Annotated in this window: 80 protein-coding genes, 1 tRNA gene and 1 pseudogene (1 of these 82 cut by a window edge); 35 read left to right on the top strand and 47 right to left on the bottom strand. The window is 70.7% G+C overall.

Annotation, left to right across the window (positions count from 1 at the left end; translation table 11 throughout):
• Window positions 1-183 precede the first annotated feature (183 nt).
• Complete coding sequence (locus ACFYL4_RS15175) at window positions 184-1,149, bottom strand: DMT family transporter (protein ID WP_387518818.1); 966 nt, start codon at window positions 1,147-1,149, stop codon at window positions 184-186.
• Window positions 1,150-1,743: 594 nt separating this feature from the next.
• Here ACFYL4_RS15175 and ACFYL4_RS15170 point away from each other — a divergent pair.
• Window positions 1,744-2,508 carry a FadR/GntR family transcriptional regulator gene (locus ACFYL4_RS15170; RefSeq protein WP_387518817.1) on the top strand — a complete coding sequence of 255 codons (765 nt, stop codon included), beginning with the start codon at window positions 1,744-1,746 and terminating at the stop codon, window positions 2,506-2,508.
• Window positions 2,505-3,704 carry an MFS transporter gene (locus ACFYL4_RS15165; protein WP_387518816.1) on the top strand — a complete coding sequence of 400 codons (1,200 nt, stop codon included), beginning with the start codon at window positions 2,505-2,507 and terminating at the stop codon, window positions 3,702-3,704. The genes ACFYL4_RS15170 and ACFYL4_RS15165 overlap by 4 nt, the downstream gene beginning before the upstream one ends.
• A gap of 178 nt (window positions 3,705-3,882) precedes the next feature.
• On the opposite strand, the gene ACFYL4_RS15160 is transcribed toward ACFYL4_RS15165, so the two are convergent.
• Window positions 3,883-5,448 carry an SLC13 family permease gene (locus ACFYL4_RS15160; protein WP_387518815.1) on the bottom strand — a complete coding sequence of 522 codons (1,566 nt, stop codon included), beginning with the start codon at window positions 5,446-5,448 and terminating at the stop codon, window positions 3,883-3,885.
• A gap of 255 nt (window positions 5,449-5,703) precedes the next feature.
• Here ACFYL4_RS15160 and ACFYL4_RS15155 point away from each other — a divergent pair, with 255 nt between their 5' ends.
• Window positions 5,704-6,702, top strand: coding sequence for a TAXI family TRAP transporter solute-binding subunit (locus ACFYL4_RS15155; protein WP_357763806.1), 999 nt, complete (start codon window positions 5,704-5,706; stop codon window positions 6,700-6,702).
• Between the two features lie 91 nt (window positions 6,703-6,793).
• Here ACFYL4_RS15155 and ACFYL4_RS15150 read toward each other — a convergent pair whose 3' ends face one another.
• From ACFYL4_RS15150 to ACFYL4_RS15140, 3 genes are read right to left on the bottom strand one after another with little or no spacing between them, the layout of a single operon-like run.
• Window positions 6,794-8,197 (bottom strand): HAMP domain-containing sensor histidine kinase, encoded by a 1,404-nt coding sequence (locus ACFYL4_RS15150; RefSeq protein ID WP_357763809.1) that lies wholly within the window; start codon window positions 8,195-8,197, stop codon window positions 6,794-6,796.
• Window positions 8,198-8,200: 3 nt separating this feature from the next.
• Window positions 8,201-8,869, bottom strand: a complete 669-nt coding sequence (locus tag ACFYL4_RS15145; protein WP_357763812.1) for a response regulator transcription factor — start codon at window positions 8,867-8,869, stop codon at window positions 8,201-8,203.
• Window positions 8,870-8,919: 50 nt separating this feature from the next.
• The gene (locus tag ACFYL4_RS15140) at window positions 8,920-12,678 is read right to left on the bottom strand and encodes a hypothetical protein (protein WP_387518814.1); all 3,759 of its coding nucleotides are present in this window, start codon (window positions 12,676-12,678) and stop codon (window positions 8,920-8,922) included.
• 310 nt (window positions 12,679-12,988) lie between these two features.
• On the opposite strand from ACFYL4_RS15140, the gene ACFYL4_RS15135 reads away from it, so the two are divergent.
• Window positions 12,989-13,759, top strand: coding sequence for a DUF1963 domain-containing protein (locus tag ACFYL4_RS15135; protein WP_387518813.1), 771 nt, complete (start codon window positions 12,989-12,991; stop codon window positions 13,757-13,759).
• Window positions 13,760-14,003: 244 nt separating this feature from the next.
• On the opposite strand, the gene ACFYL4_RS15130 is transcribed toward ACFYL4_RS15135, so the two are convergent.
• A complete protein-coding gene (locus ACFYL4_RS15130; protein ID WP_357763819.1) occupies window positions 14,004-14,444 on the bottom strand; it encodes a DoxX family protein in 441 nt (146 codons plus the stop codon).
• A gap of 195 nt (window positions 14,445-14,639) precedes the next feature.
• On the bottom strand, window positions 14,640-15,146 hold the full coding sequence (locus ACFYL4_RS15125; RefSeq protein WP_357763821.1) for a MarR family transcriptional regulator: 507 nt from the start codon (window positions 15,144-15,146) through the stop codon (window positions 14,640-14,642).
• An 82-nt stretch (window positions 15,147-15,228) separates the two neighbouring features.
• Between ACFYL4_RS15125 and ACFYL4_RS15120 the strand changes: the two genes are divergently transcribed.
• From ACFYL4_RS15120 to ACFYL4_RS15110, 3 genes are all read left to right on the top strand, one after another.
• Window positions 15,229-16,008, top strand: coding sequence for a class III extradiol ring-cleavage dioxygenase (locus ACFYL4_RS15120; protein ID WP_357763824.1), 780 nt, complete (start codon window positions 15,229-15,231; stop codon window positions 16,006-16,008).
• Window positions 16,009-16,057: 49 nt separating this feature from the next.
• Window positions 16,058-16,690 (top strand): NADAR family protein, encoded by a 633-nt coding sequence (locus tag ACFYL4_RS15115; protein WP_357763827.1) that lies wholly within the window; start codon window positions 16,058-16,060, stop codon window positions 16,688-16,690.
• A 272-nt stretch (window positions 16,691-16,962) separates the two neighbouring features.
• Window positions 16,963-17,202, top strand: coding sequence for a hypothetical protein (locus ACFYL4_RS15110; RefSeq protein ID WP_357763830.1), 240 nt, complete (start codon window positions 16,963-16,965; stop codon window positions 17,200-17,202).
• A gap of 106 nt (window positions 17,203-17,308) precedes the next feature.
• Here the strand turns inward: ACFYL4_RS15110 and ACFYL4_RS15105 are convergent, their stop codons facing one another.
• Complete coding sequence (locus ACFYL4_RS15105) at window positions 17,309-17,887, bottom strand: TetR family transcriptional regulator (RefSeq protein WP_357763832.1); 579 nt, start codon at window positions 17,885-17,887, stop codon at window positions 17,309-17,311.
• A gap of 127 nt (window positions 17,888-18,014) precedes the next feature.
• Between ACFYL4_RS15105 and ACFYL4_RS15100 the strand changes: the two genes are divergently transcribed.
• Window positions 18,015-18,623 (top strand): dihydrofolate reductase family protein, encoded by a 609-nt coding sequence (locus tag ACFYL4_RS15100; RefSeq protein WP_357763835.1) that lies wholly within the window; start codon window positions 18,015-18,017, stop codon window positions 18,621-18,623.
• 76 nt (window positions 18,624-18,699) lie between these two features.
• Here the strand turns inward: ACFYL4_RS15100 and ACFYL4_RS15095 are convergent, their stop codons facing one another.
• Window positions 18,700-19,521 (bottom strand): SDR family oxidoreductase, encoded by an 822-nt coding sequence (locus ACFYL4_RS15095; protein ID WP_357763838.1) that lies wholly within the window; start codon window positions 19,519-19,521, stop codon window positions 18,700-18,702.
• 153 nt (window positions 19,522-19,674) lie between these two features.
• Between ACFYL4_RS15095 and ACFYL4_RS15090 the strand changes: the two genes are divergently transcribed.
• The 3 genes from ACFYL4_RS15090 to ACFYL4_RS15080 all read left to right on the top strand — a co-directional run bounded on the left by ACFYL4_RS15090 (window position 19,675) and on the right by ACFYL4_RS15080 (window position 23,002).
• Window positions 19,675-20,583: a helix-turn-helix transcriptional regulator gene (locus ACFYL4_RS15090; RefSeq protein WP_387518812.1), complete on the top strand. Its 909-nt coding sequence runs from the start codon at window positions 19,675-19,677 to the stop codon at window positions 20,581-20,583.
• A gap of 33 nt (window positions 20,584-20,616) precedes the next feature.
• Window positions 20,617-22,224, top strand: a complete 1,608-nt coding sequence (locus ACFYL4_RS15085; RefSeq protein WP_387518811.1) for a hypothetical protein — start codon at window positions 20,617-20,619, stop codon at window positions 22,222-22,224.
• Between the two features lie 124 nt (window positions 22,225-22,348).
• Window positions 22,349-23,002 (top strand): TetR/AcrR family transcriptional regulator, encoded by a 654-nt coding sequence (locus ACFYL4_RS15080; protein WP_387518810.1) that lies wholly within the window; start codon window positions 22,349-22,351, stop codon window positions 23,000-23,002.
• Between the two features lie 173 nt (window positions 23,003-23,175).
• Here ACFYL4_RS15080 and ACFYL4_RS15075 read toward each other — a convergent pair whose 3' ends face one another.
• Window positions 23,176-24,480: an Ig-like domain-containing protein gene (locus tag ACFYL4_RS15075; protein WP_387518809.1), complete on the bottom strand. Its 1,305-nt coding sequence runs from the start codon at window positions 24,478-24,480 to the stop codon at window positions 23,176-23,178.
• Window positions 24,481-24,820: 340 nt separating this feature from the next.
• Between ACFYL4_RS15075 and ACFYL4_RS15070 the strand changes: the two genes are divergently transcribed.
• Entirely contained in the window at window positions 24,821-25,144 is a 324-nt protein-coding gene (locus ACFYL4_RS15070; RefSeq protein ID WP_387518808.1) for a DMT family transporter, read from the top strand.
• A 22-nt stretch (window positions 25,145-25,166) separates the two neighbouring features.
• Complete coding sequence (locus ACFYL4_RS15065) at window positions 25,167-25,748, top strand: TetR/AcrR family transcriptional regulator (protein ID WP_387518807.1); 582 nt, start codon at window positions 25,167-25,169, stop codon at window positions 25,746-25,748.
• A gap of 3 nt (window positions 25,749-25,751) precedes the next feature.
• Here ACFYL4_RS15065 and ACFYL4_RS15060 read toward each other — a convergent pair whose 3' ends face one another.
• The 6 genes from ACFYL4_RS15060 to ACFYL4_RS15035 form a co-directional block, all read right to left on the bottom strand.
• On the bottom strand, window positions 25,752-27,779 hold the full coding sequence (locus tag ACFYL4_RS15060; protein WP_357763855.1) for an AarF/UbiB family protein: 2,028 nt from the start codon (window positions 27,777-27,779) through the stop codon (window positions 25,752-25,754).
• Window positions 27,780-27,967: 188 nt separating this feature from the next.
• Entirely contained in the window at window positions 27,968-29,545 is a 1,578-nt protein-coding gene (dacB, locus tag ACFYL4_RS15055) for a D-alanyl-D-alanine carboxypeptidase/D-alanyl-D-alanine-endopeptidase (protein WP_357763857.1), read from the bottom strand.
• A 172-nt stretch (window positions 29,546-29,717) separates the two neighbouring features.
• Complete coding sequence (locus ACFYL4_RS15050; protein WP_387518806.1) at window positions 29,718-31,940, bottom strand: dipeptide ABC transporter ATP-binding protein; 2,223 nt, start codon at window positions 31,938-31,940, stop codon at window positions 29,718-29,720.
• Window positions 31,937-32,860, bottom strand: coding sequence for an ABC transporter permease (locus tag ACFYL4_RS15045; protein ID WP_357763863.1), 924 nt, complete (start codon window positions 32,858-32,860; stop codon window positions 31,937-31,939). The genes ACFYL4_RS15050 and ACFYL4_RS15045 overlap by 4 nt, the downstream gene beginning before the upstream one ends.
• Window positions 32,853-33,863 (bottom strand): ABC transporter permease, encoded by a 1,011-nt coding sequence (locus ACFYL4_RS15040; RefSeq protein WP_357763866.1) that lies wholly within the window; start codon window positions 33,861-33,863, stop codon window positions 32,853-32,855. The genes ACFYL4_RS15045 and ACFYL4_RS15040 overlap by 8 nt, the downstream gene beginning before the upstream one ends.
• Window positions 33,864-33,945: 82 nt before the next feature.
• Complete coding sequence (locus ACFYL4_RS15035; protein ID WP_387518826.1) at window positions 33,946-35,658, bottom strand: ABC transporter family substrate-binding protein; 1,713 nt, start codon at window positions 35,656-35,658, stop codon at window positions 33,946-33,948.
• A 663-nt stretch (window positions 35,659-36,321) separates the two neighbouring features.
• Between ACFYL4_RS15035 and ACFYL4_RS15030 the strand changes: the two genes are divergently transcribed.
• A complete protein-coding gene (locus ACFYL4_RS15030; protein ID WP_357763869.1) occupies window positions 36,322-36,795 on the top strand; it encodes a hypothetical protein in 474 nt (157 codons plus the stop codon).
• A gap of 127 nt (window positions 36,796-36,922) precedes the next feature.
• The gene (locus ACFYL4_RS15025) at window positions 36,923-37,537 is read left to right on the top strand and encodes a rhomboid family intramembrane serine protease (RefSeq protein WP_387518805.1); all 615 of its coding nucleotides are present in this window, start codon (window positions 36,923-36,925) and stop codon (window positions 37,535-37,537) included.
• Window positions 37,538-37,615: 78 nt separating this feature from the next.
• Here the strand turns inward: ACFYL4_RS15025 and ACFYL4_RS15020 are convergent, their stop codons facing one another.
• The 5 genes from ACFYL4_RS15020 to dcd form a co-directional block, all read right to left on the bottom strand.
• Complete coding sequence (locus ACFYL4_RS15020) at window positions 37,616-38,542, bottom strand: glycine betaine ABC transporter substrate-binding protein (RefSeq protein WP_387518804.1); 927 nt, start codon at window positions 38,540-38,542, stop codon at window positions 37,616-37,618.
• 195 nt (window positions 38,543-38,737) lie between these two features.
• Window positions 38,738-39,694: a glycine betaine ABC transporter substrate-binding protein gene (locus ACFYL4_RS15015; RefSeq protein ID WP_387518803.1), complete on the bottom strand. Its 957-nt coding sequence runs from the start codon at window positions 39,692-39,694 to the stop codon at window positions 38,738-38,740.
• A gap of 40 nt (window positions 39,695-39,734) precedes the next feature.
• Window positions 39,735-40,961 (bottom strand): ABC transporter permease, encoded by a 1,227-nt coding sequence (locus ACFYL4_RS15010; RefSeq protein WP_387518802.1) that lies wholly within the window; start codon window positions 40,959-40,961, stop codon window positions 39,735-39,737.
• A complete protein-coding gene (locus tag ACFYL4_RS15005; RefSeq protein WP_357763882.1) occupies window positions 40,958-41,983 on the bottom strand; it encodes a glycine betaine/L-proline ABC transporter ATP-binding protein in 1,026 nt (341 codons plus the stop codon). The genes ACFYL4_RS15010 and ACFYL4_RS15005 overlap by 4 nt, the downstream gene beginning before the upstream one ends.
• 411 nt (window positions 41,984-42,394) lie before the next feature.
• Window positions 42,395-42,979 (bottom strand): dCTP deaminase, encoded by a 585-nt coding sequence (dcd, locus tag ACFYL4_RS15000; protein ID WP_357763884.1) that lies wholly within the window; start codon window positions 42,977-42,979, stop codon window positions 42,395-42,397.
• Between the two features lie 123 nt (window positions 42,980-43,102).
• Here dcd and ACFYL4_RS14995 point away from each other — a divergent pair.
• Window positions 43,103-43,173, top strand: a tRNA-Gly gene (locus ACFYL4_RS14995).
• Between the two features lie 310 nt (window positions 43,174-43,483).
• Here the strand turns inward: ACFYL4_RS14995 and ACFYL4_RS14990 are convergent.
• Complete coding sequence (locus ACFYL4_RS14990; RefSeq protein ID WP_387518801.1) at window positions 43,484-43,828, bottom strand: hypothetical protein; 345 nt, start codon at window positions 43,826-43,828, stop codon at window positions 43,484-43,486.
• Window positions 43,829-43,964: 136 nt separating this feature from the next.
• Here ACFYL4_RS14990 and ACFYL4_RS14985 point away from each other — a divergent pair, with 136 nt between their 5' ends.
• Together ACFYL4_RS14985 and ACFYL4_RS14980 are read left to right on the top strand one after the other, a co-directional pair.
• Window positions 43,965-44,522 carry a hypothetical protein gene (locus tag ACFYL4_RS14985; RefSeq protein ID WP_387518800.1) on the top strand — a complete coding sequence of 186 codons (558 nt, stop codon included), beginning with the start codon at window positions 43,965-43,967 and terminating at the stop codon, window positions 44,520-44,522.
• 390 nt (window positions 44,523-44,912) lie between these two features.
• Entirely contained in the window at window positions 44,913-45,293 is a 381-nt protein-coding gene (locus ACFYL4_RS14980; protein WP_387518799.1) for a hypothetical protein, read from the top strand.
• Here ACFYL4_RS14980 and ACFYL4_RS14975 read toward each other — a convergent pair.
• Together ACFYL4_RS14975 and ACFYL4_RS14970 are read right to left on the bottom strand one after the other, a co-directional pair.
• A complete protein-coding gene (locus ACFYL4_RS14975; protein ID WP_387518798.1) occupies window positions 45,280-45,810 on the bottom strand; it encodes an NUDIX hydrolase in 531 nt (176 codons plus the stop codon). The genes ACFYL4_RS14980 and ACFYL4_RS14975 overlap by 14 nt on opposite strands.
• Window positions 45,811-46,011: 201 nt before the next feature.
• On the bottom strand, window positions 46,012-46,803 hold the full coding sequence (locus ACFYL4_RS14970) for an SAVMC3_10250 family protein (protein WP_387518825.1): 792 nt from the start codon (window positions 46,801-46,803) through the stop codon (window positions 46,012-46,014).
• 811 nt (window positions 46,804-47,614) lie between these two features.
• Here ACFYL4_RS14970 and ACFYL4_RS14965 point away from each other — a divergent pair.
• Window positions 47,615-48,457, top strand: coding sequence for a hypothetical protein (locus ACFYL4_RS14965; protein ID WP_387518797.1), 843 nt, complete (start codon window positions 47,615-47,617; stop codon window positions 48,455-48,457).
• A 494-nt stretch (window positions 48,458-48,951) separates the two neighbouring features.
• Here the strand turns inward: ACFYL4_RS14965 and ACFYL4_RS14960 are convergent, their stop codons facing one another.
• Both ACFYL4_RS14960 and ACFYL4_RS14955 read right to left on the bottom strand, forming a co-directional pair.
• Window positions 48,952-49,494, bottom strand: a complete 543-nt coding sequence (locus ACFYL4_RS14960; protein WP_387518796.1) for a class IV adenylate cyclase — start codon at window positions 49,492-49,494, stop codon at window positions 48,952-48,954.
• On the bottom strand, window positions 49,491-50,639 hold the full coding sequence (locus ACFYL4_RS14955) for a radical SAM protein (protein WP_387518795.1): 1,149 nt from the start codon (window positions 50,637-50,639) through the stop codon (window positions 49,491-49,493). Before ACFYL4_RS14955 ends, ACFYL4_RS14960 begins: the two co-directional genes overlap by 4 nt.
• A 147-nt stretch (window positions 50,640-50,786) precedes the next feature.
• Between ACFYL4_RS14955 and ACFYL4_RS14950 the strand changes: the two are divergent.
• Both ACFYL4_RS14950 and ACFYL4_RS14945 read left to right on the top strand, forming a co-directional pair.
• Window positions 50,787-50,990: pseudogene (locus ACFYL4_RS14950) on the top strand (XRE family transcriptional regulator); the annotation flags it as partial.
• Between the two features lie 722 nt (window positions 50,991-51,712).
• Window positions 51,713-52,033: a hypothetical protein gene (locus ACFYL4_RS14945; RefSeq protein ID WP_387518828.1), complete on the top strand. Its 321-nt coding sequence runs from the start codon at window positions 51,713-51,715 to the stop codon at window positions 52,031-52,033.
• On the opposite strand, the gene ACFYL4_RS14940 is transcribed toward ACFYL4_RS14945, so the two are convergent.
• The gene (locus tag ACFYL4_RS14940; protein ID WP_387518794.1) at window positions 52,010-52,555 is read right to left on the bottom strand and encodes an NUDIX hydrolase; all 546 of its coding nucleotides are present in this window, start codon (window positions 52,553-52,555) and stop codon (window positions 52,010-52,012) included. The two genes, ACFYL4_RS14945 and ACFYL4_RS14940, sit on opposite strands and share 24 nt — an antisense overlap.
• A 469-nt stretch (window positions 52,556-53,024) precedes the next feature.
• On the opposite strand from ACFYL4_RS14940, the gene ACFYL4_RS14935 reads away from it, so the two are divergent.
• Window positions 53,025-53,594, top strand: coding sequence for a hypothetical protein (locus ACFYL4_RS14935; protein WP_387518792.1), 570 nt, complete (start codon window positions 53,025-53,027; stop codon window positions 53,592-53,594).
• 76 nt (window positions 53,595-53,670) lie between these two features.
• Here ACFYL4_RS14935 and ACFYL4_RS14930 read toward each other — a convergent pair whose 3' ends face one another.
• Together ACFYL4_RS14930 and ACFYL4_RS14925 are read right to left on the bottom strand one after the other, a co-directional pair.
• Window positions 53,671-54,234: a hypothetical protein gene (locus tag ACFYL4_RS14930; RefSeq protein WP_387518790.1), complete on the bottom strand. Its 564-nt coding sequence runs from the start codon at window positions 54,232-54,234 to the stop codon at window positions 53,671-53,673.
• Window positions 54,235-54,388: 154 nt separating this feature from the next.
• Entirely contained in the window at window positions 54,389-55,495 is a 1,107-nt protein-coding gene (locus ACFYL4_RS14925) for a hypothetical protein (protein WP_357763895.1), read from the bottom strand.
• A gap of 206 nt (window positions 55,496-55,701) precedes the next feature.
• Here ACFYL4_RS14925 and ACFYL4_RS14920 point away from each other — a divergent pair, with 206 nt between their 5' ends.
• The 9 genes from ACFYL4_RS14920 to ACFYL4_RS14880 all read left to right on the top strand — a co-directional run bounded on the left by ACFYL4_RS14920 (window position 55,702) and on the right by ACFYL4_RS14880 (window position 63,539).
• Window positions 55,702-56,004, top strand: coding sequence for a hypothetical protein (locus ACFYL4_RS14920; RefSeq protein ID WP_357763898.1), 303 nt, complete (start codon window positions 55,702-55,704; stop codon window positions 56,002-56,004).
• A gap of 191 nt (window positions 56,005-56,195) precedes the next feature.
• A complete protein-coding gene (locus ACFYL4_RS14915) occupies window positions 56,196-57,035 on the top strand; it encodes a S1 family peptidase (protein ID WP_387518787.1) in 840 nt (279 codons plus the stop codon).
• A gap of 532 nt (window positions 57,036-57,567) precedes the next feature.
• Window positions 57,568-57,861 carry a lactococcin 972 family bacteriocin gene (locus tag ACFYL4_RS14910; RefSeq protein ID WP_357763900.1) on the top strand — a complete coding sequence of 98 codons (294 nt, stop codon included), beginning with the start codon at window positions 57,568-57,570 and terminating at the stop codon, window positions 57,859-57,861.
• Window positions 57,862-57,872: 11 nt separating this feature from the next.
• Window positions 57,873-58,175, top strand: coding sequence for a lactococcin 972 family bacteriocin (locus ACFYL4_RS14905; protein ID WP_387518785.1), 303 nt, complete (start codon window positions 57,873-57,875; stop codon window positions 58,173-58,175).
• A 106-nt stretch (window positions 58,176-58,281) separates the two neighbouring features.
• The gene (locus ACFYL4_RS14900) at window positions 58,282-58,575 is read left to right on the top strand and encodes a lactococcin 972 family bacteriocin (protein WP_357763906.1); all 294 of its coding nucleotides are present in this window, start codon (window positions 58,282-58,284) and stop codon (window positions 58,573-58,575) included.
• Between the two features lie 78 nt (window positions 58,576-58,653).
• Window positions 58,654-60,759 (top strand): bacteriocin-associated integral membrane family protein, encoded by a 2,106-nt coding sequence (locus ACFYL4_RS14895; protein ID WP_387518783.1) that lies wholly within the window; start codon window positions 58,654-58,656, stop codon window positions 60,757-60,759.
• Window positions 60,760-60,847: 88 nt separating this feature from the next.
• Window positions 60,848-62,014, top strand: a complete 1,167-nt coding sequence (locus ACFYL4_RS14890; protein ID WP_387518781.1) for an amidase — start codon at window positions 60,848-60,850, stop codon at window positions 62,012-62,014.
• 149 nt (window positions 62,015-62,163) lie between these two features.
• Window positions 62,164-62,634, top strand: a complete 471-nt coding sequence (locus ACFYL4_RS14885) for a hypothetical protein (protein ID WP_387518779.1) — start codon at window positions 62,164-62,166, stop codon at window positions 62,632-62,634.
• Between the two features lie 158 nt (window positions 62,635-62,792).
• Window positions 62,793-63,539 carry a hypothetical protein gene (locus tag ACFYL4_RS14880; protein ID WP_357763917.1) on the top strand — a complete coding sequence of 249 codons (747 nt, stop codon included), beginning with the start codon at window positions 62,793-62,795 and terminating at the stop codon, window positions 63,537-63,539.
• Between the two features lie 14 nt (window positions 63,540-63,553).
• On the opposite strand, the gene ACFYL4_RS14875 is transcribed toward ACFYL4_RS14880, so the two are convergent.
• From ACFYL4_RS14875 to ACFYL4_RS14860, 4 genes are all read right to left on the bottom strand, one after another.
• Window positions 63,554-64,687, bottom strand: a complete 1,134-nt coding sequence (locus tag ACFYL4_RS14875; RefSeq protein WP_387518777.1) for a PQQ-dependent sugar dehydrogenase — start codon at window positions 64,685-64,687, stop codon at window positions 63,554-63,556.
• A 96-nt stretch (window positions 64,688-64,783) separates the two neighbouring features.
• Complete coding sequence (locus ACFYL4_RS14870) at window positions 64,784-65,923, bottom strand: aromatic acid exporter family protein (RefSeq protein ID WP_387518775.1); 1,140 nt, start codon at window positions 65,921-65,923, stop codon at window positions 64,784-64,786.
• Window positions 65,924-66,239: 316 nt separating this feature from the next.
• Window positions 66,240-66,947, bottom strand: coding sequence for a Crp/Fnr family transcriptional regulator (locus ACFYL4_RS14865; protein WP_387518773.1), 708 nt, complete (start codon window positions 66,945-66,947; stop codon window positions 66,240-66,242).
• Between the two features lie 189 nt (window positions 66,948-67,136).
• A complete protein-coding gene (locus tag ACFYL4_RS14860; RefSeq protein ID WP_387518824.1) occupies window positions 67,137-68,489 on the bottom strand; it encodes an MFS transporter in 1,353 nt (450 codons plus the stop codon).
• A 322-nt stretch (window positions 68,490-68,811) separates the two neighbouring features.
• Here ACFYL4_RS14860 and ACFYL4_RS14855 point away from each other — a divergent pair, with 322 nt between their 5' ends.
• The gene (locus ACFYL4_RS14855) at window positions 68,812-69,246 is read left to right on the top strand and encodes a VOC family protein (protein ID WP_357763929.1); all 435 of its coding nucleotides are present in this window, start codon (window positions 68,812-68,814) and stop codon (window positions 69,244-69,246) included.
• 46 nt (window positions 69,247-69,292) lie between these two features.
• Here ACFYL4_RS14855 and ACFYL4_RS14850 read toward each other — a convergent pair whose 3' ends face one another.
• The 5 genes from ACFYL4_RS14850 to ACFYL4_RS14830 are packed head-to-tail and all read right to left on the bottom strand — an operon-like array spanning window position 69,293 to window position 76,789.
• The gene (locus ACFYL4_RS14850) at window positions 69,293-70,456 is read right to left on the bottom strand and encodes a vWA domain-containing protein (RefSeq protein ID WP_387518771.1); all 1,164 of its coding nucleotides are present in this window, start codon (window positions 70,454-70,456) and stop codon (window positions 69,293-69,295) included.
• Window positions 70,453-72,819, bottom strand: a complete 2,367-nt coding sequence (locus ACFYL4_RS14845) for a DUF5682 family protein (RefSeq protein WP_387518769.1) — start codon at window positions 72,817-72,819, stop codon at window positions 70,453-70,455. Before ACFYL4_RS14845 ends, ACFYL4_RS14850 begins: the two co-directional genes overlap by 4 nt.
• Window positions 72,819-73,940, bottom strand: coding sequence for an AAA family ATPase (locus ACFYL4_RS14840; RefSeq protein WP_387518767.1), 1,122 nt, complete (start codon window positions 73,938-73,940; stop codon window positions 72,819-72,821). The genes ACFYL4_RS14845 and ACFYL4_RS14840 overlap by 1 nt, the downstream gene beginning before the upstream one ends.
• Window positions 73,941-75,545: a DUF5691 domain-containing protein gene (locus ACFYL4_RS14835; protein ID WP_387518765.1), complete on the bottom strand. Its 1,605-nt coding sequence runs from the start codon at window positions 75,543-75,545 to the stop codon at window positions 73,941-73,943.
• Window positions 75,542-76,789 carry an SWIM zinc finger family protein gene (locus ACFYL4_RS14830; protein ID WP_357763998.1) on the bottom strand — a complete coding sequence of 416 codons (1,248 nt, stop codon included), beginning with the start codon at window positions 76,787-76,789 and terminating at the stop codon, window positions 75,542-75,544. The genes ACFYL4_RS14835 and ACFYL4_RS14830 overlap by 4 nt, the downstream gene beginning before the upstream one ends.
• A 383-nt stretch (window positions 76,790-77,172) precedes the next feature.
• On the opposite strand from ACFYL4_RS14830, the gene ACFYL4_RS14825 reads away from it, so the two are divergent.
• Together ACFYL4_RS14825 and ACFYL4_RS14820 are read left to right on the top strand one after the other, a co-directional pair.
• Window positions 77,173-78,597 (top strand): cytochrome P450, encoded by a 1,425-nt coding sequence (locus tag ACFYL4_RS14825; protein WP_387518763.1) that lies wholly within the window; start codon window positions 77,173-77,175, stop codon window positions 78,595-78,597.
• Window positions 78,598-78,868: 271 nt separating this feature from the next.
• Complete coding sequence (locus ACFYL4_RS14820) at window positions 78,869-79,762, top strand: alpha/beta hydrolase family protein (protein ID WP_387518823.1); 894 nt, start codon at window positions 78,869-78,871, stop codon at window positions 79,760-79,762.
• A gap of 129 nt (window positions 79,763-79,891) precedes the next feature.
• Here the strand turns inward: ACFYL4_RS14820 and ACFYL4_RS14815 are convergent, their stop codons facing one another.
• The 6 genes from ACFYL4_RS14815 to ACFYL4_RS14790 all read right to left on the bottom strand — a co-directional run bounded on the left by ACFYL4_RS14815 (window position 79,892) and on the right by ACFYL4_RS14790 (window position 87,566).
• Window positions 79,892-81,214 carry an ABC transporter substrate-binding protein gene (locus ACFYL4_RS14815; protein ID WP_387518761.1) on the bottom strand — a complete coding sequence of 441 codons (1,323 nt, stop codon included), beginning with the start codon at window positions 81,212-81,214 and terminating at the stop codon, window positions 79,892-79,894.
• A 25-nt stretch (window positions 81,215-81,239) separates the two neighbouring features.
• A complete protein-coding gene (locus ACFYL4_RS14810; RefSeq protein WP_387518759.1) occupies window positions 81,240-82,241 on the bottom strand; it encodes a branched-chain amino acid ABC transporter permease in 1,002 nt (333 codons plus the stop codon).
• Window positions 82,242-82,247: 6 nt separating this feature from the next.
• Complete coding sequence (locus tag ACFYL4_RS14805; RefSeq protein WP_387518757.1) at window positions 82,248-83,099, bottom strand: branched-chain amino acid ABC transporter permease; 852 nt, start codon at window positions 83,097-83,099, stop codon at window positions 82,248-82,250.
• A gap of 11 nt (window positions 83,100-83,110) precedes the next feature.
• Entirely contained in the window at window positions 83,111-83,830 is a 720-nt protein-coding gene (locus tag ACFYL4_RS14800; protein ID WP_387518755.1) for an ABC transporter ATP-binding protein, read from the bottom strand.
• Window positions 83,827-84,645 carry an ABC transporter ATP-binding protein gene (locus ACFYL4_RS14795; RefSeq protein ID WP_357763956.1) on the bottom strand — a complete coding sequence of 273 codons (819 nt, stop codon included), beginning with the start codon at window positions 84,643-84,645 and terminating at the stop codon, window positions 83,827-83,829. Before ACFYL4_RS14795 ends, ACFYL4_RS14800 begins: the two co-directional genes overlap by 4 nt.
• Window positions 84,646-84,749: 104 nt before the next feature.
• A complete protein-coding gene (locus tag ACFYL4_RS14790; RefSeq protein WP_387518753.1) occupies window positions 84,750-87,566 on the bottom strand; it encodes a LuxR C-terminal-related transcriptional regulator in 2,817 nt (938 codons plus the stop codon).
• A gap of 400 nt (window positions 87,567-87,966) precedes the next feature.
• Between ACFYL4_RS14790 and ACFYL4_RS14785 the strand changes: the two genes are divergently transcribed.
• Window positions 87,967-89,151, top strand: a complete 1,185-nt coding sequence (locus tag ACFYL4_RS14785) for a glutamate--cysteine ligase (protein WP_357763961.1) — start codon at window positions 87,967-87,969, stop codon at window positions 89,149-89,151.
• 104 nt (window positions 89,152-89,255) lie between these two features.
• Here the strand turns inward: ACFYL4_RS14785 and ACFYL4_RS14780 are convergent, their stop codons facing one another.
• The 3 genes in view from ACFYL4_RS14780 to ACFYL4_RS14770 are tightly spaced (at most 37 nt apart) and all read right to left on the bottom strand, a layout consistent with a single transcriptional unit that may run on beyond the window.
• Entirely contained in the window at window positions 89,256-90,278 is a 1,023-nt protein-coding gene (locus ACFYL4_RS14780; RefSeq protein WP_387518751.1) for a carbohydrate kinase, read from the bottom strand.
• Window positions 90,275-91,540, bottom strand: coding sequence for an AGE family epimerase/isomerase (locus ACFYL4_RS14775; protein WP_387518749.1), 1,266 nt, complete (start codon window positions 91,538-91,540; stop codon window positions 90,275-90,277). Before ACFYL4_RS14775 ends, ACFYL4_RS14780 begins: the two co-directional genes overlap by 4 nt.
• 37 nt (window positions 91,541-91,577) lie before the next feature.
• Window positions 91,578-92,105: the 3' portion of an alpha/beta hydrolase gene (locus ACFYL4_RS14770; protein WP_357763969.1), read on the bottom strand. The gene runs 309 nt beyond the window's last position; the window shows 528 of its 837 coding nt (coding positions 310-837); the start codon falls outside the window, past its right edge; the stop codon is at window positions 91,578-91,580.

Here is a 92,105-nt window from a genome sequence, read left to right as displayed (position 1 = left end):
GCAGGTGTTGATCTAGACAATCCACACCTATGTCGGAGGCCCTCTCTTGCTGTCAAATCACTGCCGGGCTGTACTCAACCTCCATGGTCAGTACACCTAGCCCGGTCCGGTCCCGCCGGACCGGCCCGTACGGCTTCGAGCCCCGTCACCCCTGTGGCGGGGCTCCGTCGTGTCCGCCGGGGCTCACCTGCGCGAGGACGACAGGGCCACCCCGGCCACGATGAGCACCGCGCACACCGCCTGGGCGCCCGTGACCGGCTCACCGATGGTCAGGTAGGCGAGCGCCGCGACACAGACGGGCTGGAGGTAGTAGAGGACCCCCGCGCGGGTGGCGCCGATCATCTCCACGGACCGGTTCCAGAGGAAGAACGCCAGCGCCGAGGAGGCGGCCCCGATGTAGAGCAGGGCGGACAGGTTCCCGGGGGTGGGGGTGAACCCGCCCTGGACCACGAGCGAGACGACCTGCGCGGGCAGCAGCATGACCAGGCCGAACAGGACCGTGGCGGCGAGGAACACCACGGCGGGCAGCTCCTGGGGCTTGCGCCTGAGCAGGGCCGAGTACCCGGCGAAGGTGAACATCGCCGCGAGCATCCAGAGGTCGCCGGTGGCCAGGTCCATGCCGATCAGCACAGCGGGGTCGCCCTTGGTGATCAGACCGACCACCGCCACCAGGGCGACCGCCATGCCGGTGATCCGCCGCGGTGACGGCCGTTCGCCGCCGACCGCCGCGAAGACCGCGATCGCCACCGGGGAGGCCGCCGCGATGAGGGCGAGGTTGGTGGCGGAGGTGGTGTGGCCCGCGACGTAGATCAGGGTGTTGAAGAGCGTGACGCCCAGCAGGCTGACCAGGGCGATGTAGGGGGCGCGCTCCCGGATGAGGCGCCGGTGCTCCCAGAGTCCCCGGGCCGCGAACGGCAGGAGCACGGCCAGGGCGATCGCCCACCGCCAGAAGGCGGTCTGAACGGGCGGGATCTCCCCGGAGACCACCCGGGCGATCACGAAGTTCCCGGACCAGATGAGGGTGGCCGCGGCGGCCAGGAGCGGCCCCAGCCACAGCACCCATCGCTGAACGCGGGAGGCGGTGGCCCCGCCGCCGGGCCGGGGTTCGGCCGGGTGGTCGGGTTCGGCCGGGTGGTCGGCACTGGTCACGGTGACGGACTCTCCTTCGGACGGATCATCGGATGAATAGGGAGCGCGCTCCTGCGGGCGCGGAACGTGGGCGCGCCGACGCGGATACGGGCTGTGGGCTGCGGGTGCGCGCACCACACGGGTGCTGGCTGGCGCCGGAGCCCCATGGTGGGCCCGAGTGCGGGACGATCCCGTCCGGTGACGGCTGCCCCCGCGCGGACGCGGGCACGGACTCGCTCCGGGTCTCGGCGACGGGTTCACCCACCGCCCGTGAAGTGGATCGCGCCCGCGTTCGGCGACGGATGCGCGCACCGCCCGAGCGTCGGCACCGGTTCGGGGAGGGGCGGACGGAGCGAGGGAGGGCGGACCGGGAACACCGACGGACCGCGAGGGGCGGGCTCCGTGGCGGTGACGGTTCCGGACGAGGGCAGCACGAGGACCTCCGAGCTGGAGTGCGGTGTGCGGCCGGGGCGATTGTCGCACACACCCGCGCCGACGAGCCGCCGGACCCCGGACCTCGTCTTCCGGACCTCATCCCCCGGACCTCGTCTTCGGGTCTCGCCCGGGGGGGCACCCTTGTGGGCCCGGCTCCGCATGCCTAGACTCCCCGTGCAAATGTCGGACAACCAGGAGGCCACCGTGACGTCCATGACCCAGCCCACCCGGGCCGAACCCCTGGTCGTGCAGGTCAGTAGGCAGTTCAGGGCACGCATCACCTCCGGGGACTGGGCCGTGCACAGCCGCATCCCCGGTGAGAAGCGCCTCGCCGAGGAGCTCAGGGTCAGCCGGGGCACCGTCCGTGAGGCCCTGCGCGCGCTCACCGCCGCCGGACTCCTGGAACCCCGCGTGGGCGACGGCACCTACGTGCGGGCCAGCGACGAACTCACCGGACTGCTCGCCCACGGCGGCGGCACCGACCTCGAACACGTCCTGGACGTGCGCGCCGTGCTGGAGGTCGCCGCCGCGGAGCGGGCCGCGCGCCACCGCACCGACGCCCACCTGGACGCCATGCGCGAGGCGGTCGCCGCCCGTGCCGAGGCCGAGCGCGCCGACGACGTCGACGCCTACGTCGCGGCGGACTCCCGCTTCCACCGGGCGGTCGTCGAGGCCGCGCACAACCCGCTGCTCACCAGGCTCTACGACGCGCTGCGGGAGAACGTGGTGGAGTCCATCCGGCGCACCACCGCCCTGCCCGAGGTCCAGGGCCTCAACGACCTGCACGAGGGCCTGCTCGCGGCGATCGAGGACAGCTCCCCCGAGCACGCGCGCGCCATCGCCACGGAACTCGCCGACGAGCTGGGGTTCATCAGCGCCGTCGTCGAGGACGAAGCCCGTGACGGGGACCCCGCCGACACCCGCCGCGCGGACGGCACCGCGTGAGCGCCCCCACCGCCCAGGCCCCCGCCCGCACCTGGGCGCGCGCCGCCCTGGCCACCGGCTCCGTCCTGGTGATCGCCTCCTGCCTGCGCCCCGCCCTCACCTCGGTCGGCCCGGTCCTGGAGGCCGTGGGGGCCACCACCGGGCTATCCAACGGCGCCCTCGGTATCCTCACCGCGCTCCCCCTGTTCGGCTTCGCCCTCTTCTCCTCGCTCGTCCACGGCCCCACCGCCCGTTGGGGTGTGGACCGCGTCGTCCTGGCCGCGCTCGCCCTGCTCGCCGCAGGCATCGCGCTCCGCTCCCTGCCCGCCCTCGCCGCCCTGTGGCTCGGCACGGCGATGATCGGCGCGGCGGTGGCCTTCGGTAACGTCCTCGTCCCGGTGATTTTGCGCCGCGACCATCCAGGGCGGATCGCCCTGGTCACCGGGGTGTCGTCCTCCGTGATGACCGGGTTCGCCGCCGTGGGCGCCGGGCTCTCGGTGCCGCTCGCGGCGCTCGCGGGGGGCTGGCGGCCCGCGCTCGCGCTGTGGGCGGCCCCCGTGGTGCTCGCCCTGCTGGTGTGGGCGGCCCGGGTCCGCTGGATACCCTCCCCCGCGCCCGTCGCCGCGGCCAACTCCCCCGCCGAACCCGTCGGCTCGGTGTGGCGTTCGCCGACCGCGTGGCTGCTCACGGCCTTCATGGGGCTCCAGTCCACCTGCTACTTCACCCTGGTCAACTGGTTGCCCAGCGTGGAGGCCGCACGCGGGGTGGACCCGGAGACGGCCGGATGGCACCTGTTCGCGTTCCAGATCACCGGCGTGGTGTCCGGGCTGGCGATCACCGCGCTCATGGGGCGGCGCGCGGAGCAGCGCCCCGCCTGCCTGGCGGTGAGCCTGCTCATCGTGGCGGCCATGGCCGGACTGCTGTGGGTCCCGGCTTGGGGGCCGCTGTGGATCATGGTGGCGGGCGCGGGCACGGGAAGCTCGATCGTGGTGGCGCTGTCCCTGATCGGCCTGCGCGGCCGCACCCAGGCGGAGACCACCCGGCTCTCCGGGATGGCGCAGTCCATGGGCTACCTGCTCGCCGCCTGCGGCCCGATCGCGGCGGGCGTCCTCATCCAGCTCACCGGCGAGACCGACCTGGTGCTGGTGCTGGTGGGCGTCCTCGCCCTGGTCCAGACGGGTGTGGCGTTCGGGGCGGGCCGGGACCGGCGGATCTGAGCCAGGCCCCGTCATCCGGGCTCCGGACACAGGGAGAACGCCCCTCCCTTCACCCGTCGGACGGTGACGGGGAGGGAGGGGCGTTCCCGGGAGTTCCGGGACGGGGCCCCAAGGTGGTGGGGCCCCGTCCCGGGGAAGGGGCCGTCCGCTCTCTACTTCGGTCGGCCCGCGGGTGGCACTAGAAGACCTGTACTCCGAGAGCCCAGCTGAACAGGGCGTACATGGAGAACATGATCAGGACGAGCGCGGTCATGTTGAACCACAGGCCCGCGCGGAGCATCTCGGTGATCTTCACGTACCCGGAGCCGAACGCGATCGCGTTGGGCGGGGTGGCCACCGGCAGCATGAAGGACATGGAGGCCGCCAGGACCGCCGGGATGACCAGCGCGAGGACGTCGATGTCCATACCGACCGCGACACCGCCCATGATCGGGAGGAACGTGGCGGCGGTGGCCGTGTTGCTGGTGAGCTCGGTGAGGCAGAGCACCAGGACGACGACCGCGAGGATGAGCGCCCACATGGGCACGCCCTCCAGGATGGCGACGCGGGTCCCGATCCAGGCGCTCAGCCCGCTGGACGTGAACTGCGAGGAGATCGCGATACCGCCGCCGAACAGCAGCAGGATGCCCCAGGGCAGCTTGAGCGCGGAGTCCCAGTCGAGGAGGCGGTTGTCGCGGTCCGCGGGAATGATGAACAGCAGGACCGCGACGAGCATCGCGATCATGGCGTCGGAGACACTGCCGATCCACGGGATGACCGAGGCGACGGCGTCGTTCTTCGCCAGCATCGGCGCGAAGATCCAGGAGCCGGCGGCGAACGCGAAGACCGCGAGCACGAGCTTCTCGGCGCGCTTCATCGGGCCCATCTTGGCCAGCTCGCCCCGGATGAGCTCCTGGGCGCCCTCGAGGCGCTTGACCTCCGGCGGGTAGATCACCTTGGCCAGCAGGAACCAGGCGATCAGCAGGAAGATGATGGCGAGCGGGACGCCGGCCATCATCCACTCACCGAAACCGATGTGGATGTCGTGGTTCTCGGCGAGGTAGCCGACCATGAGGACGTTCGGCGGGGTGCTGATCAGCGTCGAGACCGAGCCGATGGACGCGGAGTAGGCGATCGCCAGCATCAGGGCGGTGGCGAAGTTGGCGTCCGTCTTGCCGTTGCGCAACTGCGTGACCAGGCCGATCACCGACAGGCCGACCGGCAGCATCATGACGGCCACCGCGGTGTTGGACACCCACATGCCGATGACGAAGGTCGCGGCGATGAACCCGCCGATGAGGCCGACCGTGTTGGAACCGACCTTCGACACGATCAGCAGCGCGATCCTGCGGTGCAGGTCCCACTTCTGCATGGCCAGGGCCAGCATGAAGCCGCCCATGAACAGGAAGATGACGTCCGAGCCGTACGACGGGGAGACGTCACCGATCCCGACACCGTCGATCAGCAACGGGAAGAGGACCAGCGGCAGCAGCGAGGTGGCCGGGATCGGGATGGGTTCGGTCGCCCACCAGATCGCGATCCAGGCGGTGACGGCGGCGACGATGCCACCGTTCACCGACATGACGGTTTCGGTGTCGCCGTCGCCCAGCGGCAGAGCCATCTCCGGCAGCAGGAAGTAGATGAGCAGACCGACCAGCGGACCCGCGACGAAGCCGATCACCCGGCTCCGCGTGGTGCGCTCCCCGGGTGTGCCCTTGGTCGTGGCCGGAGCGTCGTCCGGTTTCTTGTCGGCTTCCATCGCCATGTGTGGCCTCCTGCGTGCTGGTACGGCAGCTGTCCGCGACTCCCCTCCGGTCGACACCGTGTTGCCTGCCGGTTTCTCGGGGGTTACTACCTCTTGATGAGGAGATGATTGTTACGACCCCCGAATGTGTGCAACGCAACTGCGCAAGAGTTGGGATTCCTCTGACATTGGGCCACGCTGGGTGTGTGTCCTGGGGCACAAAGTGACGCGCGATACACGCGCGTGACCACCGCCCCACCCGCCTAAGCTGCGTGTATGCATCCGAGGGAAACCGACCGCCGCACGGTGCTCCTGGGCCTGGCGGGAACCGTCACCGCGGCGGCGGTGACCGGTTGCACACGCGCGCCCGACGCCACCCCGCCCCGGCTCATCGTGGCCACCGGCCCTCCGGGCGCCGTCTACCGGGAGATCGGCGGCGAACTCGCGGTCCTCCTCGACGAGCGCCTGACGCACAACAAGGTGATCCCCGTGGAGACGCGCGCCTCACACGACAACCTGTACCTGTTGGAGGACGGCGACGCGCACCTGGGGCTGGCCAACCTCGACTCGGTCCTGGCCACGGAGGTCGAGCAGCAGAACCTCGTCAGCGCGGTGGGGCGCCTCTACGACAGCTTCGTGCACCTGGTGGTCGCCGCCGACTCCCCCGTGCGGCGGCTGGCCGACCTCGACGGGCTGCGGGTGTCCATCGGAGCCTCGGACTCCGGCACCGAGTTCACCACCGAGCAGATCCTCGCCGAGACCGGTGTGGAACCCGAGGTGATCCGCCTCGACCAGGCCACCTCCGCCGAGGCCCTGGAGTCGGGCGGGATCGACGCCATGTTCTCCCTGACCGGTCTGCCCACCCCCGCCATCGCCGACCTCGCGGACCGGATTCCGCTGCGCCTGGTCGACCTGGCCGACATCGCCGACCAGATGCTCACCGTGTACCCGGAGGCCTACTTCCCCGCGACCATCCCGGCCACGACCTACGCGGGGATACCCGCGTGCCCCACGATGTCCATCCCGAACCTGCTCCTGTGCCGCCAGGACCTCCCCGACGACCTCGTGTACGTGGTGACGGACACGGTGTACACCGGCGCGTCGCGGCTGGCCGAGCAGCGCCCCGAGGCGGCCCAGATCAACGTGCGGACCGGTATCTCCACCGGGATCGTGCCACTGCACGCGGGCGCAGAACGGTGGTACCGGGACAACAAGCCCGCCTCTGAGGGCGCGCAGATCCACGTGAGCCCGTCGGCGCGGACCCCCGCCGACTGAGCCCGGCGACCGGGCCCGGCGACCGGGTGAGGCCAGGTGAGGGCCGGGCGACCGGGGAGGCCCGGGACGGCGGACGGGGACGGCGGACCGGTCAGTCCCCGTCGGGCGGAGCCGCCGGGGGCAGGGTGATGACGACACCGAACCCGCGCCGCCCCTGGTCCGCGAGGCCGTCACCCAGAGTGAGGACACCCCCCGACTCGCGGACCAGGTCCGCGACGATCGGCAGCCCCAACCCGGTGCCCTCGGTGTTCTGGTGCCGGGGCGAACGCCAGAACCGGTCCAGGGCGGCCTCGCGCTCCTCCTTGGGCAGGCCCACACCGTTGTCCAGCACACCGACGCGGACCTGCTCGCCGTCCTCAGCGCGCACCTCGATCCGCGTGCCGCCCGACAGCCGCAGCGCGTTGCTGACCAGCTCGTCGAGGATGCTGCCCAGCCCGCCCGCCGGGGCGTGCGCCCACAGGTGGTCGGGCAGGTCCGTGGTGACCTCGATCCCCCGGGACTCCCCCAGCGCGTTCCAGCGCGCCACCCGGGTGTCGACCACCCCGGTGACCTCCACGACCTCGGTCCCGGTCACGCTCTCCAGCCTCGTGGCGGCCAGCAGGGAGTTGAGCATGCGGTGCATGACGGTGGCCTCGTCGATCGCGATCGCGTGCGCCTCGCGCGCCTCGGGGCCCTTCAGGTAGGGGGACAGGTTCTCCACGGACAGCCGCAGGCTCGCCAGGGGGTTGCGGAGCTGGTGGGAGGCCTCCGAGACGAAGGAGCGCTGGCGCTCCAGGGCCCGGCGCACCACCCCCACCATGGTGTTGAACGAGTCCGTGAGGCGGCGCAGCTCCGGAGGTCCCCGTTCCGCGTCCACGTGGACCTCCAGGTCCCCCGAGGTCACCGCCGTCGTGGCCGCGTCCAGGCGGTGGATGGGTTGCAGGACCCAGCGTGACAGCGGGAGGGAGGCCGTCACCAGCAGCGCCAGCGGCACGACGCTGAACAGGGCCATCCACCCCCACGTGGTGAGGATGTCCTGGCTCAGGACATCGGTGGGCGAGACCAGGACCACCGCTCCCGCGACCTCGCTGTCACGGCCGATGGGTTCGGCGATCACCAGCGGGTCCGACCGCCACGGCCACACCGTGGTCGGCGGCTCCGGCCGCTCACCGGCCAGCGCCACGGTGATCACGGAGCCCATGCCGAGGTCCGCGACCAGGTCGCGCATCCGATCGGTCGATCCCGAGCCCGCCACCACCTCGCCGTCGGGGGCGACCAGCACCACGGGGATGCCGTAGAGCTGTTCGTACCGGGACATCTCCTGGGTGAGGGCGTTGCTCCGCTCCGCCTGGAGCGCGGTTCCGGCCAGCGAGGCGAACCGGCCCGCGTCGCCCAGCCGGTCGACGTACACGGCCTGGGTCTGCTGCTGGGCGATGACCGTCGCGATGGGGACCAGGACCGCGCCGACCAGGACGAAGGCGATGGGAAGCAGAACGGTGAGCAGACGCCTGAGCACGGGTCAGGCCTCGTCGAGCATGTAGCCGACCCCGCGCACCGTGCGGATGCGCGGCGTGGGGCCGATCTTCGCGCGGAGCGAGGCGATGTGCGTGTCGAGGGTGCGGGAGGAGGCCTCCCAGGCGGCGCCCCACACCTGGTCGAGGATCTGGTCCCGGGCGACCACGCGCGGGGAACGCTCCACGAGCAGGCGCAGCAGGTCGAACTCCTTGCGGGTCAGCGGCAACGGCTCGCCGTCCGTGCGCGCCTCGCGGGAGTTGACGTCCAGGGTGAGCCCACCGACCCGCAACGGGGGGTCGACCTGTTCGGGTTCGGCGCGGGCCGTGCGGGTCCGGCGCAGGACGGCGTCGATGCGGGCGAGGAGCTCGGCGACCCCGAAGGGCTTGACCACGTAGTCGTCGGCGCCCGCGCGCAGGCCCCGGACCCGGTCGCGCTCCTCGCCCCGGGCGGTGACGGCGATGATCGCGGTCTGCGGCCGTTCGCGGAGCCTGCGCAGGAGGTCGATGCCGTCGGCGTCGGGCAGGCCGAGGTCGAGCAGGACCACGTCGGCCGAGGGCGCCGAGAGGGCGCGCTCGGCGGTGGCCACCCGCTGCACGTCGAAGGAGGCCGCCCGGAGCGCGGTGACCAGGCCACGGGCCACCCGGTCGTCGTCCTCGACCACGAGAATACGCATGGCTAGTCATAGTAGGCAGAGACGGCGGTGGCCGCCCCACCGGCACGCGCTCACCCCCGCAGGGGCACCCGCCGAGGGATGTGCGGGATGGCGTCCCGGATCACCTGCGCCGGGTCCACGACGGAGAGTCCGAGCTGCTCCAACCACGACGCCACCTGCGTGATGCTGGTGAACACCGTGTGGGCGAGGTGGACCAGGTCGTCGAGTTCGATGGCGACCGTGGCGTTCAGGTACTCCGACTCCTCCCCGTACTGGGAGAGCAGGTGGATGGCGGCCGGGAAGCTCAGTCCTTCGGGGAGCGACCGGTGCGAGACCTCCATCCCATAACCAGCCAGACGCCCCACGATGGTCTCCACTCCCTCGTGCAGCTCCCGGGAGGCGACGACCACGTGCGCGAGCGGCATGGGGTCGCCCACCCGGACCCCCCACCACCTCAGGTGGTGGTTCGCCAACAGGGCCTCGTCCAGGTCGTCGTACTCCTCGGGGAGGGTGAGGGGGATGTCGAAGCCGAACTCCCGGAGCCGAGCGAATGCCAAGTCGAGTTGGTCCGGGTACTGGCTCTCCATGATGTCCGCGTAGGTCACCCCCTTCGGCGGCGAGACCCCGAAGTCCTCACCCTCCCCGTAGAGGAGGTCCAGGTCACCGGAGTCAGCGTCAACCGGGAAACGGGGCGGGACCGGTAGCCCCTCCTTCCCCAGGACCCGCACCATGTCCACGGGTTCCACACCGATCTCCTGAGCCCAGTTGATGAGCAGCGCGGGGGCGATCACGTCCTCCCCCTGGACCCACGGCCAGCCGCCGTTGCCCAACGGGCTGAGGTACTGCACGAACCCCTGATCGAGGTCGTCGGGGATCGAGGAGTCTTCCGCGTCGACCCCGCACTCCCTCAACAGCCCGCGGATCTCCGGTACCGGGCGCTCCATCGACTCCGAGAGCGCGAAGAGAGCCCCTGCGGGCAATCCCTCTCCCTTGCCCGGAAAGGCCTGCGGCCTCCCCGGGCCCAGAACCCGCAGCAGTTCCTCCAAGACGGGCTGTCCGGCGGCCGAAGCCACGTGCGCGGGCACGTCGAAGCCCTCGTACCGGAGAAGAAACGCCACCTCCTGGATATCGAGGTCGAGCGCTCGAGCCGTGCGGAACAGGGTCACGGGGGTCACGGGGGCCCCTTTTTCCAGTTCCAGACAGAGGATCTGTCGGAGCTGAGCGGACGCGGGTTCACGAAGATCGGCCGCGGCCAGCACCGCGCGAGGGATACGCAGATACCCGAGATCACACAGTCTGCCCAGGAAGTCCTTCGGGGTCGTATCGAGTGTCCGCAGGATCTCGGGCAGCTGAAACTCCAGGTCGCCTCGCCAGAAGCCGGGTGCGGACAGCGGAGTATCGTTCCCGGCCATGAGCTGGTCGGACGGAACGGCGTCTCGCACGTCGGTGACCACGCCCAGCTCCGGGCAGAGAGCTGTCAGTTCCTCGAGAACCTCCGGGTCGCCGTGCACCAGCATCCTCCACAGGAAGATGTGCGCCGGAACCCTCCCCAGCGGAGAGAGCGGTGAATTCCTGTAACGGCGCTGGTACGACATCCCCCTCGTGAACGGCTCGATGCCGGGCAGGTCGAGGTCGGCGGGGAAGAAACCCCGGCGCTTCGTGCCGTACCGACCCAGCCCCAGGGGGGCTGAGACACCCCTCCGAACCGCGGCCTCGGCGACGAGGTCCGCGAGCACGATGCTGCCGTTCGCCAACCTCGCCACCCACTCCGTGCACAGCAGGGGGCTGGCGGTGTCGATCAGGGCAACGGCGGCCTCGCCCAGTACTTTCCGGACCGGACCTTCCGTCTCACCCAGGACCTGGGAACGGTCCGCGGACAGCGCCAGAGGAGCACCCGAGCCGCGCAGGTTGACCACCACACCGTCCAGCCCGGCGGCCGATGTCGAGAAGACCCCTCCGTTTCCACCAGGGCGGGTGAGCAGACCGTCGACGAGGAGGGCCCCGCCCTTCTCACACCACAGGACGTCGGCCCACTCGTGGAATCCCTCCCACGCACAGACGACGCCACCTGCCCAGTAACCGCTCACGGGCTCCTCGTTCCGCTCCGGTGTACGGAGCGCGAACACCCCGGGCTCCCACACGTGCCGGTCGTCGCCCGTGGCGGTGGTGCGGAACTCGGCGATACCGAGCACGCTCCTCAGCACCTCCACGCACGACCACTCCGCCTGCGCAGTGTCCGGCCGCAGGTACAGACGAACCGTGGTGCCGGGGGTCCGCCGCTCCCGTCCGGTCCGGACCACGCGGAACAGGTGCCCCGGGCCATGAATGGCCGCCTCCAGCTCCGGCCCCAGCACACCGTCCGCGCCCATGCGGCAGGTGGTCACCCGGATCTCGTCGGCGAGCATGAAGTAGCTCAGCACCCCGATCCCGAACCGGCTGTTCGGGTACAGCCGGATCGGCGGGTCCTCGCGCGCCCACCGCTCCCGCTCCAACAGGAAGCCCGACTCCTCGGCGAACCGCGAACCCGCGTGGGAGAACACCCCCCGCAGTTCCTCCTCCCCCATGCCCACACCGTCGTCGGAGCAGTCCACGTAGGGGCGCCCGTCCTCGTCCACCCCCTGCACGAACTCGATCGCGCCCTCATAGGGGTAGTGGGCGAGGGAGGACCGGTTCAGGTACTCGGTCCGCGCCCTGCGGTACCGGCACGCGTCCAGGGCGTTCTGGTACAGCTCCCGGATCGCCAGGTCCTTGTTCTTGTACAGCTGCTCGCCGGTGAGCAGTTCGCGGGCCCGGCGCTCGTCGATCCGGAACCGCGCCCAGCTCTCGAAGGCACCCCGCGCGGGCTCGACGCGGTCGGAGGAGAGTCGGGCGGGCAGCCCGGCGACCCTGCCGCCCAGAACCCGGTGGATGCCGTGCAGCAGCTCGTCCGCCCGCTCGACGTACTGGTGCAGGCCCTCGATGACCGCCTCGTGGCCGCACTCGGCCTCCAAACTGAGCAGGTGCGGGTCGCCCCGCCAGCACGCCTCGGCCACGGTCCGCCGCACCTGTGACGGGTCCACCGGGTAGGGGATGGCGAGGTGTTCGACCACGGTGTCCGACAGCGAGGTCGGCTCCGGGGCCATCGCGAGCCCCAGGGCCATGGTCAGCGCCAGTCGGCGCTCCCGTAGGTACTGCGCGCCCTCGGCGGGGACGTACTCGTTCTCCCGCAGGTCGGCCAGGTACTCGTCGTTGCAGACCCCGCGCCCGAGCCGGAGACCGTGCAGGAAGTGGCGGATGCGGTCGCTCTTCCACAGCCTGTGGAAAAGTCGCGGCGCCCTCTCCCAGAGATCCTCGATCCCCTCGCCGTTCTCCGCCCTGGCCATCCAGCGGTGGAACAGCCACCAGCCCACGGCCTCCTCGTCCTGCCTCCGCCGGAGCACCCGCTCCGTGAGGCCCCGGTACTCGGCGGCGAACGCCTCGAAGGAGGCCCGGTCCGGAGAGGGCGACGCGGTGGGCACGAGCGAGCCCGGCCCCAGCGTGGCACGTTCGGCGGCCCGTCGGAGTTCGTACACGCGGAGAAGGAAGGGCGTGAACACCAACAGTGCCGCCTCGGCCGGGTACAGGTCCGCGTCCCCGCTCCGGTCAGGCGAGCCGAGCAGCTCGGTCAGCCGTTCGTGGAAACGCAGGGGCGCGCCGTGGTCCAGCCAGGGGTCGTCGGCCAGCCGGGCCCGCGCCTCGTCGCGCAGGGGTACCAGGTCCTGGACGAACGCGATCGCGGCGCGGCGGAACGGCTCCGCGTCGCGGTCGGCCGGAACGCGCCCCCACAGTGCGGATTCCGCCGCGCTTTCCACCCAGGGATCGCGGTCGACGCGTTCCGACGAGGCCTTCCTTTCCCCTTTCCCATGGAAATGCTGGTGGAACTCACTGATGGAATACGCCTGGACCAGCGTCCCGTCAGAGGCGACGTCCCCCGCCGTGTTGCTCGCTGAGCTCTCCCGCACCGCGTTCCCCTCTCCGCTCCTGGCCTCAGGCTAGGAGAGCGCCGAGTACCGAAAGGAACGTCGAAGCGGTACTTCACGAATCCACCCCGCGCCACCAGCGCTTTCGCCGCCGTTTTCACGACGGGGCGAAATGTCGCCCGACTAGGGCAGCATGTCCGTTATGCACAGCCACCAGACCTACCGCGACGCCGCCCGCGCCAAGGGCGTCCCCGAGCACGCCATCGACCTGGCCCTGAGCCTGGCCCTCCCCCAGGCGGAACTCTCCCCGGACCACGCGGACACCGGGGTCCCGGTCGGTCGCTACGGCGGCCTCCCCGCGCTCCCCGAGGGCGTCGAGTGGGACAGCGGCCTCGACCTGGTCGCCACCGTCGACTGCGCCGCCCTGCCCGCCGACGCGTGCGACCTCGCGCTCCCGCGCGACGGCCACCTGCTGTTCTTCGCGAGCCGCACCGACCCCGACGGGTTCGCGCTGTTGGACGACTCCCGCTCGGTGATCCACGTCCCGGCGGGGACACCCACCACCGAACGGCCGGTCCCCGACGACGAGGAGCACTTCCCCGCCCTGGAGTCACGTCCCCTGTACGCACGGACCTTCCCGTGCCTGCCGGACACGGCCGACGACGCCGTCCTGCCGCACCCGGAGGTCCGTCGCCTCTTCGACGAGTACCGGTTGCAGGACCACGACCAGCGGCTCCCGCAGTGGGACGACACCCTCCACCTGGGCGGCTACGCCTACTCGCCGCAGGACCCGCCCATCATGGGCTCCTCCCCGGAGGACGAGAAGGGGGGCTGGGCGCTGCTGGCCCAGGCGCAGCTCGACATGCCCGACGACCCCGGCTTCACCGCGTGCGTGTTCTGGATCATCCAGCGCGACGAACTCGCGGCGGGCAACTTCGCGGCGGCGGGCCTGGTGTCGATCTCCTACCACTGAGACGCCGATCCGGCCCCGCGCGTTGGTGGGGGCTCCGCATACCGGAGAGGTTCCGCGTACCGTGCGGGGCCCGTTTCCGGAGAGCGCGCGTTCGCGAGGGGCCTGCCGGTCCGGGGAGGACCCCGGACAGCACGAACGGCCGCCCAGCACCGGTGTGGACGGCCGCGTCAGCGGGTGCGAGTCCGGACCAGGGGTGAGTTCACGGGCCCCGGGTCGGGACGGACGCCGAGTCAGTGCGTGCGGTTCAGGCCCGCGCGACCTGCTCGGTTCCGCGCGCCGGGCGGACGCGGCCCCACGGCATGAGGCGGTCCACCGCGTGGCGACCGCCCGAGAAGCCGAGCGCCAGCGCCGCGGCACCGAGGACCAGCGGCAACTCGAAGCCGCCGACCAACGGGGCGCCGACGTGGGCGAAGAAGTACGCTCCGACCATCATCAGGGCGAGGGAGAGTCCCGCGAGGGGCAGGGCGAAGCCGATGACGAGCGCGACGCCCGCCCCGACCTCGACGGCGGCGGCGATGGAAGCGGACAGCGTCGGGAAGGGCACACCCAACGCCTCGAAGCCCTGGGCGGCGCTGCCCAGGTCGGTGGCCTTGGGCATGCCGTGGACGATGAAGACGACCCCGATGACGACCCTGGCGATCAGGGCGGTGAGGTCGCCGATCCTGACTCTGAGCGATTCGGTCATGGTTGTTCCTGTTCTGCTGTAGCGGGTATCCCGATGTCGGGTTGCTCGTGTGGGGACGAGCCCAACACTTGAGGTCACAACCTTTTCCCGGGAAGCAGCATGGTAGTACGTATCCGGCCGAACACATAGCGTCCGGATGACCGAGTTCACACTGCCCCGGGTTCGGCCAGGTCAGGCCAGCGAACAGAATCCCGCTCAGTCGCGGACGCCGATACCGTCCGGGTCGGGGTACCGCGGCTCCTCGCCCTGGGGGTCGAGGGCGGACAGCATGGACTCGGAGATCTCCCGCAGCTGCCCCACCTGCTCCGGACTGAGGGTGTCGAACAGGACCCGCCGCACCTCGTGCACGTGCCCGGGCGCGGCGTCCTCCAGCGCCTTCAACCCGACGGGCGTGATCTCCACGATCACGGTGCGCCGGTTCTCCGGCCGCTTGTAGCGGTGGATCATCCCCTCACCCTCCAGCCGCGCGGCGGCGTGCGAGAGCCGACTGGGGGACGAACGCAGTAGTCGGGCCAGCCGTGTCATGGTCAGCTCCCGGCCGGGCGCCTCGGAGAGCATGGCGAGGATCTGGTAGTACGCGTGCGGCAGCCCGGAGTCGTGCCGGAGTTGGCGGTCCAGCGCCCCGTCGAGCAGGTTGACGGCCATCAGGAAGGCACGCCAGGTGTGCTGCTCGCCGTCATCGAGCCAGCGCGTCTCCGCCATGGACCAGTGCCCCCAGAAATACTTGAGCGTTCAATTGTGTTTGCACCGAACACGAACCGCAACCCCGAGTCCGGAGGCCGTCATGGCGACACGCATGCCCACGCTGTACCTGAGCCACGGCGCACCACCCCTCGCCGACGACAGCGAGTGGACCCGCCAGTTGGCCGACTGGTCTGGTGCGCTCGCCCGCCCGAAGGCGATCCTCGTCGTCTCCGCGCACTGGGAGGACGCACCGCTCACCGTCGGCGCCACCACGGACGCCACCCCGCTGACCTACGACTTCTGGGGTTTCCCGCAACGCTACTACGACGTGACCTACGCCGCCCCGGGCGCACCGGAACTCGCCGACCGCGTGCGAGAACTCGCCACTGGTCCAGGTGGCACCGTCCACCAGGACTCGGCCCGGGGCCTCGACCACGGCGCCTACGTCCCCCTCAAGGAGATGTACCCGGAGGCCGACATCCCGGTCCTCCAGGTCTCCATGCCGACCCTCGACCCGGCCCGCCTCCTCGAACTCGGCCGCAGCCTCGCTCCCCTGCGTGACGAGGGCGTCCTCATCCTGGGCAGCGGGTTCACCACCCACAACCTCCGGGAGATGTCCCGCAGCACCCACGGCGACGCCCCCGCGTGGTCGGTGGAGTTCGACGACTGGACCCACCGGGCCGTGCTCGACCACGACGTCGACGCCCTCCTGGACTTCCGGCACAAGGCGCCCGCCGCCGCGATCGCCCACCCGCGCAGCGACCACTTCGCGCCCCTGTTCGTCGCCCTCGGCGCCGGACTCGACGACCACCGGGCGTCCGCGTCCACGGTGGACGGGTTCTGGCACGGTCTGGCCAAGCGCTCGTTCCAGTTCGACTGACCGAAACCCGCTACCGGAACGTCCTCGCGCGGTGGCAGACTCTCGCGCCATGAACCACCTGCACCACGCCGCCGACGCCCGGTCGGTCGAGGACCTGCTCCGGGTCGACGGACGCGTCAAGTACCTGCACTTCTGGGGGCACAGGCCCCCGGCCGCCGGGGTGTCGGCGAGCTGCCTCTCCCAGTGGTGGCCCGCCGACTTCTCCGTGGACGGGGTCTCCTTCCCCACCGCCGAGCACTTCATGATGGCCGGGAAGGCCCGGCTGTTCGGCGACGCCGAGGCCCACGACCGGATCGTCGCGGCGGGCCACCCGCGCGACGCCAAGACGATCGGCCGCCAGGTCCGCGGGTTCGACCAGCGGGTCTGGGAGCGGGAGCGGTTCGAGATCGTGGTCCGGGGCAGCGTCGCCAAGTTCGGGCAGAACGAGGACCTGCTCGCCTTCCTGCTCGGCACGGCACAGCGGGTGCTGGTGGAGGCCAGCCCCCGCGACCGGATCTGGGGCATCGGCCTGGGCCGCGACCACGAGCACGCCGAGCGCCCCCGTCACTGGCGCGGCCGGAACCTGCTCGGCTTCGCCCTGATGGAGGCCAGGGCCCGGCTCTCCGAGGAGCCCCGGGGCACCGAATCCGCCAAGGACGCCGAGGACGCCCACGGCACCGGGCGGACCCCGACGCCCGAGTGAGGGCCACCGTTCCCCGCGATTTCACTTCGGGTTCGCCCGTTCACCCTGCGTGTGCGGCGCGAGGTGCGTAGAGTCCGGAAAGCGCGGACAGCACGGTGCCCCGGCACCCGCGCCCGTTTCCCGCCCCGGCGCCTGATTCCGCGCGCCCTTCGACCTCACGGCCCGCCCGGAGGTCACGCCGCACCCGGGAGACAGTTCCTCCAGCTTCGCCGAACGCGCGAGTTCCGGACTCCACCGTCCTCACCTTCCAGGACGACACGCAGGGGAATCCCATGGCCTACTACCGCATCCAGCTCAACGACGGCTCCTCCCACACCCTCCAGGCGGTGCGCATGCGCACCGACGCGAGCAGCCTCTACCTGGAGGAGCACGCGGCGGGCGACTGGCGGGCGGTGTTCAGCAACCCGATCGGCGAGGTGAGCGGCGTCCAGCGCCGGTTCACCGAGAACGACGGAACCTGGACCTGGCTGCCGGAGCGGCTGCCCGCCCCGGTGGGTGTCCGGGCCTGGTGAACCGGGCGCGGTGCGGTCCCGGGGCGCCTGGTGAACCGGGACCGCGCACCCCAGGACCGCACGCCGCAGGGCCGCGGGAGGCCGGGCCGCGTGAGGCCCCGTAGGCTCACCCCTCCAGGGTGAGCTGCTCCACCACGAGGTCCACCAACCCCTCCAGATCGCCCTCGGAGGCCAACACTCCGGGCAGCGTCAGGTGCTCGGTGACCAGCCAGTTCATCGCCAGGTAGAGGACCAGGACGGTCCTGCGGCCGCCAGGCATGCCGGACTGCCCGTGGAAGGCGATGTTGGCGTCGAGGTCGGCGCGGACCCGCGCCGTGAGGTCGGCGCGCAGACCCGGGCGGCGCGTGGCCTCCAGCTGGAGTTCGAGCGTGGCCAGGTACACGTTCGGGTTCGCGGCCAGGCGCGCGACCGTGGCCCGCATGACCTCCGCGATCTTGGCCCGGTCCCGGGGCCCCTCCATCACGTTCTCCCACTCCCGCTGCTCGGGCATGAAGCGTTCGTAGGTGCGCACGCTGGTCTGGGCGAGCAGGTCCTCCCGGTTGGCGAAGTAGTTGGAGGCCGTCCCGACGGGCACCCCCGCCCGGGTGTCCACGGCCCGGAAGGTGAGGCCCCTGGCCCCTTCCTCGGCGAGTGCGTCGATGGCGGCGTCGAGCAGCGCGGCGCGCCGCTCCGGGTTCCTGACCATGTGCTTCTCCCTCTCTGCAAGAAATCCCACGGGACCGCTTGGCAAACCACTATGCATGGAGTACTTTACTTGAAGTACTTCAATCTTAGTGGTCAACCGGCCGCAGGAGTACCCTCCAAGGAGACACATGCGAACCCTCACCTACTTCGTCGCGGTATCGATCGACGGCTACGCCTGCGGCCCCGACAACTCCCACGACTTCTACGAGGCCCCCGACCCGAGCGGCGACCTCGGTGACAACGGCCGGTTCCACGTCGACGAGTACCCCGAGCTCCTGCCCACCGTGGCACGCGCCCACCTCGGGATCGACGCCCCCAACCAGCACTTCGACACCATGCTCCAAGGGCGGGGCTCCTACCAGGTCGCCCTCGACGAGGGCGTCACCAGCCCCTACGACCACATGCGGCAGATCGTCTTCTCCCGCAGCCTGGACCCCGACACCGACCCCCGGGTCACCATCGTGGCCACCGACCCGCTGGAGACCGTCCGTGAGCTCAAGGAGGAGGACGGCCCCCTCGGCATCGTCATCGTCGGCGGTCCGGCCATGGCCGGATACCTGCTCCCCGAGATCGACGAACTCATGATCAAGCGCTACCCCGTCGTCGCCGGGCACGGCCGCCCCCTCTTCGAGGGCGCCGCCTTCGACCCCGCCGGCTTCGAGCGGGTCAGCAGCACCACCTTCGAGGGAGGGGCCGACTACACCCTCTTCCGCCGCCGCGCCACCAGCGCGACGTGAACCCGGCAGGGCACCGGGGCGGCGAAGGACCCCCTCCGTCCACCGCCCCGGCACACGCGCCCCGCACCACACGGCGCTACCAGGGCAGGACCCCGTAGCGCTCCGGGTCCTCCTCCGAGGCCAGGTGCCCCCACAGCACCCCGGTCGGACCGTCCTCGGGCAGCGTCGCCAGGTGCAGACTCACCCGCGCCCCCTGCTCGGCGGTACGGGAGCCACTGTGCCCGTTCAGGTCCGTCGCGCAGTACCCGGGGTTGGCGGCGTTCACCTTCACCGGCGTCCCCGCGAGTTCCTTGGCGTACAGGGCGGTCAGCATGTTGACCGCCGTCTTCGAGACGGGGTAGCCGGGCGACCCGGTGAGCCCGGAGTAGGGGCCGTCGGGGTCGGTCAGGACCCCGATCGACCCGACCTCGCTGGACACGTTCACCACGCGCCCCGCGTCCGACCGGCGCACCAGGGGAAGGAACGCGTTGGTCACCCTCACAACGGAGAGCGTGTTCACCTCCAACAGGTCCCGGAACCGCTCCGGGTCGGCCGTGCTCGGGCTCCCACCCAGGCCGAAGGCCGCGCCCGCGTTGTTGACCAGCACGTCCAGCCGACCGAACTCGTCCTCCACCCTCCGCGCGGCCTCCTTCACACTCACCGGGTCGGTGACGTCCAGCGACACCGCGTGCGCGTCCAGGCCCTCCTCCCGTAGGGTCCGCTCGGCCTCGGCCCCGCGCCCGGCGTCCCGCGCGCCCACCAGAACGGTCATGCCCTCCCCTCCCAGCAGCCGGGCGGTCTCCAGCCCGATCCCCCTGTTGGCGCCGGTGACCAGGGCGACCCTGGCGCCCTCGCCCGTTCCGCTCCCCTCGGTGTTCGTGTTCGTGGTCGTGTTCTCGATAGCCCGGTTCTCGCTCATGAGCACATCGTGGAAGCCCCGCCCGCCCGGGAAAAGGGACCTCCCAAGGGTGGTATCAGCGGTACCAGTGTCACCGGCGGCCCCGGCGTGCATCCTGGAGTCGGGCCCGGCCCCGCCCCCACACCACCGAGGACCCCACACGAGGAGGCCGCCATGGCGGACCGCACCGAACTCGCCGCCTTCCTACGCGACCGACGCGCCCGCCGCGTCCCCTCCGACGTGGGCCTCCCCGACACCGGAAGACGGCGCACCCCCGGGCTGCGCCGCCAGGAGGTCGCCCAGCTCGCCGGGATGTCGGTCGAGTACTACGTGCGGCTCGAACAGGCGCGCGGCCCCAACCCCTCCCCCCAGGTGCTCTCCGCTCTGGCCCGCGCCCTCATGCTCACCTCCGACGAGCGCGCGTACCTGTTCCGCGTGGCCGGGGAGGAGCCACCCCGGGTCCGCGGACCGGTCCGCGAGGTCTCCCCCGCGATCCAGCACCTGCTGGACAGTCTCACCGCCACCCCCGCGTACGTCCTCGACGCCCGGTACGACGTCCTCGCCTGGAACGCCCTGGCCACCCACTTCATCGGGGACATGGCCGCGGCCGACCCGTCGGAGCGCAACATCATCACGTGGATGTTCCGGATGGCCGACGACGACCCCCGCGTGGCCGGGCGCTCCGACGCCGACTGCATGGAGCGCGGCTCGGTCGCGGACCTGCGTGCCGCCTACGCCCGCTACCCGGGCGACCCCGGCATCGAGCGGCTGGTCACGACCCTCCTGGGCACCTCCCCTCGGTTCACCGCACTGTGGGAGGAGCGTGACGTCCAGGAGCGCCGGGTCCTCCACAAGAGCGTGGAGCACCCGCTCGTCGGCCACCTGGAGTTCGAGTGCCAGGTGCTGCACGTCCCCGAATCCGACCAACGGGTGATGCTGTACTGCCCCGAGCCAGGCTCGACCAGCGAGGAGCGCATGCGACGGCTGGCGGCCGAGCACGTACCTCCGCGTGCCGGGGACTTCCCCGGCGGGGCCCGCAACGCCTGCCTCAGCGAGGTGGTCCGGGGACCGAGGGTAGGCTGACCCCGCCCCCACCCCCCGTACCGCCGAGGTTCCGTGTCCCCCTCCCCCCAGGAAGACCGCCCCCCGACCCCCGACGACGCGCGACCGGTCCTCCGGCCGCCGCGCTCCCTCGGCGCCGTCCTGTGGTTCCCGGTCTCCGCCTACGCCCGCGCCCCCTTCGCCCTCCTGGCGGCCACCGCCCTGCCCCTCGTCCCCGGGCAGCTGCTCGGGGCGCTCCTCGACCTCGGCGGGACCGAGGGGGCCCGGGTCGTGGACGGCGAAGTACTCGCCCCGCCCACGCCCCTCGGCGCCGGCACGTCGATCTCCCTCGGCAACGTCGAGCTCACTTCCGGCTGGTTCGCGGACGCCCTGACCCTCGTGGGCTGGGTGATCGGCCTGGCCGTGGGCGCCCTGGTCGCCGCCGGTGTCCTGTTCGACCGGCGCCTGGACGCGCGGGCCGCGGTCCGCTCCGTCGCGCGGCGCCTGCCCGGGCTGGCGCTGTGGTCCGTGCTGCTCCTGGTGTTCGCCGCGTTCGCCCTGGGCTCCGCCGGGGCGGGTTGGATCATGCTGTTCTCCGCCCTGACGGGAGACATGGCGTGGTCCGTGACCACACTCGTGTGGCCCCTGCTCGGAACGCTGATGCTGGTGCTGGCGACACCGCTCCTGCTCGGCCCGCCGATCGCCGTCCTGTACGGCCTGACCCTGCCCGAGGCGATCGGCGCCGCCTGGCTGCTGGCACGCGGCCGCCGCGCCGCGCACCTGCTGTGCCTCCTTCCGCTGGGGGCCCTGCTCCTCCTGCCCGGAACGGTGGAGGACCGTGTGACGGAGGCGCTCGCCGGTTCGGGGACCGGCCTCGCCCTGGGCACCGGGCTGGGGCTCAAGGTCCTGTTGGTACTCGTGCTCGCCCCGCTGCCCGTCCTGCTGCTGACCGGCCAGGCGCTGTGGGCCCCCCGGGACGGATCAGCCGCCGCGTCGACGCTCGGAGGCCCCGCCGGACCGCGTCTGGTCGCCGACCGCCCGCACCGCGCGGGCACGCTCCCCGGGGCTCCTCCGCGCCGCCTGCTGGCAGCCGTCGCCCTGGCCGCCTCCCTCGTGCTGGTCGCGTTGGCCAGCGGTGCGGCGCTGGGAGTCAACCCCCACGGCGCACCGGGCGTGACCACCGAGCGGCTGTCCCCGGACGAGTTCGAGGCGCTGGCCGAAGGCCGCCTACCCGGCGGATACGACGTCCCCGCTCCGCCCGCCGAGGTGACGCGCTCCGACGGACGCCCCCTCGTCGGGGACCGCGACGACGAGGTGTACCTGCGGGACTGCCGCGACACCGCCTGCTCGGAGTGGGACACGCTCCCGCTCGGCGGCGGTTCGGTGAACTCCCTCCACGGTCCTCCCGGTCTGGCCGTGGACGACCGCGACCGGCCCAGGGTGGCGTTCGTGGACGGCACCAGTGGAATGCTGACCTTCCTCGCCTGCGCCGACCCCGGCTGCGCCGCTTGGGAGACGACCGAACTCCTCGACCCCTACGATCTGCCCCTCCGGATGAGCGCGGAGGACCCCTCGGGGTACGCGCCGGTGCGCGTCCTGCCCACGGACGGCGACCGCCCCGAACTCCTGCTGGGACACCACCGGATCGCCTGCGCCGACCCTCTGTGCGGCCTCACCGTCTGAACACCGGGCCCCGGAGCGCGGGCCCGGGCCCTCATCGGGTGAGGGGGCGGACCGGCTTCTCGATAGCGTGGGGCGGACGGGAACGGCGGCCCCGGCCCGTGGCACGAGGAAGTGGAGAGCAGGCATGAGCGAGACGCCCCCCGCCCCCATCCCCCTGGAGGAGCGGCGACCATCCGGGCACCCGCAGCGCCGACGGGTGAACCGGCGCGACCAGATCCTGCGCGCCGCCGCCGAGGTGTTCGCCGTGCGGGGCTTCCACAACTCCTCGCTCACCGACATCGCCGCGGTCCTCGACATCACCCCCGCCGGGGTGCTGCACCACTTCGGTTCCAAGACCGACCTGCTCACCGCCGTCCTGGAGCTGCGCGACTCCACCGATCCGGCACCCGAAGGCGGGGGCATGCTCGACCACCTCGTCACCACGGCCGACCGCAACGCCGAGCGCCCCGGAACCACACGGCTCTACACAGTGCTCTCCGCCGAGAGCGCCACCGCCGACCACCCCGCCCAGGAGTGGTTCCGGGAACGCTACGCCGTGCTGCGCCGGGAGGTCGAGGAGGCGGTGCTCGACCGGATCGGCCCCGAGCACCGCGAGGCAGCGAGCACGCCCGGGCCGAGCGGCCACTCCCCCGCACGGTCGGCGGCCACCGCGGTGCTCGCCGCCATGGACGGGCTCCAGGTGCAGTGGCTGCTGGAACCCGAGGCGGTGGACATGGCCGCCGTGACCGAACTCGTGATCGATGCCGTCGTCGCCCGACTGGAGCGCGCCGGGGCCTGAACCGCGCGGGGTGACACCACCGGCACCGAGCACCCCGGCGCGAGTCACGAACGAGAACGCGCGAAGGCCCGAACGGCGAAGGCGCGGACAGCGAGGGATCGCACAACGCGAAGGGCGCCACGGTGCGGTCGCACCGTGACGCCCCGGGTCGGTTCAGCGCCTCCGGGAGGCGGTCACAGGTCCTCGCCGTGCACGGCGCCCGGCGTTCCGTACGTGGTCGACTGCGGGTCGGCGGTCTCGCTGCCCTCCAGCCACTCGTCCCACGACTTCTGCCAGTAGCCCCAACCGTTGTCCCACTCGAACTCGCGGTCGGTGCCGGTCGTGTCGAGGATGTCGCCCATCAGGGTGTTCTCGAAGAACCACCGGGCGTCGTCCATCCGCAGGTTGGTGCACCCGTTGGAGGTGTTGGCCGAGCCGATGTTGCCGTTGTAGGACGCCTCGTGGACGAACTCACCGCTGTTGGAGGTGCGCACCGCGTACTGCACGTCCACCTTGTAGGAGCCGGGGGCGTCCTCGGGGATACCCACGGTCGCCGAGTCCATGGTGAGCTGCTCGTAGCGCTCCATCATCACGTGGGTGCCGGTGGTGGTGGTGTCGAAGCGGCGGTTGGCCGCCCCGTTGCTCACCTCGATGACGCGTTCCTCTTCGCCGTCGATCTCGATGACCATCTCGTGGTCGGGCACGTGCATGGTCGCGATCAGCTCGCGGCCGATCTCGAAGTCGATCTGGTAGTTGCGCACCCCGTAGACGCCATCGGACGCCTCGACGCCCGCGAGGTTCAGGTCCACGGTGACGTTCTGGTACGGCTCCCAGTACTCCTCCGGGCGGAAGACCGCCATCTGGTCGGTGACCCAGTTCCAGGCGCCGACGGTCTCCTGCTCCGCGACCACGTTCATGGAGTTCTCGACCTGCGCCTTGTGGGTGACGGGCATGTCGAAGTTGATCACGATCGGCATGCCGACGCCGACGGTGTCGCCCGAGCTGGGGAAGTTGGAGACCAGTTCGAGGCGCTGTCCGGGGGTCGCCTCCAGGGTGGTGAACTCGGTGGTGAACTCGGTCTCCTCACCGGCCTCGTTCGCTCCGGTGGCGGTCACCACGATCTCCGAGCCGGGGCGCAGGTTCCAGTCGCTGACCCACTCCGTCTCGTCCTCGTTCAGGGTGCCGGTCATCGCGTAGAGGTCGCTGTCGCCCTCGCCCTCGCCGTCGCCCTCGGCGGACGCCTCGCCGACCACGACCTGGTCGACCCGGACGTCGGTGATGACCCCGCTCTCGGCGCTGACCCGGACGGGGGTGTTGGGCGCGATCTCCTCACCACCGGCCTCCGGGGTGATGGTCAGCTCGGCCGGCTCGGCGTCGGCGGGATCGGCGTTGCTCTGCGTCTCGGCGTCACCGGACGTGCAGGCGGTCGCTGCGAGAGCGAGCGCCACCAGGCCGATGCCGAACCGACGCGTCACCGCCGGGTGGGACTTCCCCGTCACGTCTGGACCTCCATAGCTGAAACTCGAACCCGACCTACTGCTCTGAGTAAGACGCTCCGGCGCGGAAAAGGTTCTGAACTCGCGCGCATCGGTATACAGCGGTTATCCGGAACCCGTCGACCCGGGACACCCGGAAGCGACGAGAATACACCCAGGGGGTACACGGGCGGCCCGTCGGGGGCGGGGTTTCGGGCCGCCCGGAAGCGACTCCACTTGCCTTGCCATCATGCCCGACCTAGAATCTTGTTCGTTCGCTCAGGTTGTTGTTCTCCGGGGAAACCTGAGCATTCGGACAACTTTCACCGGGCCTCACCGGCCCCACCGCCACAAGGGGAAACACATGCCGTGGTTCTGGCTCGCCGGAGCGATCGTCCTGGAAGTGTTCGCCACCACCTCCCTGAAGCTCTCCGAGGGGTTCACCCGCCTCCTCCCCTCGGTGTTCGTCGTCGTCGGCTACGTCGGCGCGTTCTACATGCTGTCCCAGACCCCCAACCGGGGCATGCCGCTCGGAGTCGCCTACGGGGTGTGGGCCGCGTTGGGGGTCGCCCTCCTCGCCGTGATCGGGGTGGTCTTCCTCGGTGAGTCCCTGACCTGGATACAGGTGGGCGGCATCGCCATGGTCATCGCGGGGGTCATGGCCCTGGAGATGGGAGGCCAGCACTGACCAGCCGCGACCGACCGGCAGGATGGGCAACGTGAGCACCCGGTACCCCGACCCCGAGACCATCAGTGACGGCCGCCGCCGCAAGGGCGAACTGCGGCGTCGCCTACTCCTGGACGCCACCATGAACGTCATCACGCGCGACGGTGTCGCCGCCGTCACCCAAAGACGCGTGGCGGCCGAGGCGGGCGTCCCTCCCAGCACCGTCACCTACTACTACGCGGCCGTCGACGACCTCCTGGTCGCCGCCCTGACCAGGGTGAACGACGCCTATGTGGAACAGATGGGCGCGCTCGCCGACGACCCCGACGAGGCCCTGCGCGGCTTCGCGGCACTCATCGCCGAGGGCACCGAGAGCGACCGCACCCACGCCCTGGCCGAGATGGAACTGTTCCTCCTCGCCGCCCGGCGACCCGCCCTGCGCGAGCAGACCGACCGCTGGACGGCGGCCGTGGACGCCTTCTTCGCGCCCTACCTCCCCGACCCCGAGGCGCGGGCGGGCGTCACCGCGGCGGCCAACGGCTACTTCCTGTGCTGCTGCACCACCAGCCCCCCTCCCGACGCCGACGAGGTGTACCGGGTCCTGCGCCGCCTGGTCAACGGCTGACCCTCACACGCGTCCGCGCCCCCGGCCACGGCCGTCCCGGACCATGTCCACCAGCAGACGCAGCACGAACATCGCCGTGGCGGCCAGCAGCAGCCAGGCCAGCAGGTTCAGAGCCTGCGTGTGCGTGGCCAGCTCCTCCCACGACACCCCAGGCGTCTCGGTCACGTTGAACAGCCCCACCGACATGAATCCCGTGACCACCGCCAGCACCGTCATCACCGCGCGCCAGACCACCGAGCGCAGGAGTCTTCGGTCCTCCGGGTGGGCGAACAGCCGGGCCTGCACGGTGAACCGACCCTTGTGCAGCTGGTCGGTGATGCGGTCCAGCCTGCGCGGAAGCCGTCGCAGCGTGGGCAGCAGCGCCACCAGCTCCGCGGACGCCACCTCCCGCAGGTTCCCGGTGCCCCACTGCTCGGACATCCGCGCTCCGGCGTAGCGCTTGGCCTCGGCCACCGTGTCGAACCCCGGCGACAGGTGCACCAGGGTGCCCTCCAGCGTGGCCAGTGCGCGGAACACCCCGGCCAGCTCCCCCGGGAGCACCAGCCCGAACCGGGTGACCAGCATCAGCAGCTCGGTGAACATCCGCATGCTCGAGGTGGTGCCGCCGTGCAGGTAGCGGGCCATGAACTGGCCGAGCGAACGGCGCAGCCGCTCCGCGTCGACGTCGCCCGGGTCGTCGACCACGTCCAGCAGGGTGTCGGTCAGCAGCACCGCGTCGCCCCGGTCGATGGCCAGCAGCATCATCTGGAGGGCCTCACGGGTCTGGGCGTCCAACCGCCCCACCGACCCGTGGTCCAACAGCCCCACACCGCCGCCGTCGAGCACCAGGATGTTGCCCGGGTGCGGGTCGGCGTGGAAGATCCCGCTGACCAGCACCTGTTCCAGCAGGCAGTCCAGCAGGACCCGGGCCAGGCGCTCCCCCTCCTGCGCCGAGAGCTCGCGTCCGCCCACCTGGGTACCGTGCAGGCGCTCCATCACCAGGACCCGGCGGCTGGTGTAAGCCTCGTACACCCGGGGAACGCGTACCCCGGAGCCGCTCGTGGCGTCCGCGACGGCCGCGATGTTGGCGGCCTCCGTCTCGAAGTCCATCTCCTCCAACAGCGCCTCGGCGAATCCGTCGGCGAGTTCGAGCACCCCGATGGCGGGCCCCCAGTCGGTGTGCTCCTCGAACCGCCGCGCCATCCTGCGGATGATGTCGAGGTCCCTGCGGACCACCGGGACGATCCCGGGGCGCTGCACCTTCACCACCACCTCCTCGCCCCCGTGCAACCGCGCCGGATGGGCCTGGGCGATGGAGGCGGCCGCCAGGGGCTCGGGGGCGAACTCGGCGAACACCTCGTCGTACGGTCGGCCGAGCTCGCCCTCCACGCAGGCGCGGATCTCCTCGAAGGGCACCCGCGCGACCTCGCTGTGCAGACGGCCGAGTTCCTCCACGAACACCGGGGGCAGCAGGTCCCGCCGGGTGGCCAGCACCTGTCCCAGCTTGACGAACACCACCCCGGCCTCCTCCATGGACCGGGCCAGGGAGCGGGCCAGGCGCCGCTGCACCGAGGAGTCCTCGATTCCCTCGCGTCTGCCCAGCACGTAGCCGCCCAGCCCGTGCCGGGCGAGAATCCACAGGATGCGCCGGTACCGGCCGAGCCGCCCGAACCAGTTGCGCGCCTCCCGGACCATGGCCACCGGCCGGAACCGGGTGCCCCGGGGCAGCAGGAGTTCCAGCGCGACGAAGGCGAGCATGGCCCCCACCGCCATGGCGAAGAGCATCAGCGACATGTACCCGGGGTGGTCCAGGTCCGCGGGTTCGAGCGAGTTCAGCGCCTCGAAGCTGCCGTAGTAGGCCAGGATCGCGCCCACCGAGCCGACCGGGGCACCGATCAGCGCCGCCAGCGCCAGCCTGGGCAGGTTGAACGGCACGTCCATGAGCCGGCTCGCCAGCGTGCCCAGACCCAGGAGGACCAGGACCAGCGCGACCAGTGACACGACCTGGCTGACGACCATGCCGAACACCGAGGTGACGGTGAGCGTTTCCATCACGTCCTTCAGCCGGATGAGGGGTGGGGCCCCAACACTGCCACCTCAGGGCATCGGCCGACAGCCTCGGTCCCCAGCCTGTGGACAACCCGCGCTCGCGCCGCCCCCTTCCCGGCGGGAACGCGCGAGGGCCCACGGGGTCTCCCCGTGGGCCCTCCTCAGGTGCGCGGATCAGGCTGATCAGCGGGTCAGCACGTCAGATCCCAGGAGCACTCGACCTGCCCGCCCTCGACGGCGACGGTGCCGCCGCGCTGGGCGACCGTGGCCGCGCCGCCCTGGTTGCCCAGGTACTCGGCCAGCCGGACCACCACGGCGTCCTGCGCACCAAGCGGCGCACCGCCGGTGTGGCCGTTGTTGACGACGCTGAAGTACAGCTCGCCGTCCGGGCCTTCCACGTAGCCCGAGAGCGCGCTCACCCCGGACATGGTGCCGGTCTTGGCCCGCGCGACCCCCTCAGCGGCGGTGCCGCCCATCCGGTTGGCCAGCGTGCCCCCGACGAACGGGTCGCTGTCGCCCGCGACCGGCAGCGAGTCGTGCCACACCGGGTACCAGTCGGCGTCCTGGACGCTGTCGAGCAGGTCCACCACGGTGTTCGCGGTGACCAGGTTCCCCCGGGACAGCCCGGAGCCGTCGGTGAGGACCAGGTCCGAGGTGTCGACGCCCAGCTGCTGGAGCGCGGTCTCCTGGACGGTCAGGCCCGCCTCCCACGATCCCTCGCCGGAGACCTCGCGGCCCAGGGTCTTGGTCAGCATCTCGGTGTGCCCGTTGTTGCTGAACTTCATGAGCGGGACCAGCACCTCGCCCAGCGGCATGGAGGTGTGGTCGCCCACCACGCGCGGACGGTGCCAGTCCTGGGGCACCTCTCCCCGGGTGACCTCGCCCGTCACGGTCACGCCGTTCTCCTCCAGGGCCTGGGCGAACAGGTGCCCGGCGAGCCCCGCGGGCTCGTCCACCGTGCGCAGCGCGACCACGGGACCGGCGTTCTCCGACAGCGACCCGGTGACCCGCAGGGTGTTGGTGCCGACAGGGCGGTCGACCGTGATCCCGGTGCCCTCCCCCGCGGGAACGGTGGCGGCCCGGTTGTCGAGCTCCGCGTAGCCCTCGGCGGCGCCCAGGTCCACGCTCACCGGCTCACCGGCCGAGGAGGCGGTCACGGTCACCTCGGTCACACCGGTGTCGTAGCGCTCGCCGTGGGCCACGGTGAGCGCGGAGATCTGCGCCGAGTAGGCGTACGGCTCGTCCTCGGGCCACCAGTCGTCCACGAGGCGCTGGTTGTCGAACCACGAGTCGTCCGCGTACAGGTCGCCGACGGAGGTCACCCCGGAGGCGGCCACCTCGGCGGCGATCGTGTCGAGGTCCTCCGCGTTCAGGGTCGGGTCGCCGCCGCCGACCAGGTACAGCTCGGGCACGTCCCCCCGGCCCGGGCGGCGCTCCACCACGGCCTCGGTGTCGAAGGTGTGGTCGGCTCCGAGCTCCTCCAGGGCCGCGGCGGCCGTGAAGAGCTTCACGTTCGAGGCGGGCAGCAGCGGGGTGTCCGCGTCACGCGAGTACAGCACCTCACCGGAGGCGGCGTCGGTGACCACCACGCCGGAGGTCGCCCCCGCCAGGGCCGGGTCCTCCAGGATCGCGTCGATGTCGGAACGCAGGTCGTCGGCGCGCTGGGCCGCGTCGGCGGTGTCGGCCCACACCGGCGCCACCGGCGTGAGGGCCACCAAGGGTGCGACGACGAGCGCGGGGAGCCATCGTCGAGGGGGTACGGGGGTCATGTCTTTCCTCGGGTGGGACCGAACAGGAGTGTGCCAGGCGAACCTAGCCCACGGACTCCCGTCACGCCAGGACACCCGGGGCGGTTCGGCGGCACGGAGGCACCCCGAGAGAAGGACCCGTACACGACGACGGGGCGGGTGGGGAGACCCCGCCCGCCCCGTCGGACCAGCGCTAGATGAGCTCGATCGCCTTCGAGTAGTGGCACGCGTCACGGTGCCCCGTGCCCCGGTCCCGCAACTCCGGCGGCTCCTCCACGCACCTGGCGCGTTCGGCGTCCGAAAGCTCCTCGGCGAACTTCGGGCACCGGGTCCGGAACCGGCAGCCCGAGGGCGGGTTGGCCGGGCTGGGGATGTCACCGGTGACGGTGATCCGCTCCCGGGTCCGCTCCTTGACCGGGTCCGGCAGCGGGATCGCCGAGATCAGCGCCTGCGTGTACGGGTGCGCCGGAGCGCTGAACAGCTGCTCCGTGGTGGCCGTCTCCACCATCTTGCCGAGGTACATCACGGCCACGCGGTCCGCGATGTGCTTGACCACCGACAGGTCGTGCGAGACGAACAGGTACGACAGCCCGAGCTCGTCCTGGAGGTCCTCCAGAAGGTTGATCACGCCCGCCTGGATGGACACGTCCAGCGCCGAGACCGGCTCGTCGAGCACCAGCACCCTCGGGTTGAGCGACAGCGCGCGGGCCACGCCGATGCGCTGGCGCTGGCCACCGGAGAACTCGTGCGGGTACCGCGAGCCGTGCTCGGGGTTGAGCCCCACCAGTTCCAGCAGCTCGGACACCCGTTTGCGGGCGTCCCGGTGGCCGCTCCCGTGGATGCGCATGGGCTCGGCGATGATGTCCGCGACGGTCATGCGCGGGTCCAGGGACGCGAACGGGTCCTGGAACACCAGCTGGAGGTCCTTGCGCAGCGGCCGCATCCGGCGGTCGGACAGCCCGTGCAGCGGCTGGCCCATGTAGGTGACCTCGCCCGAGGTCAGCTTGATGAGGTTCAGCAGCAGCCGTGCCGTGGTGGACTTGCCGCAGCCGGACTCGCCGACCAGCGCGAGGGTCTCCCGTTCACGCAGGTCCAGCGAGATCCCGGAGACCGCCTGTACCGCCCCGACCCTGCGCCGCAGCAACCCCTTGGAGCGGATCGGGAAGTGCTTGACCAGGTCGGTGGCGGAGAGCAGGACCTCCGGCTCCTCGGTGGAGGAGACGTCGCGGGCGCCGTCCGCGCCCAGCTCCTCCAGGTACTCCTCGCGGGCCTCGACCACCTGCGACTCGGCCGCCTCCATCTCGGCGACCGAGGCCATGCCCTCGGTGTCCACCGAGGTGGCCCTGAACAGGTCGCTGGCCTCCGCTTCCACGAGCTCCTCGCTGAAGTGGCAGGCGGCGGTGTGTTCGGAGGCCGCCGCACCACCCTCTCCCTCGCCCTCGCCGACGAGGAGCAGCCGGGGCTCCTCCTCGTGGCAGCGGTCCCGGGCCATGGGGCAGCGCGGCGCGAACCCGCACCCCTTCGGCAGGTCCCGCAGCGAGGGCGGAGCGCCGAGGATGGGGGTGAGCCGGTCGCTCCGGTCGCCGTCCAGGCGCGGCAGCGATCCGAGCAACCCCAGCGCGTAGGGCATACGCGGCCGGTAGAAAACCTCCTCCACCGACCCCATCTCCACGATGCGGCCCGCGTACATCACGCCCACCCGGTCGACCTGCCCGGCCACCACGCCGAGGTCGTGGGTGATGAGCACCAGGGCGGCCCCGGTCTCCGCGCGCGCCCGCTGGAGGGCCTCCAGCACCTGCGCCTGGACGGTGACGTCGAGCGCCGTGGTGGGCTCGTCCGCGATGATCACGTCCGGGTCGTTGGCCATCGCGATCGCGATCACCACTCGCTGGCGCATACCGCCGGACAGCTCGTGCGGGTACTGCCTGAGCCGCTGCTCCGGGGACGGGATGCCCACGATCTCCAGTAGTTCCAGCGCCCGTGCCATGGCGGCCTTCTTGCCCACCTTCCGGTGGGCGAGCACGGCCTCGGCGATCTGGTAGCCGATCGTGTACACGGGGTTGAGCGAGGTCAGCGGGTCCTGGAAGATCATCGCGATCCTCTGTCCCCTGACCTCGCTGATCGCCTTGTCGTCCAGCCCGATGATCTCCTGCCCCAGGAGCCGGGCCGAGCCCTCCACCTTCGCGTTCCTGGGCAGCAGGCCCATGATCGCCATGGAGGTCACGGACTTGCCCGATCCCGACTCCCCCACGATGCCCAGGGCCTCGCCCCGGCGCACCTGGTAGGAGACCTGTCGGACCGCGGGCAGCGGGCCGTCGTCGGAGGGGAAGGTGACGCTGAGGTCGCTGACCTCCAGCACCACGTCGTCGGTGTCCGCCACGGCGGTGCCTCCCCCGTTCTCGTTCTCAGTCGTCATCGCCGCACCCTGGTCTGTCGTGGGTCGAGGGCGTCCCGGAGGCCGTCACCGATGAAGTTGATCGTCAGACAGATCAGCACCAGCAGCACACCCGGCGGATAGAACAGCCACGGTCGCGTGGAGACCGCCGTGCGCGCGCTGCCGATCATCTGGCCGAGCGAGATGTCCGGCAGCTGGATGCCCAGCCCGAGGAAGGACATGCCCGCCTCGGCGAGAATGGCCACCGCCACCAGCAGGGTGGCGGCCACGATGATCGGTCCGGCCGCGTTGGGCAGCAGGTGCCGGAGGATGATCCACGGTGCCGAGGCGCCCGACGCGCGGGCCGCCTCGACGAACTCCTGTTCCCTGAGGGACAGCACCACGCCGCGCACCACACGGGCGATGGTGGCCCACGAGAAGATCGAGATGATCAAGGCGATCGCGGACCAGGAGGTCCCGGCCCCGCTGTTGCCCGCGATCGCGGCGGCGGCCACGAGCAGCGGGACGATCAGGAAGATGTCGACGACGCGCATCATGAGCGCGTCCACCCTGCCGCCGTAGTACCCGGCGGTGGCGCCCCACAGCGACCCGAACGCGGTGGACAGCAAGGAGACGGTGAAGGCGACCTTCAGCGTCTGCTGGGCTCCGCGCATGAGCTGGCCGAGGACGTCGTGCCCGGCGGCCGAGGTGCCCAGCGGGTGGGTGCCGGACGGGGGCTGGTTACTGGGGATCTCCCGGTAGACCGTGTGGTCCCACGTCCAGAGGAAGGGTCCGACGAACGCGAACAGGGCGATGACCGCCAGGAGGACCAGGCTGATCATCGCGGGCCGGTGGCGCGTGAACCGGATCAGGATGGTCTGGAGCTGGGTCTGGTCCGCGCCGCTCCCGCGCTTCTTCGCCGGGTCACGGCGCGCGCTCTTCGACATGCCGTTCTCACTCATAGCGAATCCTCGGGTCCAGCACGGCGTACAGCAGGTCGGCGACGAGGTTGGCCAGGATGACGATGACGCCGCTGAGCAGCAGCCATCCCATCAGCGCGAAGGAGTCGTTCTTGTCCACCGCGGTGATGAAGTAGTCACCGAGACCACGCCACTGGAAGACCACCTCGGTGAGGATGGCCCCGTCGATGACACCCGCGACGCCGATGGCCACCACGGTGGTCAGGGGGATCAGGGCGGTGCGCAGCGCGTGGCGCCTGATGACCGTGTGGTTGCGCAGGCCCTTGGCCCGCGCCAGGCGCACGTAGTCGCTGTTCATCACCTCCAGCATCGAGGTGCGCTGGTAGCGGCTCCACGACGCGAAACTGATGAGCATGAGCACGATCGTGGGCAGCGCCATGTGCGCGAAGGCGTTGAGGAACTGGTCCCACAACGGCGCGCCCTCGGCTCGGAAGCGGCCGTCGCCGATCGTGGCGAAGACCTGCTCGCCCACCAGCTGGTTGAACTTGACCCCGGCTGCCTGCATGATGCCCGCGAACCAGAAGGTCGGCAGCGCCAGGGCGAGGAAGCCGACGAAGGTCAGGGTGTAGTCGAGCTTCGAGTACTGGCGCAGCGCGCTGATCACGCCGGTGATGATCGCGAGGCCCAGCGCGAAGACCATGGCCGCGCCCACCAGGCGCAGGGTGGTCCACAGGCGTTCGGCGATGGCCGTGCCGATGTCGTAGTGGGCGCCCTGGGTGGAGGGACCGAACTCCCCCTGGAGCAGTCCGATGTCGCCGTTTCCGCCGATCCCGGTCACCCACAGCCAGTACCGCTCGGGCATGGAGCGGTCGAGGTAGAGCCGCTCCTCCGCCTGTTGCAGCACGGCCTCGGTGGGCGGTGGCTGGGCCATCCGGACGTCGGCGAGCGGGTCACCGGAGATGTCGATCATCACGAAGGTGAGGATGGACGCGAGGATCAGGACGGGTATCGCGCCCAGGATGCGCCGCGTCGTGTAAACGAGCATGGGAGTGATCCTTCAGGGGTGGACGAGGACCGGTCCGGCCCCGGGAGGGTGTCCCGGGGCCGGACCTGGGTGGTGCGCCGGACTAGCTGGCGACGTCCCACTCACCGATGTTGTAGGTGGCTCGGTAGCTGGACTGAAGGTTGTCGTGGACGTTCACGAGGCGGTCCGAGTTCGCGAAGAAGTAGTTCGGCTCCGCCATGATCGGCATGACGTAGGCCTCCGGAACGTGGATCGCCATGGCCTGGTTGGACAGGTCGGCGGCGGTGTCCAGGTCGGGGGCGTTGTCCACGCCCTCGGTCAGCTCGTCGACCTCGTCGTTGGCGTAGCCGCCGAAGTTGCTGCCGCTCTCGGAGTGCCACTGCTGCTGCGGGGTGGTCACGAAGTACGGGGAACCGGACCAGCCGAACTGGACGATGTCGTACTCGGCCGCGGCGAGCATGCCGCCGAGGTCGTCGGTCATCTCGATGTTGGTCGTGATGCCGATCTCGGAGAGCTGGGCCTGGATGAGCTGGACCGAGGTGTTGCGGACGGTCGAGTCGGTGCTGCGCAGGCGGAACGGGCCGATCTCGTCGCCGTCCAGCGTGAGGGTCTCACCGGACTCGAAGCCCTCGTAGCCGGCCTCCTCCAGGATGCTCCGGGCCTCGTCGAGGTCGCCGGTGCCCAGGGGCTCGTTCTCGTAGTGGTCGACGAAGTAGGGGCTGTCCGCGCCGAAGGTGTGGTTGTTCTTCAGCTCGTACTCGGGGTAGCCGGCGCCGAAGTTGCGGTTGGCGATGTCGTCGCGGTCGATCGCGGTGAAGATGGCGCGGCGCAGCTCGACGTCCTGGAGCTTCTCGTTCCTCAGGTTGAGGTCGATGTGCTCCCAGGTGGCGCCCTCGGCGACGGTCACCTCGGCGTTGGCGACGTCCTGGAGCTGGAGGATGACGTCCTCGCTGTAGTCGGCCGGGTTGGCGCCGTCGATCTCGTTGTTGATGAAGGCGTTGACGAAGGTGCCCTCTTCGGCGTTGTACGGCATGGTGATCTTGTCGAGCGCGGGCTCGATCTCACCGAACCAGTTGGGGTTCGGCTCCTTGACGACCTCGTTCTCCAGGTCGCCCGCGGTGATCATGTACGGACCGCCGGACCACTCGGGCCGCTCGGAGTGCAGCCAGGCGTAGTACTCGCCCAGGTCGTCGGCGTCGTCGACGTCCCAGCCGTTCTCCTCGGCCAGGTGCGCGGGCACGAAGCCGCCGGTCTGGCTGTGGGCGTCGAAGAGGCTCATCCACTCCGGGTCGGCCAGCCCCTCCTTGAGCTTGAAGGTGGCGGTCTTGCCGTCGACCTCGACGGACTCGACCTTGTCGTTGCTGGCGGAGGAGCGGGGGTCGCACCCGCCGCAGTAGCCCTCGTCCGGGCTGGTGCCGAGCATCCAGGAGACGCGCAGGTCCTCACCGGTCATCGGCTCTTCGTCGCTCCAGACGGCGTCGTCGGCGAGCGTGACGGTCCACTCGAACGGACCCTCGTCGGGGTCGTCGTTGATGAGCTGGGGCTCCTCGGCGAGGACGTCCATGTTGTACTCGTACGTCGCGTCCGGCTGCCACTGGCCGGTGTAGGGGAGCACACCGGAGAGCATCTGGATGACGTACACACTGCCACCGGCGACGCTGGTGGCCTGCCAGGCACCGGGGAGGCTGTTGATCACCCAGGTGACCTCCTTGGTGCCACCGCCGCCGTCACCCCCTCCGCCACCGCAACCACTGGCCACCATGACCGCTGACGTCGCCGCGGCGGCGAGCGCCAGCGTCTTTCGGCGCTTGAACATAGTCACACCCTTGATCATTCATGCGTACAGGCCATGGGTCGGCGCCCCGCGGGACACAACCCACCAAAACTAGGCGATTAGTCGATTAGAAGACCATTAAGCGAAATGTCTGTATAGCCCCAATGCCGGTTTCGTGACCCATCCGCAACCAGTTCGCACCCGCGCCCACCCACCTTGGGACACACCCTCCGAATACACGGGCAACAACCAGGACATCTCCACATCATGCCAGGTCAAGCAGACACCAAGGACGCGACCTCGGGACAGCGGGATTCGGACAGACCCGAAAAGCACAGCGGGTCAATCACGGCCGGAAGCGACAAAAACACAAACGTAAACGTCGTTTGACTACGACCCCGGCGCGAACAACTACCGAGAGAGAACAGGACAAACAACACAAAGTTCGCATAAGGCATGAAACAAGCACCGGAAGGCCGCATCCTCCGCCCGCGAACCGCCCGACACCCCAGCGCGAAATTCATGGGATAACCCGATCACCACTCGATCAAAAGCGACACGAAGGAGGAAACCCCCTTGCCCCTGTCCGGAACCCCACGCACGAGCTGACCGAAACAGCGATGGCCGCACCCACGAAGCGGATAGGGTTCCCAGTGACGGCCTCCGTCATCCTCAGCGCCCCGCCCAGCGAGAGAGGCATCCGCCGTGTCCGAACCGGTCCGCCTGGTCTGCCCCGTAGGCCGCAAGTACGTGGAGCTGTGGGGTGGTTACGCCCTGGTCGCCCTGGGCGCCGTGGTCGTGGCCGTCGACCCCGCCCACTGGGCCAACATCGTGCTCGGCGTCCTCCTCGCCCTCCTCGGCGGAGCCGCGGCCTTCGACGGACACCGGATCAAGGCACCGGTCCTGGAGGTCTCCGAGGACGAGTTCCGCTACGAGAGAGGCGACTACGTCGTCCGGGTGCCCTTCGTCGACATCGGCTCGTACTACGTGCTGCCCGGCCGTATCCGCTCCCTGGGCCTGTGCGACCACACCGGTCGGCCCAAGCGCTTCCCCTCGCTCAAGAGCCGCCGCACCTCTCGCACCTACCTGCCGCTCACCGGGATGACCAACCCGGCCAAGGTGGAGGCGTTCATGGCCGTGTCCGGAATCCCGCCGCGCAAGCGCTCCCTGACCTCCTGACAGCCCGGTACGGCCACCCCGGGGACGGGCGCGACACAGCAGTCATCTGTGAACACAACAGATCATTTCGCCCACACGCGCCCCGGGAACATACCGACCCAAGGCAGCTTCATCTAGTCTCGATGGGGTGAAGCAGTCCAGAATCACCGCCATCCTGACCGTCGCGGGGATGCTCGCGGCCATGTGGGTCCTCGAGATCCTCGACACCCCGCTCGGGGGACACCTCGACCGGCAGTTCGGCATCCAGGCCCGCAACACCGACGCGCCCTGGACCGTCCTGACCGCGCCCTTCATGCACGGCAACTTCGCCCACCTGATCGGCAACTCGCTGCCGTTCCTGGTGCTGGGAGCCCTCGTCGCCTTCAGCGGCCTGGGCCGGTTCCTGCTCACCACACTGATCGTCGCCGTCGTCAGCGGCGTCGGCGTGTGGCTGTTCACCCCCGCGCACGTCGTGACGGTGGGTGCCAGCGGGCTGGTCTTCGGCTACTTCGGCTACACGGTGCTGCGCGGCATCATCGAACGCAGGACCGTCGACATCGTCATCATGATCTGCGTGGTCATCTTCTACGGAACGATGATCTGGGGGGTCCTGCCCCAGCACCCCGGCGTCTCCTGGCAGGCGCACCTGTTCGGCTTCCTGGGCGGACTCCTGGCCGCCTACACGCTGCCCAGGCGCGAGAGGCCGGGAGCGGCCAACCAACGCAGCGTCGGCGGGGCCCAGGGCGGCTACTACGCCCCCTGACCCCGGCCCGTACGCACGGAAGGGGCCGACTCCCCGAGGGGAGTCGGCCCCTTCCGCTGTCTCCGGTGGACCGTCCGGTCAGAACTCCAGACCCTCGGCCGCGTCCATCAGCGTGCGCTCCAGGAACAGCGGGTTCTGGGAGAGCCACTCGCGCGCCCCGGCCTCGGGGTCGTCGACCCCGGGGCCGACCGTGAGCGCCTCCAGGGACGCCAGCTCGTCGTCGTCCATCGACCAGTCGCGCAGCCACCCGGCCAGCTCGGGGTAGTCCTCGCCGAACCCCGCGCGCCCGATCGAGTGCAGCCCCTCGGTGCCGCCCATACCGCCCTGCGGGTCCTCCAGGTCACGCAGGTCGTACTGCGCGTACGCGGGGTGCGGGCGCCACAGCGTCACGACGACGGGCCGCTCCTCGGCGATCGCGCCGTCCAGCCGCTCCATCATCCCCGCGCCCGACGACGTCTCCAGCTCGAAACCCTCGTCCAACCCGTACAGCGGCATGGCCTGGTCACGGGTGACCTGGGTCAGACCGGCGTCCGGTTCGATGCCCACGATCGAGCCGCCCAGCGCGTCCGCGTGCGCGGGGAGGTCGTCGATCGACCGCACGTCCTCCACGTACTCCGGTACCGCGAGGGTGAGGACGGCGTTGTCGTACCAGGAGCCCAGGCTCTCGATACTGTCCCGGTGCCGCTCCATGTACTCGTGGTGCGTGACCGGAAGCCACATGTCCAGGTACAGGTCGAGCTCGCCGTCGGCCACCCCCTGGAAGGCCGGGGCCACGTCGACCTCGGTGACCGTCACGTCGTAGCCCTTCTCCTCCAGGATGGCCTCCCACATGTGGGTGACCGCCACGGCCTCCTCCCAGGCGATCAACGCGATGTTGACCTCCCGCAGGTCCTCGCCCGCCTCGGAGCCGCCTCCGGCCGGGCCCCCCGAACAGGCGGAGAGCAGGAGCGCACCGCCCAGCCCGGCGGACGCCAGCGCCGTCCCTCGTCCACGACCGACCCTCATGTCCTCGTTCCCCCCGTACGCACACACGCGGAACCGGCCGACGTGAGGGGCACCCCATGGGGGCCGTCGGCGCGGTTCCGGAACCTCACCCAGACGACGGCCGCCCCCACACGCGGTGAAGGCGGCCGTCATCGTATGTCTACCCGACAGAACGGGCATTCGGTACACCCCGTGACAGGGGACACACCGTGAGTCCTAGAACTCGAGGCCCTGGGCGTCGTCGCCGAGGGTGCGCTCCAGGAACTCGGGGTTCTCGGAGAGCCACTCGCGCGCCCCGGCCTCGGGGTCGTCGACGTCGTCGCCGACGGTCAGCGCCTCCAGGGAGGCGAGCTCGTCGTCGCTCATGCTCCAGTCCTCCAGCCAGGCGGAGAGCTGCGGGTAGTCCGAGCCGAAACCGTCACGGCCGACCGCGTGGATCGTCTCGGCGTCACCCATGAGGCCCTCGGGGTCCTCGAGGTCCTTGAGGTCGTGCTTGGCGTAGGCCGGGTGCGGACGCCACAGGGTGACGACGATGGGCTCCTCGTCGGCGATCGCCGAGTCCAGCTCCGCGAGCATCGCCGCGCCGGAGGAGGTCACCAGCTCGAAGTCGTCGTCCAGCCCGTAGCCCGGCATGGCCGAGTTCTGGGTGGTGTCGGTGAGGCCGGCGCCCGGGTCGATCCCGACGATGCGGTTGTCCAGGTCGTCCGCGTGGTCGAGCAGGTCCGGGATCGAGTTGACGTCCTCCATGTAGGTGGGGACGGTCAGCGTCAGGATCGCGTTGTCGTACCAGGAGCCCAGGTCCTCCAGCTGGTCCCCGTAGTCGTCCCAGTACTGCTGGTGGGTGGCGGGGAGCCAGGTGTCGAGGAACAGGTCGACGTCGCCGTTGGCGGCGCCCTGGTACATCGGGGCCACGTCGACGTCGGTGACGTCCACGTTGTAGCCCTTCTCCTCCAGGATGACCTCCCACATGTGGGTGACCGCGATCGCCTCCTCCCAGGCGATCAGCGCGATGTTGACGTCCTTGAGGTCGTCGGCGGTACCCGCGCCGGTGTCCTGCGCCGCGTCATCGGAGCCGCCGGTCAGGTCCTCGCCGTCACCGCCACAGGCGGTCAGCAGGAGCACACCGCTCATACCTGCCGCGGCCAGGGCCATCATGCGCTTACGGCTGTTCATCTGGATTCCTTCCATCAGGACTACGGGGAAAAGACCGGTGTCAGGACGCACTGCCGACCCTGGCCTGGGGACTCTTGCGGGTGACGGCGGCGGTCAGGCGGTCCAGGAAGATCGCCAGGATCACCACGGCGATACCGGCCTCGAAGCCGAGCGCACCGTCGTTGCGGGTGATGCCCTGGTACACCTGGCTGCCGAGACCGCCGGCGCCGACCATGCCCGCGATGACGACCATGGACAGGCCCAGCATGATCACCTGGTTCACGCCGGCCATGATCGTCGGCAGGGCGAGCGGCAGCTGGATACCGGTGAGGATCTTGTGCCTGGGGGCGCCGAAGGCCTCGCCCGCCTCGACCAGCTCCTTGTCGATCTGGCGGATGCCCAGCTCGGTCAGGCGCACACCGGGCGGCATCGCGAACACGATGGTCGCGACCACACCGGGCACCGCGCCGATGGAGAAGAAGAAGATCGCCGGGATCAGGTAGACGAACGCCGGAAGCGTCTGCATGAGGTCCAGGACGGGCTTGGTGACCTTGCTGACGACGTCGTTGTAGGCGGCCAGGATGCCGATGGGGATCGCGATGACCACCGCGATCATGCTGGCCACCAGCACGAGGCCGAGGGTGTCCATGGCGTTGGACCACTGGCCCACGGACGCCACCACGGTCAGCGCGACCAGCGCGAAGACGCCCAGACGCCATCCGGCCACCGAGAGCGCGAGCAGGCTCAGCAGCAGGATCATCAGCACCGACATCGGGTTGGTGACCAGCGCGGGCAGGACCAGCCAGCCCAGCAGCACCAGAACCAGCCATCCGCCCGCGACGATCCCCGTGCGCACGCGGTTGGCCTGGTCCACCACGCCCAGCACCGCCGTCGCGATCAGGAAGACCAGCGAGACGACGAAGGTGGGCTCGATGTTCGTGTCGAACACGCCCATCGCCCAGCGGAAGAGCCCCGGCACGCTGTTGACGAAGCCCGTCACCAGCGCGAACTGGGCCTCGGCGATGTACAGGAGCGAGACCACCACGACGATGGCGAGCAACGGGACCCGGCGGGCGCGCACCAACGGGACCGCGATGATCACGGCCGCGAGGAAGGCGAGCTGACCGGCCGCGGGGTCCACGAAGAACCCGGACAGGACGGAGACCGCCCAGCGGATGAAGTCGCCGGTGAGGTCGAAGAACAGGCCGAAGTTGCTCTTCAGCCAGGAGTTGACGGCCTCGAAGCCGTCACCGATGGGCAGCGACGGAGGGAAGTCGACCGGGGTCACTGGGCCACCTCCGCGGTCTCACCCTGCACCAGCGCGGCGAGCACGGACTCGCGGGTGACCATGCCCAGCACCTCTCCATCGCCCGAGACGACGCGGAGGCGGTTCTCGGTGGCGACGCTGGTGAACAGGTCGGCGACCAGGGTGTCAGCGGCGACCTCGGGGGCGTCGGCGTCGACGGCGACAGCCGCCAGGGCCCCGGCCGCCGTGAGCACGCGGCTGCGGTCGACGTCCTCGACGAAGCGCTCGACGTACTCGTTCGCGGGAGAGTTCAGGATCTCCGAGGCCTCACCGATCTGGGCCACCCGGCCGTCGCGGAGCACGCAGATCCGGTCACCGAGGCGCATGGCCTCGTTGAGGTCGTGCGTGATGAAGATGATGGTCTTGCCCAGCGTCGCCTGGAGCTCCAGGAGCTGCGTCTGCATGTCGCGACGGATCAGCGGGTCCAGGGCGCTGAAGGCCTCGTCCATCAGGATGATGTCGGTGTCGGCCGCCAGGGCGCGGGCCAGGCCCACGCGCTGCTGCATACCGCCCGAAAGCTGCTGCGGGAGCTTGTCCTCCCACCCCTCCAGCCCCACGAGGGCGAGGGTCTCCTTGGCCTTGGCGAAACGCTCGGCGCGCGGGAGGCCGCGCAGCTCCAGCCCGTAGGCGGCGTTCTCCAGAACCGTGCGGTGCGGCAGCAGGGCGAAGTGCTGGAAGACCATGCTGATCTTCTCGCCGCGCAGCTTCAGCAGGTTCTTGTGGCTCAGGGTGGTGATGTCGACGCCGTCGATCTCGACCGATCCGGACGTGGCGTCGAGAAGTCCGTTGAGCATGCGGATCAGGGTGGACTTCCCCGATCCCGACAGGCCCATGACGACGAAGATCTCGCCGGGTTGGACCTCGAAGGACACGTCGATGACGGCAGCGGTCACGTCGAGGTCGGCGATGGTGTCGCGGTGGCTGCCGTCGGCAAGCCGTTCGACGGCCGCCTTCGACTGCCTACCGAACACCTTGTACAGGTGGTCTGCGCGTACTACTGGCACGGTCTCCTCAAGGGGGCTGTCCCTGGCGCGAGGCCGAGCGGGATGTGATCACCCCACGCACGGCCCGCGGCTACTTCAGGTAGCCGGTCCGCGCAGAGCCCCCTCCGTGCGCACCCGAATCGGGCGAAACCACTACCTGGTTCACGTCGGGGCGCAACCTTACCGAGATATGAACACACAGTTCAGGCGGCATGTCACTACCAGATAACAGGTTTAGGCGCCATAAAACCCGTCCGCCGACCTGTGACACGGGATGCCGACGTCGGAAAACGTCCATATGTGATCTATGCCACTAGCCACGCGAGGGTGAGCTGCATCACATTCACGAGACAGAGGGTAAATGCGACAGAACGTGTCAGTACATGACCGTACCGTAAGCGCCCTCCGGTGATCCAGAGGGCCCCCGCCCGGCTACCCCTCGACGATCCGGGTCCGCACGAAGTTCTGGTGCGACCGCGACGGAGTGGGCCCGCGCTGGCCCTGGTACCGGGACCCGTACGCCGCCGAACCATAGGGGCGCTCCGCGGGCGAGGTCAGCCGGAACATGCACAGCTGACCAATCTTCATCCCCGGGTAGAGCTTGATCGGGAGCGTGGCCACGTTGGACAGCTCCAGGGTGACGTGCCCGGAGAAACCGGGGTCGATGAACCCGGCCGTGGAGTGCGTCAGCAACCCCAGCCGCCCCAGGGAGCTCTTGCCCTCCAACCGGCTCGCGATGTCGTCCGGCAGCGTCACCACCTCGTAGGTGGAGGCCAGCACGAACTCGCCGGGGTGAAGGATGAACGCCTCCTCCCCGTCGGTCTCGACCAGCCGGGTCAGGTCCGGCTGCTCCACAGAGGGGTCGATGTGGGGGTACTTGTGGTTCTCGAAGACCCGAAAGAACCGGTCGAGGCGGACGTCGATGCTCGACGGCTGGACGAGGGAGGGTTCGAAGGGATCGATCCGGACCCGCCCGGAGTCGATTTCTGACCTGATATCGCGATCGGAGAGCAGCACGCTCCGAACTTACCGCCTGCGAGAACACGCCGTCCGCAGCACCGCTCACCCCGCCGACTTGCCTTCCGGGCCCGGAGTTGGGCTAGGATAGCCAGCGTTGGACAGCCCCTCGGGCGTCCCGACGCGGATGTAGTTCAATGGTAGAACTTCAGCTTCCCAAGCTGATAACGCGGGTTCGATTCCCGTCATCCGCTCCGTAAGCAAGACGGCCCCTGAGCAGCGAACACGGTTCGCGCGCCAGGGGCCGTCTTCGTGTCCACAGCCTCAACGTGAACCCGCGGACGGCCATCCGGTCCGGTGGCGCGTCCAGTGACGAGAGCCGACCATCGATCTTCGGCAGACGCCCGTCGCCGTAGAGGCCGTGCCGCTCTGGCAGCTCCTTGAGCCGAACGGCGTTCTGGAGCACGAACGCGGGTTCGCCTCCCAGAGTCGTGACACGGGCGTTCGGGTTCTCCTGGAGGCTGGCTTCAACTACTGAAGCGCCCGTGCCTCCCATACCGACCATCAGCCCGTGGTCGGTGGCATGGGCCTCGAAGCGCCCTTCGCCAACCTCGTCGCCCAGCAGAACCCGATCTCGGTCCAGATATCCAGTTGATCGGAGAGCAGAATGACATGGTTGTCCGAGGACGTGTTCCCGTAAACGCGGACGAGCTCGTTGTCCGGAAGTGGTCCCGCGTCAACACGGATCGTGAAGGGGGTGTTGTTCGAGTCGCCGAGAGCGAAGAATTCGCGCCGACCCTCACGTTTCATTTCGATCTGCCGAAAGGCTTCGCCGAACTCTTCCCTCACGATCCGGGGGAGCCGATCCTTAGCCGCGGGCCGTATCGCCACAGGGTCTCGTTCGGGCACGACGCCCCCTTCGAGTGAACACTGCGTCGCCACCTCCGCGCCGCGCGTCGAGGTTCGCGCGGCCACCGATTCCCTGTCACCGTTATGACCGGACACCAGTCGTCGACAGGGACGATCCCCGATTAGTATCGCGACCATGCTGTACGCGCGATCCATCCGAGAGGCCCGCCTCTATCTACAGCTTCACCTGTGCTCATGCGATTACCCCATCCTGGATCAGGTAGATCACTGGCTGGAGAAGCGTGACGGAGTGTTCGTCGCTGTCTACGAGGGGCAGTGCGGACGCTGTTCCGGGTCAGGTCGGTATGAGTTCGAACTCGAGACCAGAGAACGAGCAGGTTACCCGGCGATCGGTGGAAGTACGCCATCAAGCATCATCGATCCGGGAGAGTTCCTGCGGCTCGGTGACAGAGGAGCGTCGGAAGTCCCGGTGGATGTCACGGGTCTCTCGAAGGAGGAACTCCGTGTGGCCCGTTCCCTCATGCAGCGTGCGGTCGTCATGCTTGAAGAGGTCCTGAAGTTCATTCCGGAAAGGGCTGACGAGGTTCCGGAAAGTGCGTTCTTCTCTGACCTGGGAAGATCCCTCAGAGAGGAATCGCCTGAGCGCTTCCACCGTGAAGCGATCAACACGCGCCTTGCTTACTACCGCAGTGGTGTGGCAGAGCTTGAGTCAGCATTGAACCGTTCTCGGTAACGTCTCGTGACGGTTGGTGATCTCTGTTCAGGCGGTGCGGCCGTGTTCGAGCCGGAGCAGTGTGTTGGCGCGCTCGGCGACGGCGTGGACACTTCGGATCACCGTGGTGAACGCCTGTACCCATGGCCAGGTGCGCTCCAGGCGCAGGAACCGTCAGCGGGCGTGGCGGGCCGGGCGTGACGCTCTTTCCGTAGAGGTCGGGCCTCGGGGGCAATGTGGTCATCGCCCGGCCTTCCCTGACCTCGACAACCGCGTGGGCGGGGGTCGCATCCGCAGCACCGTCGTGCAGTACCTCGACGCCAACGCCACCCCGCTCCTGCACGGCACCTACACCGAGGAGATCGGGCGAGAGCTGTTCTCAGCGGCGACCGAACTCACCAAGGCCGTGGGGTGGATGGCCTACGACTGCGAACAGCCCCGGAGTGGCTGGCCTACTTCGATGAGGCCTACCTTGCGGCCCAGGTCGCCCACTGTTTCCTCGCCCTGAACGACAACACCCAGACCGCCGCGTACACGGAACGCTCCCTGGAGATGAACACTGATCAAGTCCGCGGCCGCACGTTCAACCTGCTGATGCTCGCCACAACCCACGCGGCTACCGAACCCGAAGAAGCCGTTCGGGTCGGTGGCCAAGCCCTGGCCGAAGGGTTGCAGTCCCGCCGAGTCCTGTCCTACCTACGCCGCTTGGGCCATCGGCTCGGTACCCACGAAAGCTCGTCCGCAGTCGAGCCATTCACCGTGCGCGCCAAGGAAGCGGTCACACCAGAGTGAGCGCCCGGTAGACCGCCACAACCGTGGACGCACCGACGATCTCCCCACGGTCGATCATCTTCACCGCCTCTTCCAGCGGCCACCAGCGAATTTCCTGGGCCTCATTGATGTCCGGAGGGGTGTCCGTCAGGTCAGCACCGCGTGCCAGGTAAATGATCTGGGGTTGGTCCACCGACCCGATCGCGGGTTGGAAGGTCACCATGTGCTCCATCGAGCGGGGCCGCCACCCGGTTTCCTCCTCGACCTCACGCGCCGCCGCAGCCTCGATGTCCTCCGCTCCGTCCACGTAGCCGCCCGGTAGCTCCCACACCCACCGGTCGATGATGAACCGGTGCCGCCGCATCAGGAGCACTTCGTGCTGGTCATTGACCACCAGCGTCATCGCCGCCGGGGGCATGGCCACGACGTACTGCGTGAAGGACACCCCGTCCGGGAGGGTGACGTCGACCGTGGACAGTCGGATGTGCCGGTTCCCGTCCACCAGCTTCTCGCCGTGGATCGTCCATCGCGTACTCACACCGGCACAGTAGAGCACGACGAGGCTGTCATAGAGCGCGCTGCGTGACAGCGCTCAGACCCACTGCCAGCGATGGGCAGCCTACATTCCCACTTCCGCTGATTAATCCCCAATGCCAATAAATCTATGATCTCCTCACGCCTTCAATAGCCCACCCCAAAGACTATCGGATTGATTAACCCTAACCCACGGGTTGAGCATTTAGACACCCCGAAACCGACGACGCATTCGCTCACGGAAAGTTCTCTTCTTGTGAGAATATTCCAAATATAGCGGCGTCGCTAGGACAACAGAACCAATATATTCATTGGGAGCAATCCAGAGCACTTGCGCCAGACCTTTAAGGTCGGCAGTCTGCGCAGGAGGATGGTCCTGAACCGTGATCCTGTGAACTTGTTGAGCAACCCAGTCATAGTGCTCCCGCCTTTGTTCGGACTCCGTCATTCGCGAGCGGATTTTCGGAGCTATAGATCGATTCTCTGATTCATCCCTCTCGATCTGCATAACCACATCATCGATCCAGTCGGTATTAGAACCAACATGGCCACGATCATGCTCATCCTTATGACCCAGCGGCTCACTTCGAAGCAAGCGTGCATGACGCGAACTACCACAAAGCAACAGTTTCACAGGGGGGCCAACAGAAGAGAGTTCAGAACCCGCAAAGAAAATCAGATCATTCGGAGCGCCGGGACTACTGTCGCGATGGCCCGTAGCGTAGTCGAAGGTCAAATCAAATCTAATCCAGGAACCCAGTTTTACGTCAGAATCTCCGAAATCGAACGCGAGTGCACTGAGATGATCAATGAGTGCCTCTAACTTTACATGCAGCGCCTGACCGAACCCTCCCTCCTTGCCGAACTCAACACCAGAGGCCACCACGGCCATATTTAGCTTCACATCAACCTTGGACAAGGAGAGCTCCTTCGAAACATGAATGAATTCCATCTCCACTTTCCTCTCCGACAGGTATGCCACATTTCGAATCGGCATTAAATCCACTTCCGTTCTTTGTCAAAATTTCCATGAATCTGCGGTTTAATTATCCCGAAATAGCTACAGCGCTAGGTCGACATTTCCTTGATCAATAGGGACCAGTCATCTTCTATTGAAGAATCAATAAAAGACACTTCACACAGGCGCGCTGCAGGTTCGCGGAGCTGTTGAACAGTACATCGAAGTTCAGATCGCGCGCGCTGATTAGTACGGCCCAAAAATAGGACAGATGAGCACCAGTGTGCCACACGAGGAGGGCAATATGAGACACCCACAGGGGATTATGGTGATTCGGATCTCATCCTCGCAGGTCGGAGAAATGCGAGATCGGCCATGAAAAGCATTCTTGGCCCTCCAGGCCGATGAGTCGCGTGAAGCTTCTATCGCCTCCTTCCCGCCCGCTACATGCAGTGCCCAGATGGCGTGATTCAACCTACGGTGCACCCACGAGGGCGCACCAAAACGGCGAAGGTCGTGCACCCGGAGGGCGCACGGGGGTCAGCGCAATGTGGGGGAACCAGGGGTAACGGGGTGACAAGCAGCGCCACTGCCTGCGGGTTCTCGTGTTTTGACAGGTCAGCGCCCTGGCGGTGGGCGGTTCGATTCCCGTCATCCGCTCCGTACGCAAGAAGGCCGCTGAGCAGCGAACATCGTTCGCACACCAGGGGCCGTTTTCATGTTCAGGGTGCACCAGCGGGCGCACGGGGGTGCGCCCATGACGCGCGCGGCTCCCGTCGACTCCGCCCCCGGTCTTCCACCCGACAGCGTCGGATCATCGATTGTCGCCTAGGCATGCGAACGTTGAACCATGGCGCTACGCAATCCGATCTACCTCGATGCCGACACCCTGCTCGCACACGCTGAGTACAACGACGTGCCCTTCCCGCATGAGGCCGAGATCGTCGAGAAGGCGGTCAGGAAGCGATCCGGAGGCGGCAAGATCGGCATCTCCGGGTTCGGTGCCAACCTGGCCGCAGGAAGCGATGTGGAGCTGCAGTCCACCTACACCCTCGCTCCCAAGGAGAAAGCCACGGTCAGCAAGGTCATCGACGGGCTGATCCAGCGCCCTGCTGTGACCGTATGCCCCGACGAGACCCATGCCTTGAGCAAGGATCTCGTGGTCGAACTGAACGGGCAGACCCGCATCACTGCGGCGAGTCTGGTCGGCAAGATGTTCTACGTCATGCGGATGCTGATGGACAGCACCGAAGGTGACATCGGGGCGGTGCTCGAAATGAGCGCAGAGGACGAGGAAGTCTCCCAAGCCCTGAAGCGGGTCTACCTGCAGAACGAGCTGTTGCCGGTCCCGATTCTGCTGGAGCTGAAGGGCTCTTCCCTCCCGATTCAGGTATACGTGAATGTGCGGCCGGACCACTTCATCGATCAAGCCTCGGCTGACCGGGTAGAAGGAGACCTTCGGGTACTGGGCAGCGTGCGGCAGCTCATTCCCGCTGGGAACGAGGGGTACTTCAGCTCGGAGGAGTGGTTGTTGCACGGGTGGGAGCACATGCTGCGCCGCACCCTGATGGCCAGCGCCGCCGAACAGGTCAAGGAGCTCGTAGAGCAACTGCCTGTGGACTTGCCGAGCGAAGATGTGTACGCCTACATCTCTGGCCCCGCAGTGATCGTGGACGCGATCGCCATCTACTAGAGCAAAGTGCTACCTCGTGGGTTCCCCGGTAGGCGCTCGTGCTCCCAACGAGCCCCGGAGTGGAGCGGCAGACGAAGTCACTGAGCTTGGACGGGTTGGCACATGTTCGATCGCCGGGGGTGACGTAGACACTCCTCAGGCGAAAAAGGTCGTAGCCTTGCGCGAGATCTCGCGTCTCTCGCGCAATCGGGCGTTCTCACAGCGCAGGCGGGCCAGTTCGGCTTTGTCGTCGCTGGTGGTGGCTCCCTCTCAGGGTGCGGCCGGATCGGGCCAGAGCGATGATTTGCTCACGGTACTCAGGGCATCTTAGGCACTTCAAACTCCTCGTTTTGTCGACAAATTACCCAAAAGCGGGCATTTGCCCACCAACCGAGGCAACGTCACGCATTTCCCTGGCTCAGGCCGACCACAGCGAATAGCAGCCCTCGGAATGCCTTGCGTGAGGCTGTGGTTGCCCACGCCGCACAAAGCGAGGACACACCACAGCCGAGAACTCACTTCGTGCCGAAGCGCAGTTCGGTGATGGTGGCCAGGTCGATGTCGTAGCGCGCATAGACCTTAGTGGTGTTCTCGCCCGTCAGGTCCGCCTCGGTGTAGCCGAGTAGGGCCGTGACGCGGACGACCTCGGCTCGGCTGTCGGCCTCGATCTCCAGGTAGGCGGGAATGCGCGGCCAGGTGTCGATCTCCAGTTGCGCCCCGTCCAGGGTGAAGCTGTGGCGGCGGTTCTCCTGGTAGGCCTTGGGGGTATAGCCGAGCTTGCCCAGCAGGGCATTGGCGGTAGCGAAGTCACCCACGGTGGTCTCGGTCTCGCGGGTGCCACCGATGGCGTCGGAGTCGATCTCCTTGACCGTGAGCGTGACCTGGTTTCCGTTGTCACGCAGGCGTATCCAGCGGGAGGCATCGCCGGGTTCGATGTCGTAGACGTAGCGGCGCTGGAGCACCTCCCCCAGGTCGGTGCCGCCCTTGTCGAGGATGCGTTGGGCCATCTGGTCAACGTTGATGTCCAGGACCTTGGCCTCATACTCGATCGCGCTCATGGCTTCGGGTTTCCTTCCGTGCTGTGTGTCGTGGTGGGAGAAGACGCGGGGGCTCGGTGGACGGCCTCCAGCCTGTCACGGTCGGTCTGGCGAAGGCGGAGGATCTCGTCCTTGACGGGGGAGCGGAGAAAGTCCTCGATCGGCTGGCACAGGTCCATGCGTTGCAAGCACACACCCACCAGGTGGCGACCATGACGGTCGCGGTACAGGCGCAGGCCGTAGAAGCCTTCCTGACAGTCGGTGTCGTTGTTCAACCGGCACCCCTGGCAGGTGATGGGCAGGCGTACCGGACGGATCCACTTGACGTGGACACGGCGTTGGCCGCCGCCGATGCGGTAGGCGGTGCGTGCTCCGGAGGTTCCGGCAGTGAGGTGATGGGCCTCGGCGACGGCACCGCGTTGAGCCAGGAGCTCGTGGATGGCGTCGATGGACTCCTGGCCGTGATCAAGGGAGTTGAGCAAGCGCACGGACAGTTCGGGGGCGTAGGTATCCAGGAGCCGGTGGACGCGGTCGATGTGCGTGTGGTCGATGACGACGATGTTGGCGCTGGCCCGAACCCCGTGGTCGACGCAGGTCTGGATGGAGGCGTGCAGGGCCTCGATCTTGGTAGCGGCCTTGGCCGGATCGCGGAAACGGGCGTGCTGGACCCGGGCGAGTTCTTCCGGTGTGGTGCCGAAGACGGAGAAGTTGACACGGTCGAGCCCCGCCCCGGCGCAGGCCGAGATCTGTCGGGCCCCGTTCTCACCGTTAGAGGTCATGCACACCCGGTAGCCCTCGGCTGTGGCCAGACGGACCAGCTCGGGCAGGCGCGGATGGAGTGTGGGTTCTCCTCCGGTGAGGTGGAGTTCGGTGAACCCCATGCTCTGGCCTAGCTGCCGCAAAGCATGAGCGAAGTTCTCATCAGGCGCGATGGTGGCGGGCAGAAAGGCAACTCCGTTGGTGGCTGCGTAGATCGACATCCGCCCCGAGGTACCGGAGTTAGTGAAAGGCCCAGGGCCGCGGTTACGGTTGTCGACCACGACGGGTGTGCCCTCGTTGTGGCAGAAGGTGCAGGTCATACCGCAGGCGTCGAGGATTTTCACCCGCAGGGTGGTGTCGGTGCCGATGTAGGTCGGCACGGGCTCGGTGGTCCGGGAAACGTCCATGGACAGGCTCCTGTGACGGCGCTCGCGATGGAGCGGGGGTTGCGTCACAGGCGACGATTCCGTTGCGGACACCGCTCCTCCCATTCCTGATGGATATCCCCCTCAGAGATAATCGGGCCCCGTGCGCGCGTCGGCCGAAGGGAATCCATGCCTGGTCGTTCCTGGGAACAGATCACCATCCCGGCCTGGGCCTGGGAACGTCAGGAGACACAGCGAGCCCTGCGCGAGCGCGACATCGCCAGCTTGCTCCGGCTGGCCCAGGGACACGGTGCGAGCCAGACACGGATCGCTTCAGTGACCGGCATCGCACAGGGACGGGTGAGCGAGATCCTCAGCGGCAGGCGAACGGTCAGTTCACTGCGGCTGATCGAGCGGATCGCCGACGGGCTCGACATGCCCGACCCCTCACGTGTCCTGCTCGGCTTGGCACCCCGACAGCCGCTCACGGACACGAAGAAGTCTGTCGCCGGTCATCGCGTCGATCCGATGGGCACATCAGCTCTCGCACACCAGGTGCGGGAACGCTTGGAGGTCGCCTCAATCGACCAGACACTCATCACCCTGTTCGAGGAGCAGACACAGAACCTACGCCTGATCGACCGGAAACTGGGCGCTCACTACCTTCTGGCGCAGAGCCAGGCCCACGTCCAGCAAATGGAGGAGCTGCTGCACCAGTCCATCCCGGGGGCCGCACGGCGCGGACTGGCCCGCGCCTTGGCCGAAGCAGCGTCCCTGACCGGATGGCAGGCGCTCGACTCAGGACGCTCAGCGACGTCCTGGCGGTACTACGAACTCGCCAAGGCGGCGGCTCGCGAAAGCCAGGACCCCGTGATCCTGGCCCACGTGAGCGCCGAACAGATCTACGTACTGTTGGACAGCGGCCAAGCGCCGGAAGCACTCACCGTGCTCAGAGCCGTGCACAAAGACGGCGGTGGGTCGCTGCCCCGTTGCTGCGCTCGTGGATGTGGGCCGCCGAAGGAGAGGTGCACGCCTGTCTGGGGCAGAAGGTGGCGTCCCAGAAGGCCATGGAACGGGCTTTCGCTCTTCTCCCCCACCAGCCGGATGATCCCGCGTTGCCATTCCTCATGCTGGACCGGACCCACCTGCTGCGCTGGCGGGGCCACTGCCTTGCACGCCTCGGTGTGCCCGAGGCGATCGAGGACCTCATCCGGGCTTTGGCGGACATCGCGCACCTCGGGCTGGGGCGTGCCGAGGCCGGTCTGCGCACCGATCTGGCCACGGCCTACGCCGCCTGCGGCGACCTCACCCAGGCCAGTGGACAGGCGCGACGCGCCGTCGAGCTGTCGAAGCGTTCCGGGTCGGTCCGCCAACGCGCCCGTCTGGCCCGATTACTGGAACCACGAGCGCTGTCAGGAGGCGAGCAGGTGGAGTAGGGCGATGAGAGTGCCTGAGCTCTGCACACGTCCTTCAGAGACCAGGTCGCGAGTCTTGGCCAGGGGCACCCACTCGTAGACGCCCTCGTCGAACTCGGTCGGGTCCGCGACGAGTTCGGCGTCACGTCCGACGAAGACGTGGTGGGGGCTGCGTACCGTGCCGATCATCGGCTCGAACGTGGCCACGTGCTCCACCGTGCCAACCCGGTGGCCGGTCTCCTCCAGAGCTTCGCGAACGGCGGTCCGTTCCGGTGTCTCCTCGGTATCCAGGAGCCCACCGGGCAGCTCCCAGCCCCACACGTCAGGCACGAACCGGTGACGGTAACTCATCAGCACGTGCTCTTCAGCGCGGTCCAGAATCGCGATCACCGCGGCCGAGGGCAGAGTAACGGTGTGGTGCTCGAACCTGTTGCCCGAGGGGGTGGTGATGTCGGCCTTACCCAGCCGCACCCACGGGTTGTCGTACAGGGTGCGCTCACCGTGCACCACCCAACGGCCCTCACCGTCCTCGTCACCGCTCATAACCCGAAACTACCGTGGAGGCCTCCACACCTCCTCAGGGCTACCCTGGCCACAGGGCATTCGATCTCCTCTCTGTGCTCGCGCTTCAGAAGAACGAGCAGGCCACGAATATCGGTCCAGACGAGTCTGCGAACTACTGCGGGAGAAAACACACGGCGGTAGAGGGGATGGTGCATCAATTCGAGTGTGAAAGCCCGGACCTGCTCGGAGGCAAAGCGGTGCAAGCCGAGCTTCCTTAGGCTTCCCGCGTGACCACAGTGCATCTCATGGCAGCCGAGCACCCGCGGGTAGTCATGACAAGAGAGCTACCCCAGATACCTTCTTGCTCGATCACGCGGTCCACCCGGCCCTTCAGCCGAACGTCCCGTGACGCTAGCGTGGCAGTCGACCAGTCACACTCCCTGCCCCGTGTGTGGGGCGGCCCCACCCGAGGGTCCGCACGGCCCCGACCACGGAAGGGACTCCACCCGTGTTCCTGCCCGCACTCATCGCCCACGCCTACGGAGACCTCACCACCGACCAGGTGCGGTGGCTCCACGAGACGCTCGGGCTCGACGAGGACACGCCCCGTACCGCCGGGTACGGCGCGGCGACGAGCATCGCGCACCGGTACTTCACCGACGACGCCCGGCGCCTCCTCCTGGAGCTCGGGCGCAGCGGCGACGACGGATGGCTGCTCTCCGTCTACTTCCACAAGGGAGAACGTCCCTCGACCGAGACCGTCGAAAGACACCGGGCGCTGTTCCGCGACCTCTTCGAACGGCTCGACCTCACCCTCCTCCAGATCGAACCGGCCGCGACCGCCGACGAGGTCGCCGTCTTCTCCCCGCCGCCCGGCCACGTGGAGGAGGGCGTCGGTGTGTCCTGGGACCTGCCCTTCGACCAGCTGGACCAGGCCTGGTTCCACCTTCGTCTGAGCAAGGACGCCCCGCGGGAGGTGAAGGCGGTCAAGCTGCGCGAGCTGATGAGCTTCCCCGTCTGGTCCGCCGCCCCCGAACCGCTGCGCAGCCAGGCGGAGGAGTTCCTCCGCGGCACCTGACCCGGGGAGCGCGGGTGGAGCCCCCGAGTTCTCGCCGACCACTGGGCGGACACTGGGAACGCGGACTCCCGGTCGATCACTCGGGGTGGGCACCTCTGGGTTCCTGGACTCCATAGGCATCCCACAGTCGGCACAGATTCAGCAGTTCTGCCTCCACGTGGACCGCTCGGAAACGATCGGGGTTGTTCCCGTAGAGAGAACGCCCCCGGTCGGACGTGATGTCGTCCAAAGGCACGCGGTCAGCATCCCCCGGCACGAACTTGAGGACCTCTTCCAGCGCGTTGACCGACCGTTTCAGGAGTTCGGCGACCGCGGCCCGCTCCTGGGGCGTGGCCGCGTCCCTCCGGTCGAAGGCGAGGTCGGCGTAGTGATCACTGGCCCACAGGAATTCTCCGGCGTCCAGGATCTGTGAGCTGTCCGCGCCCCCATACCCCGACGCGGTCTCCACTTCCGTCGGGAGGAGGAATTCGAACCGCTCCTGGCGACCGCAGGAGGAACACGCGACCGTGTCGACGGCGACCGGTCGACCGCCGATGAGGTTCAGCCTGTGCAGAGGCGCCGTCCAAGAGCCGCCGCACTCCCCACAAGAACGCAGTTCGATGTACAGGCGGGCCTCGGAGATCGAGCGCGCTGAGAGCATGCCGGGCACCTTAACACCGCTGAGCGGACGTGAGAAGTGAACGTTGGCTCTTGGAAGGGGACCGGGGAATTCCGAGCGTCGGAAGTCCGGGCCCGCCCGGCCGCCCGACACCCGGTACGGCGATGACAGGGAACGACTCCTCCGACCCTTCGGCTCACAGCCCGAACAGGCGGTCGGTGATCCTGCCGCACAGGTGCGAGAAGACCTGGGCGTCGTAGCCGACCATGGCCGTGGAACGGCCGGGTTCGAGGCGGGCCGCGGCCTCGTCGAGGATCTCCGCGACGACGTCCACGGTCCCCGGGACCAGCGCCTTCCAGAGGGGTTCGCCAGGCCGGTACGGCTCGGCGTACTCCCGTTCGACCGGCACCCTCGGAAGCGGGGACTCCCCGAACAGCTCTCGTCGGAACTTCTCGTCCATACTGCGGAAGGAGGGGTCACGACTTCCCGCCATCAGGGCGTGCCCGGGGTCCATCGTGCCGCGGTCGCGCCAGGGCTGGTCCTCCTCTCCCGCGAGGACCCGCCGCAGGGTCTGTGCCGCCAGGGCCGTCTTCCTACCGACGCTGCGGTCTTTCGCGGCGATGAGGCGTTCCCGAGAAGGGATCTGGTCGGCCGCGCGCCGAGCCACCTCTCGCAGGAGCTCCCGGCGTGAGGTGTCGGCCCGGGTGGCGAACGGTTCCGGGGTCGAGGCGACCCAGGAAGCCCGGCCGGGGCGGGGAGTGGGTCCCCGGCCGGTGATCGCACCGCGCAGGTGATCGGCGATCTCGTGCAGGGTCACGGAGAGAGTGCCAGCCTCAGGTGCGATCTCACATGCGGGTAGTCCCGGGGCAAGGCGCCGTTCGAGGTCGGCTGTCACCCGCGCCACGGCGGACACCCATCGGTCGGTGACGATCACACACGAACCGGGCTCGAAGGCGACGTCCCCGTAGATCTCGGGGTGGTCCAGCAGCACGTAACCGGGGTGTCGGAACTGGCCCGCCCCCTCCAGCCGGGCCCACCAGTCCCGGGCAGCACCGGCCAGGGGCACGGGCTGGTCTCCGGGACCCCGACGGGTCAGCAGGTGCCGTGTCGGATCGGAGGGGTCCCCGGGCCCGGAGGTGTCCCGCGCGTCGGAGGCCAATACTCGCGCCAGGTCACACCAGGCCGTCATTCGTTCCTGCGACCAGCCCCGCTTCCGGCTCCACGGGTGTTCCAACGCCAGCATCCATGCGGCGGCGGAGTAGAGACGTTCGTACTCGGCCCGGGCTTTTCCTTCACTCGGCATGGGACCCGTTTCTGTACAGCCGCACGGGGGGCGCGGAGTGGCCCCACTCGGCGGGTTCCGTCATCCGTTGGTGTCGGACGCATCATGGAGCACGCGGTGCCGAGGGGCAAGGGGTCGCGCGAACACGCCGGAGACGCGGCGCCCCGGCTGCCGGAGGGGGTTCTGCGAGTGTGGAGGGGTCCGGACCACCGTCTCTGGGGACCCGTATGAGCGCAGCCACCACCGCCCACGCCGGGTACAGCCACCTGTTTCCCGGAGCCCGGGTGTTCGTGGCGACCACGGCGAGGACCCCCGGAGGCCTTTCCGGGGAGTTCCCCCTGGTGTTCTCGGACGGGTCCCGTTCGACCGCCCGACTCCTGGGGGAGGACGAGCGTTCCCGGGTCCTGGCGGTGGACGGGTACACCACCGCCAAGGGCACCCGGATCGACGAACGGGTGTGGGCGGTCAGGGCGGTCGAGTCCTCTGCCGAGGGGATGGGGCTGTCCCTCGGCTCCCGTCTCCCCGCCTGACGGGGCCCGGTGTCCGTGTACCTCCGTATCCTCCGGGCGTGTCTTCCGTAGTCCCTTCGCCGCGTGGTGGAGCACTTTCGTCGGTGGCCCGGCTGGTCCTCGTGGCCGATGCCCCGGGGGCTCGCGCTTCCTAGTTTGGGGTGTGGCGGCGAGCCGCCGCACGATCACATCCCAGGACGGAAGGGTCCGGCATGACTGACAGCCGCAGGAGTCGATTCGGGGCCGGGCGCGCCCCGATGGTCGCCGGAGGTCTGGCCGTGGGGGCGTTCCTCGGGGCGACGGCACTGGCCACGCCCGCCTTCGGGATCATCGGAGGTGTCGACGCCACCGAGGAGTACGGGTTCATGGCGGCCCTGTACGACGACAACGGTGAGCACCTGTGCGGGGGTGCGCTGGTCGATGAGCGGTGGGTCCTCACCGCGGGCCACTGCACCGCCCCCGAGCGGCTCACGGTACGGGTGGGCAGCACCGACCTGAACGCGGGCGGCAGCGAGCGCGCGGTGGTCGAGGTCGTCTTCCACCCGGAGTACGGGATGGAGGACGTCAGCGACGACCCCGACTACCCGCTCTCCCAGTACCTGCTGCGCAACGACCTCGCGCTCCTGCGCCTGGACGCCCCGGTCGACCAGCGGCCCGTGAGCGTCGGGGAGGGGTCGGCCGTTCCGGGGGAGACGGTGCGCGGTCTGGGCTGGGGGATGCTCGACGAGTTCGGCGAGGAGGGCAAGCCCGACACCCTCCAGCAGCTGGACACCGGGGTGGTCTCCCCCGACCGCTGCGCGGAGATGGACCCGGAGGGGGACCTGTGCTCGGAGCACCCCACCGACGAGGCCCAGATGTGCGTCTCCGACTCCGGGGGTCCTCTCGTTCGCGGCGGGGAGGGGGACTGGGAACTCGTCGGCGTCGTCAGCCGTGACGGTGACTTCGACGCGAACCCGCTGTGTGTGGGTCCGATGGTGCTCACGAACCCGGTGGCGCACGCGGACTGGATCACCGGTGTCGTGACCGAGGGGTCGCCTCGCGAGAACGCCTGACCCCGGGCACCGTCTGGCCCTCCGAGATGGACCTCATGGCGCGCCTGGCCGGGTTGCGCCTGGCCCGCCGGTGGGGCGGCTGGAACGGGGAGCCCTTCACCGCCTCGAGCCCGTTCCACGTGAGCGTCTACGAGCGGGGGTGACGACAGCGGCCTGGCCGGAGCCCTGGGTGTACCGCTCCGGCCAGGCCCCTCCGCCCGGCCCCTGCCCCGCGTGATCGCTGCACCCGCCGAAGGTCCGCCGCGCGCGCGTGAACCGGGAAGGGCACCGCACCACACATCGACAAAGGGAACAAAGCACCCGAAGACCGATACGTTGCCCCCGTTACCCCAGTTCAGGGCGGGTGTTTGGATCGTGTCCGCATCCGGCCACACAAAAGGAAACGGCGACGCCCCCGCTGTAGTACTGGAATCGGGAAGGGAGCGTCAGTTCTCACTCGTCCTTCCGCGAATTCTCGATGATGCCATCGTTCCCCGACGTTTCTCCTCTCGGAGCGACCACGCGGGGAAGACGACCGGACCGGGGTCAACGCATGCGAACAACCGTCAGTCAGGCGATCGTCGCCGTTCTCGTCACCGCGGGGATCACCGCCGGGGCCGCGGGGGCGGCCCTGGCCGGAACCCGGGTCGGTGGCGGTACCTGGTACCACGGGGTCACCGACTCCACGGTGTACTCGAACTACCACCACACCCACAACTGCCACGGGTCCACCGCCGTGGGCACCTACACCGACCGCTCCCGCAACACCGCCCCGGGCAGCACCTCCTACGCCAGCGCCCCCAGGGCCTGGACCAACAACCAGTCGTACTTCCGCAACGGCTGCTAGAGGGAGGCACCGTGAACACACTCCAGCGCGCGGGCGCCGTCCTCCTCACCGCCGCCGTCCTCTCCCTCGGCGGTGGCGCGGCCGCCCTGGCCTCGCACTCCTTCGTGGGCGGAGGGGAATGGTTCCGGGGTGTCACCGGAGCCCCCGGAGCGGGCGAGGTCTACTCCCACTACCTCCACGGCTCCTCCTGCCACGGGGCCACCGCCGTCGGTACCCGCACCGTCCGCGTGAACCGGAACGCGGGACAGTGGGCCCGCGCCTCCGCTCCGAGGGCCAACGGGAACAACCAGAGCTACTGGCGCAACGACTGCTAAGGCGCGTTCCCGTGGCCGGACCAGCGGGCGGCACCACCGCCGCACCCGCACCCGCACCCGGGACCACACACGCGACCACGCCGCCCACCGCCTGCTGGGAGCCTCAGTGAAGACACTCGTCCGTCTGACCGCCGTCGCGGTCACCGCCCTCGCCCTCGCCACCGGAACCGCTCTCGCCCAGACCTCCCACGTCGGTGGCGGCGTGTGGGAGCGCAGTCTCACCGGGGTGCCCGGCCAGGGGTTCGTCCGGTCGTACTACCACCACCCCCGGAACTGTCACGGAGCCACCGCCGTGGGCACCCACACCGAGCGCGTGAACGCCTCCGCCGGTGTGTGGGCCAGAGCCGAGGCCTCACGGGCCATGGCCAACAACCAGCAGTACTGGCGCAACGGCTGCTGACCCCCGCCCCGCCCCCGCACGTCCCGGGAACCCGTCGGGCCCCAGCCCTCGGGTTCCCCTCGCCGACAGGACCGCAAGGTGCCCCACCGGACCCTCGCCTTCGCCTACACGGCGTGTGTCGCGTTCGCCGCGCTGCTCGCCTTCCTCCTGGCCGCCACCGCCGAACAGACCCTCCACGTGCTCGACGATCCGGAGCTGGTCTGGATCACCGAGGGCGACGGCACCCACGGCACCGACGAGGTGGCGCGCGCCGTACGGGAGGTCGCCGACTCCCACGGCACCGCCATCGGCTACTCCGTGCTGGACGTGCGCACCCCCTCCTCCCTGGTCCACCTGTACCTGGCCGTCCCCGACCCGGACTCCCGGTACGCACGCTGGCTGGAGGAGGGATACCCGGCCTTCGGCCGATCCCTGACCGTCCGTACCCACCCGCTCTCCGCCTTCGGCGACGTGGGTCCGCACGGCTACTACCTGGTCTTCGGCGGCCCGGAGGCCGCAGCCGACCTCCGCGCGTCGCTGGCCGCGCACGGGCTGCGGGAGGCACCCGGCCTCCAGCGGACCCGGCTGTGGCACTTCCTCGCCGGAGGCCACCTGGGCCACCTCGCGGCGGTCGCCGTGCTCACCACGATCACCGCCACCGGAGCGGGGGTGCTGCTCTCCGCACGCGACCACGCGGTGCGGCGGCTCCAGGGGCACTCCTACGGCCGGTTGCTCGCGGGTGAGCTGGGGGCCGTCCTGCGGTTGTGGGCGATCGTCGTGCCCGCGTCGGCCGTGCTGGTGGCAGGGCTCCTCCACCTGTACAACGGCGGTAACCAGCTGGGCTTCTACTCTCTCCTGGCACTGGCGCTGCTGACGCCGCTCACTTTGGTCGCGCTCCTCACGCACGCTGCGGTGTTGGCCCTGGTGGCCTCCACCGGCGTGCTGCCCGCGCTCCGGGGGCGGCTACCCGTGCGCGGCGCCACCGCCGCCGTCTACCTGGTACGGGTCCCGGCGCTGGCACTGACCCTGGTACTGCTCGGCTCCGTGGCCACCGCCGCGCGCGAGGCCCGGGAGCAGCGGTTCGGACTGGAGGTGCACGAACGGTACGGGCAGACGTCGCGGCCGGCGCTGAGCGCGCACTACGGGTGGGCGGACGAACGGGCGGTGGACGACACGCTCGGCCCCTGGCTGCGCAGGGCCGACGCGGCGGGAGACCTGGTTCTGGCGGTCCAGATGCACCCCGCCGAACTGCTCCCGGGCGTTCCCGCGGACCCCGGCGGAGCGGTGCGCCCCGAGAGCCCCCCTGATGCCGCCGCGCGACCGGCTCCGGCCCTGAGCAATCCCGTGCTCCTGGTCAACGACACCTACCTGGCCGAGGAGGAGGTGCTCGCTCCCGACGGCAGACCCTACGGACCGGCCGCGACCGTGCGCCTCCTCCTGCCGGGCACGGCCGCGGAACACTCCGGGGCGCTGGTGGCGGGGGTGCGGGGCTGGCTCGGGGTCAACGGCGCCCCGCACACGGCGCCCGACGTGCGGGTGCTGCCCGCGGCCCCCGGCCAGACCCTGTTCACGTACGGAGCCGAGGAACGCCTCGGCGGCACCCTGCCGCTGCTGCGCGAACCGGTGGTCGTCGTCCTGCCCAACGGTGCCGTGCTCTCCGACAACTCCTACGTGAACCACCTGTCCGCCCGGCAGACCGTCTTCCCCGACCCACGGGTGGTCGAGGCGTTCCGCGCGCAGAGCCCGGAGGCGGCCCGCTACGTCGCCATGGTCGAGACCCTCGGCACGAGCGCCCGCAGAGCGCACGCCCTCACCGTGCACACGCTGCGCACCGAGCTGCTCAACCTGGCCGGGGCCGGGGCCGTGCTCGTGCTGACGGCCCTGGCGGCGTGCGTGGTCCACGTGCGCGCCCGAACCCAGGAGATCTTCGTCCGGCACATCAGCGGGTGGACGTTCCCGGCGACGCACAGACGGCTGCTGTCGGTGGAGGCGCTCCTCGCCCTGGGCTTCGTGGGCTGGGCCACGGTGGGCGCGGCCGGCCGGGCACCCACGACACAGGACCCCGGCCGGGTCGTGAACGCCGCCGCTTCCGGAGCCGTACCGGTCCACGCGGCGGTCATCGCCCTCGCCTCGCTCACCGTCACCCTCGGAGTGCTCTCCCTGCTCCACCGCCGCGTCGTCCGGGAGGGCTCCACCCGTGCCTGATCCGAGCCCCGGGCAGGCGAGGGAACTCCACGCGCGAAGGAGCGGGGCGCGCGACGGCACCGGGCGGGCCCTCGCTAGCCTCGGGCGGGTGGACGACCAGCGACCGCGATCGGCGGGTGAGACGGCCGACCGGGTGAACCGGGGCGAGGTGAGCGCGGTCGAGACCGCGCACCGGGCCCTGGACGGCATCGACCGGATCAGGCACCTGCGCGCCTTCGTGGAGGTGTGGGGGCAAGCCGCGCTGGAGCGCGCGGCGGAGGTGGACGGCGCGGTGGCCGACGGCGCCCGTTTGCCTCTCGCCGGTGTCCCGCTGGCCGTGAAGGCCTCGGAGGGAACCGGCTCCCACCAGGCCCGCCGGTTGGTCGCCGCCGGGGCGGTGCCGGTCGGTTCCACCTCCGTCCCGGGCCCCGGCACACCGTGGAAGACGTGGGGGGAGACGGCCGAAGGCCCCACCCTCAACCCCTGGTGCGCGGACCGGGTCCCGGGCGGCTCCTCGGCGGGGTCCGCCGTCGCGGTGGCCACGGGGGCGGTGCCGCTGGCGACCGCGAGCGACGGGGCGGGCTCCACCCGTATCCCGGCGGCCTGGTGCGGGGTCGTCGGCTACAAGCCGACCACGGGGCTGCTCCCGGCCCGGGACCGGGCCGGTCTGACCGTCGGCGGGCCGATCGCGCGCACCGTCGCCGACGTCGAGCTGTACCGGGGGGCGGTGCTCGGGGACGCCCCTCTCGCCTCGCCCGCCCGTCCGCGCGTCGCGTGGTCCCCGACCCTGGGTTTCACCCAGCCGGACCCCGAGGTCGCCGACGTCGCGGAAAGGGCGCTGCGGCGCTGGGCCCGGGGCTGCGGGATCGCGGTGGCGGACGCGGGGATCACGCTCACCGACCCCGCGCGGACCTGGCTCGCGAGGCGGGGCCCCGGATCACCCGCCGACGCTCCCCCCGTCGCGCCCGCCGACCTGTCCGCGCTGGCGGAGCTCCTCTCCGCCGTGGACCTGCTCGCCACCCCCGCGACACCGAACCGCCCCCACCCCCACTCGGGACCGGGTGACGTGATGAGCGTGGGGTTCACCTGGCTGTTCAACCTCACCGGGCACCCGGCCCTGAGCCTGCCCGCCGGGTTCACCGGCGACGGTCTGCCCGTAGGGCTGCACCTGGTCGCGAGGCACCGCGAGGACGCCGCCCTCCTGGCGGCGGCCCGAACGGCCGAGCGGGTGCTCGCACCCTGGTCGCGGCCACGTGTGGACGCGTCGCCGCGGTGACCGGCGGCCCGGTCTCCCGGGCGGGGCCGTCCGGTGGAACCGGGCCCACCGGCATCGGGGCGGGCGCGGGAGCGGTTCCGGTACGTTGACGTCGTCACCCGGACCCCGCCGGACGACACCGCTCACGTCCCCGTCGTCCGGAGTCACCGTTGATCGCGAGCAGAACGCTGAAGACCACCACCCCGACCGGCGAGCTCACCGCGTTCGTCCTGGCCTTTCCCACACCCCATGGCGACGGTCGCTGTCTCGTGAACGTCTTCGACGGTCCACCCGGCGGAGTGGTGGTCCTGTCGGAGATCAAGAGCAACCCGACCACCCGGGTCATGGACGCGTGGGTCCCCGCGATCGCCGCGACCCTCGGGGACGACCTCGGCATCGTTGAGCCCGAACGGCTGACCGGGTCCGAGTGGTACACGCACCACGGCGCGTTCTCCTACCACTACATGGAGTTGGGCCCTCCCACCTTCACCGCGATCCGCCTCGGGTGGGACGGGACCGCCTACACCGACCCGCTGGAAGAGCGCCGACTGCTCTCCGCGAAGGACGCGGAGTCGCTGGCCGGTCGCCTCGGCATGTCACCGGTACCGGAACAGCTGGAGCGGCTGGGCGAGGAGGTCTGATCCCGTGCCCCGGCCACGGAGTGGACCACTTCCTCGGGGGTCGGGGCCACACACCGGAGATGTAGCATCTGAGGCGGATTCTCCCCCTCGTCCGCGTGTTCCCCGGCCCCCGGAGAAGACCGTGTGACAGGGCTGCCCCAGACACGGAAACGGACGGCATGGACACGGAAGAGACCCAGGTCATGGCCAGGACGGGCCAGTTCACCACCACTCTGGGCTGGGAGACCGCCGTCAGGGGTCGGGTGGCCGCCGCGGTCGACCGGTTCGCCGGGCCGCTGGCCGACCTCGCGGAGCGCGACGCCAACGACGGCGACACCCGTCTGCTGGTCGCCGACTTCTTCAGCGTCGGTCTGAACTTCAGCAAGTTCCAGGACCTGACCACCGAGTACCGGACCAGCGGCGACTCGATCGACTACGCGATCGTCCTGGACGGCGAGCTCTTCGCGCCGGTCGAGGTCCGACGGATCGGCCAGGACCTGGACCTGCGCAACATCCAGATGGCGCGCCGCCTCGCGGTGGACGAGGGCGTGGACTGGGTGTTCCTCACCAACGGCCGGGTCTGGCGCGTCTACCACCTGCGGCCCGACCCCGCCGGTGGCGCTCCCCAACCGGTCACCGTCGTCGACGTGGACCTGCTGGACGAGGACGCCCACGACCGCAACGTCGACGGCCTGTTCCTGCTCACGCGGGAGTCCGTCGAGCACGGCCGGTTGGACGCGATGCGCCGTTGGCGCGAGGCAGCCGAGGCGGCTCCGCTGTCGGGGACCCTGGTCAGCGACGAGGTGGTGGCCGCGGTGCGAGAGCGGCTGCGGGAGAACGCCGAGCACCCCGGCCACGTGGGTGAGGACGACGAGATCCGCCGGGTGCTGGCCGAGGAGGTCGTCGCCCGGGGTCTGCTCACCTGACGTCCGGGCCGGGGTCACTCCAGGGGCACGGTCATGATCCGGTCGTCGTCATCGGCGGGTGAGCCCCAGGCGTCGAGGTTGCTGGTGCTCAGCCACAGGGTGTCGCCGTCGGGGTGGGCGACCACCGTGCGCAGGCGGCCGAACTCGTCGGCGAAGTGCGGTCGCGGCTCGCCCACCGTGCCGTCCCCGTTGAGGGGGACCTCCCACAGACGGGCCCCGCGCAGCGCCGCCACGTACAGCGAGTCGCCCACGATGGCCGCGCCGCTCGGCGATGCCTCGGCGGGCTCCCAGGTGACGAGGGGATCGGTGTAGGCGTCGTCGCCACCGGGCCCCTCCACGTCCGGCCAGCCGTAGTTGCCGCCGGGTTCGATCAGGTTGACCTCGTCGAGGGTGTCCTGGCCGAACTCGGTCGCGTATAGGCGCCCCTGCCCGTCCCAGGCCAGCCCCTGCACGTTGCGGTGTCCGTAGCTGTACACGTGGTTGTCGAAGGGGTTGTCCGGCGCGGGTTCGCCGTCGTCGGTGATCCTCAGGATCTTCCCCGCCAGGGAGTCGGTGTCCTGTGCGCTGCCCTCCTCCTGGGCGTCGCCGGTGGCCACGTACAGGTGGCCGTCGGGCCCGAAGGCGATCCGGCCTCCGTTGTGCGTGGTGGCGGCGGGGATGCCGTCCAGGAGCACCTCGGCGTCTCCCAGGGAGTCCTCGTACTCCATCCGACTGACCCTGTTGTCGGTGTCCGACGTGTGGTGGACGTACACGTAGGGCCGTTCGGGGAAGTCCGGGTCGACGGCCAGGCCGAGGAGGCCGCCCTCGCCCCCGTGCCGGACCCCCTCGACGGTTCCCGCCTCCGTGACGTCGCCGTCCGGGGTCACGTGCGCGACGACGGCGGAGTCCCGCTGGGCGACCAGCGCGGAACCGTCCGGGAGGAAGTCGATGCCCCAGGGGACGTCGAGGTCGGTGGCCAGGTCCTCGGGCGTCCCGAGCGCGGTGGTGGCGGGGTCGGTCCGCTCGTCGCCGGACCGGCCGTCCGGGGAGGAGCCACCGGACCCGGTGGCGGAACAGCCTCCCAGGAGGAGGGTGGTTCCGAGGAGGGCGAAAACTCGGGCGGCCCGGCGGGTCCGTAGGGCCGCCGGGCGGGCGGTGGTCCGTTCCATGCCTGGAACCTGCCCGTTCGCCGCGCGTGTACGCCCCCGCGCCGGGTTCGCCCGTCCGCCCGGCGTTGCGTGTCCACCGTCCGGCCGGGGTTCGGTTCACCCGTCGGCGCGGCGTTCGGTGTTCTCCTGTCCCTGGTGGATCTCCTCGAAGATCCGCTCGACGTCGGTGATCAGGGCGCTGTAGACGGGCCAGTTCCGGTCGGCCCACCGTTCCCGCAGCGCGCCGCGTTCCTCGTCCACCTGGCGCAGGGCGTCCTCGACCATCGCTCGCAGGGTGGCGGAGGCGGTGGTGTGCCCGGTCTCCTCGGAGTCGCGCACGGTCGCGAAGACCTCCGAGGCCCGTTCCACCAGCGGCGCGAACTCCCGGAGGAAGGCGTCGTCCGGTTCGGGGAAGCGTGTTCCGTGCCGTGTGGTGGTGCGCAGGGTCCGGACGAGCGACTGCACGTGTCTGCTGGCTCGGCCGAGAGCGGCGATCCACTCCCCGTAGGCGTCCAGGGCACCGGGGTCGGGCCGAGCGCCGGGGGCCAGCCGCCGGGGGTTGAGCCTCCTCCGGTCGTCCTGGCGCCGCACCGCCTCCAGGGCGTTGTCGACCGATCCGTCGAGCCCGTCCGCGGCGCGGGCCCAGTGGTCCGTGTCCGTCCCCGCCCGGCCGTCGCCCAGGCCGCGCGCCATCTCCCCGGTGAGCGAGCGGAGGCCGTCCGCGAGGTCCAGGACGGCGTTCTCGGCGTCCCGGAACCGGATCGCCGGGGCCAGCACCGCGTTCGTGACCAGGGCCGAGGCGGCGCCGACGCAGACCATCAGCAGGAGGTACCCGAGGTCCGACGCGCTCTCGGCGGTGCCTCCCGCGAGAGCGAAGGCGGCGACCACCGGAAGCTGTACGCCCTGTCCGCCGAAGAACCCCGCCTGCCCGGCGACCAGGGCGACCAGGAGCAGCAGGACGAACGACCACGGTTGGGCCCCGACGGTGAGCCCCACCAGTCCGGCCAGCAGGGCTCCGGCGAAGACGGCCGCCATGTAGCGGGCGGACTGGAGCACCGAGCCGTACACGCTGGGCCGCACGACGAGGAGCGCGGTGAAGGGGGCGAAGCCGACCTGGGAGGAGGCCCCGAGCAGGGTGCCGACGATCCACGCGAGGGTGGCGGCGACGGTGCACTTGAGGATGATGACGGCGGTCTCGCGCTCGAACCCGCGCCGTTGGCGGGCGCGTCTGACGCCGGCACGCAGTTTCTCGAACATCCCTTGCCTCCGTTCCCTCACGTCACACAACGTCCTCATGATGCGTGATCGGGTGGCCGGGGGGCGGGAGAACGAAGATCCCCGGTGGCAGGGGGACGGCCACCGGGGCGGTGTGGAGACGGGGGGTAGCTGCCGGAATGGTGCCGTCCTCACCACTCCGGCAGCCCTACCACTCTGACTCCGCACAGGGGGAGGGCACCGGAGGAGAGGGCGCGAACAGTGCGGAGCGAGAGGTTGGGCGAGATGCCCAGGTGAATTGTGTCGTCCTCCGTAACCACAGGACCACCGATCAATCGGTAATTCAGGTCAAAAAGGGTCACAAAGCGGCGTCGAAGACCCCGTTCAGGCGCTCCATGTCGACGATGACCACCCGCCGGTAGCTGGTGATGAGGATGCCCTCGGAACGGAAGCGCCGGATCGCGTTGCCGACCGCGTCGGTGCGGGCCCCGACCAGCTTGCCCAGGTCGGTGTGGGAGAGGCGCACCCCGAGGTGGACGCCCTCGTCCGTGGGGACACCGTGGCGCTGCGCCATGTCCACGAGGATGCGGGCGACCCGGGCCTCCACCTCGTAGCCCGCGAACTCGGCGCGCTGCCGGTCCGCGCGCTCCTGCCGTTCCCCCATGACCGCGAGCATCGCCCGCCAGGCGTCGGGGTGCTCCTCGAGGAAGCCCTCGAAGACCTGGTGCGGGTAGATCCGGATCGTGTGCGGGGCGCACGCGGTGACCGTGGCGCTGGGCCGGGTGTCCCGGAACATGCCCAACTCACCGACGAGGTCCCCCCAGCGCCGGATGCCGAACATCGCCTCGGTGCCGTTGCGCAGCACCGACGTGACCTTGACGCACGCGGGGTCCGCCGACGTGCCGTCCTCCGGAGGGCACAACAGCATCACCTGTTCCTCGGCGTCTCCCTGGGCGATCAGCACCCGGTTGGCGGGGACGTGCCGTGGCGGTGAGAGCGTGAGCAGCCGGTTCGCGCTCCGGGGACCAAGCATGGACATGAAGCTGCCCGCCGGCCAGTCGGTCATGCGTCCTCCGATCATCCCCACAACGATGCCCAGGTGGTACCCAGTTCCGCAGGAGAAGCACGAAACAGGCGAGCCTGATGTGCCCGAACCGCGCGCGACCCCCGTGACCTCGGCGGGCGGACGGCGGGCGGGCACCCGGGCCCTTCCCGGCGCGGCCCCCGGCGGGACCGCGCCGGGACGCCCCGGTTCCTACCCTGCGACGGGGGCGCGGACGCGCGGAGGCCGGGTCAGGGCCAGGACCACGACGACCACCAGCAGCACGAACCCGCCGAGGGCCAGCGCGACCCCGTGCAGCGCCCCGGTGAACGCGGGCCCCAGGAGCCGTCCTCCGGTGAGCACCGCGAGGGCCGCGCCGACCACCGCGATGGAGACGGTCTCGAGACTGAGCCGCGTCGCGTTGAAGACCCCGGCCGCGGTACCCACCCTTTCGGGAGGGACCGCGCCCAGACCCAGTCCGTCGATCATCCCGCCGGTGAGTCCCACGCCGGAGCCGACCAGCAGGAACGGGAGCAGGACGGTCCAGGGTGTGGAGTCGGGGCCCACCGTGGTGAAGCCGAGGACGCCCGCGCCCAACAGCAGCAGGGCTCCGACGACCACCGCCGTGGGCGGGAACCGGTTCGCCAGCTCGGCGCCCACGGTGGGCAGCACCAGGGTCGGAACGGTCAGGATCAGCAACCAGAGCCCCGCCGTCCCGGCGCCGAGGCCCACCACGTCGATCAGGTACGACGGCAGGTACACCAGCAGCGGCACCAGCACCGACATGAACGTCGCGGCGGCCAGCGCGTAGGCGACGAACCGGCGGTTGGCCAGCAGGCCGAGGTCGACCAACGGCTCACTGCGGCGGCGTTCCACCGCCGCGAACAGCGCGAACAGGGCCGCCGACGCGGCCAGGAACCCGGCCAGGACGGGTAGACCGCGCCCCGGGCCCTCGACCAGCCCGCCGATCAGGGTCAGAAGGGCGGCGGTGAACAGGCCGCCGCCGAGCCAGTCCACGGGGCGTCCGTCGCCGGGCGCCCCGGGGACCCGCGTCACCAGCGCCAGGACAGCCGCCGCCACCAGCGCGGGTCCGGCGAAGGCGAACCGCCACCCGAGGGTCTCGACCAGCAGTCCGGCCACGGCCGGGCCGAAGGCGGTACCGGCGCCGAGCACGGTGCCGAGCAGGCCGAAGGCCCGCGCGCGGGCCGGGCCTTCGAAGGCCAGGGCCAGCATCGACCCCCCGCCGGCCACGGCGGCCGCGGCCCCGACCCCTCCCAGGGCGCGCAGGGCGACCAGCGCCCCGATGTCCTGGGCGAGCAGACTCAGGAGGCCGCTCAGGCTGAAGAGGACGACGCCGAAGGCGTAGACGCGTCTGCGGCCGACCGCGTCGGCGATCGACCCGGCGCTGACCAGGAAGGCGGCGAAGCAGGCGTTGTAGGAGTTGACCACCCACTGCGCGGAGGTGAGCCCGACGTCCAGGTCGCGTTGGATGGCGGGCAGAGCGACCGAGGCCCCGGTCAGGGCCAGGGGCAACAGGAGGGTGGAGAGCAGGACGGTGACGAGCACGATGGTGCCGCCTCCCCTGCCCGTGGTGGAAGAAGTGTTCACGGGAACGTCCGGTGTGTGGAGATGGACACCGGGCAGCCCGAAGGACCGCACCGGCATGGAGGCTGATGCGGCGGTCGGGACAGTGAGTGGTCGGCCGCCGCCAGGCCGTGTTTTGTGGATGCTTTCGCCGGTGGTGGCGGAGCCGAATGATCCAGAAAACTCGGCCTTAGAGGGCGGCCAGCTCTTTCGCGAGCGGCATGGTCGCAGGCTAGCCCCGCCGTGCCGCCGGGGCCAGGGAATTTCGCTGGGCGTGCGGGGAGGCGCGGGCTAGGGTGGGCGCATGACCACGATCAGGGAGATTCAAGTCACCTTCGACTGCGCCGCACCGGAGCGCGTGGCCCGGTTCTGGTGCGAGGTGCTGGGGTACGTCGTGCCGCCGCCCCCGCCCGGGTTCGCCGACTGGGACGCGTTCAACCGCTCCCTGCCGCCCGAGCAGCAGGACTCGGCGTTCGCCTGCGTCGATCCCTCGGGGAAGGGGCCCCGGCTGTTCTTCCAGCGCGTCCCCGAGGGCAAGACGGTCAAGAACCGCGTCCACCTGGACGTGCGGGCCGGTGCCGGCCTCGTCGGGGACGAGCGCCTGGCCACGCTCCAGGCCGAGCGCGAACGGCTGGAGGCGATCGGTGCCGAGTGCGTGCGCGTCATGCGCGCCGACGGCGTCAACGAGTCGTGCATCGTGATGCGTGACGTCGAGGGCAACGAGTTCTGCCTGGACTGACCGCCGGGCGGGGCCTCAGGGGGTCCGGCCCCGCCCGGCGGGCCGGTCACCCCTCGTCGAGGTGCTGGTCCACCCAGGCGTCCAGGGGCTGCCCCTGGATCGCCGCGGCCATGAGCTTGGGGAAGGCGTCCGGGGTGCAGGCGAACGCCGGGACGCCGAGCTCGGCGAGCGCCGCCGCGTTCTGGCGGTCGTAGAAGGGCGCCCCCTCGTCGGACAGGGCCAGCAGGACCACCACCTGTACGCCCGCCGACTTCATCGCGGCCACCCGTCGCAGCATCTCCGCTCGGACACCGCCCTCGTACAGGTCGCTGATCAGGACGAAGATGGAGTCCTGCGGGCGGTCGATGAGGGTCTGGCTGTAGGCGATGGCCCGGTTGATGTTGGTACCGCCGCCCAGCTGGGTGCCGAACAGCACCTCCACGGGGTCGGTGAGCTGCTCGGTGAGGTCGACGACGGCGGTGTCGAAGACCACCAGGGACGTCTTGAGCGTGCTCATGGAGGCCAGCACCGCGCCGAAGACGCTGGCGTAGACCACCGACGAGGCCATCGATCCGCTCTGGTCGATGGCCAGCACGACGTCCTTCTGCACACCCTGGCTGCGGCGGCCGTACCCGACGAGGGTCTGCGGGATCACGGTGCGGTGTTCGGGGAGGTAGTGCGCCAGGTTGCGCCGGATCGTGGCGTTCCAGTCGACGTCGGCGACCCTGCGGGGGCGGTGCGTGCGCGCGGACCGGTCGATCGCCCCCCGCACCACCGAACGGGTCTTCTGAGCGACCCTGCGCTCCAGGTCGTCGACGACACGGCGCACGATGGCCCGGGCGCTCTCCCGAGCCTCGGCGGGCATGACCTGGTTGAGCGAGAGGAGCGTCCCGACCAGGTGAACGTCGGGTTCGACCGCCTCCATCATCTCCGGTTCCAGGAGGAGCTGGTGCAGGCCCATGCGGTCCATGGCGTCGGACTGCATCACCTGCACGACCGTGGAGGGGAAGTACTCGCGGATGTCGCCCAGCCAGCGGGCGACACGCGGCGCCGAACCGCTCAGGTCCGCGCTCCGGTCGCCGCCCGCGTCCGAGGAGCCCTCGCCCCGGTTGTAGAGGGCGGCCAGTGCCGCGTCCATCGTCTGGTCGGAGCCGGTCAGGGTCGCGCACCGGGACCGCTCTCCCAGGACCAGACGCCAGCGGCGGGCGCGTTCGGTGGTCTCCGTGCTCACGCGCGGCTCCTTTCGAGTAGTGCGGCCACGGCGGCCACGGCCGGGGCCGCGCGGCGGGTGTCGACGGGGCGCCGTACCCGCACGGTGGTGGTGCGGCCGCCGTCCATCCTGGTGACGGCGGTGCCGATCTCCTCGCGTTCGGCCGCGCCGAAGGCTCCGAAGGTGCGCCGCAGCAGCGGAAGGACGGCGGTGAAACGTTCCTCGGACAGGCTCAGCAGCCAGGTGTCGATGAGGGCGAGCAGCCGCTCGTCGTGGACGAGGATCAGCCCGCTGCCCTGGAGGAACCCCTCCAGCCAGGCGACGGCGCGGGCGGGTTCGGTGCCGGGCGACATCGTCAGCCCGAGCCTGCGGTGCAGTTCCTCGGTGGTGATCCGGCCCGCGTCCGCGAGGATGCGGTTGACCCTGCCCGCCACGCGTCCGGGTACCTGGTCGTCCCTGCGGGCGAGGGCCTCCAGCGCCTCCGTCCAGACGTGCCCGCCCTCGTCGAGGAGGCCGGCCGCGCCGTGTGTCCGGTCGATGGCACCGACGAACCGGGCCGCCGCGTCGTCGTCCAGCCCGCGCACGGCCGTCGGCAGGCCCACGCACACCCGGGCCAGGATCTGCTGGGCGACGGCGCGCAGGTGCGCGCCGTCGGTCCCCCGCACGTTGCCGTACCGGGCCGAGCGGGCCAGCGGGGGGAGGGCGGACATCAGGTGGGTGATGTCGCCGTCGGTGGCCGCGCGGTCGGTGAGCAGGGCGAGCACGTCCGGCAGGGCGTCGCCCAGTTCGGCGAACAGACACTGTTCGGTGAGCGCGGTCAGGGTGGGCAGTTCGGCGTCGGCGGCGACCTCCACCACACGGGCGGCGGCCGCCGAGGCGACGGTGGTGCCCCAGGGGGCGGCCTCGATCAGCGCCACGTCCATGTCGGGGTCCCAGCGCAGCCGCCAGGACTCGCGGAAGGTTCCCCGGGAGTGCTGGTCGGAGGAGCGGGGCACGCCCCACTCGACTCCGAGCACGCGGAGCCGGTGCAGCAGGACGCTGCGTTCGCGCTGGCTGTCCTTGCGCAGGTCGAGGTCGAGGTCCCGGTCGAACGCCTCGGGCTTGAGCCGGAGCCGTTTCCGCGCGGCCATGAGGTCACGTTGCAGCGGGACCATGGGGGTGTCGGCGGGCACCGAGCCGAGGCGTTCGCCGATCATCATGCGCCCGTGGACGAGGGAGGCCCGGCTCTGTTCGCCCTCGCAGAGGACGGCGGTGACCGCCTCGGAGACCTCGTCGATCCCGGCCAGCGGCCGCCCGCGCAGCACGGCGAGGCTCTCGGCGAGCCGGACGCCCTCGATCACGTGCGAGGACGAGACCGGCTGGCCCTCTTCCCGCAGCAGGCGGGCGGCGTCGGTGAGCCACCGGTGGATCGGCAGGTCGGGGGCGCTGAACAGGTGGTGGTACCAGCCCGGTGAGGTCACGCCCGCGCCGTACCCGCTGGCGGTGGCGAGCCGCCCGTGGGTCCACGGCACCCAGGTGGCGGTGGTCTTCACCTTCGGCAGTCCCTTGAGCAGGGCCGCGTCGTCCTTGACGGGGTACTCGTAGAGGTCTCGGAGGGCGGGCGCGTGCCAGGCGCCGCACACCACGGCCACCCGTTCGTACCCCTCCTTGAGCACGGCGCGCAGGGTCTGGCGCATGTACGCCTCGCGGCGCGCGTCACGTCCGGTCTCGGGCCCGCTCTCGGCGCGTACGGCGGCCATGGCGTCGGCGATGGCCGGGAACGGCGAGGGTTCGCCGTCTCCGCGCTGTTCGACGACGTCGTCCCACCAGCGTTCGGCGTCGTCGTATCCGGCCGCCTCGGCGAGGACCCCGAGCGGGTCGGTGCGCACGCGGGCGGGCGCGTCGGCGAGACCTCCCCGGTCGTCGGCGGCCCGGTCGCCGGTCTCACGACCGCCGGTCGTCTCCCCGGCGTCCCCCTCCGCGCCCTTCCCGGCGCTCTCGCCCGCCTCGGCCTCCTTCTCGGCGGCCTCCGCCCGCTCGATCCGTTCGGCGAGGGAGTGGGCGGCGGGCAGGTCGCAAAAGCGCACCGGGACGTCCCGCCCGTGGGCGTGCGCCAAAGCGGCCCACTCCGGGGAGAACGACGCGAACGGCCAGAAGCCCCAGCCCTCACGGGAGCGCGCCGTCCCCGCCTTGGGGGTGTCGGCCAGGTGGACCAGCAGCGCCACCGGTGGTTCCAGTCCGCCCACGAGGGAGGTGATCGCGTCGGCCTCGGGCGGCCCCTCGATCAGTACGATGTCGGGCTTGATCTCGTCCAGGGCGGCCGCCACGGCCCGGGCCGAACCCGGACCGTGGTGGCGGACACCGAGGACACTGACCTTGTCGGTGCCCTGTCGGGGTCGTCCCATCAGGCGCCCACCTCACGGCAGGCCCGGTAGAAGTCGCCCCAGCCGTCGCGCTCGCGGGCGACGGTCTCCAGGTACTCGCGCCAGACCACGCCGTCGGAGACGCGGTCCTGGACGACGGCGCCCTGGATACCGGCCGCGACGTCGGCGGGGCGCAGGCTCCCGTCGCCGAAGTGGGCGGCGAGCGCGATGCCGTTGGTGATCACCGAGATGGCCTCGGCGGTGCTCAGGGTGCCGCTGGGCGACTTGACCCTGGTGGTGTTGTCCTCGGTGACGCCGGAGCGCAGCTCGCGGAAGACGGTGACCACGCGCTGGATCTCGGTGAGGCTGGTGGGCACCTCGGGCAGCTCCAGCGAACGGCCCAGTTGCTCGACCCTCTGCGTGACGATGCGGACCTCGTCCTCGGCGCTGTCCGGGACGGGCAGGACCACCGTGTTGAAGCGGCGGCGCAGCGCGCTGGAGAGGTCGTTGACCCCCCGGTCGCGGTCGTTGGCGGTGGCGATGACGTTGAAGCCGCGCTGGGCCTGCACCTCGATGCCGAGCTCGGCGACGGGCAGGGCCTTCTCCGACAGCACGGTGATGAGGCCGTCCTGGACGTCGGAGGGCATGCGGGTGAGTTCCTCGATGCGGCCGATGGAGCCGCGCGCCATGGCGGTCATCACCGGGCTGGGCACGAGCGCGGCCTCCGAGGGGCCCTCGGCCAGCAGGCGCGCGTAGTTCCAGCCGTAGCGGACCGCCTCCTCGGAGGTCCCGGCGGTGCCCTGGACCAGCAGGGTGGAGTCGCCGGAGACCGCCGCCGCGAGGTGCTCGGACAGCCAGGTCTTGGCGGTGCCGGGGACGCCGATGAGCAGCAGGGCGCGGTCGGTGGCCAGGGTGGCCACGGCCACCTCGACCACGCGGCGGGAGCCGATGTACTTGGGGGTGATCTCGGTGCCGTCGTCCAGGGTGGTGCCCAGCAGGTACTGGGTGACCGCCCAGGGGGAGAGCCGCCAGCCGGGGGGCCGCTGGCGGTCGTCGGCCTTGGCCAGGGCCTCCAACTCGGCGGCGTAGGTCTGCTCGGCGTGGGGGCGCAGCGCGCTGGCCGCGTCGGTGTTGAGGCCGGGGCCGGTGGTGGAGGTGGACAACTAGAGCTCCCTGTGCATCTCAAGGCGGAATCGGAGGGTGTCGCGGAGGCGGAGGTAGGCGGGGCCCTCCGCCTCGAAGGGGGGTTCCTTCGGGAGGAGGTCGAGGTGTTCGGGCGGCATGTGCTCGGCGGCGACCTCGCAGAGGAACCGGTAGCCGCGCGCGACGCGGTCGTCGGCCGGGCCGGTGAGGCGGCGCACCACCTCGTCGGAGATCGGGCGGGTCCACGGGGCGTCCACGGCGAGCAGGACCTGCCCGAGGGCGCCGATGTCCGCGAGGGACTGACCGGAGCCGTCGGGCGCGGTCGAGCCGGTGGCCGCCCCGAGGGCGTCGATCGCGGCGGCGACGACGTCGCACCGCTCCTCGGCGGGCAGCACGCCCAGGATCTCCCGGGTACGCGCAGAGCGCCACCTCAGGTTGCCGACGAAGCGCAGTCGGCCCAGCCCGCCCGCGGGGTCGGCGAGCAGGGCCCGCGCCCAGGCCCGGTTCCGCTGGAGGCAGACCGCGTCGGCGAGCACCTCGCGCAGTTCCGGCTGGGGTTCGGCCAGGTCGAGGACTCCGGCGGGGTCGGTGCCCAGGTGGTCGGTCCAGGTGTCCAACGGTGCGTGGGTGAGGAGGACGCGGCCGAGCTCCCAACGCTTCTCCCGGGTGTCCGGCCGCTTCTTCGGCGGCACCAGGGCGAGGTCACGTAGCTGGTCGGCGGTGAGCACGTCCATGTCGACCATGTCCAGGGCGCGCGGCGGGCCCTGGTCGCGCCCCAGGTGGGCACGCAGGTGGGCGCGGAGCCGGTGGGCGTGGGCACTGTCCGGAAGCCGGACGAGCAGGGCCAGGGCGAGGCCGCGCACGTTGGCGCCCCGGTCGTCCAGGGCCTGGTCGAGCAGCGCCTCGTCGTCCGGTCCGAGGTTGACCGCCAGCGCCTCCAGGAGACCGCGGCGCTCCTCCACCCGGCTCTCCTCGGGCAGGGCTTCGGCGAGGAGGGCGCGGGCGGCCGCGGGGTCCGTGGCGCGCAGGGCGAACAGTGCCCGGCGGCGCTGGGCCGGGGTGCCCTCGTTCCAGGCCGTGTCGGTGTGGACGTCGGTGGCGAGGGGCTCGCGGCTGATGAACGACCACGAGGTGTTGTGGGAGGCCAGCCAGGTGCCCCGGTCGCCGACGACGGCGGCGACCAGAGGGCGCAGCGAGCTGTCCCGGGCGGCGCGCTCCAGCAGGTCGGGGATGCGGGTGTGGTTCACCCTCCGACCGCCCTGGGCGGCGTGGGCCAACCACTCGGGCAACAGCTCGGGGCGGTCCGCGAGGATGACGTCGAGCCGGTGGTCCGCGGCGGCACCGACCCCGGGCCGGGGGTCGGCGGCGTCAGGGGTGACGGGTTCGGCTGTGTGCGCGGTGTACCCGGCTCGGGTGCGCACGGAGTCCAGGGCCGCGAGGTCCAGGAGCCCGGCGGCTCCCTCGCGGTGGCCGAGGGGCAGGTCGGGCAGGTGCGGCGCGGGGCGACGGGAGGTACCCACCAGTGCGGTGGAGACCAGCTGTTCCCAGGCCGTGGGGGCCGCGGAGGCGGGCCGGGTCGCGGGGGCGTCGGGGCCCGGGCGGCCGGTGGGCGGGGTCGGGTTCACAGGGCGACTGCCTTTCCGTCGGCGTCCCACAGGGTCATGGGGCTCAGTCCGGTGCCCGGCGACCACTCGGCGGCGATGGTGCAGGGGCGTCCGCCGGTGGCGGCGAGGAGCCGCCACAGCTCCCCCTGGACGAGCGGGAGGGAGGCCCCGGAGGGGTCGGCCAGGTGCCATCCCTCCGCCCGGGCGGGGACCGCGTCCTCCAGCACCACGGGCCACCCCTCCAGCCACGGGTCCTCGGCCAGGGCGGCGGCGTAGGAGTCCAGGGCCTGGTCGACGGTGCCGCCGGGCGGCGGCGAGGAGGGGGCCTCGGCTCCCTGACCCGCCCGCACGGCGCGGCGGCCGTCCGGGTGGAAGGCGAGTTCCCCCTCGAACTCGGTGCCGGGGCGGAAGAGGGAGTCCGGGGAGTGGGTGGGGCGGGCGTAGGTGAGGGAGAGGGCGAGGCGTCCGGTGTCGGCGCCGCGCAGCCACTGGCGGCGCACGCGCATGCGGTCCGGGGTGAGGGCGTCGCGGTGTCCGAGCACGCGCCAGGTGTCCCGGACCCGCTCCCCTGCGGACAGGACCTCCTCCGCCCGGGTGGCGATCCCCACCCGGGCGCGCAGTACCGCGCGCGTGCGGGGGTCGCCGCCCTCGTCCGCGAGGTAGCCGTCCACCATCAGGTGCAGCATGCCAAGGCGTTCCAGGAGGCGGTCCGGCCAGCGGTCGGCTCCGCCGTTCTGGGGAAGCTGGGTGACCAGGGCGGCCGCGCCGCCCGCCTTGGCGTCCACTAGGCGTTTGGCCATGCGGTCCCAGTGCTCGTAGCCGAGTTTGGGAACCTCGGCCAGACCGCCGTCGACCTGGTCGTGCAGCCACATGCGGAGCTCCTCCAGCCCCGTGGTGACGGCGGCCTCCCGGGCGCGCAGGGTGGCGGCGGCCTTCTCGGGGTCCGCCGGGGCGGTGGCGGCGTCGGCCGCGCGTTCCTGGCGGGCGAGGCGGCCGGAGAGCCAGGTGCCCACCCACTCGGGCCGGTCCTCGCGCTCGGCCACCGTGCCCTGGCTCCACAGGGCGAGCAGGGCCAGGACGTGCTTACAGGGGATCTTGCGGCTGGGACAGCTGCACTTGTAGGCGGGTCCCTTGTCCCCGTCCAGGTGCGCCGCAGCCAGGTAGGGCTTGCTCCCGCTCCCCTTGCACTCGCCCCAGACGGCCGAGGTCCCGCCGCCCTCGGCGGCCACCACTCCGCTCTGGGGCCAGGAACCCGCCTTGGCCACCTTGAGAGCGGCCTTGTGCGAAGGGGGGTCCGGAGCCAGAGCCCAGACTTCGTCGGTACTCCATCGATCGCTCACACAGGCAACTCTAGGGATCACCAGTGACAATCCGGGCCCCTCGGGGCAGCCCCTCATCACCGGACAAAGGAGAAAAAGAAACAATCGCGGCGCCAAAAGGGACGACGCGAATCATCCAAGCGTGTTGAAAATCCGGGGCCGACAATCCTAGAATGCCACGACCAGGTTGGCTCGATCCCCGGCCACCGCCCCGAAAGCCCCTTTTTCGGGATCTCCCGCTTCCCCCTTCCCGTCACCATGCCAGTGCCACGTCTCCTCGAAGGGAGGGAAGCGGACCCGCGGACCTTTTCCGGGTGTCCGCACCCGAAATGACCACGACTCAGCATGGTGAATCCCAGGGCACCGGGCCCGGAGCGGAACAGGGCGTACCGGACCCCGGTACCCCCACCGCCCCGGGGTGCCCCGTCGACCACGTCCGGCTCTACGACCCCACCCCGCCCGAGGGGCGCACGGAACTCTGGCAGGGCCTGCGGGAACGCCAGGGGCCGATCATCCCGGTCCAGTTGGAGCCCGGGGTGCGCGCGTGGCTTCTGCTCGGTTACCAGGAGAGCCTGGCCGTCCTCCAGCAGCCGCACCTGTTCTCACGTGACACCCGCCAGTGGCGGGAGGCCGCGGAGGGACGCGTCGACCTCGACAACACCGTCGCGATGATGACCTGGCTGCCCAACGCCTTCTACGCGGACGGAGCCGAGCACGCACGGCTGCGCGCGCCGATCATGGACGGTCTGGCCAGGATCGACATGACCGCGATGGCCCGCACCGTGCACCGGATCGCCGACGGCCTGGTCGACCGGTTCGTCATGGACGGCGGAACCGACCTCGTCGGCGACTACGCCCAGATGCTCCCGGCACTGGTCGCGAACCGACTCTTCGGTCTGCCCGACAGCTACGGCCACATGCTGAACGACTTCACCGCCGTCATCTTCAGCGAGGACTCCCAGCGCACGGAGGAGTCCATCACCGGCCTCCAGCAGTACTTCGCCGGGCTGGTCGCCCGCAAGGCCGCCCAGCCCGGGCACGACCTGACCAGCTGGATGCTCGAACGGTCCGCCGACCTCACCATGGAGGAGGTCGCGTACGCGGCGTCCCTGGTGGTCAGCGCGAGCCACATGATGACCGCCCACCTCATCGGCAACACCATGCGCACGTTGCTCACCGACGACCGCATCCGCTCCGCCCACACGGACGCCCGTCTGTCCACGCACGACCTCCTCGACCACGTCATGTGGAACGAGAGCCCCCTCCAGCTCCTGGCCGGGCGGATCGCGCTCCAGGACGTACGGATCGGCAACGCGCGGGTGCGCAGGGGCGACGCCCTGTACCTGGGGGTCGACGCGGCCCACCGCGACCCGGCCGTGCAGCGGGGCCGTTCGGACCCGGACACGGGCCTGTCCAGCGGCAGCCGCGCCCACCTGACCTTCGGCGCCGGTCCGCACAGCTGCCCGGCGCGCGCGCTGGGCCGCCTCGTGGCCTCGACCGGGGTGACCGTGCTCCAGGAACGCCTGGGCGGCCTGAGGCTCGCGGTCCCGCCCGAGGAACTCCGCCTGCTGCCCTCGCCGTTCCTACACGGAGTGCGGGAGCTGCCGGTCACCTTCACCCCCGGGCGTCCGAGCGAACCTCCGGCCGTCCAGACCCAGCAGATGGAGCAGGTCCCGGCGGTGGCCGAGGAGGAGCAGCCTCCCGAGGACATCCTCGGGAGGCTGCTGAGTTGGTGGCGCGGTCTGGGCCGGTGAATCGGGGAGCTTCCTTTTCGAACGTGTGAACCGGGGCCCCCGAGCACTGGTGGTTCAACGGATGCGGGTTCACACCTTCGACTTCATAGTGAACGCACGCCCACGGAAAACGGATGCGAATCCGGCGAGTTCCTCCCGCGAATACCGGAAGAGGGACGGACCACAGCGTTCGCGGTGCCGTGGATTCCCGCTGCGAGAAAAGGAAGACGACGTGCGAACCGACCACCCCCGGTCCCCCCAATCCCCCACACCGCCGCCCCGCGACGCCCGGGTGCCGCGCACCCGCTCCTGGGCGGCGGCGATCGCCGCGAAGTCCGCCCTGGTGGTGGGTCTGGCCCTGTTCGGCGCCGGCGCCGCCGTCGCACCGGCCCAGGCCGCCAACCCCCACGAACGGGGCCCGGACCCGACGGAGGAGAGCGTCACCGCGCCCCGAGGCCACTTCGACACCGCGACCACCTCGGTGTCCTCGCTCGTGCGCGGCTTCGGCGGCGGCACCATCTACTACCCGACCGACACCTCCCAGGGCACCTTCGGCGGCGTGGTGGTCGCCCCGGGGTACACCGCCAGTGAGACGTCCATGTCCTGGTACGGGCACCGCTTCGCCTCGCAGGGCTTCGTGGTGTTCACCATCGACACCAACACCCGGTACGACCAACCGAACAGCAGGGGCCGCCAGCTGGAGGCCGCCCTGGACTACCTGGCCGACCGCAGCGCGGTGAGCGACCGCGTGGACGGTGACCGCATGGCCGTCATGGGGCACTCGATGGGCGGTGGCGGCACACTGGCCGCCGTCGACTCGCGGCCCGAGCTGCGCGCCGCGATCCCGCTGACCCCCTGGCACACGCAGAAGAACTGGTCGAGCGTACAGACGCCCACGCTGGTCGTCGGAGCCCAGAACGACGTCACCGCGTCGGTCCGTTCGCACGCCATCCCGATGTACGAGAGCCTGCCTGGTTCCCTGGACCGCGCCTACCTGGAGCTGCGCGGCGCGAGCCACTTCGCGCCGAACGTCTCCAACACCACCATCGCGAAGTACGGCATCTCGTGGCTGAAGCGGTTCGTGGACGAGGACGAGCGCTACGAGCAGTTCCTGTGCCCGCCGCCCCGGACGGGGATCGGCACCGACTTCTCCGACTACCGGGATTCCTGCCCGCACGGCGGCTGACCGGGGAGACCGGTCGGATGTCCGGGGCGGCGTTCGGGCCCCGGGTCCGGACGCACCGCCCCGGCGGTGGCCCACCCCAGGGGAGCCGGAGCGCGCGGACCGCGCGCTCCGGCTCCCGGCGTTGGGCCGTCAGTCGTGGAAGGGCAGGTCCTGCGGTGAGAGCCGCTCGAAGTCGACCTCCTCCACGGGACCGCCCTCACGGTCGGTCACCCTGGCCTCCTGGACCATCTCGATGGCGCCACCCGCCTCGTACCGCACGACGTACACGCCCTGGTGGCCTCCGTGGTCACCGCCGCTGGAGGAGAAGGGCGTGTGCCCGGGGCCCTGCCACTCCTGGGTCTCCAGGGCGTCGACCAGGGACTGGCGCGTGAGGTCGCGCCCGGCCGACTTCAGGACCTGGGCGAACATGACGGCCTGCGTCATGCCGAACATGTGCGTGTTGGTGGGCGGCCCGCCGTCTCCGTACTCCTCGTACACGCTCACGAAGAAGCGGCTCCACTCGTCGTCCTCGTCCTCCACGCGCGGCATGTAGCTCGTCACGACCGCCCCTTCGAGGAAGGCGTCGGCGGGCACACCCTCCGCGTCGGTGTCCTCGGTGAACTCGGTGAGCAGCGCCTGGAGCGTGGCGGTGTCTCCGCCGATGCTGGAGATCACCCACTGGGGCTCGTAGCCGATCCGGGCCGATTCGAGCATGCCGAGCGCGACGAAGGCCGGGATACAGGAGCAGACGACCACCTCCGCTCCGGAGTTCTCCAGCTCGGCGATCTGCGAGCCCAGGTCGGGGATGTCGGACTCGTAGTGCTCGCGGGCCACGACCTCGTCGGACAGGTACTGGTCGAGCCCGGCCTGCGAGTCCTCGCCGACGTCGTCGTTCTGGAACAGGTACCCGACGGGCTGTCCGGGGAAGTTCTCGGTGATGTACTCGCCCTGGATCTTGGCTTCCTTCGTGTAGTCGGTCTGCCAGCCGTAGGTGAGCGGGTGCTCCTCGGTGTTGTTCCAGGCCAGGGCTCCCGAGGAGGGGAAGACATCGGGCACCCCCTCGTCGTTGAGGTAGTCGAGGACACCGCCGTGGGTGGGTGTGCCGAGGCCGCCCACCATCGCGAAGATCTCGTCCTGGATGACCAGTTGGCGGGTGACGTCGATGGTCCGGGCGGGGTCGTAGCCGTCGTCCTCGACCCGGTAGTCGATCTGCCTCCCGTTGATCCCGCCCTGGGCGTTGACGTGGTCGAACACGGCCGCCGCTCCCTGGGAGACCGCCAGGTACCCGGGGGCGGCCGGACCGGTGAGGGGTTGGTGGGTCCCGATGACGACGCTGTCGTCGGTCACGCCGGGGGCCACGTCGAGGTCGACGTCGGCGCCCTGGGTGACCTCGCCCGCGCCCGAGCAGGCCGCGGCCAGCATGACCAGGGCCAGGGCCGGGGCGAGGAGGAGCCGGATTCGGTGTTCTCGCATGGAAGTCTCCTTCACTGTGGGGGGTTCACGAGGAGCGGTGGGTGCGGGCCCGGAGTCGGGCTCCGAGGTCGCGGAGGGCGCCGTGGACGCCGAGGGGCCAGAACCGCAGGACGAGGATGAGGACGACGCCGAAGAACACGACCGGCAGGTTGTTCTCGACATCGCGTCCCAGGTCCGCGGCCCGTGCGAGGTCTGTGGCCCACACGTCCAGGTAGACGATGGCGATCGAGGCCCACAGGGCGCCCCACAGGCTGCCGATTCCGCCGAGCACCAGGGCGGCGAGCAGGGTCAGTGAGAGCACCAGGGTGAAACTGCCGGGGGTGACGGTGCCGAGCACGTAGGCCTGGAGGCCTCCGGCCAGACCGCCCGCGGTGGAGGCGATCACGAACGCGACGACCTTGGTGGCGCCCACGGGGACCCCCGCCATGGCGGCGGCGGTCTCGTCGTCCCGGATCGCGCGCATACGGCGGCCGAGGCGCCCCGCGGAGATCGTGGCGAGCACGGCCAGGCCGAGGACGACCGTGGTCCACACGACCAGGGCCCGCCACTCGCTGGTGGTCACGAGCCCGTCGAGGATCGGCGGGGCTCCGGCGGTGCGGATGTTGAGGCCGTTGCTGCCGCCGAGGAAGGCGTGGAACCGGTGGGCCAGACCGGGCAGGCCGACGGCGAGGATGAGGGTGGCCCCGGCCAGGTAGGGGCCGTGCAGCCGCGCGGTGGCGGCGCCGACCGCGACGCCCGCCACGACGGACACCGCGACGATGACGCCGAGGTTGACGGCCAGGGGCAGGGCCGGTTGGTGCAGGACCAGCAGTGCCATGGAGTAGGCGCCGATCATCATGAACGCGCCGTGGCCCAGGGAGACCTGTCCGGAGCCGCCGACCAGCAGTTGGAGCCCGGCGACGGCGAGCATGGTGTACCCCACGGCGGCGATCCGCAGGGCGGTGAGGTCGCCGGTCACGGACAGCAGCCCGGCGACGGCGGCCAGGCCGAGGGCGGCCAGGAGCAGATGGCGGACGGGCAGGGGCATGACGGGCTAGACCTTTCGGGCGGTCGGTCGGGAGAGGATGCCGTCGGGGCGCACGCTCAGGACGGCCACGACGATGACGAGGGCGGCGAGGGTCGCGAGTTCGGGGCCGAGGAACCCGGACACGTACGACATGCCGAGGCCGATGAGCAGGCCGCCGACGACGGCGCCGAACGGGTTGTCGAGTCCGCCCACCACCGCCGCCGTGATCCCGAAGACGAACACGACGTCGAAGACGTTCGGCGAGATGAACGGCGGCCCGGCGAGCATGCCCGCCAGCGCGCCGATGAGAGAGGCGATGCCCCAGCCCGCCGTGAGCATGAGTCCGACCCGCACTCCGCTGAGCCTGGCCGCCTCCGGGTGGAAGGCGGCGGCGCGCATCCGCAGGCCGAGGGGCGTGAACCGGTACAGGACGAACAGCAGGACGGCGGCCGTCGCCACGGAGGCCAGGGCGAACGCGTCCGAGGGGGCGAAGCGTCCCACGTAGCTGAACGCGTAGCGGAAGCCGTGCTGTTCGTTGCCCCAGATCATGCCGACCCCGCCCTGGACGACCAGGAGGAGCCCGAGGGTGACGATGATGGCGTTGAGCTGGGAGGTGCGGGCGATGGGTCGGACGATGAACCGCTCCACGAAGGCGCCGACCAGCAGCCCGGCGGTCAGGGCCGCGGCGAACCCGAGCCAGTAGGAGCCGGTGAGCTGGGTGACCGTGTAGGCGGTGTAGACGGACAACAGCGCGAGGGCGGGCTGGGCGAAGTTCACCAGCCGGGTGGCCTGGTAGATGATCACCAGGGACAGCGCCAGTGCCGCGTAGGCCGCCCCGGAGGCCAGCCCGTTGAGTGTCAGGGTGACGAAGTAGTTCATGGGGGTCTCCCTCAGAAGCCGAGGTAGGCGTGGCGCGTGCGGTCGTCGGCCAGGAGTTCGGCGGAGGGCCCCTCCGCGACGACGCGCCCCTGGTTGAGGACGTAACCGTGGTCGGTCACCGACAGGGCCCCGGCGGCGTTCTGTTCCACGAGGACGACCGTGAGGCCGGTGCGGTCGCGCAGGTCGCGGAGCAGGCCGAGGATGCGCCGCGTGATCAGGGGCGCGAGGCCCAGCGAGGGTTCGTCGAGGAGCAGCACCCGGGGCCGGGCCATGAGCGCGCGCCCGATGGCGAGCATCTGCCGCTCTCCTCCGGAGAGGGTGGCGGCGGCCCTGGTCCGGCGCTCCGCCAGAGGTGGGAACAGGCCCATGACCTGGTCGAGGGTGGTGCGGTCGCGCCGGTCGGCGCGCCACAGCGAGCCCAGGCGCAGGTTCTCCTCCACGGTGAGTTCGACCACCACCCCGCCTCCTTCGGGCACGTGGGCCAGGCCCCGGGTGACGACCTGTTCCGTGGGCAGCCGTGTGATGTCCTCGTCCGCGAGCAGGACGCGGCCCGAACCCGCGCGGTGCAGGCCGGTGAGGGTCCGCAGAAGGGTGGTCTTGCCCGCACCGTTGGCGCCGAGGATGGCGCAGAGCCCGCGTTCGGGGACGGTGAGGCTGACGCTGTCGAGAGCGCGGACGGCGCCGTAGGAGGCGCTGAGGTCCTCGATGGTGAGCAGGGGCGTGCGGGTCATCGGCGGGCCCCGTTCGCGTCGTCGGGACCCGTGGCCGGGGTGTCGGAGGTGCCCAGGTAGGCGCGGGTGACGGCGGGGTCCGCCTGCACCTCCTCGGGGGTGCCGCTGGAGATGATCCTGCCGAAGTCGAGGACCAGGACGCGGTCGCAGACGGCCATGACCAGGTCCATGTGGTGCTCGACGAGGACCACCGCCATGTCCTGGCCGAACCCGCGAATCCGCTCGCCCAGTTCGGCGGTCTGCCGACCGGAGAGTCCGCTGGCGGGCTCGTCCAGGAGGAGGAGCTCGGGTTCGCCCACACAGGCCCGGGCGAGGGCGACCTGCTTCTGCACCCCGTAGGGCAGGGTGGGCGGCAGGCGGTGGGCGTGCTCCGCGACGCCGAAGCGCTCCAGCGCGGCCATGGCCCGGTCCCTGAGATCCCTCTCGTCACTGTGGTGTCGTCCCAGGCCGCTGACGAGGGAGAACGCTCCGCCCCTGGCGAGGCGGTCGGCGCCCACCATCACGTTCTCGATGACGGTCGTCATCGGGAAGAGGTTGAGGCCCTGGAAGGTCCGGGCGATCCCGGCCCTGGCCAGGTGGTGGGTGCGTCTGCCGGGCGGCGGCGCCCCCTTCCACGAGACGGTTCCCCTGGTGGGGCGCAGCACCCCGGACAGGACGTTGAACAGGGTGGTCTTCCCGGCTCCGTTGGGTCCGATGAGACCGACGACGGAGCCCGGGTCGATCCGGAGTCCGATGTCGTCGAGCGCGGTGAGTCCTCCGAAGCGCACGGTCACCCCGTCGGCTGTCAGAAGGTGTTCCGGTGCGGTCGTTGCCATGGCTGCCTCTCTCCGGCGACGTGCCGGGGTCTCATACCGACCAGTTGGTATCAACCGGTCGACGCGACGGGCTCCCGGACGCCCGTCGTGTCCGGCCCGTGTGGTCAGTTCAGGAGTCGGGCCAGGTCCACCCGGGACCTGATGTTGAGCTTGCGGAAGATGCCGCGCAGGTGGTGTTCCACGGTGCGCGGGCTGATGAACATGTGCGCGGCCACCTCGCGGTTGGTCGCTCCCTCCGCCACCAGCTGGGCGATCTGCTGCTGTTGGGCGGTCAGGTCACTCGTCGCCGGGGTCTGCGGGCCGCGTTCGGCGGTACCGATGGCGCGCAGCTCCGCGCGGGTCTGCCTGACCCACAGCCGGGCGCCGAAGCGCTCGAAGGTCTCCAGCGCGTTGTACAGGTGCTCCCGGGCACGCCCGGGCAGGCGCGACCTCCGCAGGGAGGCGCCGAAGAGCAGCTGGGTGCGCGCGTGTTCGACGTCGTCGTCCCCGCAGGCCCGGTGCAGGTCGAGCGCGGCCTCGAAGTGGTCGACCGCCTCCTCTCCGGTGGTGAGCAGGCCGTCCCCCCGCGCGGCCAGGGCCAGGGCGCTCCGGCTCCCCACGGCCTCGGCCCAGCCCCGGTACCCGGCCTGGGAGGCGCGGGCCCACCCGGTCTTGCCCGTGCGGACCGCCGCCTCCACGAAGTGCGGCGCGGTGACCAGGCGCATGGTGGGGTGCCCGTGTCCGGGACCGGCGTGGACCAGGGAACGCAGACGGAAGAAGGCGTCGGCGGCGTTGCCCCGTGAGAGTTCGAGGACGGCCTGGGCCCAGGAGGCCAGGGCGGAGGGCAGGCCGAGGCTCTTCTCTCCCGCCTGGGCGGCCACCGCCCGCGCCCGGATGCGGCAGGTGTCGACGTCGCCCTGAATGGCGGCGACCATCGCCAGGGCGGCCAGGTTCTGGGCCTCCCAGATGGACTGGCCGGACTCGCGGGAGGCGCGCAGGCCCGCCAGCGCCGTCCCGGCGGCGGACGGGAAGCGCCCGCTCCAGAACTCGGAGAAGACGAGGAAGGCCAGCGCGGAGGGGACGAACACGAGTTCCCCTCGGGAGCGGGCCGACTCCGCCGCCCGGGAGGTGGCGGTGCGGACGAAGGGGGCGTCCCCGAGGCGGAGGCCGCAGATCCCGGCCCACACCAGCTCCGAGGGGGCCGTCATCCCGTCTGAGAGCCGGATCGCCTCACGCAGCAGCGGCGTGGAGTTCACGTAGTCGCCCCGGAACGAGACCGTGCACCCCTCCAGGAAGGCGGCGATCAACCGCATCGAGGGCGGATCGTCCGGGCGGACCAGGGGGACGGCGAGCTCCGCGGCCCGGGCGTGGCGGACCGGGTCCCCCGCGTAGGAGGCGCTGTCGGCGGAGCGGACCAGGGCGCGCAGGGCGAGCCAGCGGTCGTGCGGGATCAGGTCGCGTCCGGCGGCGTACAACCGTTCGGCGGAGTCGATGGCGTTGGAGTCGCACGTCTGGAACTCGGCCTCGATGAGGTCGACCACGGCCCGGCGGCGGTCGGACACCACGAGAGGTCGGGCCCGCGCCAGCAACCGCGCGGCGCGCTCGGGTTCGCCCGCGAGGTGGGACTCGTGGGAGGCGGTGGCCAGACGGCAGGCGCGTTCGTCGGGGTCGGGGCTGAGCGCGGCGGCGCGCTCGTGGGTGCGGGAGGCGGCGAGGGGGCCGGACAGGTGTTTGGCCCGCCGGGCCGCGGCCGAGATCCGGTCGGCGAGCTCCGCGTCGGGCGCCTCGGCACCACAGGCGGCGTGCCGGGCGAACTCGACGGGGGCGTGCTCGCGGTCGGTTACCCCGGCCAGGGCGCGGTGGGCCCCGCGCAGACGGCCCGCCGGGGCGCCCTGGACCACGGCCTCTCGGAGAAGCGGGTCGAGGAAGACCAGGGTGTCGCCGTCCACCCGCACCAGGTCGCGTTCCTCGGCCGGTTCGAGAGTGGACACCGAGGGGGCCGGTCCGGTCCGGGAGGGCGCGTGCGGTTCGGGGTCGCGGTCGGCGTCCAGGAGCTGGTGGACCGGGGGTGCGTCGGCCAACGCGCCGAGCAACAGCAGCCTTCGGGCTCCCTCTGGGAGTTCCTCGTACGGGGCGAGCAGAGCAGAACGCAGCCGTGCCGCCAACGGAAGGGGTTCCGGCAGGGGTTCCCGGTCCCGGACCTGCTCCGGGCTCAGGGTCGAAAGGAAGCCGAGGGCGGCGGCGGGGTTGCCGTGCGCCGCGCGGACCAGTTCCTCCCGGACCCGGGGCGACAGCTGGGCGGGGGCGCGGTCGGTGAGCAGGTCGTGGACCGCGCGGTCCTCCAGCGGGGCGAGGACGAGCTCGGTCACCCCGGGGACCGGGCCGGGCTCGGTGGGCGCGGTGTGCCCGTCCCGGGCGGTGAACGCCGCGGCGATCCGGGTCCCCGTGAGTCGGCGGGCGGCGAACGCCAGGGCGTCGAGGGAGGCGGGGTCGAGGAGTTCGGCGTCGTCCACGCACAGGAGGAGGGGGCGCTCCGCGCTCGCCTCGGAGAGGAGTTCGAGCACGGCGGTGTAGAGCGGGTAGCGGTCGGCGGCGGTGAGGACGCCTCGGGTGAGGGCCTCGCGCAGGAGGTCGCGCTGGGAGGCCGGGAGGCGGTCGAGCCCGGACAGGACGGGGCGCAGGAGGCGTTGGAGACCCGAGCAGGGGAGGTCGGTCTCGGTGCGGACTCCGGCCACGCGGAGGACGGTGAAGTCCCCTGCGGTGTCGTGCGCGTGGTCGAGCAGGAGGCTCCGTCCCCGGCCCGGCCCGCCCGTGAGGAGGAGGGCCGCGCCCCGGCCCGACCTCGCGTCGCCCAGGGCATCGGCCAGGGCCCCGCGCTCCGTGTCCCGTCCCCGGAGGCGTACGCTCTGGGGCTCCCTGTCCCGTTCCGTCACGCTGATCACATTCGCACAGCGCCGCCCCGATCCGGCAGGTGTGGAGGTACACACTGGTCGTTTCACTGATACCCGCCCCGAGCCGCGCGTGGCGGTCGGGCACGGGGGTGCTGGTGGTTCTCAGGTGCCTTCCGGGAGAGGGGGGTCGCATGAGGAGACGGTGGCCCTTTGAGGACCTCCGCTCCGAAAGAGTGACTCCAGTCACCCTTCCAGCGTGATATCGGAACCCCCACCGTGTCCGTCCAGGTAGTCAGGACGCAACGCACGGTCGGCGCCCTCCCGCGATCCAGACCATCGACACAAACGGCTCTTTAGATACCTTTTTGTCCACTGCGGGACACTGTCGCGGCCGTCCCGGCCCGGGATATCCAGTGCGGGACGCACTGGATCGGACAGCCGGAGGACCCGTATGGAGAACCGCTCCCTGACAGCGGACGACCGACGCATACCCGTCGGCGGCGCGAACCGACCCCTGACGTTCGGTGTGGAGGAGGAGTTCTTCGTCGTCGACCCGCGCACCCGCCGCATCCTCTCCCGGGCCCCCGACGTCCTGTCCCGTGTCCGGACCTTCGGCCCGCACCTGTGCGGTGAGTTCACCCGCACCCAGGTGGAGGCCAACAGCCCCGTGTGCACCACCTCGGAGGAGGCGTACGCGTTCCTGGTGACCGCCAGGGAGGAACTCCACCGGGCCGCCGACGACGCGGGCCTGGCCGTGGCCGCCACCGGTACACCCGTCCTGGGAGACCCCTCGTCGGCGGACGTCAGCGAGGGCCACCGCTACTCGGCCATCGCCTCGCACTTCGGAGCGCTGCGCGACTCCCACGTGGTCTGCGGCTGCCACGTGCACGTCGGCGTCCCCGACCCGGCCACCGCCGTGGCCGTCAGCGACCACCTGCGCCGCTGGCTGCCCTTCCTGGTCGCGCTGGCCGCCAACTCGCCCTTCCAGTCCGGACGCGACACCGGCCACGCCAGCTGGCGCACGGTCACCTGGAACCGGCTCCCCTCGGCCGGTCCGCCGCCCCTGATGCGCACGGTCAAGGAGCACGAGAGCGCCGTCCAGGGGCTGACCTCGACCGGGGCGATCCTGGACCGCCACATGGTCTACTGGGACATCCGCCTCTCCGACCACCTGCCCACCCTGGAGATCCGGGTGGGCGACGTGGCCGCCACCGCCGAGGAGGCCCTGCTGTTCGCCGCTCTCACCCGGGGGTTGGCGGCGCGGGTGCTGGTGGACGTGCGCAGCGGCGTCCCCGCGCCCGCCGTCAGCACCCACACCCTGCGGGCCGCCGTGTGGCGGGCGGCGAAGGAGGGGCTGGAGGGGGTGGTCCCCGACCCGCTGACCGGCGAGGCCCTCACGGCGAGCGCCGCCATGGAACGGGTCCGCCGGGCCGCCCTGCCCGGACTGGCCGTCTCCGGGGACACCGACCTGGTGTCCTCACTGCTCGACCGCGTCCTGACCCTGGGCTCGGGCGCGCACCGCCAGCGCGTCGCCTACGCGCGGCGGGAGCGGATGACCGACGTGGTGGACCACGTGGTGGCCCAGACCCGCGAGGGCCTGGGAACCGTCTCCCCGGTCGGACACCCGCCGCTCTGACACCGCGTCGAGGGCCCGGGCGAACCGGGCCCGGGGCGTCCGATCCGCAACCGGTCGCCGAACGGTCGCGGTGGGGAGGGCGGGCCCCTCCCCGGCACGACCGGCTACCCGCCCAGGAGCGCCCGGAGCTCCTCGGCGGTCGGCGGGTCGGCGCCCTCCCGGGTGACCGTGTGGGCGGCCGCGGTGACGGCGTGCGTCAGCAGCCCCACCAGGTCGTCCTCGGTCAGCCCCGCCAGACGGCTCCCGGGCCGTTCGCCCAACCTCCCGTCCAGGTCGAGACGGTGCAGCAGGGCCCCCATGAAGGAGTCGCCCGCGCCGACGGTGTCCGCGACCTCCACGCTCGGCGCCGGAACGGCCGCCTCCACACCGTGCGAGAGGGCGAACGCGCCGTCCCCGCCGAGGGTGACCACGACCAGGGCCGCACCGAGCGCTGCCAGGGCGTGCGCCGCCCGTTCCGGGGCGAGGCCCGGATACAGGTAGGCCAGGTCCTCGTCGCTGGCCTTGACCACGTGGGCGTGGGCGGCGTGCCGCAGCGCGCGGGCCCGGGCCCGCTCCGGGTCCCCGACCGCGTCCGGACGGATGTTGGGGTCCAGGGAGACCGTCACCCGGCCGCGGCCGTGCTCACGGCGCAGCAGCTCCTCGATCCGCGTGGCCCCCGGCTCCCGGAACAGGGCGATCGACGCGGCGTGCAGGGCCCGGATACCGGGTTCCAGGGTGTCGGGGAGCTCGCCGGGCGCCCACCGCCAGTCGGCCGCGTCGTCCATCCGGAAGTCGTACCGTGCCGATCCGTCCGCGCCGAGCGTGGCCAGCGCGAGGGCGGTCGGCTCCTCGGCCCGGACCAGACCGGCGGGGTCCAGGCCCCCGGCCAGGAGGCGAGCGCGGACGAGCTCGCCGAAGCCGTCGGCGCCGATCCGGGCCAGCAGACGCGTGGGTGTTCCCAGACGGGCGGCGGCCAGCGCCGTGTTGGCCGGGCCACCGCCCGGCGCGGCCCTCAGCACGTCGGGGCCGTGCCGGGTGGGCAGCAGGTCCATGACGTTCTCCCCGACCACCACCAGCCGGGGCGTTCGGGTGCCGCCCCGGTCCGGCGACACGTCCTCGGGGCCGGTGCGCCGTGCCTCCTCGCTCATCGCCGTCCTCCGTCACCGGTCAGGGCCGCCGCCACGGAGGTCGAGAACCCGACCTGCGGCATCAGGGTGGCCTGGTAGGCGTGGTAGACGTCCGGTTTGCCCGCCCAGACCGAACCCGAGGGGCGGTTGCCGGGGTCGAGTTCGTGCCGCCAGCTGCCGTGTTCGCGGTCCACGTGGCAGCGGTCGGCGTAGTCCCACCAGCGCTCGTACCACTCGGTGTAGGAGTCCTCCCCGGTGCGCAGGGCCAGGGCCCACGCGGCCATGGTGGCCTCGGCGGTCACCCAGTGCATGCGCTGGCGCACCACCGGACGGTCCTCCCAGTCCAGGGTGTAGGCGAAACCCTCCGCTCCGTCCACGTTCCAGCCCCGCCGGACGGCGTTGGAGAAGAGGTGTTCGGCGTCGGCGCGCAGCCAGGCCGGGGCGTCCTCCCCCGCGCGCTCCAGGGCGAGTTCGAGGTGGAGGAGGAGGCGGGCCCACTCCAGGAGGTGGCCCGTGGTGCTGCCGTAGGGGCGGAAGGGGTGGTCGGGGTGGTCCCGGTTGTAGTCGGGCAGCGGCCGCCAGTCCGGGGTGAAGTGCTCGGGCAGGCGCCAGTCGTGCTCCGCGGCCACGCCGCGGACGAGGCGTTCGGCCACGGCCAGGGCGCGACGGGTCCACCCGGTGTCGCCGGTGGCGTCGGCGGCGGCCAGGAGCGCCTCCACCCAGTGCATGGCGCTGTTGGCGCCCCGGTAGGGCTCGGTGACGGTCCAGCCCGCGTCCCAGCTCTCCCGGACGCAGTCCGCCTCCGGCTCCCAGAAGTGCGTGTCGAACACCCTCAGGGCCTCGTGCAACAGGTCCCGGGCACCGGGGCGCCGGGCGAGGGTCGCCGACGAGGCCGCCAGGACCACGAAGGAGTGCGGGTAGGCGGACTTGTCCGGACGCTTCTGGGAGCGCTCCCGGTCGCTGGCGGTGGCCGTTTCCTCCGGTACCGCGTCGAACCAGCCCCCCAGGTCGGCGTCGCGCAGAGGGCCGTCGAGCGCGGCCAGCCCGTGGTCGGCGAGCTCCGCCGCGCGGGCGTCGCCCCGCAGGTGCGCCAGCGAGAACACGTGCGTCATGCGCGCGGTGATCCAGGTCTCCGTGGGACGGTCGGGCTCGGTGGCGCCCCGGGCGTCCAGCCAGCCGAACCCGTCCGGGACGGCCGCGCCGACGGCGAAGTCGACCAGACGGTGCTCCTCGGCCCCCAACCACGCGGGGGAACCCGGGGACGGGCGTGTCGAAGTGGTCAAACCAGTGCCTCCTCAGGGGGTCGTTGCGGGCGTAACGCTATCCCGCGCCGCGCGTCCCGGGAAAGGCTCCGCCCGGGGAGCGGTCGGCGGCGGTGCACGTCCACCGGATCTGGTCGGCCACGCTGAGGGGGTCGTCGGCCATCGGGATGTGCCCGACCCCCAGCAGCGAGACCATGCGCGCGTTGGGCACCCGCCGGTGGGCGTTGTCCGCGCTCGACGGCAGCAGGGTCCGGTCGCGGTCCCCCCACGCGATGGTCACCGGGCAGTGGATCGGACGCGGGGTGAAGTCATAGTCGGCGATCCTCGGCACCATGCGCACGTAGGGCGCACCGGGGGTGAGCCCCTGGATACCGAACCGGGTCGCCTTGGCCTCCGGCGAGGAGGGGTCGCCGCGCAGGGCGATCCGGGCGGCGGCCCGCGCGGGAGCGGTGTCGGCGAGCCGCTCCTTCAGCGGCATGGGGAGGTGCGTGGCGAGGTTGGCCACCGCGCCCACGGTGCGCATGCCCCAGCGGGCGAACCGGTCGGAGAACCCGGCCGGGGAGAACACCGTCACCGACCCGGCCAC

This window comes from Nocardiopsis sp. NPDC006938 (assembly GCF_042869555.1).
Classification (GTDB): domain Bacteria; phylum Actinomycetota; class Actinomycetes; order Streptosporangiales; family Streptosporangiaceae; genus Nocardiopsis.
This window is presented reverse-complemented; position numbering and strand designations above follow the sequence as displayed.

Excerpts from the sequence above, each read along its gene's own strand:
- ACFYL4_RS14875 (WP_387518777.1), bottom strand. The coding sequence starts at position 64,687 with ATGGAACGGACCACCGCCCGCCCGGCGGCCCTACGGACCCGCCGGGCC.
- ACFYL4_RS14800 (WP_387518755.1), bottom strand. The coding sequence starts at position 83,830 with ATGACCCGCACGCCCCTGCTCACCATCGAGGACCTCAGCGCCTCCTAC.
- ACFYL4_RS15090 (WP_387518812.1), top strand. The coding sequence starts at position 19,675 with ATGGCGGACCGCACCGAACTCGCCGCCTTCCTACGCGACCGACGCGCC.
- ACFYL4_RS14825 (WP_387518763.1), top strand. The coding sequence starts at position 77,173 with ATGACCACGACTCAGCATGGTGAATCCCAGGGCACCGGGCCCGGAGCG.
- ACFYL4_RS14955 (WP_387518795.1), bottom strand. The coding sequence starts at position 50,639 with ATGGACGTTTCCCGGACCACCGAGCCCGTGCCGACCTACATCGGCACC.
- ACFYL4_RS14910 (WP_357763900.1), top strand. The coding sequence starts at position 57,568 with ATGCGAACAACCGTCAGTCAGGCGATCGTCGCCGTTCTCGTCACCGCG.
- ACFYL4_RS14815 (WP_387518761.1), bottom strand. The coding sequence starts at position 81,214 with ATGCGAGAACACCGAATCCGGCTCCTCCTCGCCCCGGCCCTGGCCCTG.
- dacB (WP_357763857.1), bottom strand. The coding sequence starts at position 29,545 with ATGACCCCCGTACCCCCTCGACGATGGCTCCCCGCGCTCGTCGTCGCA.
- ACFYL4_RS14960 (WP_387518796.1), bottom strand. The coding sequence starts at position 49,494 with ATGAGCGCGATCGAGTATGAGGCCAAGGTCCTGGACATCAACGTTGAC.
- ACFYL4_RS15125 (WP_357763821.1), bottom strand. The coding sequence starts at position 15,146 with ATGGCGGAGACGCGCTGGCTCGATGACGGCGAGCAGCACACCTGGCGT.
- ACFYL4_RS14925 (WP_357763895.1), bottom strand. The coding sequence starts at position 55,495 with ATGCCGAGTGAAGGAAAAGCCCGGGCCGAGTACGAACGTCTCTACTCC.
- ACFYL4_RS14855 (WP_357763929.1), top strand. The coding sequence starts at position 68,812 with ATGACCACGATCAGGGAGATTCAAGTCACCTTCGACTGCGCCGCACCG.
- ACFYL4_RS14810 (WP_387518759.1), bottom strand. The coding sequence starts at position 82,241 with ATGCCCCTGCCCGTCCGCCATCTGCTCCTGGCCGCCCTCGGCCTGGCC.
- ACFYL4_RS14845 (WP_387518769.1), bottom strand. The coding sequence starts at position 72,819 with ATGGGACGACCCCGACAGGGCACCGACAAGGTCAGTGTCCTCGGTGTC.
- ACFYL4_RS15050 (WP_387518806.1), bottom strand. The coding sequence starts at position 31,940 with ATGACGACTGAGAACGAGAACGGGGGAGGCACCGCCGTGGCGGACACC.
- ACFYL4_RS15035 (WP_387518826.1), bottom strand. The coding sequence starts at position 35,658 with ATGTTCAAGCGCCGAAAGACGCTGGCGCTCGCCGCCGCGGCGACGTCA.
- ACFYL4_RS14920 (WP_357763898.1), top strand. The coding sequence starts at position 55,702 with ATGAGCGCAGCCACCACCGCCCACGCCGGGTACAGCCACCTGTTTCCC.
- ACFYL4_RS14930 (WP_387518790.1), bottom strand. The coding sequence starts at position 54,234 with ATGCTCTCAGCGCGCTCGATCTCCGAGGCCCGCCTGTACATCGAACTG.
- ACFYL4_RS15060 (WP_357763855.1), bottom strand. The coding sequence starts at position 27,779 with ATGGAAACGCTCACCGTCACCTCGGTGTTCGGCATGGTCGTCAGCCAG.
- ACFYL4_RS15095 (WP_357763838.1), bottom strand. The coding sequence starts at position 19,521 with ATGAGCGAGAACCGGGCTATCGAGAACACGACCACGAACACGAACACC.
- ACFYL4_RS15105 (WP_357763832.1), bottom strand. The coding sequence starts at position 17,887 with ATGGTCAGGAACCCGGAGCGGCGCGCCGCGCTGCTCGACGCCGCCATC.
- ACFYL4_RS14865 (WP_387518773.1), bottom strand. The coding sequence starts at position 66,947 with ATGACCGACTGGCCGGCGGGCAGCTTCATGTCCATGCTTGGTCCCCGG.
- ACFYL4_RS15110 (WP_357763830.1), top strand. The coding sequence starts at position 16,963 with ATGGCCTACTACCGCATCCAGCTCAACGACGGCTCCTCCCACACCCTC.
- ACFYL4_RS15045 (WP_357763863.1), bottom strand. The coding sequence starts at position 32,860 with ATGAGTGAGAACGGCATGTCGAAGAGCGCGCGCCGTGACCCGGCGAAG.
- ACFYL4_RS15155 (WP_357763806.1), top strand. The coding sequence starts at position 5,704 with ATGCATCCGAGGGAAACCGACCGCCGCACGGTGCTCCTGGGCCTGGCG.
- ACFYL4_RS15135 (WP_387518813.1), top strand. The coding sequence starts at position 12,989 with ATGCACAGCCACCAGACCTACCGCGACGCCGCCCGCGCCAAGGGCGTC.
- ACFYL4_RS14880 (WP_357763917.1), top strand. The coding sequence starts at position 62,793 with ATGGACACGGAAGAGACCCAGGTCATGGCCAGGACGGGCCAGTTCACC.
- ACFYL4_RS15020 (WP_387518804.1), bottom strand. The coding sequence starts at position 38,542 with ATGAGGGTCGGTCGTGGACGAGGGACGGCGCTGGCGTCCGCCGGGCTG.
- ACFYL4_RS15130 (WP_357763819.1), bottom strand. The coding sequence starts at position 14,444 with ATGACCGAATCGCTCAGAGTCAGGATCGGCGACCTCACCGCCCTGATC.
- ACFYL4_RS14870 (WP_387518775.1), bottom strand. The coding sequence starts at position 65,923 with ATGTTCGAGAAACTGCGTGCCGGCGTCAGACGCGCCCGCCAACGGCGC.
- ACFYL4_RS14805 (WP_387518757.1), bottom strand. The coding sequence starts at position 83,099 with ATGAACTACTTCGTCACCCTGACACTCAACGGGCTGGCCTCCGGGGCG.
- ACFYL4_RS15040 (WP_357763866.1), bottom strand. The coding sequence starts at position 33,863 with ATGCTCGTTTACACGACGCGGCGCATCCTGGGCGCGATACCCGTCCTG.
- ACFYL4_RS15100 (WP_357763835.1), top strand. The coding sequence starts at position 18,015 with ATGCGAACCCTCACCTACTTCGTCGCGGTATCGATCGACGGCTACGCC.
- ACFYL4_RS15145 (WP_357763812.1), bottom strand. The coding sequence starts at position 8,869 with ATGCGTATTCTCGTGGTCGAGGACGACGACCGGGTGGCCCGTGGCCTG.
- ACFYL4_RS14985 (WP_387518800.1), top strand. The coding sequence starts at position 43,965 with ATGCTGTACGCGCGATCCATCCGAGAGGCCCGCCTCTATCTACAGCTT.
- ACFYL4_RS15065 (WP_387518807.1), top strand. The coding sequence starts at position 25,167 with ATGGGCAACGTGAGCACCCGGTACCCCGACCCCGAGACCATCAGTGAC.
- ACFYL4_RS15120 (WP_357763824.1), top strand. The coding sequence starts at position 15,229 with ATGGCGACACGCATGCCCACGCTGTACCTGAGCCACGGCGCACCACCC.
- ACFYL4_RS14970 (WP_387518825.1), bottom strand. The coding sequence starts at position 46,803 with ATGCCGATTCGAAATGTGGCATACCTGTCGGAGAGGAAAGTGGAGATG.
- ACFYL4_RS14915 (WP_387518787.1), top strand. The coding sequence starts at position 56,196 with ATGACTGACAGCCGCAGGAGTCGATTCGGGGCCGGGCGCGCCCCGATG.
- ACFYL4_RS14795 (WP_357763956.1), bottom strand. The coding sequence starts at position 84,645 with ATGGCAACGACCGCACCGGAACACCTTCTGACAGCCGACGGGGTGACC.
- ACFYL4_RS15160 (WP_387518815.1), bottom strand. The coding sequence starts at position 5,448 with ATGGCGATGGAAGCCGACAAGAAACCGGACGACGCTCCGGCCACGACC.
- ACFYL4_RS14780 (WP_387518751.1), bottom strand. The coding sequence starts at position 90,278 with ATGAGCGAGGAGGCACGGCGCACCGGCCCCGAGGACGTGTCGCCGGAC.
- ACFYL4_RS15015 (WP_387518803.1), bottom strand. The coding sequence starts at position 39,694 with ATGAACAGCCGTAAGCGCATGATGGCCCTGGCCGCGGCAGGTATGAGC.
- ACFYL4_RS14785 (WP_357763961.1), top strand. The coding sequence starts at position 87,967 with ATGGAGAACCGCTCCCTGACAGCGGACGACCGACGCATACCCGTCGGC.
- ACFYL4_RS14940 (WP_387518794.1), bottom strand. The coding sequence starts at position 52,555 with ATGAGCGGTGACGAGGACGGTGAGGGCCGTTGGGTGGTGCACGGTGAG.
- ACFYL4_RS14965 (WP_387518797.1), top strand. The coding sequence starts at position 47,615 with ATGGCGCTACGCAATCCGATCTACCTCGATGCCGACACCCTGCTCGCA.
- ACFYL4_RS15070 (WP_387518808.1), top strand. The coding sequence starts at position 24,821 with ATGCCGTGGTTCTGGCTCGCCGGAGCGATCGTCCTGGAAGTGTTCGCC.
- ACFYL4_RS15115 (WP_357763827.1), top strand. The coding sequence starts at position 16,058 with ATGAACCACCTGCACCACGCCGCCGACGCCCGGTCGGTCGAGGACCTG.
- ACFYL4_RS15170 (WP_387518817.1), top strand. The coding sequence starts at position 1,744 with ATGTCGGACAACCAGGAGGCCACCGTGACGTCCATGACCCAGCCCACC.
- ACFYL4_RS15080 (WP_387518810.1), top strand. The coding sequence starts at position 22,349 with ATGAGCGAGACGCCCCCCGCCCCCATCCCCCTGGAGGAGCGGCGACCA.